Origin of the sequence: Amycolatopsis sp. cg9, from assembly GCF_041346945.1 — a bacterium.
In the GTDB taxonomy this organism is placed as follows: domain Bacteria; phylum Actinomycetota; class Actinomycetes; order Mycobacteriales; family Pseudonocardiaceae; genus Amycolatopsis.
In genome coordinates, this window is record NZ_CP166850.1 from 8,274,381 (window position 1) to 8,388,487 (window position 114,107).

Annotated in this window: 97 protein-coding genes (2 of these 97 cut by a window edge); 40 read left to right on the forward strand and 57 right to left on the reverse strand. The window is 73.3% G+C overall.

The features are described from left to right. A protein-coding gene (locus AB5J73_RS38320) for a hemerythrin domain-containing protein (protein WP_370963700.1) crosses the window boundary here: on the forward strand, positions 1–142 show its final stretch. 401 nt of this gene lie to the left of the window's left edge; the window shows 142 of its 543 coding nt (coding positions 402–543); the start codon falls outside the window, past its left edge; its stop codon occupies positions 140–142. A 38-nt stretch (positions 143–180) separates the two neighbouring features. Beyond that, entirely contained in the window at positions 181–981 is an 801-nt protein-coding gene (locus AB5J73_RS38325; RefSeq protein WP_370963701.1) for an ANTAR domain-containing protein, read from the forward strand. Positions 982–984: 3 nt separating this feature from the next. Here the strand turns inward: AB5J73_RS38325 and AB5J73_RS38330 are convergent, their stop codons facing one another. The 3 genes from AB5J73_RS38330 to AB5J73_RS38340 all read right to left on the reverse strand — a co-directional run bounded on the left by AB5J73_RS38330 (position 985) and on the right by AB5J73_RS38340 (position 2,905). After that, a complete protein-coding gene (locus AB5J73_RS38330; RefSeq protein WP_370963702.1) occupies positions 985–1,449 on the reverse strand; it encodes a hypothetical protein in 465 nt (154 codons plus the stop codon). A gap of 69 nt (positions 1,450–1,518) precedes the next feature. Continuing rightward, positions 1,519–2,358, reverse strand: coding sequence for an aldo/keto reductase (locus AB5J73_RS38335; RefSeq protein ID WP_370963703.1), 840 nt, complete (start codon positions 2,356–2,358; stop codon positions 1,519–1,521). A gap of 85 nt (positions 2,359–2,443) precedes the next feature. Continuing rightward, positions 2,444–2,905, reverse strand: a complete 462-nt coding sequence (locus AB5J73_RS38340; RefSeq protein ID WP_370963704.1) for an SRPBCC family protein — start codon at positions 2,903–2,905, stop codon at positions 2,444–2,446. Positions 2,906–3,022: 117 nt separating this feature from the next. Here AB5J73_RS38340 and AB5J73_RS38345 point away from each other — a divergent pair, with 117 nt between their 5' ends. Genes AB5J73_RS38345 through AB5J73_RS38355 form a run of 3 tightly spaced genes read left to right on the forward strand, consistent with a single transcriptional unit; the run spans position 3,023 to position 4,001 of the window. Continuing rightward, a complete protein-coding gene (locus tag AB5J73_RS38345) occupies positions 3,023–3,436 on the forward strand; it encodes a phage holin family protein (RefSeq protein ID WP_370963705.1) in 414 nt (137 codons plus the stop codon). Continuing rightward, positions 3,433–3,738, forward strand: coding sequence for a DUF3618 domain-containing protein (locus tag AB5J73_RS38350; RefSeq protein WP_370963706.1), 306 nt, complete (start codon positions 3,433–3,435; stop codon positions 3,736–3,738). Before AB5J73_RS38345 ends, AB5J73_RS38350 begins: the two co-directional genes overlap by 4 nt. Further along, positions 3,735–4,001: a DUF4235 domain-containing protein gene (locus AB5J73_RS38355; protein ID WP_370963707.1), complete on the forward strand. Its 267-nt coding sequence runs from the start codon at positions 3,735–3,737 to the stop codon at positions 3,999–4,001. The genes AB5J73_RS38350 and AB5J73_RS38355 overlap by 4 nt, the downstream gene beginning before the upstream one ends. Before the next feature lie 39 nt (positions 4,002–4,040). Here AB5J73_RS38355 and AB5J73_RS38360 read toward each other — a convergent pair whose 3' ends face one another. Continuing rightward, positions 4,041–4,409 (reverse strand): STAS domain-containing protein, encoded by a 369-nt coding sequence (locus AB5J73_RS38360; protein WP_370963708.1) that lies wholly within the window; start codon positions 4,407–4,409, stop codon positions 4,041–4,043. 178 nt (positions 4,410–4,587) lie between these two features. Here AB5J73_RS38360 and AB5J73_RS38365 point away from each other — a divergent pair, with 178 nt between their 5' ends. Together AB5J73_RS38365 and AB5J73_RS38370 are read left to right on the forward strand one after the other, a co-directional pair. Continuing rightward, positions 4,588–5,892 (forward strand): NAD(P)/FAD-dependent oxidoreductase, encoded by a 1,305-nt coding sequence (locus AB5J73_RS38365; RefSeq protein ID WP_370963709.1) that lies wholly within the window; start codon positions 4,588–4,590, stop codon positions 5,890–5,892. Further along, positions 5,889–6,437: a hypothetical protein gene (locus AB5J73_RS38370; protein ID WP_370963710.1), complete on the forward strand. Its 549-nt coding sequence runs from the start codon at positions 5,889–5,891 to the stop codon at positions 6,435–6,437. The genes AB5J73_RS38365 and AB5J73_RS38370 overlap by 4 nt, the downstream gene beginning before the upstream one ends. Positions 6,438–6,441: 4 nt before the next feature. Here the strand turns inward: AB5J73_RS38370 and AB5J73_RS38375 are convergent, their stop codons facing one another. Genes AB5J73_RS38375 through AB5J73_RS38385 form a run of 3 tightly spaced genes read right to left on the reverse strand, consistent with a single transcriptional unit; the run spans position 6,442 to position 8,443 of the window. Continuing rightward, positions 6,442–6,876, reverse strand: a complete 435-nt coding sequence (locus AB5J73_RS38375) for a VOC family protein (protein WP_370963711.1) — start codon at positions 6,874–6,876, stop codon at positions 6,442–6,444. 50 nt (positions 6,877–6,926) lie between these two features. Then, entirely contained in the window at positions 6,927–7,556 is a 630-nt protein-coding gene (locus AB5J73_RS38380; RefSeq protein WP_370963712.1) for a hypothetical protein, read from the reverse strand. Continuing rightward, positions 7,553–8,443 carry a LysR family transcriptional regulator gene (locus tag AB5J73_RS38385; RefSeq protein ID WP_370963713.1) on the reverse strand — a complete coding sequence of 297 codons (891 nt, stop codon included), beginning with the start codon at positions 8,441–8,443 and terminating at the stop codon, positions 7,553–7,555. Before AB5J73_RS38385 ends, AB5J73_RS38380 begins: the two co-directional genes overlap by 4 nt. Positions 8,444–8,524: 81 nt before the next feature. Here AB5J73_RS38385 and AB5J73_RS38390 point away from each other — a divergent pair, with 81 nt between their 5' ends. From AB5J73_RS38390 to AB5J73_RS38400, 3 genes are read left to right on the forward strand one after another with little or no spacing between them, the layout of a single operon-like run. After that, the gene (locus tag AB5J73_RS38390; RefSeq protein ID WP_370963714.1) at positions 8,525–9,817 is read left to right on the forward strand and encodes a diaminopimelate decarboxylase; all 1,293 of its coding nucleotides are present in this window, start codon (positions 8,525–8,527) and stop codon (positions 9,815–9,817) included. Between the two features lie 40 nt (positions 9,818–9,857). Next, the gene (locus AB5J73_RS38395) at positions 9,858–11,357 is read left to right on the forward strand and encodes an ArnT family glycosyltransferase (RefSeq protein WP_370963715.1); all 1,500 of its coding nucleotides are present in this window, start codon (positions 9,858–9,860) and stop codon (positions 11,355–11,357) included. 33 nt (positions 11,358–11,390) lie between these two features. Then, the gene (locus tag AB5J73_RS38400; protein WP_370963716.1) at positions 11,391–12,575 is read left to right on the forward strand and encodes a 4-hydroxybenzoate 3-monooxygenase; all 1,185 of its coding nucleotides are present in this window, start codon (positions 11,391–11,393) and stop codon (positions 12,573–12,575) included. Here the strand turns inward: AB5J73_RS38400 and AB5J73_RS38405 are convergent. Continuing rightward, positions 12,572–14,923 (reverse strand): alpha-L-fucosidase, encoded by a 2,352-nt coding sequence (locus tag AB5J73_RS38405; RefSeq protein WP_370963717.1) that lies wholly within the window; start codon positions 14,921–14,923, stop codon positions 12,572–12,574. The two genes, AB5J73_RS38400 and AB5J73_RS38405, sit on opposite strands and share 4 nt — an antisense overlap. A 232-nt stretch (positions 14,924–15,155) precedes the next feature. On the opposite strand from AB5J73_RS38405, the gene AB5J73_RS38410 reads away from it, so the two are divergent. After that, complete coding sequence (locus AB5J73_RS38410; protein ID WP_370963718.1) at positions 15,156–15,419, forward strand: hypothetical protein; 264 nt, start codon at positions 15,156–15,158, stop codon at positions 15,417–15,419. 798 nt (positions 15,420–16,217) lie between these two features. Then, complete coding sequence (locus AB5J73_RS38415) at positions 16,218–17,438, forward strand: SGNH/GDSL hydrolase family protein (RefSeq protein ID WP_370963719.1); 1,221 nt, start codon at positions 16,218–16,220, stop codon at positions 17,436–17,438. On the opposite strand, the gene AB5J73_RS38420 is transcribed toward AB5J73_RS38415, so the two are convergent. From AB5J73_RS38420 to AB5J73_RS38455, 8 genes are all read right to left on the reverse strand, one after another. Further along, complete coding sequence (locus tag AB5J73_RS38420; RefSeq protein WP_370963720.1) at positions 17,424–18,701, reverse strand: MFS transporter; 1,278 nt, start codon at positions 18,699–18,701, stop codon at positions 17,424–17,426. The genes AB5J73_RS38415 and AB5J73_RS38420 overlap by 15 nt on opposite strands. Next, positions 18,698–19,240, reverse strand: coding sequence for a GNAT family N-acetyltransferase (locus AB5J73_RS38425; protein ID WP_370963721.1), 543 nt, complete (start codon positions 19,238–19,240; stop codon positions 18,698–18,700). Before AB5J73_RS38425 ends, AB5J73_RS38420 begins: the two co-directional genes overlap by 4 nt. Before the next feature lie 85 nt (positions 19,241–19,325). Further along, on the reverse strand, positions 19,326–19,880 hold the full coding sequence (locus AB5J73_RS38430) for a YbaB/EbfC family nucleoid-associated protein (protein ID WP_370963722.1): 555 nt from the start codon (positions 19,878–19,880) through the stop codon (positions 19,326–19,328). Continuing rightward, positions 19,877–20,221: a type VII secretion target gene (locus AB5J73_RS38435; RefSeq protein ID WP_370963723.1), complete on the reverse strand. Its 345-nt coding sequence runs from the start codon at positions 20,219–20,221 to the stop codon at positions 19,877–19,879. The genes AB5J73_RS38430 and AB5J73_RS38435 overlap by 4 nt, the downstream gene beginning before the upstream one ends. Before the next feature lie 4 nt (positions 20,222–20,225). Continuing rightward, positions 20,226–22,196: a hypothetical protein gene (locus tag AB5J73_RS38440; RefSeq protein WP_370963724.1), complete on the reverse strand. Its 1,971-nt coding sequence runs from the start codon at positions 22,194–22,196 to the stop codon at positions 20,226–20,228. Positions 22,197–22,204: 8 nt separating this feature from the next. Continuing rightward, positions 22,205–22,672 (reverse strand): hypothetical protein, encoded by a 468-nt coding sequence (locus AB5J73_RS38445; protein ID WP_370963725.1) that lies wholly within the window; start codon positions 22,670–22,672, stop codon positions 22,205–22,207. Positions 22,673–22,691: 19 nt separating this feature from the next. After that, complete coding sequence (locus tag AB5J73_RS38450; RefSeq protein WP_370963726.1) at positions 22,692–23,534, reverse strand: ESX secretion-associated protein EspG; 843 nt, start codon at positions 23,532–23,534, stop codon at positions 22,692–22,694. 153 nt (positions 23,535–23,687) lie between these two features. Beyond that, positions 23,688–24,611, reverse strand: coding sequence for a ketopantoate reductase family protein (locus AB5J73_RS38455; RefSeq protein WP_370963727.1), 924 nt, complete (start codon positions 24,609–24,611; stop codon positions 23,688–23,690). 94 nt (positions 24,612–24,705) lie between these two features. Here AB5J73_RS38455 and AB5J73_RS38460 point away from each other — a divergent pair, with 94 nt between their 5' ends. Then, positions 24,706–25,632 (forward strand): hypothetical protein, encoded by a 927-nt coding sequence (locus AB5J73_RS38460; RefSeq protein WP_370963728.1) that lies wholly within the window; start codon positions 24,706–24,708, stop codon positions 25,630–25,632. Here AB5J73_RS38460 and AB5J73_RS38465 read toward each other — a convergent pair. The 3 genes from AB5J73_RS38465 to AB5J73_RS38475 form a co-directional block, all read right to left on the reverse strand. Beyond that, positions 25,589–26,311 (reverse strand): flavin reductase family protein, encoded by a 723-nt coding sequence (locus AB5J73_RS38465; RefSeq protein ID WP_370963729.1) that lies wholly within the window; start codon positions 26,309–26,311, stop codon positions 25,589–25,591. The two genes, AB5J73_RS38460 and AB5J73_RS38465, sit on opposite strands and share 44 nt — an antisense overlap. Positions 26,312–26,385: 74 nt before the next feature. After that, the gene (locus AB5J73_RS38470) at positions 26,386–27,003 is read right to left on the reverse strand and encodes a hypothetical protein (RefSeq protein WP_370963730.1); all 618 of its coding nucleotides are present in this window, start codon (positions 27,001–27,003) and stop codon (positions 26,386–26,388) included. 25 nt (positions 27,004–27,028) lie between these two features. After that, the gene (locus AB5J73_RS38475) at positions 27,029–27,490 is read right to left on the reverse strand and encodes a hypothetical protein (protein WP_370963731.1); all 462 of its coding nucleotides are present in this window, start codon (positions 27,488–27,490) and stop codon (positions 27,029–27,031) included. A 243-nt stretch (positions 27,491–27,733) separates the two neighbouring features. Between AB5J73_RS38475 and AB5J73_RS38480 the strand changes: the two genes are divergently transcribed. Beyond that, on the forward strand, positions 27,734–28,498 hold the full coding sequence (locus AB5J73_RS38480; RefSeq protein ID WP_370963732.1) for a polysaccharide lyase family 7 protein: 765 nt from the start codon (positions 27,734–27,736) through the stop codon (positions 28,496–28,498). A gap of 36 nt (positions 28,499–28,534) precedes the next feature. Here AB5J73_RS38480 and AB5J73_RS38485 read toward each other — a convergent pair whose 3' ends face one another. Then, entirely contained in the window at positions 28,535–29,557 is a 1,023-nt protein-coding gene (locus AB5J73_RS38485) for an LLM class flavin-dependent oxidoreductase (RefSeq protein ID WP_370963733.1), read from the reverse strand. Positions 29,558–29,687: 130 nt separating this feature from the next. On the opposite strand from AB5J73_RS38485, the gene AB5J73_RS38490 reads away from it, so the two are divergent. Both AB5J73_RS38490 and AB5J73_RS38495 read left to right on the forward strand, forming a co-directional pair. After that, complete coding sequence (locus AB5J73_RS38490; RefSeq protein WP_370963734.1) at positions 29,688–30,152, forward strand: hypothetical protein; 465 nt, start codon at positions 29,688–29,690, stop codon at positions 30,150–30,152. A gap of 127 nt (positions 30,153–30,279) precedes the next feature. After that, entirely contained in the window at positions 30,280–31,950 is a 1,671-nt protein-coding gene (locus AB5J73_RS38495) for an alpha/beta fold hydrolase (RefSeq protein ID WP_370963735.1), read from the forward strand. On the opposite strand, the gene AB5J73_RS38500 is transcribed toward AB5J73_RS38495, so the two are convergent. From AB5J73_RS38500 to AB5J73_RS38510, 3 genes are read right to left on the reverse strand one after another with little or no spacing between them, the layout of a single operon-like run. Beyond that, positions 31,934–33,280 carry an alpha/beta hydrolase gene (locus AB5J73_RS38500; protein WP_370963736.1) on the reverse strand — a complete coding sequence of 449 codons (1,347 nt, stop codon included), beginning with the start codon at positions 33,278–33,280 and terminating at the stop codon, positions 31,934–31,936. The two genes, AB5J73_RS38495 and AB5J73_RS38500, sit on opposite strands and share 17 nt — an antisense overlap. 51 nt (positions 33,281–33,331) lie before the next feature. Beyond that, a complete protein-coding gene (locus tag AB5J73_RS38505; RefSeq protein WP_370963737.1) occupies positions 33,332–33,784 on the reverse strand; it encodes a MarR family winged helix-turn-helix transcriptional regulator in 453 nt (150 codons plus the stop codon). Positions 33,785–33,835: 51 nt separating this feature from the next. Next, entirely contained in the window at positions 33,836–34,381 is a 546-nt protein-coding gene (locus AB5J73_RS38510; RefSeq protein WP_370963738.1) for a TetR/AcrR family transcriptional regulator, read from the reverse strand. Between the two features lie 127 nt (positions 34,382–34,508). On the opposite strand from AB5J73_RS38510, the gene AB5J73_RS38515 reads away from it, so the two are divergent. After that, positions 34,509–36,074, forward strand: coding sequence for a cytochrome c biogenesis protein DipZ (locus tag AB5J73_RS38515; protein WP_370963739.1), 1,566 nt, complete (start codon positions 34,509–34,511; stop codon positions 36,072–36,074). A gap of 24 nt (positions 36,075–36,098) precedes the next feature. Here the strand turns inward: AB5J73_RS38515 and AB5J73_RS38520 are convergent, their stop codons facing one another. Then, positions 36,099–36,653, reverse strand: coding sequence for a TetR/AcrR family transcriptional regulator (locus tag AB5J73_RS38520; RefSeq protein WP_370963740.1), 555 nt, complete (start codon positions 36,651–36,653; stop codon positions 36,099–36,101). Between the two features lie 85 nt (positions 36,654–36,738). Between AB5J73_RS38520 and AB5J73_RS38525 the strand changes: the two genes are divergently transcribed. The 3 genes from AB5J73_RS38525 to AB5J73_RS38535 all read left to right on the forward strand — a co-directional run bounded on the left by AB5J73_RS38525 (position 36,739) and on the right by AB5J73_RS38535 (position 40,391). After that, a complete protein-coding gene (locus tag AB5J73_RS38525; RefSeq protein ID WP_370963741.1) occupies positions 36,739–37,470 on the forward strand; it encodes an SDR family NAD(P)-dependent oxidoreductase in 732 nt (243 codons plus the stop codon). 81 nt (positions 37,471–37,551) lie between these two features. Beyond that, complete coding sequence (locus tag AB5J73_RS38530; protein WP_370963742.1) at positions 37,552–39,012, forward strand: aldehyde dehydrogenase; 1,461 nt, start codon at positions 37,552–37,554, stop codon at positions 39,010–39,012. After that, a complete protein-coding gene (locus AB5J73_RS38535; RefSeq protein ID WP_370963743.1) occupies positions 39,009–40,391 on the forward strand; it encodes an MDR family MFS transporter in 1,383 nt (460 codons plus the stop codon). The genes AB5J73_RS38530 and AB5J73_RS38535 overlap by 4 nt, the downstream gene beginning before the upstream one ends. Here AB5J73_RS38535 and AB5J73_RS38540 read toward each other — a convergent pair. Both AB5J73_RS38540 and AB5J73_RS38545 read right to left on the reverse strand, forming a co-directional pair. Next, the gene (locus tag AB5J73_RS38540; RefSeq protein ID WP_370963744.1) at positions 40,355–40,840 is read right to left on the reverse strand and encodes a carboxymuconolactone decarboxylase family protein; all 486 of its coding nucleotides are present in this window, start codon (positions 40,838–40,840) and stop codon (positions 40,355–40,357) included. The genes AB5J73_RS38535 and AB5J73_RS38540 overlap by 37 nt on opposite strands. A 10-nt stretch (positions 40,841–40,850) precedes the next feature. Continuing rightward, on the reverse strand, positions 40,851–41,156 hold the full coding sequence (locus tag AB5J73_RS38545) for a hypothetical protein (protein ID WP_370963745.1): 306 nt from the start codon (positions 41,154–41,156) through the stop codon (positions 40,851–40,853). Between the two features lie 191 nt (positions 41,157–41,347). Here AB5J73_RS38545 and AB5J73_RS38550 point away from each other — a divergent pair, with 191 nt between their 5' ends. Continuing rightward, complete coding sequence (locus tag AB5J73_RS38550) at positions 41,348–41,473, forward strand: hypothetical protein (protein WP_370963746.1); 126 nt, start codon at positions 41,348–41,350, stop codon at positions 41,471–41,473. A 250-nt stretch (positions 41,474–41,723) separates the two neighbouring features. Here the strand turns inward: AB5J73_RS38550 and AB5J73_RS38555 are convergent, their stop codons facing one another. Together AB5J73_RS38555 and AB5J73_RS38560 are read right to left on the reverse strand one after the other, a co-directional pair. Continuing rightward, positions 41,724–42,623, reverse strand: a complete 900-nt coding sequence (locus AB5J73_RS38555) for an NAD(P)H-binding protein (protein ID WP_370963747.1) — start codon at positions 42,621–42,623, stop codon at positions 41,724–41,726. Then, complete coding sequence (locus tag AB5J73_RS38560) at positions 42,620–42,931, reverse strand: antibiotic biosynthesis monooxygenase (protein WP_370963748.1); 312 nt, start codon at positions 42,929–42,931, stop codon at positions 42,620–42,622. Before AB5J73_RS38560 ends, AB5J73_RS38555 begins: the two co-directional genes overlap by 4 nt. Positions 42,932–43,034: 103 nt before the next feature. Between AB5J73_RS38560 and AB5J73_RS38565 the strand changes: the two genes are divergently transcribed. Then, the gene (locus AB5J73_RS38565) at positions 43,035–43,550 is read left to right on the forward strand and encodes a winged helix-turn-helix transcriptional regulator (protein WP_370963749.1); all 516 of its coding nucleotides are present in this window, start codon (positions 43,035–43,037) and stop codon (positions 43,548–43,550) included. On the opposite strand, the gene AB5J73_RS38570 is transcribed toward AB5J73_RS38565, so the two are convergent. Further along, a complete protein-coding gene (locus AB5J73_RS38570) occupies positions 43,547–45,202 on the reverse strand; it encodes a DUF6461 domain-containing protein (protein ID WP_370963750.1) in 1,656 nt (551 codons plus the stop codon). The genes AB5J73_RS38565 and AB5J73_RS38570 overlap by 4 nt on opposite strands. Before the next feature lie 103 nt (positions 45,203–45,305). Here AB5J73_RS38570 and AB5J73_RS38575 point away from each other — a divergent pair, with 103 nt between their 5' ends. After that, positions 45,306–46,766 (forward strand): aldehyde dehydrogenase family protein, encoded by a 1,461-nt coding sequence (locus tag AB5J73_RS38575; protein ID WP_370963751.1) that lies wholly within the window; start codon positions 45,306–45,308, stop codon positions 46,764–46,766. Here the strand turns inward: AB5J73_RS38575 and AB5J73_RS38580 are convergent. Further along, positions 46,763–47,098, reverse strand: a complete 336-nt coding sequence (locus AB5J73_RS38580) for a cupin domain-containing protein (protein ID WP_370963752.1) — start codon at positions 47,096–47,098, stop codon at positions 46,763–46,765. The two genes, AB5J73_RS38575 and AB5J73_RS38580, sit on opposite strands and share 4 nt — an antisense overlap. Positions 47,099–47,169: 71 nt before the next feature. On the opposite strand from AB5J73_RS38580, the gene AB5J73_RS38585 reads away from it, so the two are divergent. After that, positions 47,170–48,114: a GlxA family transcriptional regulator gene (locus AB5J73_RS38585; RefSeq protein WP_370963753.1), complete on the forward strand. Its 945-nt coding sequence runs from the start codon at positions 47,170–47,172 to the stop codon at positions 48,112–48,114. Between the two features lie 37 nt (positions 48,115–48,151). Here the strand turns inward: AB5J73_RS38585 and AB5J73_RS38590 are convergent, their stop codons facing one another. Then, positions 48,152–53,083, reverse strand: a complete 4,932-nt coding sequence (locus AB5J73_RS38590; RefSeq protein WP_370963754.1) for a fibronectin type III domain-containing protein — start codon at positions 53,081–53,083, stop codon at positions 48,152–48,154. A 101-nt stretch (positions 53,084–53,184) separates the two neighbouring features. On the opposite strand from AB5J73_RS38590, the gene AB5J73_RS38595 reads away from it, so the two are divergent. Beyond that, a complete protein-coding gene (locus AB5J73_RS38595; protein ID WP_370963755.1) occupies positions 53,185–53,550 on the forward strand; it encodes a hypothetical protein in 366 nt (121 codons plus the stop codon). On the opposite strand, the gene AB5J73_RS38600 is transcribed toward AB5J73_RS38595, so the two are convergent. The 6 genes from AB5J73_RS38600 to AB5J73_RS38625 form a co-directional block, all read right to left on the reverse strand. Beyond that, complete coding sequence (locus AB5J73_RS38600) at positions 53,547–53,975, reverse strand: nuclear transport factor 2 family protein (RefSeq protein WP_370963756.1); 429 nt, start codon at positions 53,973–53,975, stop codon at positions 53,547–53,549. The genes AB5J73_RS38595 and AB5J73_RS38600 overlap by 4 nt on opposite strands. After that, positions 53,972–54,862: an SDR family NAD(P)-dependent oxidoreductase gene (locus AB5J73_RS38605; protein WP_370963757.1), complete on the reverse strand. Its 891-nt coding sequence runs from the start codon at positions 54,860–54,862 to the stop codon at positions 53,972–53,974. Before AB5J73_RS38605 ends, AB5J73_RS38600 begins: the two co-directional genes overlap by 4 nt. 11 nt (positions 54,863–54,873) lie before the next feature. Continuing rightward, complete coding sequence (locus AB5J73_RS38610) at positions 54,874–56,154, reverse strand: hypothetical protein (protein ID WP_370963758.1); 1,281 nt, start codon at positions 56,152–56,154, stop codon at positions 54,874–54,876. Between the two features lie 9 nt (positions 56,155–56,163). Then, positions 56,164–57,333, reverse strand: coding sequence for an FAD-dependent monooxygenase (locus AB5J73_RS38615; protein WP_370963759.1), 1,170 nt, complete (start codon positions 57,331–57,333; stop codon positions 56,164–56,166). Next, the gene (locus tag AB5J73_RS38620) at positions 57,323–64,354 is read right to left on the reverse strand and encodes an amino acid adenylation domain-containing protein (RefSeq protein ID WP_370963760.1); all 7,032 of its coding nucleotides are present in this window, start codon (positions 64,352–64,354) and stop codon (positions 57,323–57,325) included. The genes AB5J73_RS38615 and AB5J73_RS38620 overlap by 11 nt, the downstream gene beginning before the upstream one ends. A 212-nt stretch (positions 64,355–64,566) precedes the next feature. Beyond that, positions 64,567–65,337: an inositol monophosphatase gene (locus AB5J73_RS38625; protein WP_370963761.1), complete on the reverse strand. Its 771-nt coding sequence runs from the start codon at positions 65,335–65,337 to the stop codon at positions 64,567–64,569. 27 nt (positions 65,338–65,364) lie between these two features. Between AB5J73_RS38625 and AB5J73_RS38630 the strand changes: the two genes are divergently transcribed. Further along, positions 65,365–66,264: a LysR family transcriptional regulator gene (locus AB5J73_RS38630; protein WP_370963762.1), complete on the forward strand. Its 900-nt coding sequence runs from the start codon at positions 65,365–65,367 to the stop codon at positions 66,262–66,264. Here AB5J73_RS38630 and AB5J73_RS38635 read toward each other — a convergent pair. Then, positions 66,261–66,869, reverse strand: coding sequence for an NAD(P)-dependent oxidoreductase (locus tag AB5J73_RS38635; protein WP_370963763.1), 609 nt, complete (start codon positions 66,867–66,869; stop codon positions 66,261–66,263). The two genes, AB5J73_RS38630 and AB5J73_RS38635, sit on opposite strands and share 4 nt — an antisense overlap. A gap of 144 nt (positions 66,870–67,013) precedes the next feature. On the opposite strand from AB5J73_RS38635, the gene AB5J73_RS38640 reads away from it, so the two are divergent. Next, the gene (locus AB5J73_RS38640; RefSeq protein ID WP_370963764.1) at positions 67,014–68,057 is read left to right on the forward strand and encodes a DUF2235 domain-containing protein; all 1,044 of its coding nucleotides are present in this window, start codon (positions 67,014–67,016) and stop codon (positions 68,055–68,057) included. Between the two features lie 139 nt (positions 68,058–68,196). Next, positions 68,197–72,816 carry a DUF6531 domain-containing protein gene (locus tag AB5J73_RS38645; protein ID WP_370963765.1) on the forward strand — a complete coding sequence of 1,540 codons (4,620 nt, stop codon included), beginning with the start codon at positions 68,197–68,199 and terminating at the stop codon, positions 72,814–72,816. 5 nt (positions 72,817–72,821) lie between these two features. Here the strand turns inward: AB5J73_RS38645 and AB5J73_RS38650 are convergent, their stop codons facing one another. From AB5J73_RS38650 to AB5J73_RS38670, 5 genes are all read right to left on the reverse strand, one after another. After that, positions 72,822–73,421, reverse strand: coding sequence for a TetR/AcrR family transcriptional regulator (locus tag AB5J73_RS38650; protein ID WP_370963766.1), 600 nt, complete (start codon positions 73,419–73,421; stop codon positions 72,822–72,824). A gap of 28 nt (positions 73,422–73,449) precedes the next feature. After that, complete coding sequence (locus tag AB5J73_RS38655) at positions 73,450–74,451, reverse strand: hypothetical protein (RefSeq protein WP_370963767.1); 1,002 nt, start codon at positions 74,449–74,451, stop codon at positions 73,450–73,452. Then, positions 74,448–75,887 carry an FAD-dependent oxidoreductase gene (locus AB5J73_RS38660; RefSeq protein ID WP_370963768.1) on the reverse strand — a complete coding sequence of 480 codons (1,440 nt, stop codon included), beginning with the start codon at positions 75,885–75,887 and terminating at the stop codon, positions 74,448–74,450. The genes AB5J73_RS38655 and AB5J73_RS38660 overlap by 4 nt, the downstream gene beginning before the upstream one ends. A gap of 97 nt (positions 75,888–75,984) precedes the next feature. Further along, the gene (locus tag AB5J73_RS38665; RefSeq protein ID WP_370963769.1) at positions 75,985–76,782 is read right to left on the reverse strand and encodes an alpha/beta fold hydrolase; all 798 of its coding nucleotides are present in this window, start codon (positions 76,780–76,782) and stop codon (positions 75,985–75,987) included. 55 nt (positions 76,783–76,837) lie between these two features. Continuing rightward, positions 76,838–77,506 (reverse strand): TetR family transcriptional regulator, encoded by a 669-nt coding sequence (locus tag AB5J73_RS38670; RefSeq protein WP_370963770.1) that lies wholly within the window; start codon positions 77,504–77,506, stop codon positions 76,838–76,840. Positions 77,507–77,637: 131 nt separating this feature from the next. On the opposite strand from AB5J73_RS38670, the gene AB5J73_RS38675 reads away from it, so the two are divergent. The 3 genes from AB5J73_RS38675 (at position 77,638) to AB5J73_RS38685 (ending at position 80,253) form a co-directional block, all read left to right on the forward strand. After that, entirely contained in the window at positions 77,638–78,546 is a 909-nt protein-coding gene (locus AB5J73_RS38675) for an SDR family NAD(P)-dependent oxidoreductase (protein WP_370963771.1), read from the forward strand. Positions 78,547–78,622: 76 nt separating this feature from the next. Further along, complete coding sequence (locus tag AB5J73_RS38680; RefSeq protein WP_370963772.1) at positions 78,623–79,477, forward strand: helix-turn-helix domain-containing protein; 855 nt, start codon at positions 78,623–78,625, stop codon at positions 79,475–79,477. Beyond that, the gene (locus AB5J73_RS38685; RefSeq protein WP_370963773.1) at positions 79,474–80,253 is read left to right on the forward strand and encodes an SDR family NAD(P)-dependent oxidoreductase; all 780 of its coding nucleotides are present in this window, start codon (positions 79,474–79,476) and stop codon (positions 80,251–80,253) included. The genes AB5J73_RS38680 and AB5J73_RS38685 overlap by 4 nt, the downstream gene beginning before the upstream one ends. A gap of 722 nt (positions 80,254–80,975) precedes the next feature. Here the strand turns inward: AB5J73_RS38685 and AB5J73_RS38690 are convergent. Beyond that, positions 80,976–81,419, reverse strand: coding sequence for a MarR family winged helix-turn-helix transcriptional regulator (locus tag AB5J73_RS38690; protein WP_370963774.1), 444 nt, complete (start codon positions 81,417–81,419; stop codon positions 80,976–80,978). 63 nt (positions 81,420–81,482) lie between these two features. Between AB5J73_RS38690 and AB5J73_RS38695 the strand changes: the two genes are divergently transcribed. After that, positions 81,483–82,172 (forward strand): SDR family NAD(P)-dependent oxidoreductase, encoded by a 690-nt coding sequence (locus AB5J73_RS38695; protein WP_370963775.1) that lies wholly within the window; start codon positions 81,483–81,485, stop codon positions 82,170–82,172. A 38-nt stretch (positions 82,173–82,210) separates the two neighbouring features. Next, positions 82,211–88,495, forward strand: a complete 6,285-nt coding sequence (locus AB5J73_RS38700) for an SDR family NAD(P)-dependent oxidoreductase (RefSeq protein ID WP_370963776.1) — start codon at positions 82,211–82,213, stop codon at positions 88,493–88,495. Here AB5J73_RS38700 and AB5J73_RS38705 read toward each other — a convergent pair. Beyond that, entirely contained in the window at positions 88,479–89,378 is a 900-nt protein-coding gene (locus AB5J73_RS38705) for an SAM-dependent methyltransferase (protein WP_370963777.1), read from the reverse strand. The genes AB5J73_RS38700 and AB5J73_RS38705 overlap by 17 nt on opposite strands. 78 nt (positions 89,379–89,456) lie before the next feature. Here AB5J73_RS38705 and AB5J73_RS38710 point away from each other — a divergent pair, with 78 nt between their 5' ends. Next, entirely contained in the window at positions 89,457–90,023 is a 567-nt protein-coding gene (locus AB5J73_RS38710; RefSeq protein WP_370963778.1) for a TetR/AcrR family transcriptional regulator, read from the forward strand. Positions 90,024–90,029: 6 nt separating this feature from the next. Here the strand turns inward: AB5J73_RS38710 and AB5J73_RS38715 are convergent, their stop codons facing one another. Genes AB5J73_RS38715 through AB5J73_RS38725 form a run of 3 tightly spaced genes read right to left on the reverse strand, consistent with a single transcriptional unit; the run spans position 90,030 to position 95,822 of the window. After that, a complete protein-coding gene (locus tag AB5J73_RS38715; protein ID WP_370963779.1) occupies positions 90,030–90,383 on the reverse strand; it encodes a hypothetical protein in 354 nt (117 codons plus the stop codon). Positions 90,384–90,434: 51 nt separating this feature from the next. Then, a complete protein-coding gene (locus AB5J73_RS38720; protein ID WP_370963780.1) occupies positions 90,435–91,079 on the reverse strand; it encodes a hypothetical protein in 645 nt (214 codons plus the stop codon). Next, positions 91,080–95,822 carry a hypothetical protein gene (locus AB5J73_RS38725; protein WP_370963781.1) on the reverse strand — a complete coding sequence of 1,581 codons (4,743 nt, stop codon included), beginning with the start codon at positions 95,820–95,822 and terminating at the stop codon, positions 91,080–91,082. It lies immediately after the preceding gene. Between the two features lie 101 nt (positions 95,823–95,923). Here AB5J73_RS38725 and AB5J73_RS38730 point away from each other — a divergent pair, with 101 nt between their 5' ends. After that, complete coding sequence (locus tag AB5J73_RS38730; protein ID WP_370963782.1) at positions 95,924–96,478, forward strand: RNA polymerase sigma factor; 555 nt, start codon at positions 95,924–95,926, stop codon at positions 96,476–96,478. An 11-nt stretch (positions 96,479–96,489) separates the two neighbouring features. Then, positions 96,490–97,536: a hypothetical protein gene (locus AB5J73_RS38735; protein ID WP_370963783.1), complete on the forward strand. Its 1,047-nt coding sequence runs from the start codon at positions 96,490–96,492 to the stop codon at positions 97,534–97,536. A gap of 79 nt (positions 97,537–97,615) precedes the next feature. Here the strand turns inward: AB5J73_RS38735 and AB5J73_RS38740 are convergent, their stop codons facing one another. Genes AB5J73_RS38740 through AB5J73_RS38750 form a run of 3 tightly spaced genes read right to left on the reverse strand, consistent with a single transcriptional unit; the run spans position 97,616 to position 99,791 of the window. Further along, entirely contained in the window at positions 97,616–98,095 is a 480-nt protein-coding gene (locus AB5J73_RS38740; protein WP_370963784.1) for a hypothetical protein, read from the reverse strand. 35 nt (positions 98,096–98,130) lie between these two features. Further along, complete coding sequence (locus tag AB5J73_RS38745; protein WP_370963785.1) at positions 98,131–98,661, reverse strand: GNAT family N-acetyltransferase; 531 nt, start codon at positions 98,659–98,661, stop codon at positions 98,131–98,133. Positions 98,662–98,690: 29 nt separating this feature from the next. Next, positions 98,691–99,791: a hypothetical protein gene (locus AB5J73_RS38750; protein ID WP_370963786.1), complete on the reverse strand. Its 1,101-nt coding sequence runs from the start codon at positions 99,789–99,791 to the stop codon at positions 98,691–98,693. A gap of 344 nt (positions 99,792–100,135) precedes the next feature. Between AB5J73_RS38750 and AB5J73_RS38755 the strand changes: the two genes are divergently transcribed. After that, positions 100,136–102,934 (forward strand): BTAD domain-containing putative transcriptional regulator, encoded by a 2,799-nt coding sequence (locus AB5J73_RS38755; RefSeq protein WP_370963787.1) that lies wholly within the window; start codon positions 100,136–100,138, stop codon positions 102,932–102,934. A 17-nt stretch (positions 102,935–102,951) separates the two neighbouring features. Here AB5J73_RS38755 and AB5J73_RS38760 read toward each other — a convergent pair whose 3' ends face one another. Continuing rightward, positions 102,952–103,398, reverse strand: a complete 447-nt coding sequence (locus AB5J73_RS38760) for a hypothetical protein (protein ID WP_370963788.1) — start codon at positions 103,396–103,398, stop codon at positions 102,952–102,954. Between the two features lie 509 nt (positions 103,399–103,907). Here AB5J73_RS38760 and AB5J73_RS38765 point away from each other — a divergent pair. Genes AB5J73_RS38765 through AB5J73_RS38775 form a run of 3 tightly spaced genes read left to right on the forward strand, consistent with a single transcriptional unit; the run spans position 103,908 to position 107,699 of the window. Continuing rightward, on the forward strand, positions 103,908–105,959 hold the full coding sequence (locus tag AB5J73_RS38765) for a phage tail tip lysozyme (protein WP_370963789.1): 2,052 nt from the start codon (positions 103,908–103,910) through the stop codon (positions 105,957–105,959). An 11-nt stretch (positions 105,960–105,970) separates the two neighbouring features. Then, positions 105,971–106,447: a hypothetical protein gene (locus tag AB5J73_RS38770; protein WP_370963790.1), complete on the forward strand. Its 477-nt coding sequence runs from the start codon at positions 105,971–105,973 to the stop codon at positions 106,445–106,447. A 28-nt stretch (positions 106,448–106,475) separates the two neighbouring features. Next, a complete protein-coding gene (locus AB5J73_RS38775) occupies positions 106,476–107,699 on the forward strand; it encodes a sigma 54-interacting transcriptional regulator (RefSeq protein WP_370973459.1) in 1,224 nt (407 codons plus the stop codon). Here AB5J73_RS38775 and AB5J73_RS38780 read toward each other — a convergent pair. The 5 genes in view from AB5J73_RS38780 to AB5J73_RS38800 are tightly spaced (at most 37 nt apart) and all read right to left on the reverse strand, a layout consistent with a single transcriptional unit that may run on beyond the window. Further along, a complete protein-coding gene (locus tag AB5J73_RS38780; protein ID WP_370963791.1) occupies positions 107,593–108,414 on the reverse strand; it encodes an amidohydrolase family protein in 822 nt (273 codons plus the stop codon). The two genes, AB5J73_RS38775 and AB5J73_RS38780, sit on opposite strands and share 107 nt — an antisense overlap. Continuing rightward, positions 108,414–110,204, reverse strand: coding sequence for a hypothetical protein (locus AB5J73_RS38785; RefSeq protein ID WP_370963792.1), 1,791 nt, complete (start codon positions 110,202–110,204; stop codon positions 108,414–108,416). Before AB5J73_RS38785 ends, AB5J73_RS38780 begins: the two co-directional genes overlap by 1 nt. Beyond that, positions 110,191–111,540: a hypothetical protein gene (locus AB5J73_RS38790; RefSeq protein WP_370963793.1), complete on the reverse strand. Its 1,350-nt coding sequence runs from the start codon at positions 111,538–111,540 to the stop codon at positions 110,191–110,193. The genes AB5J73_RS38785 and AB5J73_RS38790 overlap by 14 nt, the downstream gene beginning before the upstream one ends. Before the next feature lie 7 nt (positions 111,541–111,547). Further along, positions 111,548–113,281, reverse strand: coding sequence for a hypothetical protein (locus tag AB5J73_RS38795; RefSeq protein WP_370963794.1), 1,734 nt, complete (start codon positions 113,279–113,281; stop codon positions 111,548–111,550). 37 nt (positions 113,282–113,318) lie between these two features. Next, on the reverse strand, positions 113,319–114,107 hold the 3' portion of the coding sequence (locus AB5J73_RS38800) for a hypothetical protein (protein ID WP_370963795.1). Its footprint extends 468 nt past the window's final position; 789 of the gene's 1,257 nt are visible here — the last part of the coding sequence; its start codon lies beyond the right edge, outside the window; it ends in the stop codon at positions 113,319–113,321.

Below are 114,107 nucleotides of genomic sequence, written 5' to 3' on the forward strand. Positions count from 1 at the left end.
CGCCGCGACGCTGCCGCACCCCGACCTGGCCGACCGGGTGCCGCCGGCCGGGCGGCTGTGGCCGGGGCCGGGGTTCGTCGACCGCGCGAGAGCGGCGTTGCGCGGGCCGGGGCGCGACGAGAACGCATCGGCATCGGGTTGAATGGGTCCGTCACCCCATCACGGACACAGTGAGGACCGATGAGCGTCAGCGAAGAGGAGTGGGCCCGGGACCGGGCCTGGTTCGGGCAGGACGGCGCACCGCCGCCGGGCCCCTTGGCGGGGCAGTTCGCCGACCTCACGCGGACGCTGCTCGACGTGACCCCGACGGTCGGCGGCGTGCTCAAGCTCGTCGTCGGCGCCGCGGTCGCGATCGTCCCGGACGCCCACCTGGTCAGCGTCACCCTGCGCGACCCCGACGGCCGGTTCCACACGCCGGTCGAGACCGATCCCGTGGCCCTGGAGCTCGACCAGCTGCAGTACGACCACGGCGAAGGCCCGTGCGTGGAGTCGGCCCGGCCGGACGGCCCCGCCATCGGCTGGTCCCAGGACGTCGGCCGCGACCCGCGCTGGCCGTCGTTCGGCCCGGGCACGGCCCGGCGCGGCTACCACTCGGTGCTGGCGACGGCGCTGGTCCCGGACGCCCGCCCGCCGCGGCTGTCGGGGGCGCTCAACATCTATTCGCGCACGCCGGGGGCGTTCGACCGCCAGGCCATCGACACCGCGCTCCTGCTGGCCACCCACGCCTCGCTGGCGCTGGCCCACACCGAAGCCGTCGCCGCGGCCGAGCTGGAATCCGAGCACCTGCGCCGCGCGATCGACAGCCGCGACGTCATCGGCCAGGCGAAGGGCATCCTGATGCAACGCCGCGGCATCACGGCCGACGAAGCCTTCGACGTGCTGCGCCGCGCGTCCCAGGACCTGAACGTGAAGCTCGCCGACCTCGCCCGCACCCTCGCGACCCGGCACACCGAGGTCGACCTGCCGGCTCGCGAGGGCTGAGCCTCACTGCGCCGAGTAGGGCGACCGGTGCTCCAGCGACGGGCTGACCTCCGGGTACCGGCCGTCCTGACCCGGCACCGGGGTCACGGTCGGGGTCTGCGGCTCCACCCGCTGCTGGCGGCCGCCGCGCTGGACGACCGCTTCGACTTCCTGCTCGCCGCGGATGCGGGCCAGCACGCCGAGGGTGATCGCGTGGGCGATCGCGAGGATCAGGAGCAGGACGCCGAGGCGGCCGACGACACCGGGCAGGTCGCTGTCGCCCATGTCGATGGTCGAGATCAAGGCCAGCACACCCAGCGTCGCCAGGTGGAACAGCACCGTGACCAGGCGGGTCATCGAAGCGCCCGCCGCCGGATCGCCGTAGGAGTTCTCCAGGTACCGGCGGCCGCTGCGGTAGATGATCTGCCCGTCGATGAGGACCAGCGCGATGCCGATCGCGAGGAACGACAGATACGCGTTCGTGGTCATGCCGGACGCTCCTTCCAGGGGGACCTTGCCGGGGGAATACCCTCGGCGTCGCTCAGGGAAACGCCGCGGTCACCCCGTGAAAGCGTCCGGGTCCGGTCCGGTGCGCCGGCCCGCGTCGAGCTCGCCGATCGCCGCCATGTCCTCGTCGTCGAGTTCGAAGCCGAAGACGTCGATGTTCTGCCGGATCCGGTCCGGCGACGACGACTTGGGGAACACGATGTTCCCGAGCTGCAGGTGCCAGCGCAGCACGACCTGCGCGGCCGTCCGCCCGTGCTTGCGCGCCAGGTCGGTGAGCACCGCATCGTCGAGCACTTCGGCCTGCGCGAGCGGGCTCCACGCCTCGGTCGCGATCCCGTGCTCCCGGTGGTACGCGCGCAGGTCCGGTTGCTGCAGCGCGGGGTGCAGCTCGATCTGGTTGACCGCGGGCACCGTGCCGGTTTCTTCGGCGAGCCGGTCGAGGTGCGCCGGCTGGAAGTTCGACACGCCGATCGCGCGCGCCTTGCCCGCGCGCAGGATCTCCTCGAAGCCCTGCCACGTGCGGACGTAGTTCTCCTTGTGCGGCAACGGCCAGTGGATCAGGTACAGGTCGACGTGGTCGAAGCCGAGCCGCCGCAGGCTGCCTTCCAGCGCGGTGATGGCGTTGTCGTGGCCGTGCGCGTCGTTCGCCAGTTTCGTCGTGACGAAGACGTCTTCGCGTTTCAAGCCCGATTCCGCGATTCCCGCGCCGACGCCCGCTTCGTTCCGGTACATCTGCGCGGTGTCGACGTGGCGGTACCCGGCTTCGAGGGCCGTTCGCACGGCCTGCGCGGTTTCTTCCGGCGGGATCTGGAAAACGCCGAACCCGAACTGCGGGATCCGCACGCCGTTGTTCAGTGCGACGGTGGGAACGTCGGCGGTGGTGGTCGTCATGCTGGCGGCCTACCCGGGGTTCCCGGACGCGAAACACGGCGGGGCGGCCGTCCGCCGCCCCGCCGCGTGATTCACCCTGATCGGGTTAGCTACCCGGACGCTCCACGTCACCGCGCCAGCCGCCGGACTCCCGGCCCTGCCGCTCGATGAACTCCTTGAAGCGCTTCATGTCACCCTTCACCCGGCGGTCGAGCACGCCCAGCTTGTCGGCGACGTTCTCGGCGAACCCCTCCGGGTCGATGTCCATCTGCGCGGTGACGCGCGTGTGCGCGTCGCCGAGCCGGTGGAAGGTGATGACGCCGGCGTGGTCCGGCCCGGAATCGGACGTCCACGCGATCCGCTCGTCGGGGTGCTGTTCGGTGATCGTCGCGTCGAATTCGCGCGTCACGCCACCGAACCGCGTCACCCAGTGGGTGTGCGTGGCGTCGAGCTGGCGGATCTGTTCGACGCCTTCCATGAACCGGGGGAATTCCTCGAACTGCGTCCACTGGTTGTAGGCGGTCGAAACGGGGACTTCCACGTCCACGATTTCGGTGATCGTGCTCATGCACTCCTCCTGCTCGGTGGTGGAATTCCCCGGCTACCCGGTGGTGCGGCGGTCAAACCCGGCGTGATTGACCCGCCGCGCGCCGGGTACCCGGCGGTCAGGTGAAGGAGGTGTTCCGTGATCGAAGAGGTGAACCGGAAACCGCCGGCGGACCGCTCCGTCGGCGAACTGGTGACGGACTTGACCGGCGAAGTCAAACGACTGGTCCGGGACGAGATGCGGCTCGCGGTCTTCGAACTGCAGCGCAAGGGCAAGAAAATGGGCTTCGGCGCCGGGCTGTTCGGCGCGGCGGGGCTCTTCGCGCTGTTCGGCGCCGCCACGCTGGTCGCCGCCGCGGTGCTGGCGCTGGCGCTGGTCGTGCCCGGCTGGCTCGCGGCGGTGATCGTCGCGGTCGCGCTGTTCCTGGTCGCGGGCATCGCGGCGCTGGCCGGCAAGAAGGAAGTGACCCAGGCGGTGCCGCCGGTGCCCGAAGAAGCGATCACCGGCGTCCGCGACGACGTCGACACCGTGAAGCAAGGGGTGCGGACATGAGCGGCGACTTCCCGAAGAACGCCGAGGAGGCGCGGCTCGACCGGGACACCACCCGGGAAGAGCTGACCGAGACCCTGGAAGCGCTCGGGCAGAAGCTCGACGTGAAGACCCGGGTCAAGGAGAACGTCGACGAGAAGCTCGACGTGGCGACCGCGAAGGTCGCCGACGTGACGAACGAGCCGACCGCGGTGAAGTTCCGCCAAGGCGCCGACGCCGTCCGCGCCAACCCGGTGCCGGTCTTCGCCGGGGTGCTCGGCCTGCTGATCGTGATCCGCCTGATCGTGCGCCGGAGGAATTCGTGAACAAGGTGCTGTACAAGCCGCTCAGCTGGGTGGTCGGCGCGCTGGGCGGCGTCCTCGCCGGCCAGGCGTTCAAGCAGGTCTGGAAGCGCGTGGCCGGGGAGGACGACGCCCCCGACGCCACCGACCGCGACTACACCTGGCAGCAGGTGGTCATCGCGGCGGCGGTGCAGGGGGCGATCTTCGGTGCCGTCAAGGCCGCCACCGAGCGGGCGGGTGCGGTGGGCTACCGCAAGGCCACCGGCGACTGGCCGGGCGACGACTGAGCACAGTGGACGGACACGGGAGGGGTGGCCGCCGCGCGGTCACGCCTCCCGGCCGGGCTCGGTGGTGAGGCCGACGAGGGCGGACCCCACACGCGGGTGGGTCTTCAGCACCAGGTCCGCGCCGGTCGCCTCCAGCGAGCGCGTCACCGCGTGGCCGCCGACGACGACGGCGAGGTCGAGACGGTCGTTCGCCTGCAGCAGCGACCGGACGCCGGCGCAGCTGAGGAAGGCCACCCGGGTCAGGTCGGCGACGACCCGCTCACCCGTGGCCAGTGCTTCGTCGAGGGTGCCGACCGTGGCCGCGTCGATGTCGCCCACCAGGGTGACGACGCGGACCCCGCCCGGGCGCTCGGTGGTGGTGGCGGTCAGGCCGGCGGGTTCGTAAACGGTTCGGAAGATGTCGTGCATGGCGCTCCCTTTCGCAGCGTGCAGGGGCGCTGACCGGAGCACGTGTCTGAACAACAGCCAACACCCTGACCGTACGCCCCTGTGCCGAGAGGTCAACCCCGCGGGTTTCCCGGCCTCGACCTCGGGTAATCGACCGGCGACGAGATCAGGACGAGATCCGGTCGAGGAAAGGGGATCCATGCGTGTCGTGATCGTCGGCGGCGGCTTCGCCGGGTACAACGCCGCGAAGAGCCTGCGCAAAGAGGCCGGCGAGGACGTCGAAGTCGTCGTGCTGAACCCGACGGACTACTTCCTGTACCTGCCGCTGCTGCCGGAGGTGGCCGCCGGGATCCTGGACCCGCGGCGGGTCGCGGTGTCGATCCCCGAAACCCTCTCCGGGGTGCGCCTGGTGCTGGGCACCGCGACCGGCGTCGACTTCGATGCCCGCACGGTCGCCTACACCGACCCGGAGGACGGCGAGCACGAGATCCGCTACGACCGGCTGGTGCTGGCCGCGGGCAGCGTGAACAAGCTCCTGCCGATCCCCGGCGTCCCCGAGTACGCGCACGGCTTCCGCGGCGTGCCGGAGGCGCTGTACCTGCGTGACCACATCACGCGCCAGATCGAGCTCGCCGCCGCGGCGGACGACCCGGCCGAACGCGACGCGCGCTGCACGTTCGTGGTGGTCGGCGCGGGGTACACCGGCACCGAAGTGGCCGCGCAGGGCCCCGCGTTCACCGCCGCGCTCGCCGCGCGCCACCCCGAGCTGGACGGGCAGCCGATCCGGTGGCTGCTGCTGGACGTCGCCGACCGGGTGCTGCCGGAGCTGGCCGAGCGGCTGGGGCGGACCGCCGACGAGGTGCTGCGCTCGCGCGGCGTCGAAGTGCTGATGAAGACGTCGGTGGACAACGCCGACGCCAAGGGCGTGACGCTGACGAACGGCGACTCGGTGCCGACCCGCACGCTGGTGTGGTGCGTCGGCGTGCGGCCGGACCCGCTGGTGGCCGGCCTCGGCGTCGAAACCGCCAAGGGCCGGCTGGTGGTCACCGAGCGGCTGACCGTGCCGGGCCGCGACGACGTGTTCGCCTGCGGCGACGCGGCCGCCGTCCCCGACCTCACCCGCCCCGGCCAGTACACCGCGATGACCGCGCAGCACGCCGAGCGGCAGGGCAAGCTCGCCGGGCGCAACGTCGCGGCGTCGCTCGGCTACGGCCGCCCGGGCACCTACCGGCACCACGACCTCGGCTTCGTCGTCGACCTCGGTGCCGGCGCGGCCGCGGCGAACCCGTTGCACATCCCGCTGTCCGGGCTCCCGGCGAAGTTCGTGACGCGCGCCTACCACCTGATGGCGATGCCGGGGAACCGGGTGCGCACCGCCGCCGACTGGCTCCTGGAGCGGCTGACCGGCCGCCAGACCGTCCAATTGGGACTCGTCCGCTCGGGGTCCGTGCCGCTCGACACGGATTCGCCGGAACTCCCCCGCCGTGGAAAGGATTCCCGATGACCGTCGACCCGCTGCGCTCCGCCGGCCCGCCCGTGGTGATCGCCGGTGATCCGGCGGGTGCCAAGGTGATCGTCCTCGACCCGTCGGGCGCGGGGAGCCACGACGAGCTGCCCGGCAGCTGGCGGCCGCTGGCGGAGGAGCGCGCGGTCTTCTGGTGCCGCCTCCCGGCGGGCGGCGCGCTCACCGAAGCCGACGACCTCCTCGGCGACGCGGGCCCCGCCGACCCGGAGATCACGGTGGTGGCCAGCGGCCCGTTCGCGGCGGGAGCCCTCCAGCTGGTCGAACGCCACCCGGGCGCGGCGGCCCAGCTCCTCCTGGTCGACCCGGCCGCGGACGCGTCCCTCCCGGCCGGCGACGCGAGGGCGGCGAACGAAGCCTGGCTGGCGGAGCACGACGAGGCCATCGCGAAGCTGCGGGAGGCCGGGACGGTGGTGCGGGTGGTGGCGTCGAGCAGCGACGGCCCGGAAGACCGGGTACCGCCGCCGTTGCCGCTGGGCCACCCGCAGGTGGTGGCGGCGGTCCGGATGGCTCTCGGCGACCGCTAGGCCGTCAGTCGAGGCAGAACTCGTTGCCTTCGACGTCCTGCATCACGATGCACGACTCGTTGTACTCATCGGCGTACAAGGTCTGGAAGTGACTGGCGCCGAGCGCGATCAGCCGGTCGCGTTCGGCCTCCAGCGCGGCGAGCCGCTCGGCGCCCCGCAGCCCGGTGCCGACCCGCACGTCGAGGTGGACCCGGTTCTTGACGACCTTGCCTTCGGGAACGCGCTGGAAGAACAGCCGCGGACCTTCGCCCGTCGGATCGGCGCAGGCGAACGCCGCCCCCTGCCGCTCGGCCGGCAGCGACCGATCGAAGTCGGCCCACGTGGCGAAGCCGGACGGCGCCGGCGGGACGACGTACCCCAGCACCTCGCACCAGAACCGGGCGACACGCTCGGGTTCCGCGCAGTCGAAAGTGATCTGTACCTGCCTGATCGTCCCCATCGGACCACCCTAACTTCGGCGTCCACGGGTTTTGCCGAAGGGGGTCCGGCTCAGTTCCGGCCGAACCAGGGGCGCAGGTCGTAACTCCGGTCGCAGTACCGGTCCGCCGCCCGCTCGCGCTCGGCGATGTTCGCCGGGACCCCACCGCGGAACAGCGCGGACAGTTCGATCATCGTGAACGCGCCGCCGGCTCCGGCCGTGCCGTCGCGCGGCGGCACCGGCACGTCGATCCCGAGCACCACGCCTTCGCGGTGGTAGCGCAGGTAGAGGCGCAGCGCGGTGAGCTCGTGGCAGGAGAACCCGGCCAGGCCGAACACCTCGTTTTCCAGGTCCGCCGGGGTGCCCCCGACGAACCGCACGGGTGCTCCGTGGAACCGGTGGTCCGCGCGGTCGTCGGCGAGGTATTCGTCCCGGTGGCGGTGGACTTCCCGGATCGCGTCGATCGCCCGGTTCCAGGGGACCGCGGTGCCGTCGGTGCGGAACAGCGGCAGTTCGATGCCGTACCGGCGATCCGGGTCCTGGTCCGGCATGAGCCCGGCCAGCAGGCGCATCGGGGACTGGCGGACCACCGCGCACACCGCGGGCGCCGACCGGTCGCCGAGCGTCGAGGTGAATTCCAGCAGGCGAGCCAGGATCGTCCGGTACGCCCAGTCGGCCCGCTCCGCGCCGACTTCGGTCACGGCTGCTCCGCCGCACCGCGGGCCAGCGCCACGAACCCCCGCACCACCGGGGAACCCGCGTCCGCCCGCCAGGCCAGTCCCAGGTCGATCCGCGGCACCGGATCCTCCAGCCGTCGCAGCGCCACCCCGCGGCGCCGCAACCCGCGTGCGCGGTGCTCCGGGACCGCCGCGATGCCCGCGCCCTCCGCGACCGCGCGCATCAGCTGCTCGTCCTCCGGCTCCTCCCGGACGATCGGCGGCAGCCCGCCCGGCCAGACCTGGCCGCTGATCGCGTCGTACTGGCCCGGGCCGTTCCCGCGCGGCCAGAACACCACCGGCTCCGCCGCGATCCACGCCCGCCGCACGCGGCCCCGGCGGCGGGCCAGCGCGTGCCCGGACGGCAGCGCGATCAGCACCTCCTCCGAACCGACCACCGCGACCTCGAGGTCCGGCGCGTCCACCGGCGGCCGCACGAACCCGAGGTCGATCTCCCCCGCGCGGAGCCGGGCCACGTTGAAGCTCGTCCAGCCGGTCTCCAGCGCCAGGGAGACCGCCGGGTACCGCGCGCGGTAGGCCGCCACCAGGTCGCCGGCCAGGGGGCCCGGAGCCGAACGCGTGTAGGCGATCCGCAGCCGTCCGGTGTGGCCGCGGCCGGTCGCCGCGATGACGCCGCGGGCGCGGTCGAGGCGGTCGAGCAGGTCGCGGGCCTCCGCCGCCGCCACGCGGCCCGCCTCCGTGAGCGCGAACCGGGGACCCGAGCGGTCGAGCAGCGCGACGCCCAGCTCCGCTTCGAACGCGCGGATCTGCTGGCTCAGCGACGGCTGCGACACGAACAGGCGGGCCGCCGCGCGCGTGAAGTGCATCTCCTCGGCGAGCACGGCGAAGTAGTGCCATCGGCGCAGGTCCACCCAGCCACTATAGGCCTGGCCTATGACACCAGTGGGATGAAGTCTTGGACCGGCGCCACCCGGGCGCGCTGTCCTGGGAGCGTGAACCGCACCGAACGCAAGCTCCGCGCCCTCGCCGCCGGCCACGACCTCGTCGACCCGGTCGCCGGGTTCGTCGACCTCGCCGGGATCCGCGAAGCCGTCGAAGACCTTACGAAGGCCTTCGCGCCCCTCGGCCGCGTCCAGCACACGGTCGCCGTCAAGGCGTGCGGCCTCGCGCCGCTGCTGCACTACCTCGGCGACCTCGGGGTCGACGCCGAGGTCGCGAGCCCGGGCGAGACGGCCGTCGCCGAAGCCGCCGGGGTGCGCGGCCCGCGGCTGGTCCTCGACTCCCCCGCCAAGACCACCGCCGAGCTCGCGCACGCCCTCGCCGAGGGCACCGCGATCAACGCGGACAACTTCCAGGAGCTGGCCCGGCTCGACGACCTCGTCGGGACCGCCCCGCGCTCGGTGCTCGGCGTGCGGATCAACCCCCAGGTCGGAGCCGGGTCGATCGGCGACACCAGCACCGCGACCACGACGTCGAAGTTCGGCGTTCCCCTGCGGGACGACCGGGACCTCCTCAAGGCGGCGTTCGCGCGCCGCCCGTGGCTGACCCGGCTGCACGTCCACGTCGGCTCGCAGGGCTGCCCGCCGGAGCTGATGGCCGACGGCGTCGCCGCCGTCCACGGACTCGCCGAGGAGATCAACGCCGAAGCCGGGTACCGGCAGGTCACGAGCATCGACCTCGGCGGCGGGCTGCCGGTGAACTTCGAGTCCGACGAGCATGGGCCCACTTATTCCGATTACGTCGCGACGCTGCTGGCCAAGACCCCCGCCCTGGCCGGCGGGCGCTACGGCTTCGTGACCGAGTTCGGCCGGTCCCTGCTGGCCAAGAACGGGTTCCTCGCCACCACCGTCGAGTACACGAAGGTCGCCGGCGGGCGGCCCATCGCCGTGACGCACGCGGGCGCCCAGGTCGCCGCCCGCACCGTGCTCCAGCCGGAGCACTGGCCGCTGCGGCTGACCGCGCTCCACGCCGACGGCACGCCCAAGACCGGGCCCGGGGTGCCGCAGGACATCGCCGGTCCGCTGTGCTTCGCCGGCGACCTCCTCGCCCGCGAGCGGCCGCTGCCGCTCCTCGACCCCGGCGACCTCGTCGTCGCCCACGACACCGGCGCGTACTACTTCGGCGCGCACTACGCCTACAACACGCTCCCCCGCCCGGCCGTGCACGGCTTCACCGTGTCCGAGCGCGGCGAAGTCCGGTTCACGCCGATCCGCCGTGCGCAGACACTGGCCGAGCTGGTCGCGGACGCCGGCGGCGAATACGCCGGATCGCTCCCGGCGGCGTGATCACCGGCGTACGATCCGGGCACGCCGAGGGGAGACTGCCATGGGGGCCGGCCGGTCATCGGAGCTGCCGCGATTCGCCGCGCTGCCGGTCGGGCTCGTGGTCGCGGGTCAAGCCGCCGTGCTGACCGCGTTGTCCGGCCGCTACGGCTTCCACCGCGACGAACTGTACTTCGTCGCGTCGGGCCACCGCCCGGACTGGGGTTACGTCGACAACCCGCCGCTCACGCCGTGGCTCGCCCGCGCGTCGACGGCGGTGTTCGGCGAAACCCCCACCGGTCTCCGGGTCGTCGCGACCTTGCTGGGCCTGGCGACGGTCGTGGTCGTCGCGCTGATCGCCCGCGAATTCGGCGGTGGCCGCGGGGTCCAGCTGTTCACCGCGGTCGCGACGGCGTTGTCGTCGTACGTCCTGGTGGTGTCGCACATGCTGGCCACCAACTCCGCGGACCTGCTGCTCTGGTCGCTGATCGCGCTGTCCGGGCTGAAGCTGCTGCGCACCGGCGACGGCCGGTGGTGGCTCGCGGTCGGTGCCGCCGCCGGGCTCGGCCTGGCGAACAAGTGGCTGGTGCTGCTCCTGCTGTCCGGGCTCGGCGTCGGCGTGGCCGTCGCCGGGCCGCGCCGGGTGTTCCGGACCTGGTGGCTCGCCGCCGGGATCGGGCTCGCCGTCCTGCTCGCCGCGCCCGTCGTGGCCTGGCAGGCAGCGCACGGCTGGCCGATGCTCACCGTCGCCGGCGGGATCAGCGAAGACGACGGCGCGGAGAACCGCGTGCTGTTCGTGCCGATGCAGCTGGTCCTGCTCTCGCCGGTGCTGGTGCCGGTCTGGCTCGCCGGGCTCGTGCGGCCGTGGCGCGAGCCGGGGCTGCGCTGGGCGCGTGCCCTCGCGATCGCCTACCCCGTGGTCTGCCTCGAACTGCTGGTGGTCGGCGGGAAGCCGTACTACTCGATCCCGGTGCTGCTGCCGCTGGTGGCGCTCGGCGCGGAGCCGGTGCTGCGGTGGCTGGGCCGGGGCCGGGCGATCCGGCGGGCGCTTTCCGGCGCGGCCGCCGCGGTCTGCGTCGCCGTGTCCGTCCTCATCGGGCTCCCCGTGGTGCCGCCCCCGGCGCTCGACGGCGTCCTGCTGGCGCTGAACAAGGAACCCGGCGAGCAGGTCGGCTGGCCGGACTTCGCCGGCAGCGTGGCCGGCGCGTGGCAGCGGATCCCGGAGACCGAGCGGGACACCGCGGTGATCCTCGCCGGCAACTACGGCGAAGCCGGGGCGATCGAGCACTACGGTCCCGAGCTCGGGCTGCCGCGGCCCTATTCGCCGCACATGTCCTACGCGGACTGGGGGCCGCCGCCGGACCGGCTCGTCGGCCCGGTCCTGCTGATCGGGCGGATCGACCGCGACGCGCCCGCGGCCAAGCTGATCACCGGCTGCCGCGCGGTCGCCAAGCACCACAACGCCGACGGCGTCGACAACGACGAGGAAGGCGTCGTGCTCTCGCTGTGCACGCTGACCCGGCCGTGGTCCGTCGCGTGGCCCCAGCTGAGACTTTTCTACTGAACGGTTCGTCCGGTTCGCGCTACCCTCGGGCGCATGGTGGCGAGGCGCACGGCGGTGGCCGTGGTGGGGGCGGGCCCGGCCGGACTCACGGTGGCGAACCTGCTGCGGCGCGCGGGCATCGCCTGCGTGCTCCTGGAGCAGGAAAGCCGTGCGTTCGTCGAACAGCGGCCACGGGCCGGGTTCATCGAAGAGTGGGCGGTCCACGGGCTCGAGCGACGCGGACTGGGCGAGCGGCTCGTCGCGAAGGCACCCCGGCACGCGGAGTTCGAGTTCCGCTTCGCCGGGCGGCGGCACACCTTCCGCTACGGCGACGTCACCGGGCAGCGGCATTTCGTGTACCCGCAACAGCTCCTGGTCACCGACCTGCTCGCCCAGTACACCGGCGCGGGCGGCGAAGCGGTCTTCGAGGTCTCGGACGTAGAGCTGCACGGCGTGGCGTCGGACTCCCCCGCCGTCACGTTCCGGACCGCCGCGGGCGAGCACCGGATCGACTGCGACTTCGTCGCGGGCTGCGACGGCGCCCGCGGCGTCACCCAGGGGTACCTGCCGGCGGAATCGACGGTGAAAGCCCACCACGACTACGGAATCGGCTGGCTGGCGCTGCTCGCCGAAGCACCGCCGTCCGCCGACGGCGTGCTGTTCGGCATCCACCCGCGCGGCTTCGGCGCGCACATGGCCCGCACGCCCGGCGTCACCCGGTTCTACCTGCAGACGGCGGCCGGCGAGACCGAAGCGGACTGGCCCGACGAGCGCGTGTGGCGGGAACTGCAGGCCCGGCTGGCCGTGCCGGATGGCCCGATCATCGAGGGACGGCTGTTCGAGAAGCGCATCCTCGACATGCACAACTACGTCGTCGAACCGATGGCGCACGGCCGCCTGTACCTGGCGGGCGAGTCGGCGCACCTGGTCGCGCCGATCGCGGCCAAGGGCATGAACCTGGCCCTGCACGACGCTTTCCTCCTCGCGGAGGCGTTCGAGGCGCACTACGCGGGCGATCCTTCACGGCTGGCCGGGTACTCCGCCGCATGCCTGCCCCTGGTGTGGCAGTACCAGGAGTTCTCGCTGTGGCTGTCGGACATCTTCCACCACACCGCGGCCACGGCGGAGAACCCGTTCCCGGCGCGCATCGCGGAGGCCCGGATGCGCCGCCTGCTGGGCTCCCCCGCCGCGGCCGCGGCGTTCGCGGAGCTGTACATCGGCAAGGACGCCGACCACTAGCTCCAGGCGATCTTGAACACCCAGGTGTAGCGGCCGGCTTGCCGCGCCGCGGCCGGGACGTCGATCACCAGTGCGCCGTCTTCGACCGTCCAGTGCAGGTTCCCGCGGTACCCGAGGAGGGTCACCCGGTCGCCGGTGCGGATCGGGACCGGTGCGTCGACGACCAGCCTGCTGCCCGGTGCCGCCAGCGAATGGACGTAGAAGGCCTCGTTCTGCTTGACCGTGAACCGCAGGTCGCCCAGCTGCGCCATCCGCGACCAGTACGTCGTGCCGTAAATGGCTTCGCCGTTGACCTTCAGCCACGCGCCGGCGTCGCGCAGGTGGCGCTGCATGACATCCGGGATGGTGCCGTCGAAGTCCGGGCCGATGTCGAGCAGGAAGTTGCCGTTCTTCGAGACGATGTCGACGAGCGTGCGGACGACCTCCTCCGCCGTCATGTACCGGTCGTCCGGGGTCGCGCGGTTGTAGCCGTAGGAGAACGGGTCGAGGCCGCGGCTCGCCTCCCACTTCGCCACCACGGTGTTCGGGTACGTCGTGTACTCCGGCGTCGTGAAGTCGTGGTCGGGGATGCCGCCGCGGTCGTTGTAGGTGACGTCCTTGGGGCGCTTGCGGTTCTTCGCGCGGTTGAAGTACTCGGTGAGCACCGTCCGGCTGTCGTTGACGCCGCCGATGTCGAACCACAGCACGTCCGGGTCGAACTCCGAGATCAGCTCGAGCACCTGCGGGGCCTGGTAGTCGCGGACGAAGTCCTTGCCCGCGGTGTACCCGGTGTAGGGCAGCGCCGCGCCGGTGTACGGGTTGCGCGGCGCGTGGCCCATCCACGGGTTGTCCGGGTTGAACCATTCGGGCAGCGAGAAGTACAGGCCGTTGCGCAGCTGGGGGGTGTACTTGCGGGACGCCTTGAACAGTTCGTCGATGATGTTCCGCTTCGGGCCCAGCTTGACGGAGTTGCGGTCGCTGACCTTGGTGTCCCACAACGCGAAGCCGTCGTGGTGCTTGGAGGTCAGGACGTAGTACTCGGCGCCGGCGTCCGCGATCAGGTTCAGCCAGGTGCGCGGGTCGAACTTCGCCGCGGTGAACAGCGGGATGAAGTCGTCGTAGGTGAAGTTTTCGCCGTACTTCTCGCGGTGGTAGGCGTAGGTGGCGCCGTTGGGGTCCTGCTGGTTCTGCCAGTACCACTCCGCGTACTGCTGGCCGACCGGCGCCCACGCGGGCACGGCGTAGACGCCCCAGTGGATGAAGATGCCGAACTTGCTGTCGTTGAACCAATACGGCGCCCGGTGGGTGGCGAGGGAGGCGTCGGTCGGCCGGAAGTCCGGGACGCCGAGGGTGATCGGCACCTGCTGCGTCGCGAGGGTGCCGCGGCCGGCGGTGACGCGGACCTGGCCGTTGGTGGTGGTGCCGGGCGGCACGGACGCGTTCGGCGCGAGGCCGAGCCGGACCGTCGCCTGCTCCCCCGGCGCCAGCGCGCGGATGGTGGCCGGGACGGTGGTCCGGCCGCCGGGGACGTCGACGGTGACGGTGACCCGGTCGCGGGCCCCGAGCCACACGGTGCCGGCGTTGACGACGGTCGCTTCCGCGGCTTGCGGGCCGCCGTCGGTGAGCAGGTTCGCGGTCGACCGGCCGTCGAGCACGAGCGCCGAGCGGCCCACGGCGACCGGCTGCAGGGTGAGCGCGAAGACGTGCAGGCTGGAGACGTTGGGCGCCGGGTTCGCGGTCGTGGGCAGCGTGAGCGCGACGGCTTCGCGGGCCGGGTCGACCCAGACCTGGCCGGTGGCGAGCGAAACGGGGTTGTTGTCGACGACCCCGCCGGGTGCGTAGCGGAACGGCGAGACGAGGGCGCCGGTGCCCGTGTACCAGTCGGGGCCGGAGAGGGAGCCGGTGCTGGTGGTGCCATCGGCGTAGTGGACGGTCGCGGTGCCGCCTGTCGTGCCGTAGCTGGCCGCGACCAGGAAGTACGCGACGAAGTACCGCCCCTTCGGCAGGTCGATCCGCTGGCCGGTGGCGGCGATGTTGTTCTTCGCGCCGGCGGCCGCCGAGCCGAGCTTGAACGGCACCCCGCCGACGGTGGCGGTCTGCCCGGCGGGCAGGTGCTCGGCCGGGAAGGTGTAGCCGGACCCGTCGAAGTCACCCCCGGCGGCCGACGCGCTGTCGATGCCGTCGTTGGTGAACCAGCCGTCGAGCACGACGGGAACGGGTGGCGGCGGCGGGACGATCGGGGTGTCCGGCCCGTCGGCCGCGGCGTCGAAGGGAATCGCGGCACCGGCCGGGGTGCGTCCGGCGGCGCTCAGGGCAACGGCACCACCCAGGGCGATGCCGAGAGCTTGACGGCGGGGGAAGGTCGTCACTGAACCTCCAGGGATCGGATGACTACGGCGGAATGACGACAGGGTTCGCCCCCTGCGGGCCTAGCTGTCGTTGGCGGAGCTGATTCATCCGATGACTGACCCTGCTCGCTGGGTCTCCCGGTGTCAAGAGGCGATCGAACTGAACCTCGCCCCCGGCCGGCGCGTGGTCCTCAGTGACGAGCTGCAGCACTCGACACCCGCGCCAGACCAGCCGCGACGAAGGGCCAGACCGATGTCCACCTACCCGAACGCGCTGAGCCGCCGCGCGATCGCCATGCTGAAGGCGATCGGCGAGGGCCGCGCCGAGCTCCGCTGCAGCTGCGAACCCGATCTCCGCGTCGACGGGTTGCCGTGCTGCGACCAGACCACCGCCCACGACCTCGCCCGCGCCGGCTTGGTCCGGCCAGTGGGGACGCCGTCCCGGGGCCAGTGGGCCCCGGCGGAACTGACCGACGCCGGCCACCGCGCCCTGGGCGGCTTTCCCGCCGCCGCTTGAGTTTTCTCCCCGCGCTTAGGTCGTGAGGCCACCTTGAGGAACTTGAGGTTCCTGGAGGTGGCCTTTACGGCTTTTCCCGGCGTGCCCGCGCTCGGTGCAGGGGGGGGTGGTGGCGTCTTGAATGAGTCATTCAGGTCTTCGGGGGTCCTGAATGACTCATTCGAGACTTTTGCCGGGCGGGCGGGCGGATGGTGGGCGACGGGGAGATCACGCGGCGCAGCGGCGCCCACGCACGCAGGTCACCGGCGGCGGGGCGCGGCGGCGCCCATGCGGCGGGCGCGCAGCGCCCGAGCGGGCGCCGCAGGCCGCCCGGCGGCGCCCGAGGCGCGGGCGCCCGACCGGGCAGGGGGCGCATCGCACTGCCGCAGCCGAGCCCGCGCCGAGGCAACCGGCGGCACCAAGGCGGCGGGCCCGCGTCACCCGCGCGACCAGCGGGCACGCGCCGCACGACGGCGTGGCGGGCGGGACCGGCAAAGCCGCCGGGCGGGACCCAACCCGGACAGGGCGAGAGAAATCGCGGGGTGCGCTGAACCCCCGCGGGCCGGGGGCCGTGCTCTGGTTGAGGGCGTCTCGCACCGCCCTCCGGGGTTACCACGATGCAACGATCCGGGCCAGCCTCCGCCTGATCGGGACCGGGTGCCCCGGCGAGCGGCCGTCGCGGCAACGGCCACCTCGCGCGGGCCCGTCCGGCATCCCCAGAATCCCGGACGGGCCCGCCCCTCGCTGTCCGGGATCTTGTCCGGTCCACTCACCTGATCAGCGGTCGCTCGGTCGGCGCAGGGGCGACACCGTGAGTGCATGCGACGCTTTCTGGCCGTGAGCGCGGCGATCCTGGCGGGGTTCGGTCTCCTCACGACGGCCGGCAGCGCGAATCCGGAAAGCGCTCTCCCGAATCTCGCGCAGCACGCCGTCGGCGGCTGGGTCGGGACCTGGGCCGCGGCGCCCGCGGCCGCCGTCGCGAACACCCCCGACGGCTACCCGGGCTTCTCGATCCGCAACGTCGTGCACACCAGCGCCGGCGGCGGACGAGCCCGCGTCCACCTCTCCAACGCCTTCGGGGCCGCTCCCCTCACCTTCGGGCACGTCACCGTCGCCGTGCAGGGCTCCGGGCCGGACGCCGTTCCCGGGACCCTGCGGGAACTCACCTTCGGCGGGGCACCCGGCGTCGTCGTGCCCGCCGGGGCCGAAGCGCTCAGCGACCCCGCCGAACTGCGGGTGCCCGCCGACGCCAACCTGCTCGTGACGACCTACGTCCCGGTCAAGTCCGGGCCGGTCACCTACCACCCGGCCGCCGCGCAGACGTCGTACTTCACCCGGGACGGCGACTTCGCCGCCAGTGAGTCCGGTGCGCCCTACACCGAGCAGACTTCCGTGTGGCACTACGTTTCCGGTGTCGACGTCCAGGGCGGGGCCGAGGCCACGATCGTCGCGCTCGGCGATTCGATCACCGACGGCGTCGGCTCGCAGGCCGGGGCGAACCACCGCTGGCCGGACTACCTCGCCGACCGGCTGCACGGCCGGTTCGGGGTGCTCAACGCCGGCATCAGCGCCAACCGGCTGCTGCTCGACGTGTCCGGGTCCGGTGCGGGCCAGAACGCGCTGTCCCGGTTCGACCGCGACGTGCTCGGCGTCGGCGGAGTCCGCACGCTGATCGTGCTCGAGGGCATCAACGACATCCAGCAGGACCCGCACCAGACCGACCCGGACGCGATCACGTCGGCGTACCGCCAGCTAGTCGCGCAGGCGCACGCGCGCGGCATCCGGGTCGTCGGCGCCACGCTCACGCCGTTCAAGGGCTGGCGCGTCTACGACGAAACGCTCGAAGCGACCCGCCAGGCGGTGAACGCGTTCATCCGCACCAGCGGGGTCTTCGACGCCGTCGCCGACTTCGACGCCGCGCTCCGCGACCCCGCCGATCCGCACACCCTGCTGCCGGCCTACGACTCCGGCGACCACCTGCACCCCGGCGACGCGGGCTACGAGCGGATGGCCGCCGCCGTCCGCCTAGACCGGTTGTGAGCGCGGGATGAACAGCACCGCGACCAGGCTCAGCACCGCCACCGCCACCAGGTAGAGCGACACCGAAAGCGAAGTCCCGGTGGCGGTCTGCAGCGCCGTCGCGATCAACGGCGCGAAGCTGCCGCCCAGCACCGCGCCGACCGCGTACGAGAACGACGCCCCGCTGTAGCGGTAACGCGGCTCGAACAGCTCCGCGAACAACGCCGACTGCGGGCCGTACGTCGCGCCGAGGCCGATGTTGAGCACCACCACCGCCACGAGCAGCCACGCCGTCGCGCGCGTGTCCACCAGCAGGAAGAACGGGATCGGCCAGAGCACCAGCAGCACCGACCCGGCCAGGTACACCGGTTTCCGGCCCACCCGGTCCGACCAGGCCGCCGTGACAAGGATGCTCACCAGCCACGTCACGCTGCCGACGATCACCACCACGAGCAGCGTGGTCCGGTCGATCTTCAGCACCGAAGTGCCGTAGGACAGCAGGTACGCCAGGAAGATGTACCCGACGGCGGTGTTCGCGATGAAGCTGCCGGACGCCACCAGCAGCGCCCGCGGCCGCTCGCGCAGCACCTCGACCATCGGCCGGCTGCTGCGGGCTTCCTCGTCCCGCAGCCGCGAGAACACCGGGCTCTCCTCGATCCGCAGCCGGATCACCAGGCCGACGCCGACCAGCACGATGCTCGCCAGGAACGGCACCCGCCAGCCCCACGACGCGAACTGCGCGTCGGTCAGGGACCGGCCGAGCACGAAGAACATCAGCTGCGCCAGGATCAGGCCGGCCGGGACGCCGATCTGAGAGAAGGCGCCGTAGCGGCCCCGGTGCCCCTCCGGCGCGTGCTCGACCGCCATCAGCGCCGCCCCGCCCCATTCGCCGCCCGCGCTCAGCCCCTGGAGCAGCCGCAGGACCAGCAGCAGGATGGGCGCCCACACCCCGATCGCGGAGTACGTCGGCAGCAGCCCGACGCCGACCGTGGCCACGCCCATCAGGAGCAGGGACAGCACCAGCATCGCCTTGCGGCCGACGCGGTCCCCGAAGTGGCCCCAGAGGATCCCGCCGACCGGGCGGGCGAGGAAGCCGACCCCGAGCGTCGCGAACGCGGCGAGGGTGCCGGACGCGGGTGACAGCGTGGTGAAGAAGAGCTTGCCGAACACGAGGGCCGTCGCCGTGCTGTAGATGAAGTAGTCGTACCACTCGATCGTGGTCCCCACCGCGCTCGCCACGGCGACCCGGCGCAGCTGCCGGGCCGCGACCGCGGGGCCGCTCACGACCCCGTGAGTGCGGCCGCCGGGACAAGGTCGTCGGCGAGCAGGTCCATCAGCAGCCCGTCGTGCCAGCTGCCGTCCGGGCCGCGCTCGTAGGAGCGCATCCGGCCGACCGGCCGGAAGCCGAGGGACTGGTACAGCTTGATCGCGGCGTCGTTGTCCGCCGCGGGGTCGATCACCACCCGGTGGTGCCCGCGCACGGTGAACAGGTGCTCGGCCAGCGTCCGGATGGCGTCCGAGCCCAGGCCGCGGCCCTGCCAGTCGGGGTGCACGGCGATGTCGATGCCGGCGTGGCGGTACTGCGGGTCGCCTTCCTCGAAGGCGAGCTCGATGCCCACGACGACGTCGTCGTGTTCGATGGCGTAGGTCGTGGTGCCCTCGTCCGGGTCCAGCAAGTAGGACACCTGGGCGGCCACCGGCTCCTCGGCGTCAGCCCACCAGCGGGCGACTTCGGGGTGCGACAGGATCTCCTCGAACCGGGCGGCGTCCGGGGCGGCGGCGGGCCGCAGCCGGACACGGCTACCGGTGATCAGGCCGGTCATCGGCTCAGTGTCGTCGCCCGGCGGGCCGGTGTCGAGCCCCGAACGGGGCAGGTCAGCCGCAGTCGGGCGGCTGACCGTGCCCGCGTCACCAGGGGTTGTTGTCGTCCTCGTCCGGGTCGGGCCGCCGCCGCGGGGGCGGTGAGGCCTGCGGAGCCGACGGCGCCGGCGGGACCGCCGCACCGCCGGACGGGGCCGGCGGGACCGGGGGCGGCGAGGCCGGGGGTTGCTGCTCCTCCGGCTCGTCCGGGTCCGGGAACCGGCCGCGCAGCGTGTCGAGGAGTGCCGCGCGGGTCTCGCGGTCCTCGTCGCCGAGCCGTTCGGCCATCACGCCGGCGACGCGCTCGGCGATGCCGGACTGCGCGCGGCGCATCGTCGTGAGGATCTGCCGGGACAGCTCTTCCAGCGGGAACGACTTGACCTTGTTCGAGAACGTCAGGTCGGTGACCGTGCCGTCGGCGCCGACGGTCACGCTCACCGCGCCGTCGGGGCTGGACGCGGTCAGCCGCAGCCGCTCGGTCTCCTCCTGGGCCGCCTGGTAGCGCTCGGCCTTCGCCGCGAACCCGGCCGCCCAGTCGTCCATCCGGCGGATCGCCTCGTCGGGGTCCCGCATCAGGTCCCCGAGCCCGTTCGGGCCCGTCATGCGCCGGTCCTCGCTTCCGCCGCCCGCGGCGACGCCGTGAGCTGCTTCTCGAACGGCTGCGCGTTCGCCTCTTCACCGTCGCGGTAGGACTGCGCGGCCGTCTTGACGTTGTCCGCGAGCCCGCGCACGCCTTCGATCGACGCGCTCAGCGTCTCCTTCGCCTTCTCCCCCGTCGGCCGGATGATCGGCGGGAGGAACGCGCACAGCAGCCCGTAGGCGTGGTCCGACATCGCCGTGTCGGCCGCCGCGGAGGCCGTGTTGAGCCGGTCGACCAGGCTCTCGACGTGACTCGAGTGCGCGACCAGTTCGTCCGGTTCGACCTCGAAGCCGGCCGCTGTCATGCGTTCACTTCCAATCCTGGTTCTTCCAGTCGCCGATCACCGGCGGTGCCACGACCTGCTCGCCCGCGAAGAAGTTCGGGTCGTCGCTCTCGAGGTAGTCGGCGGCCTTGTGTTCCTTGTCGTTGTCGCCCTTGCCGCCCTTGGCACCGGCGCCCATGCCGCCCATGCCGGGGGAACCGGCCGCGCCGGCCTTGCCCGCCGTAGCCGCGTTGCGCGCCGCAAGCGCTTCGGCCTCCGCGGCCGCGCCGGACGCGGCCCCGCCGCCCAGGCTGCCCGCGCCCGTGCCGCGCACGCCGCCGCCGACACCCGCGCCGCCGGCACCCGCGCCGCCGCCGCCGATGCCGCCGAGGGACCCGCCCCCGGCACCGCCGCCGCCGATGCCGCCGAGCCGGCTCGCGATGCTCTCGCCGTTGATGCCGCCGCCGCGCCCGATGGTCGGCAGCTTGGCACCGCCCGGGCCGGTGCCGGTGGGCAGCCCGGTGATCGGGTCGATGCCGGGCGGGGTGAACCCGGGGATCGGGCTGCCGCCGCGGCCGATGGTGGTGCCACCGCCGCCGGTGTCCGGGATGTTCGGGATCGACGGCGGGGTGTAGCTGCTCCCGCCCGGGCCGCCGCCGGTGTTCCCGCCGATCCCGGACGGCGTGAAGCCGGACGACGTCGTCGAGTCGTCGAAGCCGGGGACCGACGAACCGGGGATGCCGGAACCGCTGAAGCTGCCGCCGGGGATTTCCGGGATGCCGGCCCCGGAGAAGCCCGAGCCGCCGGCACCGCCGCCGCCACCGCTCGCCGCCGGGATGCCGGCCCCGGAGAAGCCGGAACCACCGGCTCCGCTGCCGCCGCCGCTGCCGCCACCGGGGATGCCGCTGCCGGAGAAGCCCGAGCCCTCGGTGCCGGACCCGCCACCCGGGATGCCCGAGCCGCCGCCGGGGATGCCCGAGCCGCTGCCGCCGGGGCCGCCCGCGCCGCCGAGCCCGGCGGCGTCGAGACCGGCCGGGGTCCGGCCGGAAGCGGAGGGGTCCAGCGCCGGGTCCATCGCGGTCCGGGCCAGCAGCGGCTGCGCGCCGCCCGCCCCGGCGCCACCGGCCGGGGTACCGGCCAGCTGCCGCGTCGCGGTGGCGGTCGGCAGCTTCGGCGGGGCCGGGAACCGCGGCGTGGCGACCGCGGCGCCGATGGTCTCGTCGTACTGGGTCATGATCTGCGCGGCGTGGTCCCGCGCGGCCGTCTGGGCCCGGTAGGTCTGCATGGCCTCGCCGGCCGCCGCGGCGTACTGCACCGGGTCGGTCATCGACATCAGGCGCTGGTTGGTGCTCTGCAGGTCGAACTGGACCGGCGGGTTCGCGACCATCTGCCGCTGGGTCTCGTTGAGCGCCTGGGAGTGGATCTCCTGCTGGCGGCCGGCGAGCGTCGCGCCCTGCGCGGTCGCGCCCAGCCACTTGCCGACGCCGGCGAGGTGCTCGCGGACCGCGTCACCGGCGTCGCCCTGCCAGTTGCTGGTGCTCGCGTTGATCGCGTCGGCCAGGGTCTTCTGGTGCGTTCCGAGGTCGTTGCCGACCCGCACCCATTCCTCCGAGGTCTCCGCGACGGTCGCCGGGTTGGCGTCCTGCGTGATGGCCTCGTTCATCTGCTCGTGGGTGGCGTTGGCCCACAGCGTCTTCGGGGCCCCGCCGTTCTCGCGCATGGTGAGGCCCTCGTCGAGGCCGTGCTTGGCGTCGTCGAGGTGCTGCTGGTACAGCTCCTGGATCTTCTTGTCGCGCAGCACCGGGTCGACGACCGGGCCGAGCCAGCCGCGCCGGATCTCGTCGTCGACCTGCCTGGTGGCCATTTCCCGGATCTCGTCGCCGGACGGCGACTTGTCCGTGGTCAGCGGCCCTACGTAGTACTTCGACGACGAATCGGCCGTCACGTCGTAGAGCGGACTGCGCGGGTCGTAGTCCGGGGACGACGGGTCCGAGACGGACTCGGCGGTGGGTGCCACGGTCTCCCTCAGCTCTGGTCGGCGGTCGGGAGCGAGGTCAGCGTCGCGCGCGTGTTCTCTTCCCGGGACTTGTAGTTCTGCTTGGCCAGCTTGATGGCTTCGATGTAGGTCGGGAACTCCTGCCGCGCGGCCTGCAGCTGCGTGACCAGCCCGTGGTCGTCGGCGGCGGTGCTGACCATGTGCGCGGAGACCCACTGGCCGGTCGCGGTGCGGCTCATCGCCGGCGCGTCGTGCAGCCGCTGCAGGTTCGCCCAGCGCTGCTCGAGCGACTCGAGCACGCCTTCCAGCGCCTCGATCAGCTGGTTGCCCGTGGTGTCGTCGATGGCGAAGCCACCGCTCTGGGCGAGCCGCTTCAGCTGGGCGCCCGCCAGGCCGACGCGAACCGCGGCCATGGCCTTCTGCGCGGGTTCGGTCGCGGTCTGCATCTGCGCCGTCGCCTGGAGAGCCTGGCTGACCGCCTCGGTCTCTTCCGTCATCAGGACTTTCCCTTCCCGGTCAGTAGACAGCGGCGATCGCGTCGCGGATCGCGCGCGCGAGGTCGGCCCGCCCGGCCGGCACGTACTCCGCCGTCAGCTCGCCGGCCTCGCCGGTCGTCGTGTGCACGAGGTAGCGGCCGTCGGCGGTGTCCAGCCAGCTCAGCGGTTCGCCCGCGACGCGCTCGCCGCGCCGCCCCTGCGCGCTGACGGCGATGTGACCGCCGCCCAGCCGGGGTTCGGCGAGCACCCGCTCGAGCACCGCGACGTCCGAGGTCTTGCGCGCCGGCGGGCGGCGGCCCGGCCGCACCACGGCCTTGACCTCGATCATGCCGAAGGCGTCGGTTTCTTCTTCCTCGAACTCGGCGTCGGCGATGCGCTTCGCCGCCATGGCCGAGACCTCGCGCCCGGCGGCGCGGTGCACGACGTGCTTGCCCGTGGTCGCGGCCGGGGCGGGCGGCAGCACGCCCGTGACGACCTCGACGAGGTCCTCGTCCGCGAACAGCGAGAACAGCAGGTCGTCGCTGTCCGCCGCCTGCGTGATGCCGAGCGCCTGGGCGCCGTCGGTGACCACGAGCACGGCGACGTCGGCGCCGAGCCCGTCGATCCCGCTGACCGCAACCGAAACCCGGGGCTCGGCGAGCAGCTCGAACGCCGTGCGCACACCGGGGTGCAGCTCACCGGAAACCGACAGCCGCCGCTCTTCGAGCGCGTCGTAGACCTGGCGCGCGACCCGCACGAACCGCACCGGGTCGGTCGGGAGGTTGCCCGCGCGCAGCGGGTACCGCCGGACGTCGGCGCCGGTCGCCTGGCCCACTACGAGAGCTTCGACGACCTCGAGGACGAACTCGAACCGCTCCGCCATTTCCCCTCGCCGATTCTTCGTCGTCAAACCTTCAAGCAAGTTCCCTTACGAACAGTAGCAGTGCCGGAAGAGGCCGTGACGGCGCCGCCACGCCGATGCCCGAAAGACCACCATCCCTGGACTGGGCGGGCAAAGCGCCGTCGGTGACCGCGTTCACCCGATGCGGTGCTGGTGGACGCGCAGCTGCAGGCTGACGAGGTCCAGCAGCGGCGTGGCGACCCCGAGAGCGCGGGCACGCGCGGTGAGGTCGCCGAAGATCTGCTCTCCCTCGACCGGGTGACCGCCGAGCAGGTCGCGGTACAGCGAAGATCCCCCCATCGCGGGGTCCGTCACGGTCTTGCGCGTCGCTTCCAGGTCCGGCGCCGGCACCGGGTACCCGGCCGCTTCGGCGACGGCGGCCGCCTCGGCGACCACGGCTTCGGCGAACTCCGCACCGCCCGGCACCGCGACGACGTCGCCGATCGTGCCGCGCAGCAGGCTGTTGATCCCGCCGATCGCGGCGATGAACACCCATTTCGCCCACATCGCCTCGGTGATCCGCGCGCTCCGGACCACGGGGAACCCGGCGCCGTCCAGTGCCGCGCCGACGTCGGCCAGCCGCGGCGGGGCGGGCTCGGCGCGGGCGCCGTAGGCCAGGTGCTGGAGCGGCCCGAGCCGGCGGATCGCGCCGTCGTCGTCGATGGTGGTCATCACCTTCGCGACGCCGCCGAGCACGGCGTCCTCGCCGAACCGCGCGCCGAGGGCGTCGAGGTGGGCGAGCCCGTTGAGGAACGGCAGGACGAGCGTGCCCGGGCCGACCGCGGGGGCGAAATCGTCGATGGCCGCGGCGAGGCCGGTGGCCTTGACCGCCAGCAGCACGAGGTCGTAGGTCCCGTCGAGCGTCCCGGTCTCGGCCAGCGGCGGCTCCAGCACCGTCTCCTCGCCGAGCCCGACGATCCGCAGGCCGCTGTCCCGCAGCACCTTCGCCCGGCCCGGCCGGACGAGGAACGTGACGTCCCGGCCCGCCTGCAGCAGCCGCCCGCCGAAGTACCCGCCGGTCGCGCCGGCCCCCACCACCAGAATCCGCAAGTCGCTCACCCCATGACCTACACCGGGCGGCGGGCACAGTATTCCCACAGCAAGACACAGCTGAACGACAGGTCGATCCGGATCCGCGGGCCGTTGGACGGGCATGGGAAGACGGATCCGCTGGACACTCGCGGGCGCGGGGCTGACGGCCGCCGCGCTGACGGCCGGGGTGCTGGTCTCGGTCGGCGGCCGCGCCGCCACCCCGGCGCCGGTGGCCGAGGTGGCGGACCCGCCGCCGGACACCGCGATCAGCCCCGGCCCGGTGACGTCGACGTCCGAGGTGCCCTACCCGGACCTGTCGGCGGTCGCCGCCGGCGTCGCGGACGCGGTGACGGCCGCTTCGCCGCGGACGACTGTCGGGTTCGTCCTGTACGACCGGGAATCGGGGAAGGAACTGGCGTCCCTCGGCGCCGACGAGCCGTACTACACCGCGTCGGTGGTCAAACTGCTGATCGCCATCGACGAGGTGCGCGACGACACCACCGGCACGTGGGCGCTCCCGGACGCCGGCGCCGTCGAAGACCTCACCGACATGCTCGAGGGCAGCGACGACGCGATCGCGTCGGCGTTCTGGGAGCGCAACGGCGGCAACGCCATCGTGACGCGCACCGCGGCCCTGCTCGGCCTGGCGCACACGACCCCGCCCGCCGACCCGACGCAGTGGGGCATGGCCGAGACGAGCGCCGGCGACGTGCTGGCGATCTACCAGTACCTCGAAGACACGATGCCGGACGAGGTGGCCCAGCCGATCCTGACGGCGCTGGGCAACGCCCGGAACCCGGCCGACGACGGCTGGGACCAGTACTTCGGCATCCCGGACGGCCTGAGCGGGATGTCCTGGCAGATCAAGCAGGGCTGGATGATCCTGCGCTCGTCGCTGGTCCTCAACACCACCGGCGTGGTCGGCGACCGCTACGTCGTGGTGCTGCTGACGCAACAGCCGCCGATCGCTTCGGCCGAGGGCCGCGCCGCGGTGACCGCCGGGATCAAGACGCTCGCTCCCCTGCTGGCGCAGCTGAACGCGACGTGACCCCGCGGGCGCGGTCGATGTCCGGACCGCGGTACAGCCGCTCGGGGATGCGGGCCAGCGTCGAGGGGTGGACCTGCGGGCCGAGGCCGTAGAGCTTCTGGAAGCTCATGATGAGCGGCCGCCAGCGATCCGGGTCGATGTGGTCGTCGCTGCCGGCCGCCCGGATGTCGTCGTGGACGAACACGCGCTGCACGCGCACCTCGATCGCGACGATCCCGCCGCGTTGCCGGTCGTCCTCGTCGGCGAGCGGGTGCACGGCCTCCAGCACGGCCTCCATGGCGACCGGGCATTCGGCGACCCGTGGCGGCGCGACGGTTTCCGACGGTACGGGAGTCAGCCCGGCCCGCTCGAACTTCCCCGCGACGTGGAAGTACCCCCGCTTCCGCTTGCCCTCCGGCACGGGATCGGACCCGGTGGTCAGCGCAAGCCGGTCGACGGCCGCGGCGAGGGCGTCGGAGGGCAGGTTGAGCACGCATTCACCGGTGCGGAGCAGGTTTTGGGTGGTCTTGGAGCGGGCGCCGAGCCCGAGCATCGCACGCCAGCCGAGCCAGAAGGCCGAGGACATCGGCGCGAGGTTGGCGGAGCCGTCTTCGTTGGTGCTGGAGAGGAGGACGACCGGGGTGCCGAAGTAGAGGATGCCGGGCTCGATGGCCGTGTGCGCAGGGGTTTCCGTCTTCACGCGTTCGATGGTGCCGTCCACAGGGGACGCTCCGCTGGCGGGAATCGGCCATCGCGATTCCCGCCCGCAGCGCGTCAGCCGCAGTGTTCGGCGCGTTCCTGGTCCGTCATCGGTGCGGTGTGCTGGGTGATGTCGCCGGTCGAGCCGGGGACCGGGCCTTCCGCGTCGAAGTCCTGGTACCAGATGTAGTGGCCGTAGAACCGGTCGCCGAAGTGCATCTCGTACGTGCCGTGCACCTTCTGCAGCTTCGGCGCCCGCTCCACCCAGCCCTTCTCCCCCGGGCGGACGTCCACGTTGGTCGCCTGGCCCTCGGTGTGGGACGACTCCCAGGTGTGCTGGTACGACGTCTCGATGGACACCTTGAACACTTCCGAGAACCCGTATTCGGCCGACAGGGACACGCCGAAGCTGTTCGACTCGCCCGTCGTGTCGGACCAGTTCACGGTGCTGCGCTGCAGATCTTGCGTGCAGTTGTAGGCGGCCTCGCCGACCTGGTGCCCGGCGCCGGTGTGCTCCTCCGGCGGGCCGGCCGGGTGGAACACGCACGAGTCCGTGCCGTTGTCGCACTTGTCGAGCAGTTCCCGCGCGGTGGGCTGGTCCTCGGCGGACGCGGCGGGGGCGGTGAGCACGAGGCCGGCGGCGGTCACCAGGCCGAGGCCCGTCGCCACCCACGTGGTGCGCTTGCTGGTCATGCGGTCACTCCCTTTCGCAGGTGGCTCAGCTGAAGCCGATGGACTGGGTCCGGTCGTCCATGAAGGACCCGACGTTGCCGGTGTTCTCCTTGAACGGGCCGTCGCGGTCGCCGCCGAGGTTCGGCTCCGGGTAGAGCCAGATCCAGCAGTTCCCCCACGGCTGCACCGAGGAGATCTTGTTCTTCCAGTCGTCGCCGAGGTCGAACTGCCAGTTCACCCAGCCGTCCTTCTTGCACAGTTCCGGGCCGGTGATGGTCAGCGAGTTCCCCGTGTAATCGGGACCGTCGAAGAAAGTGCCCTGCACGACGTCACCGTTGGCCGACGCGGTCAGCGCCATGCGGCTCGAAGAGCATTGCTGCACCCCGGTTCCGACGTTCAGCACGCAGTGCTTCGGCGCGGGTGCCGCGGTCGCCGGTGCCACCCCGAGCGAAGTCAGCGCGGCCGCCGCGGCAGCCGTCGCCGCGGCTTTTCTGGTCCAGTTCCCCATTTTCCCTGCTCCTTCCGGTGAGCTCCGGTCCGACGGGTCGAACGTAACTCCAGGCTGGCGCGCTCGCCGCCGCGTTGCCCGGCGGCACCGCCGGGTCTGCCTGATCCCTTCGAAAACGGGCAGCGAATCTTGACATCCGGCGATCGTCGTCCTACCGTGGGTCCACGCCGCCGGGTTGTCCAGACCATTTATTCACGTCCGTGAACGAATGGTGCAGCGTCTCATCGCGAAAGGACACCCACGATGCGCGTGCGTGCCTTGTTCGTCCTGCTGACGGTCCCGGCACTGGCCGCGGCCACCGCGTTGCCCGCCGTGGCGGCGGATCCGTCCGTGGCCCCGGGCGGCAACTTCGACCTGTCGGTCTGGCAGCTCCAGGAACCGGTCGGCTCGCCGGGTAAGCCGACCACGATCTCGTCGTCCCGCCTGCAGGGGCCGAACGGCTTCCAGGACAGCTACTTCTACACCGACACCCGCGACGGCGCGATGACCTTCTGGGCGCCGGAAAAGGGCGTCACCACGCCGAACTCGAACTACGCGCGGTCGGAGCTGCGCGAGATGAACCGCGACGGCTCCGCGGCGAACTGGTCGCTGAGCGGGTCGCACAAGCTCAGCGCGACGCTGCGCGTGGTGTCGGTGACGTCGAACGTGTGCGTCGGCCAGGTGCACCTCGGCACCGGCGGGTCGTCCACGAAACCGCTGCTGGAGCTGTACTACCGCGCGAGCGGGGACATCGTGCTGGGCACGGAGAACTCACCCGACGGCGGGCAGACGCCGCACACCGTCGGCCACGTCTCGCTCGGCAAGACGTGGACCTACACGATCGGCATCTCCGGCGGCAACACCATCGACCTCACGGTCAACGGCAGCACCACGCACTACGGCATCCCGTCGTCGTTCAACGCGTACAAGCAGTACTTCAAGGCGGGCTCGTACAACCAGTCCTCTTCGGACAGCACGACGAAGGGCGCGCGGGTCGCGTTCTACGGCCTGAAGGTCACGCAAGGCTGACGGCGAACGGCCCGGCCGCCACCGGGCCGCTCGCGCTCAGCGCCAGCCGAGCTCGGGTGCCACGTGGGTGAGGATGTCCGCCAGCACGTGGGTGTTGTAGTCGACGCCGAGCTGGTTCGGGACGGTCAGCAGGAGGGTGTCCGCGGCCTCGACCGCCTCGTCCTCCTTGAGCAGCCGCACCAGTTCGTCGGGCTCCGCGGCGTACGAACGGCCGAAGATCGCGCGGGTGTTCTCGTCGATCATGCCGACCTGGTCGCGCGAGTGGCGGTCGCGGCCGAAGTAGGCGCGGTCGAGGTCGGTGGTCAGCGCGAAGATGCTGCGGCTGACCGACACGCGCGGCTCGCGGGTGTGGCCGGCGTCCTTCCACGCGTCGCGGTAGGCCTCGATCTGCTTGCGCTGCTGGACGTGCAGCGGCTCGCCCGTCTCGTCGTCCTTGAGCGTCGAGCTCTGCAGGTTCATGCCCAGCTTCGCGGCCCAGACGCCGGTCGCGTTCGAACCGGACCCCCACCAGATGCGCTCGCGCAGCCCTTCCGAGTGCGGCTCGATGCGCAGCAGCCCGGGCGGGTTGGCGAACATCGGGCGCGGGTTCGGCTCTGCGAAGCCCTCGCCGCCGAGCACCTCGAGGAACAGCTCCGTGCGCCGCCGGGCCATGTCGGCGTCGGTCTCGCCCTCGGCCGGGGCGTAGCCGAAGTAGCGCCAGCCGTCGATGACCTGCTCGGGGGATCCCCGGCTGATGCCGAGCTGGAGCCGGCCGCCCGAGATGAGGTCGGCGGCGCCGGCCTCCTCGGCCATGTACAGCGGGTTCTCGTAGCGCATGTCGATCACGCCGGTGCCGATCTCGATCTTCGAGGTGCGCGCGCCGATCGCGGAGAGCAGCGGGAACGGGCTGCCGGCCTGCCGCGCGAAGTGGTGCACGCGGAAGTAGGCGCCGTCCACGCCGAGCTCCTCGGCGGCGACCGCGAGGTCGATCGACTGGTGCAGGAAGTCGGCGGCCGACCGGGTCTCGGAGTGCGCGCCCGGCGACCAGTGGCCGAACGACAGGAAACCGATGTTCTTCACGTCCCTCCCAGCGTCCGGCGGCCGGGTTTGATTCCCGGGTGTGAGCAGGCCGACCGGGGTCGCTCGTTCCGGTGAACCGTGGCCGGTGACCGGCCCGGCCGGGTACCCCGCCGGAAACGAGGAGGCGCGCATGCCCGACAACGACCTCACCGGGTTCCTGCTCATCGGACTGGTCATCGTGCTGGCCGACGGCCAGGTCCTCTACCGCGGCGCCCGCCGCTACCTGACGGGGCCGGACGGCGACCGCACCGGCTCGATGGCCTGGCCGGTGGTGACCGTCTTCCACCTGGTCGCGTTCGGCGTCCTGGCGCTGCTGTCGGTGGTCGGCCCGCAGTGGTCGGGCTCGGCCGCCGCGCTGGTCGGCAGGCTCGGTGTCTTCCTGCTGCTGCTGGCCGTGGTCCACGTGCTCACGCTCGCCGTGCTCGCCCGCGGCCGCCAGGACCGGATCGTCGAAGCCCGCTTCCAGGAGCGCGAAGCCGAACGGCCGGGTGCTGAGCCGCTCGCCGAGCCCACCGTCGCCCCCGTGCCCGGCCAGGAGGGCCGGCACCCGGAGGTGAGCCCCGACCTCGGCCACCACGGGCCGTACCGCGCCTGAGCGGGTTCACCGGTTCGAGGTCAATCATGATCTTCGTGCTGCTTCGGCCCCGCCCGCCGTGCTTGGATTCCCCCGCCAGAGCGCGACGAAGGGAACTGCGGTGCGAACGTCCCGGGCAGGGTTGGCGGTGGCCGTCTCGGTGCTGGTGGTGACGACGGCGCCCGCCGCCGCGACCACGCCCGATCCCCTCGCGCCGTACCTGACGCAGCAGGTGGCGTGGGGCGGCTGCCCGTTCGCCAAGCGGATCGAGGCGCAGCCCGCGCAGTGCGCGCGGATCACCGTCCCGCGGGACTGGGCGGCGCCCGGCTCGGGCACCGACCTCAAGGTGTCCATCAGCCGCGCCGACGCCACCGGCAGCCGGCGCGGGGCGATCCTGGTCAACCCCGGCGGGCCCGGTGGCCAGGGCACCTCCCTCCCCGGTGTGCTGGCCGGGCTGGAGCCGGCGCTGAACGAGCACTTCGACCTCGTCGGCATGGACCCGCGCGGCACCGGCCAGGAAGGCGGCGCCGACGCCGGCTTCGTCTGCCGGGTACCCACCGGGCGGCTGCCGCAGGCGGACGACCTCGACGCCCGCGACCGGTCGGCCGGCAGCATCGCGCAGCACCAGCTGGCGCCGCGGGCGGTGGCCGAGGCGTGCCAGAGCGACGCGGTCGCGCCCTACGTCACCACCTGGCAGACCGCGCACGACATGGACCTGATCCGCGCCCTGCTGAAGGACGAGCGGCTCAACTACCTCGGCTACTCCTACGGGACGTGGCTGGGCGCGAAGTACGCGTCGCTGTTCCCGGACCACGCGGGCAAGTTCGTGCTCGACTCCAGCGTGAACTTCGAAGGCCGGCTCCAGGCCGCGTTCGAAGCCTTCCCGAAGATCGACCAGCGCCAGTTCGACGACGTCTACGCGCCTTGGCTCGCCCGCCGCTTCCCCGAGCAACTCGGCAAGACCGCCGCGCAGGTCCGGGCGAAGTGGGAGCGGCTGCGCGCGTTCTTCAAGCGCGAGGGCCTCTCCCCGGACCTCTTCGACCACGTCTTCGTCGGCAACGGCAGCACCCGCCAGTGGCTGGCCGGCGCGCTGATCCTCACCAAGGGCGCCGAAGCGCTCGACGGCACCGCCGCCCCGCCGCCCGCGGCCCTGAAAGACGACCTCGACGACGTCTCGCGCGCGGTGTTCGGCGTCCCGGCCGCCGGGCTGACCGCCACGGGCGTGGTGCGGACGCTCGCGGCACCCGAGCCGGACTACGCCGACGTCCCCGGCACCCGGCTGGCGGTGGCGTGCGCCGACCAGCCGTCGCGGAATTCGGGCTGGTACAAGCTGCTCAGCGACCTGCAGGGCCCGCAGTACCCGCTCTTCGGCTGGGCGTACGGTCTCAGCGAGCCGTGCGGCTACTGGTCCGAGCTCCCCCGGCACGAGCTGCCGAAGCTGCCGGCGAACGCCGCGAAGAACGTGCTGGTCGTGCAGGGCGAATTCGACCCGCAGACCGGCTACGAACAGGCCGCGGCGGCGGCGCGGGCGACCGGTGTCCCGATGGTCTCGGTGGCGGATTCGCCGTTCCACGGCCAGTACGCGGTGAGCGGCAATTCCTGTGTGGACGATCTGGTGAACGGGTTCTACCTCGGCGCCGCCCGCCCCGCGGCGACCATCTGCCCCGGCGTCCCGCTGCCCGGGGACAAGGCGGTCTTCCCGGTCCCGGGTCCGGCGGGCGAACCGGAAGCGGCCCCGGAACCGGCGCCGCGCGACGGCCTTTCGACCGCGCGGCAACGACTCCAGGACACCATCAGCGCGGTCAACCGCGGGCGCTGAGCCCGCCGGTCAGCCGCGGCGGGTCGAACCGGACGTACCGCCCCTGGTCCCCCAGCGCGGCGGTGGCTTCGTTCAGGCGCGCCGGCTCCGCGACGTCGTCCCAGCGCCCGGACTCGATGCGGAACTCCAGCGCCCGCAGCGCCGCGATGCCCTCGGCCGGCCGGAACGCGCAGTGGCCCGTCGCCCCGACGTACGCCTGGCGCAGCAGGGTGCCGCGGCCGGCCCGGTGGACCTGCCCGGCGTACCAGTCCTCCTGTTCGACCGGCACGAGCTGGTCGGCGGTGGTGTGGATGTCCAGCGCCGGGACGCGCAGCCGGCCGGTCACCATCGACGTGCGCGCGAGGGTGCCGACCGCCCGCGGGTCCGGCCGGATGTCCGCGTCGCGGGTCAGCGCCGCCAGATCGGCGTCCAGGTCGAGCCCGGCCGCCCGGTACAGCGCGCGGACCTGGCGGGCGTGGCTGCTGCCCGCCAGCAGCTTCCCGTAGTCGACGCCGGCGGTGGCCGCGCTGTTGCCGCCCGCGGCCAGCTCGATCTGGTAGCGGCCGGTCACCACGAACCCGAGCACGAACTGCGCGAGCTCTTGCTGCTGCTGGACTTCCTGGCCCGCGTAGTCGGTCGGCGCCGGCGGGGTCGGGCCGGTGAACCAGCCCGCCTCGTTGAAGAACGCGGCGGCCAGCGCGATCCGCGCGCGGCCCGCCGGGGTGGCCTGGCCGTCGGTCGCGAGCCGGGTGAGGGTCGCGGCGGACGCGCTCGCTTCGGCCGCGCTGCCGAACCGGACCAGCTTGACGGCCTGCTCCGGGGCGAGCAGGCGGGCGAGCGCGTATTCGCCGTGCAGCTGGTAGCTGTTCAGGTTGAGCGCCCCGGCGACCAGCCCGCAGGTGCTCAGCACGCCGTCGAGCCGCGGGGTTTCGGCTTCGAGCGCGCTGACGAGCCCGCCCATCGACGTGCCCCAGCCGATGGTGCGCCGCGGGTGGCCGGTGATCCGCTCGAGCGCGGCCAGCGCGCCGAACTGGTCGTCGACGGCCGAGGCGAGCGCCCACCACGACGGGCCGCTGTAGGACGACCCGACCAGGGCGTACCCGCGGGCGAGCAGCGCGTCCCGGGTCTCGGGGTTCGGCGCGTCCTGCGCGGCGAGCGGCCCGAACCCGTGGCTGTACAGGATGGTCGTGCCGTTCCACGCGGCCGGCACGTCGGCCACCCAGGTGGCGCCGTCCGGCAGCTGTCCGGTGTACTGCCCGGCCGCGGCGGCGACACCCGCGGTCAGGCCGAGCGCCGTCACGATCGAAGCGGCCAGTGCGATCACGCGGCCGTACCACCTGCGCATGCCCATGCGGGCAGGGTGCCACGACGACGGAGAGATGTACAGGTTTCCTGTACTTGTTCAGTGGGACGGCCGGTCCGAGAGCGCCGAATGGCAGGCGACGACGTAGTCGCGGAACCGGGCGGCGTCGCCCTCGTCCAGCTTCGCGAGCATCCGCTGTTCGAGCGAGGCCACGTCGTCGCGGACGCGGTCGAGGACCGCGCCGCCGGGGCCGGTCAGCCGGATCACGCGCCGCCGCCGGTCGCGCGGGTCGCCTTCCCGCGCGATGAAGCCCTGCCGTTCGAGCGCGACCACCATGTCGGCCATCGCCTGGTCGGTGACGAACGAGTTCCGCGCGAGCTCCGCCGTGGTGAGCCCCGACCGCCGCTCCAGCACGGTGAGCGCGGTGTACTGCAACGGCGTCAGCCCGACCGGCCGCAACACCTCGTCCAACCGGGCCCGGACGGCGAGCTCGAGCTGTTTCACCAGGTACAGCAGGCCGGGCCCGGGCCGGCCCGCGGGGGTTTCGGACACCGCACCATGGTGACCGACCGGCGCGCCCGGTGCTCAGCCGGGCCGCCGGCCCTACCGGTCGGTCCCGAAGGCGCGCAGGAACGTGTCCACGATGACGTCGGCCGCCTGCGCGTCGCTCAACCCGGGCATGTCCCGCGTCGCCAGGTGCACCAGCTGGCCGAGCACGTTGCCCGGCCACCGCGCCGGCACCCCGTCGCGCAGCAGCCCCTCGTCGGTGGCGCGCCGCAGGAACCGGTCCACCTCCTCGACCGACCGGCGGCGACGCGCCCAGATCTCCGGGTCCGTGCGCATCATCGCGAGCTCGGCGGGCCACTTGCGGTTGACGCCGACGATCTCCTCGACGTACCGGTGCAGGGCCACCGGCACCGGCGCCTCGCGGAGGCGGGCCGTCTCGATCGCCGCCTCGATCGCGTCCAGGCGGGCCTCGTACACCGCTGCCAGCAGCTCTTCGCGGCCGGTGAACCGGCGGTACACCGTGCGGCGGTCCACGCCGGCCTCCGCGGCGATCGCCGCGATGCTCGTCGCCGGGTCGTCGGCGAGCATGCGGGCACCCGTCGTCAGGAGGAGTTCGAGGTTGCGCGCGGCGTCGGCTCTCACCACCTCAACATACCCTCGGCTGTCGCCTTCGGACCGGTAACCGTCACACCACTGAGACCCTGACGAAACCCTTACCGCCCGTTCCCGGCCCGCCGGAGCGGCCGCCGGCACGGCTAGCTTCGGGCAGGTGCCCGCCCTGCTCTTCGCCGGTCTGCTCGCCGGGATCGTCACCAGCGTTTCGCCGTGCGTCCTGCCCGTCCTGCCCGTCGTGCTGACCGCGGGCGCGCGCCGGCCCTGGGGCGTCGTCGGCGGGCTGGTGACCAGCTTCAGCCTCACGACGCTGCTCGGTTCGCTTGTGCTCGCCGCGCTCGGCCTGCCCGCCGGGCTGCTGCGGGACGCGGGGATCGCGGCACTGGTCCTGCTGGGACTCGGGCTCCTGGCCCCGCGCGCGGGCGAGCTGCTGGAGCGGCCGTTCACCCGGCTCCGCGGCCGGGCCACCGCACCCGGCCGCGGCGGGTTCGCCACCGGACTGGCGCTCGGGCTCGTGTACGTGCCGTGCGCGGGTCCGGTGCTGGCCACCATCGCCGTCGTCGGGGCGACGCACCGGATCGGCTTCGACAGCCTGCTGCTGACCGCGGCTTTCGGCGTGGGCACGGGCATCCCGCTGCTCGTGCTCGCCGCTTCCGGTGGCGCGCTGGCCCGCCGCGCCCGGTTCCTGCGGGCGCACGCCCGCGGGCTGCGCGCCACGACCGGGGCCGCCCTGCTGCTGGTCGCCGCGGTCACCGCGTTCGACCTCGCCGCGCCGCTGCAGCGCGCGGTGCCCGACTACACCGCCGCCGCGCAGCAAGCTGTCGGCGCGGACCAGCTCGACCGGCTGACCCACGCGCCGGAGTTCACCGGCATCACCGCGTGGCTCAACACCCCGGGCGGGCGACCGGTGTCCCTGCGAGGGCTGCGCGGCAAGGTCGTCGTCGTCAGCTTCTGGACCTACAGCTGCATCAACTGCCGGCGGGCGCTGCCGCACCTCGAGCGGTGGTACGAGACCTACCGCGACGCCGGCCTGACGGTCGTCGGCGTGCACACCCCGGAGTTCGCCTTCGAGCACGACGCCGGCAACGTCGCCGACCAGGCCGGGGCGCTCGGCGTGACCTACCCGGTCGCCGTCGACGACGGCTACGCCACCTGGACCGCCTACGGCAACCGGTACTGGCCGGCCGCCTACCTCGTCGACGCCACCGGGCAGGTCCGGCGCACCAGCTTCGGCGAAGGCGGGTACGCGGATTTCGAACAGCAGATCCGCGCCGCGCTGACCGACGCCGGAACGCCCGCACTCCCCCGGGCCACCGACGTCCCGGACACGACCCCGGCCGGCGGGCTGACCCCGGAGACCCACCTCGGCGCCGAGCACGCTCCCCTGGCCACCAGCGGCAGCCGCGTCGCGGCCGGGCAGACCCGCGGCTACGCCTTCCCCGCCGCTGTCGACACGGACACCTTCGCGCTCGACGGCACGTGGACGGCGGACCCCGAGCACCTCACCGCGGGCCCCGGCGCCCGGCTGCGGCTGTCCTTCCGCGCCGCGTCCGTCCACTTGGTACTCGGCGGGACGGGAACGGTGACCGTGGACGGCACGTGCACCATCGCGGTCGGCGGCCCGCCGACGCTGTACCCGGTGCTGGACGGGCATTCCGGGCCCGGCGAGCTGACGTTGTCGCTCAGCCCGGGGTTGCGGGCCTACGCCTTCACGTTCGGCTGAAGCCGGGCGACGCCGGGGCGGGTGTCATCCCCCGCGCAGCCCGGCGAGCGCGACGTCGAAGACCCGCTGCCGTTGCGCCTCGTCGACGTACTCGACGGTGCTGATGCCGGAAACCAGGCGCAGGACGTCGTCGATGGTCACCTCCGGCCGCACGGCACCGGCCTGCCGGGCACGGGCGAGCAGCGGCGCGCCGGCGGCGCGCATCGCCTTGCGGCACGCCTGGAAGCTGTCCGCCGAGCGGTTGAGCAGGTCGGAGAACGCGAGCTTGGTGCCGATGTAGTCCACGAACCGCCGCAACCAGGCGACCAGCGCGTCCCACGGCTCGAGCCCATCCAGCCCGGACGCGGCGAGACAGAGCTGCTCGACCTCGTCGCGGTGGACCTCCTCCACGAGGTCTTCGCGGGTCGGGAAGTTGCGGTACAGCGTGGCGATGCTCACCCCGGAGCGCCGCGCGACGTCCTCCATCGAAGCCCGCGACCCGTTGTCCGCGAACGCTTCCCGCGCGGCCGCGACCAGCGCGTCGAAGTTCCGCCGGGCGTCGGCCCGCTTCGGCCGCCGGGTGGGCAGTGCGCCGTCCATGACACCTCCGCTGAGTTGACAACCGTAGTGTACCTACGGTTAAAGTGTAGGGGTACTCTCACTTCCACTTCGGAGGCAGGAACCCATGTCTTTCCCCAAGATCGTGCTGGTCACCGGCGCCAACAAAGGCCTCGGCCTGGCCACCGCGCGACAGCTCGCCGAACTCGGCCACACCGTCCTCCTGGGCAGCCGCGACGCCGGGCGCGGGACCCTCGCGGCGAAGGAACTGGCCGCCACCGGCGTCACCGTGCACCCGATCCGGATCGACGTCACCGACGACGACTCCGTCCGCGAGGCGGCCGGGTGGATCGACCGCGAACACGGCCGCCTCGACACGCTGGTGAACAACGCCGGCCTGCTGAACCGCAAGCCCGCCACCGAAGTCACCGGCGCGGACCTGCGCCCCGAGTTCGAGACCAACGTGTTCGGGCTGGTCCGCGTGACCCACGCGATGCTGCCACTGCTGCGGAAGTCCTCCGTGGCCCGGATCGTCAACGTAGCCAGCGACTCGGCGATGTTCAGCAAGACGACCGAGCGCGGCTCGATGTTCGCCCGCTCGCACGATTCCTTCGCGTATTCCGCGACGAAAGCCGCGGTAAACATGCTGACCGTCAAGTACGCCAACGCTTTCCTCGACGACCCCGGACTGGCGCACATCCGGGTCAACGCCGTCACGCCCGGGTACACGGCCACTGATCTCAACGGCTTCCGGGGCACCCGCAGCGTCGACGAAGGCGCCCGCGCGTCGGTGCACTGGGCCACCGAGGGCGAAGGAACGGGCGGCTTCTACAACGACGAAGGCCGCCTGCCCTGGTGACCTGTGCACCGCCTCACACCTGCGTCTCTTATCGCGCCTAAGTGCTACATTGATGCGACAGAAGACGACCCAGGAGGCACAGTGATCACCCGGAACCAGCTCTTCGTCGGCGGCTCGTGGACGACCCCGAGCAGCACCGAACCGCTCGACATCGTTTCCCCGCACGACAATTCGGTGCTCGGCCGCGCGGTGCAGGCGCTGCCCGCCGATGTCGACCGGGCCGTCGCGGCCGCCCGGAAGGCGTTCGACGAGGGTCCGTGGCCGCGGACCGCGCCCGCCGAGCGCATCGCCGTGCTCCGGCGGCTGACCCAGCTGCGCGAGAAGCGCGCCGACGAGATCGCGGCGCTCATCTCGGCGGAGAACGGCTCGGCGCTGTGGTTCACCAAGGCCGGTCAGCCCGGGCTGACCCGGCAGGCCAACGCCTACCTGAAGGCGGCCGAGGAGTTCGGCTGGGAGCGGACGCTCGAGCCGTCGGACCCCGCCGCGCCGTTCCGGTCGGTCGTGCGGCGGGAGGCGATCGGGGTGGTCGCCGCGATCATCCCGTGGAACTCGCCGTTCTCCTCGGCACTGGCCAAGATCATCCCCGCGCTGCTCGCCGGCAACACCGTCGTCCTCAAGGTCTCCCCTGAAAACACGCTCAGCATGAGCCTCCTCGCGGACCTCCTGCTCGAGACCGGCCTGCCCGAGGGCGTGATCAGCGTGCTGCCCGCGGACCGCGAGACCAGCGAACACCTGGTGAAGCACCCCGACGTCGACAAGATCGCCTTCACCGGCTCGACCCGCGCCGGGCGCCGCATCGCGTCGCTGGCCGGCGAGCAGCTCAAGCGGGTCAGCCTCGAACTCGGCGGCAAGTCCGCCGCCGTGTTCCTGCCCGACGCCGACCTCGGCGCGGCGATCCAGGGCGTCAAGTTCGGTTCCCTGCTCAACAACGGCGAATCGTGCATCGCGCAGACTCGCATCCTCGCACCGCGCAACCGCTACGAAGAGGTCGTCGCCGGGCTGAAGGAGCTGATCGAGTCGCTGCCGGTGGGCGACCCCGCCGACGGCGAGACGTTCATCGGCCCGATGATCCGCCGGGACCAGCAGCAGCGCGTCCTCGACTACGTCCGCACCGGCGTCGAGGAAGGCGCGCGGCTCGTCACCGGCGGCGCGCAGGTCCCGGCCGGCCTGGAGGCGGGCAACTACGTGACACCCACGTTGTTCGCCGACGTCGACCCCTCGATGCGCATCGCGCAGGAGGAGATCTTCGGCCCGGTGCTGGTCGTCCTCCCCTACGACGACGAGGACGACGCCGTCCGCATCGCCAACGACTCCGAGTACGGCCTCTCCGGCGGGGTGTGGTCGGCCGACCCGGCGCACGCCCTGGCCGTCGCGCGCCGCATCCGGACCGGCACCGTCACCGTCAACGGCGCGCCGATCGGCTTCGACGGCCCGTTCGGCGGGTTCAAGGCCAGCGGCCTCGGCCGCGAATACGGCGCCGTCGGGCTCGGCACCTACACCGAATACCAGACCATCACCGTTCCGGAAAAGAAAGACCGATGAGCATCGACACCCCCGCCAGACCCGCGGTGCGCCCGGCGATGGCGGCCCTCTTCCTCGCCGTCCTGCTGGCCGCACTGGACCAGACCATCGTGGCCACCGCCTTGCCGAAGATCGCCGCCGACCTCGGCGGGTTCCGCGACATCGCCTGGATCACCGCGTCCTACCTGCTCGCCTCGACCGCCGCCACGCCGCTGTGGGGCAAGCTCGGCGACCTGCTCGGGCGCAAGCGCCTCTACCTCCTCGCCACGACGGCGTTCCTGGCCGCGTCCGCGCTCTGCGGACTGGCCCAGGACCTGCCCCAGCTCGTCGCGGCCCGCGCCCTGCAGGGCCTGGCCGGCGGCGGGATGATCGTCCTGACCTTCGCCCTCGTCGGCGACATCGCCGCACCCGCCGACCGCGGCCGCTACCAGGGCCGGTTCGGCTCGGTGTACGGCGTCGCCAGCATCGCCGGCCCGCTGCTCGGCGGGTTGTTCACCGACCACCTGTCGTGGCGGTGGGCGTTCCTGGTCAACGTCCCGGTCGGACTGGTCGCCGTGGTCCTCGCCGCGCGGGCCCTGCCCGCGGCGCCCCGTCGGACGGCCGTGCCCCGCATCGACTACGCGGGCGCGCTGCTGCTGGCCGGCGCGGCCACCGCGCTGGTCCTCATCACCTCCTTCGGCCCCCGGTGGGGCTGGACCGCGCCGGGCGCCCTGGCGCTCGCGGTCGCGGCGATCGTGCTCGTGGCCCTGGTGATCCCGGTCGAGCGCCGCGCCACGGCCCCCGTGCTGCCGCCGGCGATGTTCGCCTCGCGGACGGTCGTCATCGCCGCGCTGGTCGGGTTCATCGCCAACGTCGCGATGTTCAGCGTCCTGGTGTACCTGCCGACGTACCTCCAGGTCGTCGACGGCGTGTCGGCGACCCTGTCCGGGGTGCACCTGCTGCCGCTGGTGCTCGGGCTGGTGGTCAGCCAGTCGTTCGCCGGGCGGTGGGTGGCGAACCCGGCGCGAATCCGGCCGGTCCTGGTGACCGGCATGGCGCTGAACGTCGCCGGGCTCCTGCTGCTGAGCACGCTGACGCCCGGCCTCTCGCAGCTCGCCGTGATCGGCTACTTCGCCGTGACCGGGATCGGCATCGGCATGGTGCCGATGGTCGCGCTGACCGCCGCGCAGAACTCGGTGCCGTCAGCGGACATCGGGGCCGCCAGCGCCGTGGTGACCTTCGCCCGGTCGATCGGCGCGGCGTTCGGGGTGGCCGTCTTCGGCACCCTGCTGGGCGCCGACGTGGCCGGCCACATCGGCGAGGCGTTCCTGGCGATCGTCCCCGTCGTCGTGGCCGGCACCGTCCTCGCCGGACTGCTGCGGCGTCACCCGGCCAGCGCGGCGAACATCCCCGGCTCGTAGGAACCCCCCTTCTGGTGCACGAGCACGGCCAGCCGGTTGGCCGCGTTGATCAGGGCGACCAACGCGACCAGCGCGGCGGCCTGCTCGTCGTCGTAGTGCTCGCGCATCCGCGCCCAGGTCTCGTCGGACACGCCTTCGTGGGCGTCCGCGAGCCGGGTGCCCTCCTCCGCCACGGCGAGGGCGACCCGCTCGGCTTCGGTGAACACCGTCGACTCCCGCCACGCGGCGACGAGGTTGAGCCGCACGGCCGTCTCCCCCGCGGCCGCCGCGTCCTTGGTGTGCATGTCGATGCACCAGCCGCACCCGTTGATCTGGCTGGCCCGCAGGCTCACCAGCTCCCGGGTGGCCGCGGGCAGCGGCGAGCGCTCGAGCACCTGGCCGAGCGCGGCGAACCGCTTGGCCAGCCGGCTGCCGGTTTCGGTGCGGAACAGGTCGAGACGGGTTTCCATGGCTTCGTCCTCACTCGTGTCTCGGGGTGAACGACCTCAAGACACCGGCGGAGCGGGCCTTGTGACACCCCGGCGTAGATCGGCTGTGCACGTCCCCGCACCAGCGTGGCCGCAGCGTCACGCGAGAGAACAGGAAAACGATGGAAAACGGCACTACCGACCGGGCCGCACGGGCTTGGCTCGAGACGATGGCGCTGTTCGCGTCCAGGTCCGCGGCGAGCGGGTCGACGACCGGATCGTCGCCACCGCGGCCGCACACGGCCTGAAGCAGCGGGCACTGCTGCCCTTCATGGTGAAGGACCTCGACGGCGACCACGGCACCGCACCCGACGGCCTCGAGGTCCGGCAGGTGTCCGGTGTGGACAGCGAGGTGTACCGGACCACGACGGCCGCCGGGTACGAAGGCCCGGACCCGCTCTTCGCCGTCTTCGCCCGGCCGTCGGTGCTCGACCACCCCGCCATGCGCGGGTACGTCGCCGGGGCTACGGCCGCGCCGCGACGGCCGCGGTGCTGCGCGAGGGGTACGCCCTCGGCGCGCGGACGGCGTTCCTGCACGCCAGCCCCCCGGGCGTGCCGCTCTACGAGGCGATGGCGTTCGCCCACGCCGAGAACTGGTCGCTGTTCACCGCCTGAACGAGGATCCACGACCTGGTGCCGGGAGCTGCTCGTGCCCGAGCGCCGGCCCGCTACCACGACGTCCCCACCGGACGGGCGCGGCCCGGCTGCGGCCGCAGAGCGCGAAGGCGTTCACCGAGGAGCTGACCCGCGCGGCCTGGCGGGACACCCCGTCGGCGTTGATCGTCTGCGACGACGACCGGGGAGGCCTGCCCGGCCGGCGCCGCCGCCGGTGCGGGCGGGCTGAACCGTGGCGTGCAGGTGGCCTTCACGGCTCAGGGATGGCGTACGGGCCGTCGGTGCCGAACTCGGCGCGGTTCTCCCGGACGAACTGCGCGACCGACAGCGGTGCCCGCCCGCCGATCTTCTCGACGTTGTCGTTGGTGCCGGCGAAGACGCCGTTCCGGTAGTCGACGGCCACGTTGCCCAGGTGCTGGACGAGGTGCGCCGGCAGGCCCTGGCGCGTCAGGGCCTCGGTGAATTCGCCGAGGCTGATCGGCTCGTAGCGCACCGGGATGCCGAGCGTGGCGGACACGGCCGCGGCGATGCCGTGGTGGTCGAGTTCGACCGGCCCGTGCAGCGTGTAGGCGGCGCGGTCGTGCGGCTCCGGTTCGGCCAGCACCGCGGCGATGACGCGGGCCTGGTCGGCCGCCGCGATCGGGGCGTGCCGGCCCTCGCCGAACGGCAGCCGCAGGTAGCCGGTCCCGTCGCGGAGTTGCCACCACGACGTCAGCCACTCGGCGAAGAAGGTCGGCCGCAGGTGGGTGGTGAGCAGCCCGGTGCGGTCCAGCACCCGCTCGGCGAGCCAGTGCTGCCGGGCGGCCGTGCTGGCGGCCTCGCGGCGCGCGGAGATCTGCGACATCGAGACGACCGAGCGGACGCCCGCCTCGGTCGCCGCCTGCGCCACGTTGACGGTGGCTTCGAGCAGGCCGGGCCGGATCGGGTAGCAGAAGTACACGCCGTTCACCCCGCTCATCGCGGCGGCGACCGCCGGGAAGTCCAGCAGGTCGGCGTGCACCACCTCGGCGCCCGCGGCGGCCAGCGCCCGCGACCGCTCGTCGTCGGTGTGCGCCATCGCCCGCACGCGGTGGCCCCGGGCGAGCAGCAGCTCGACGGTCCCCCGGCCGGTCTTGCCGGTGGCGGCGGTGACCAGGAACAGCCGGCTCACCGCGCCGCCCCCGCACCGGCGCCGACGACGGTGCCCTTCATCAGCCACACCGGCCCTTCGGCGTAGGCGCCCGCTTCCGCGAAGAACTCGGCGAAGTACGGGCCCTCGGCGTGCGCGGTGAACGCCGCGAGGTCGGCGTAGACCTCGTTGAGGTAGAAGACGTCCGGGTCCGCCGCGTCCGCGATGACCTCGAACCGGCGGGAGCCGGGCTCGTGGGCGAGGGAGTCGCGGGCGGTCCGCCGCGCCGCGCGGACGAAGTCGTCGCGGCGCTCCGGCCGGACGGTGAACGACACCAGGAACTGGTACACGGCAAGCCTTCCTCGAAGGGTAGTTCATTGATTGAACTGCGCTCTCCCCGACCGTAGCACAGGGTCAGTTCAATGAACGAACTTCCGGGGTAGACTCGGCGGCATGCCCCTTCCCAGCACCTACGCCGAACGCAACTGCTCGCTCGCCAGGGCACTGGAGGTGGTCGGCGAGCGGTGGACGCTGCTGATCATCCGCGACGCGTTCTTCGGCGTGCGCCGGTTCGGCGACTTCGCCACCCAGCTCGGCATCCCGCGCGCGGTGCTCACCAGCCGGCTGAAGTCCCTGGTGCAGGAGGGCGTGCTCGTCCGCGACGACGCCGGTTCCTACCGGCTGACCGAACGCGGCCTCGCCCTCTGGCCGGCGGTGCGCGCCCTGATGCACTGGGGCGACGAGTCCTACTCGCCGGCCGGGGTCAAGCGCGCCCTGCGCCACGACGCCGACGGCGGGCTCGTCGACCCCGGGAACCGCTGCCTGGAGTGCGGTGCCCTCGTCCCGGTTCCGGAGATCCGCGTCGAGCCGGGCCCGGGCTACGAACCGGCGGCGGCGCCCGCCGACCCGGTCTCCGCCGAGATGAACCGGCCGCGGCTGCTGCTCGAACCGATCTCCGGGACCGCCTAACCGCCGGGGATCCGGTACGCCACCCCGGCCCGTTCGATGTCTTCCAGGTCCTCGGCGTACAGCCCGCGGCCGGTGAACCGCTCCACCGCCACGAGGCCCTTTTCGTCGCTGTCGCGGTAGTCGGCCAGGTCGAGTCCCGCGAGGGCCGCCACCACCTCGGGGTCCGCGGCCGGCTCCCCCAGTCCCGGCTCGAACGACGCCAGCACCTCGCCCGCACGGGCCAGGGACAGCCGGGTCACCGCGTTGACGTTCCAGAACATGCTGGCCGCCCGGCCCGCCCGCGAGACCGCCGTCAGCACCTCTTCGTGCGAACCGTGGTAGCCGTTCTCCTCGATCACCAGGACGACGCCGCCACCGGCGTCCAGCACCGCCAGCCACGGGTCCGCGTACGCCTCCCTCAGCTCGGGCAAGGGCTCCGGCCGGTCCGGGTCCGCGCCGAAGCCGCGCACCACCTCCGCGGCGGGCAGGCCGGTGACCACCGTGACGGTCGCCGCCACGGTCAGCCGGGAGCGCCGGATCCAGCGGTAGCGCACCTCGGGCCGGTCGGCGACAGCCGGTTCGGGCTCGCCGCGCAGGCGGTGGCCGAGGCGGTCGGCGCGGGCGTGCACGAGGGGCGGCGCCGCGGGCGCCGCCCAGATCCAGACGTCGTAGCTCTCCACTTCCGGGTCGTCGCGGCCGTAGGCGTGCACGCGGACGCGGTAGTCGCCGGGCCACGGCGGCGTCGTCACGCCCACCCCCGCCGACGGCGCCAGGCCCGCCGAACCGTGTTCCGCGCGCCAGCCGAGGTCCACGACCTCTTCCCAGCCGAGCGTCTCCACCTCGGCGGGCGGCTCGGCGAGCACGCGGATGCCGACGCGCACCGGCCCGGCTTCGGTACCGGTGCGGATCACCACGCCGCCGCCGGCGGCTTCCGCCAGTCCGTTCTCCGCGAAGTCGCCGAACGCCGGGAAAGCACCTTCGGTCAAGGCGAACACGTGGTCGCGGACGTCGACGAACGCGCTCCCGGACCGCGGGAGCCGGTACTCGGCGCGTTCCTTCTCCCGCACGGCCTCGGCGTACCCGGCGGGCATCGGCGCGGCGCGGAGCAGCCCGGCCGCGACGCCGAGCGCCGTGCCGACGATGGCCGCGATCCCGGGCTGCCCGGCCTCGCGCGCAGCGATCGCCGTGGTCACCAGCGCGATCGAGAGGTACCCGGCGCCGTGCGCGGCCGCGATCGCCGCTTCGTCGCCCGCGGCGGCCAGGAACGGCACGAGCGCGTCGTCGGCCACCAGGCCGGCGGTCAGGTCCGCCACGAGGTCGAGCAGGTCGGGCCGGAACTGGGCCAGCAACCGCATTTCCCGCACCGCTTCCGCTTCGCTGTCCGAGGACAGGAAGCCGAACGACCCGGACTGCGGCGGCGTCAGCTCCCCGGTCACCGGGGGCGCCGGGATCACCAGCCCGGCCAGGGTCAGCTCGACCGCCCCGTGCACGCGCTCGACCACCCACGACGGCACGGTCCGCAGCGAGCGCACGACTTCGGCTTCGGGCCAGTCCGGGAACCGCGGCGGCGGTTCGAGCGCCAGCCGGCCCAGCGCGGCCGCCGGCGCGGGCGGGAGCGCGGCTCGGACGACGGGCACGACGGCGGCCACGGCCGCGGCAAGGTTCTCCCCCATGCGGCCACTCTGCCAGATCCGGAATTGGTTGAGCCTTGAACTACTCTTCCGCACAGTGGAATCGCCCACCCGGCGCCGACCGCGCGGGCACAGACTCGGGCGCATGACCTTCCACCGCGAGCTGTTCATCGACGGCGAGGACGTGCCCGCCGAGGGCGGCCGCACCACCGAGGACACCAGCCCGTACACCGGCGAAGTGTTCGCGACCGTCGCCGCCGGGCAGCCCGCCGACGCCGGCCGCGCCGTCGAGGCCGCGCACCGCGCGTTCCCCGGCTGGGCCGCCACGGCACCCTCGGCGCGGCGCGCGATCTTCCTGACGGCGGCGGAACTCCTCGACTCGCGCGCGGGCGACGCCGTCGCCCTGATGGCGGGCGAAGTCGGGGGTGCCGCTCCGTGGGCGCGGTTCAACGCCGGGCTCGCCGCGAACATCCTGCGCGAGGCCGCGGCGGCGACCACCCAGCCGCTGGGCGAAGTCCTGACCACCGAAACGCCCGGGCAGCTGTCATTGGCCGTGCGGGAGCCCGCCGGGGTCGTCGCCGCCTTCTCGCCGTGGAACGCGCCGCTGATCCTGGGGGTGCGGGCGATCGCGGTGCCGCTGGCGGTGGGCAACACCGTCGTGCTGAAGCCGAGCGAAGACGCGCCGATCGCGAGCGGCCTGTTCCTCGCCGACCTCTTCCGCGACGCCGGGCTGCCGCCGGGCGTGCTCAACGTCGTCACCAACGCCCGCGAGGACGCCGCCGACGTCGCGCGGGCGCTGATCGCCGACGACCGCGTCCGGATCGTCAACTTCACCGGCTCCACCGGCGTCGGCCGGATCATCGGCACCACCGCCGCCCAGCACCTCAAGCCCGCCGTGCTGGAACTGGGCGGCAAGAACGCGCTGCTGGTGCTCGACGACGCCGACCTGGGCTACGCCGTGGACGCCGCCGCGTTCGGCGCGTTCCACAACGCCGGCCAGATCTGCATGTCCACCGACCGGGTCCTGGTGCACCACTCGATCGCCGAGGAGTTCACCGCGAAGCTGGCCGCGAAGGTGGGCGCGCTCCCGCACGGCGATCCCGCGGACCCGGCGACGGTCGTCGGCCCCACCATCGACGCCCGCGGTGCCCGGCACGTCGAAGAGCTGGTGGCGGAAGCGGTCGCGCGGGGCGCGCGGGTCCGCACCGGCGGCGGCCGGGCGTCCGGCGCGCGGTACGCCCCGACGGTGCTGGACAACGTCACCGCGGACATGCGGATCTTCCGGGAGGAGATCTTCGGCCCGGCCGTCACGGTGCTCGCGGTCGGCAGCGACGACGAAGCGGTCGAGATCGCCAACGACACCGAATACGGGCTCACGGCCGGCGTCATCACGGAGAACGCCGGCCGCGGCTTCGCACTGGCACGGCGGCTGCGGACCGGGATCGCCCACGTCGGCAACCAGACGATCGACGACGAAGCGCAGGCGCCGTTCGGCGGCGTGAAGTCCACCGGCTACGGGCGGTTCGGCGGCCGGTGGGGTGTCGAGGCGTTCACCGACACGCGGTGGATCACCGTGGCCGGGCAGCACGGCTCCTTCCCGTTCTAGCCTTCCGGGTAGAACAGGAACAGGGTGCAGCCGGTGGTGCTGGCGGGCACGTGCCACGTCCCGGCCGGCGCGTGCAGGAACGTGCCCGCTGGGTAGTCGCGGGCCCCGTCGTGAAACGTGCCCGCGACGACGTAGACCTCTTCGGGGCCGGGCTCGTGGACGTCCCGGCGCGGCCACGACGTGCCGGCGTCCATCTCCAGAACGCCGGCGTGCGCACCGTCCGCGCCGGTCCACAGTGGACGGAACCGGATGCCGGGGAACAGTTCGCGGACCGGCGCTTCCGTGACGGCGGCGGAGGTGTAGCCGTCCTGGTCGAGGATCTCGGGGTGCATGACCGCCACCCTGCCCGGCCGCGGCGGGCCCGCCCAGTGTCCGGGAAGACACCTTGGGGTACTTTCGTGCCATGCACCGCGTGGTGGCACTGGTGCGGCCGGTGCAGTCGACGTTCGAGCTCGGCATCGCCGCCGAAGTCTTCGGCACGCCACGGGCCGGCGTGCCGCGGCACTACGAATTCGACGTGTGCGCGGAGACGCCGGGCCCGGTCCCGACGACGGCCGGTTACGCGATGTCCGTCCCCCGTGGACTGTCGGCGCTCGCCACCGCGGGCACCGTGCTCATCCCGGGCTGGGCGCCGGTCGAAGCCCCGCTGTCCCCGCGCGTCCGTCGCGCGCTGCTGCGGGCCCACGCCCGCGGCGCCCGCCTGGTGACCATCTGCTCCGGCGTGTTCGCCCTGGCCCGCACCGGCCTGCTGGACGGCCGGTCCGCGACGACCCACTGGGCGCGCGCGGACCAGCTGAGCCGCGAATTCCCGCGGGTGCGCGTGGAACCGGACGTGTTGTACGTGGACCACGGCGACGTCGCCACGAGCGCCGGCGCGGGCGCGGGGATCGACCTGTGCCTGCACCTCGTCCGGAAGGACCACGGAGCCGCGCACGCCGCCCTGGTCGCGCGGCACATGGTGATGCCACCGCATCGGGAGGGCGGCCAGGCGCAGTTCGCCCCGCCGGTCGCGGCTCCGGACGCACTCGGCGGCCTCCTGGACTGGGCGGCCACCCGCCTCGGCACGGCGCTGTCGGTGAGCGACCTCGCCGCGCGGGCGGGCGTCTCCCGGCGCACGCTGGCCCGCCGCTTCACCGACCAGCTCGGCACGAGCCCCGGCGCGTGGCTGCTGGCCCGCCGGGTGACCGAGGCCCGCACCCTGCTGGAGGACACGGACCTGCCGGTGGAGGCGATCGCGACGCGGGTCGGGCTGACGTCCGCGGTCAACCTGCGGCGGCGGTTCCGCGACCAGGTCGGGACCACGCCGGGGGCCTACCGCCGGGCGTTCCGGACCCCGGGCGCGCCCTGACGTACACCCGGGTGCGGGCTGTTACGGCGGGCCGCCGTCAGTTGGCTCCGATCCTGCCCTCCCCCGGGTCGCCGCCGCACGAGGCGGTCCGGGTGAGGACCGTTTTCTTGGACACCCCGTCCTGGACCAGGATCCCGACCGGTGAATAGAGGGTGTTCTTGGCTTCCATGCTCCACTCCCCGGCGGCGTTCGTGGAGAACGGCCCGTAGTACTTCGTCACCGTCGTGGTCAGGTACACCTCGACCTTGCGGTTCGGCGGATACCCGGTCGCCCGGATCTTCGTGAGGACGTAGGGCGATTCCGCGTGCCAGTCGCACGTCACCTCCACGTTCGTCGCCGGGTTCCACAGCTGGAAGCCGATCGTGCCGGAGAAGTCGCCGTACAGCAGGTAGTTCAGGGACTGCAAGTAGAACTGGTAGTTGTGGCCGGGGATCAGCCCTTCCACGGTCCACGACACGCCGGTCACCGGGTACGGCAGCTGCCGGAACCCGGTGTCGCCGGCCGAGACGTCCTTCATGTAGATGAAGTAGCCCGTCGCGTTGGCCGCGGGCGTCCAGAGCAGGGTCGCCGAAAAGAAGTCGCGGACCGCGCGGAGGCTGGTGGGGCCGCGGGGGATGAAGCCGCCGGCGATCGAGGACGCCGTGGCCGAATACCCGCCGCCCAGGTAGCCGTTCAGGGAGCGGAGCTGGAATTCGTACGTCGCGCCGGGAACGAGGCCGTTGGCGAGCCAGGAAGCGCCCGAGACCGGGTAGGGCAGCTGCTTGAACGCCTCGCCTGCCGTCACGTTCCGCTGGTAGACGTAGTAGCCCGTCGCGTTCGCGGCCGGTGACCAGGAAAGGGCGACCTGCCCGTTGGCCTGCCCGGAGGCGACCGCGCGGAGGTTGCCCGGGCCCGCGGGCACCGCCCCGCTCGCGGTGACGGTCACGACGGCCGAGAACCCGCCCTCGATCAGGCCGTTGAGGGAGCGGAGCTGGAACTGGTAGACCGCGCCCGCGATCAGGCCGCGCGCGGTCCAGCTCGAGCCGGACACCGGGTAGGCCAGCTTGACGAGGTTCGGTTCGCCGGCCGTCGCGTTGCGGACGTAGACGTAGTAGCCGCTGGCGTTCGCCGCCGGGGTCCAGTTCAGGGTCACCGCGCGGTCGCCGGCCGTGGCGCGGAGGTTGCCCGGTCCGGCCGGGGTGATGCCGCCCGCCGTGACGCCGGCGACGTTCGAGAACCCGCCGCGGATGAGCCCGTTGACCGACTGCAGCTTGAACTCGTACCGCCCGCCCGGCGTCAGCCCCGACGCCACCCAGCCCGACCCCGTGACCGGGAACTCCAGCTGGGTGAACCCGCCCTCGCCCGCGCTGACGTTCCGCACGTAGACGTAGTAGCCGGTGGCCGCGGCCGCCGGGGTCCACGCCAGCGTCGCCGAGTTCGTGCCCGGTGTCGCGCGCAGGTCGCCCGGGCCGGCCGGCGTCGTGCCCCCGGCCGTCACGCCGGCGACGTTGGAGAACCCGCCGCGGACCAGCCCGTTGACCGGCTGCAGCTTGAACTCGTACCGCCCGCCCGGCGTCAGCCCCGACGCCACCCAGCCCGACCCCGTGACCGGGTACCGCAGCTGGGTGAAGTCGCCCTCGCCCGCGCTGACGTTCCGCACGTAGACGTAGTAACCGGTGGCCGCGGCGACCGGGGTCCACGCCAGCGTCGCCTGGCCGTTGCCCGCCGTCGCCCGCAGGTCGGTGACCGCCGCCGGGCGGGTGCCGGTCAGCGTGACGTCGGCGGTGTTGGAGAGGCCGCCCAGCAGGTAGCCGTTCACCGGCTGGACGCGGTACTGGTAGTGCGCCCCGGGCACCAGGCCGGCGCTGACCCAGCTGGGCCCGGCGACCGGCCACGGCAGCCTGGTGAAGGCCGTCTCCCCGGCGCTGACGTTCTTGACGTGGACGTAGTAGCCGGTCGCGTTCGCCACCCGCGTCCACGACAAGGTCGCTTCGCCGTCGCCGGACGGTTCGGCGGTCAGGTCGGTCACAGCCGCGGGCGTCGGCCCGGTCACGTTCGCGGTGGCCACGTTGGACAGCCCGCTCTTGAGCCTGCCGTTGGCCGCTTGCACCTGGAACTGGTACGTGCCACCGGGAGTCAGCCCTTCGGCCACCCACGTCGGACCCGGCACCGGCCACGGCAGCTGGGTGAACGCCGTCTCGCCCGCGGTGACGTTCTTCCGGAACACGTAGTAGCCGGTCGCGTTCGCCACCGGCGTCCACGACAACGTCGCGATCCCGGTGCCGCCGCTCGCCGACAGGTTCGTCACGGCGTCCGGCGTCGCGCCGGTGACCGCCACCGTGGCCACGTTGGACAGCCCGCCGCGGATGTCGCCGTTGGCCGCCTGCAGCTGGAACTGGTACGTCTCCCCCGGGGCCAGCAGCTCGGCCACCCAGGTCGGGCCCGAAACCGGCCACGGCAGCTGGGTGAACGCCGTCTCGCCCGCGGTGACGTTCTTCCGGAACACGTAGTAGCCGGTCGCGTTCGCCACCGGCGTCCACGACAACGTCGCGAAGCCGTCGCCGGGAGCCGCCGAAAGGTCGGTCACGGCGTCCGGGGCCGGCCCGGTCGGCGTGACGGTCGCGACGTTCGAGAACACGCCTTCGGCCGACCCCTTGGTGGCCTTCAGCTGGAATTCGTAGGTGTGCCCGTTGGTCAGCAGCCCGGCGGTCCACTGTGGACCGGTGACCGGGTACGGGAGCCGGGTGAACGCGGTCTCCCCCGCGGTGACGTCCCTGGTGTGCACGTAGTAGCCGGTCGCGCCGGGCGAGAGCGTCCACGACAGATCGGCTTGCCCGCTGCCCGGCGCGGCGCTCAGCTGGGGCGCCACCCGCGGTCCCAAGGGGACGGTGGGGTACGGCCGCGGGTACGCCTCGCCGACCGCCAGGTCGCCGGCCAGCGAGTCCGCGAACGCCGCCGCGATCTTCACCTCGCCCTGCGCGTTGGGGTGCGTCCCGTCCCACAGGTCGGCGGCCGGGACGATGTCCTTCGCCGTCTCCGCGACGTGCACCTGCGAGTCCACTGTGGACAGCTCGTCGACGGTGCGCCGGAGCCGGGCGTTGAAGTCGGCCACCGAGGCCGCGAAGGCGGGTTCGCTCTCCGTCCGCTGGTTGGGCAGCACGGTCCCGAACACGAACTGCACGCCGGGATCGGCCTCGCGGGCGTTGGCGATGAACGTGCGCAGGCTCGCCTCCGTGCCCGCGGGGTCGCTCATCCCGAACCCGAGGTCGTTGATGCCGAGCAGCACCAGCAGGTAGTCCGGGTGGTGCGCGCCGACATCGCCTTCGACGCGTGCGGCGGCACCGCCGAGCGACTCACCCCAGATGGCGTCGTGGTACTGCGTGAACGCGGGGTCGGCGTAGGTGTGGTTGTCGTTCCAGGTGCCGGCGACGTTGTCGAACAGGTCGTCCCGCGGGCCGACGAGCGAAAGCTGGGCGTTCACGGCGGTTTCGTGCTTGTCGAACCGGTAACGCCAGGTGAAGTCGCCCGCGCTGCCCTGGCTGATCGAGTCGCCGACGACCATCACCTGGGACTTCACCGAGATCCGCACCTGGGCCGATACCGGGCCCGCTCCCCGGCGGTTGATCGACCTCAGTGCGACGGTGAGGGGCAGGTCGGAATCCTTGAACGTCAGCGACGCGGGCCCGTCGTGGGTGATCACACTGCCCACCTGACCGTCCGGTGTGACGACCGCGTACCCCTCGGCCGGCGGCCCGGTCGCAGGCGGCTGCCAGGTCAACGTGGCCGACTCACCGTCCGCCGCCGCCGTCCACGCGATGGCGGACGGCGGATCGGGTACCGCGGTGTAGAGCCCGGGTCCGCCGACGTGCACCGACGTGGTGGCGACCGCGGACTGCCCGGCGTCGTTGGTGACCTTGAGCCCGATCGAGTAGTCCCCCGTGGCCGCGAACGACGTCTCGAGGACGTCGCCGTCGGTGGCGGTCGCGTACCGGCCGGAACCGTCGAGGTCCCACGCGTAGGTCAGCGGCCGCCCGGCCGGATCGGACGACTCGCCCGCGGACAGCAGGACCGGCTTGCCCGGCACCGCCCCGTCGACGGGCGTGATCGCCGCCTCGGGCCCGGCCGACGATGGCGCCGGGCGGACCCGCGCGGCGAAGAACTTGGCCGCGTCGAGCGGGTAGATGTCCTGTCCCGGCCCGTCCCCCACCGAGTCGTAGTTCCGGTGCTCCGTGAACAGGAACGACGCGACCGGGTGGCTGAAGGTCGACCACTTCAGGACACCCTGGCAGATCGGGTCGAGGGCGTGGCAGTACGACCGCACCTTGTCGCGGGGCGCCGGGAACTCCGGCGGCGCTTCCGCCAGAACGGCGGTCAGGAGACCGTTGCGCAGCCGGTCGAGGTTCCCGAGGCTGGTGCGCGCCCGGCCGTTCAGCAAGGGGTCGCCGAACAGCGCGACGCCGAGCACCCGGTCGCGCTGGTTGGCGGGCAACGCGCGGTAGACGTTCCCGGTCACCTGGGCGCCCTGGCTGTAGCCGGACAGCACCAGCCGGGTGCCGGCGCACCGGTCGGTCACGGACTGGATCTTCGCCCGGAGGTTCGCCTCGCCCTTGGCGACCGACGCGGTGTACCCGCCCAGCCGTCCCTTGCTGAAGCCCAGCCCCGCCCCGATCCCGTTGGCCATCGCCTCGAAGCCCCCGAAGACCGGGACGGCCGGGTACTGGGCGGCGACTTCTTCGGGGGTGTCCGCCAGGCCGTTGGCCCAGAGCTCGACCGAACTGCCCGCCGCCACCACCAACGGCTGGAACTGCCCGTAGAACGCCGCGACGGCCGGGCCGACACCGTTGTTGTCGGTGACGTCCTCACCCGAGCCGCGCGAGCCGAGGACGAGCACGTCCGGACAGGATTCGGCGGCCCGCGCGGCGGCCACCGGCAAGGTGAAGACGCCGAGCACGACGGCGACGATGACGCAAAGAGTCCCCCAGCACCGCATTCCGGCTCCCCCCAGGAGAAGGACGTCCCGGAAATCTAAACGACGATCAGCCGCGGCACCATCCGCTACTCGGCCCCATGTGGCCGCGCTAGCCTGACGGCATGGTTTTCCGGCGCAGACGGCACCGCGCACGTCTCTCCGCTGTCGCGGAACGGATCGGCGCGCGGAACGGCGTCGTCCTGAAAGACGCTTTCTCCGGCGGCCGCGGCGCCAACGGACCGCTCGTGCTGGGGGTTATTACCCTTCGAGACGGTGAACCCGGCGAAATCCTCCGGGAACAGCTGGAAAACGCGGCCGCCGGCGGGTACGCGGGCCCGCCGAAATACACCGAGGCCGACGGGTGCGGTTTCATCGGCGTCCCGGACCTGCCGATGCTGATCATCAAGACCTTCGCGGCGGGGAAGGTGATCCCGCTGCACGGCGAAGTCCCGCCGGGACGGACCGGTGTGGTGGTGAGCTTGACCTAGCTGACGATCCGCAACGCCGCTTCCGCGCCGCCCAGGGCGGCCAGGTGCGACAGCGGGTTCCAGAAATCCCGGTACAGCAAGAATTCCCCGCCCCGGACGCGCACCACCGAAATGTAGCGCTGGTGGAACTCCAGCCCCGTCCGCAACGCCCGGCCGTCGCCGCGGTACTCCGCGATCACCAGGTCCGGCTCACCCGTCGCGTGGAACTCCAGTCCCGAAAACGCGACCTCCAGGTGCTCCGCGAACTTCTCCATCTGCTGCCACAACGCCTCGCGCCCGGCGAACCGCTCCGGCCACCCCGGCGGGGCGTACGGGAACTCCAGCACCCCGTCCGCCGCGAACAGGTCCACCCAGCCCCGGGCATCACCCGCTTCGAGCAGATCCAGGCTGTGCGCGAGAACTTCCTGCGCCGGCGAACGTGTCATGCCGCACCTCTCAGGGTTTCTTCGGTGGCGGGCGCGCTCGTGACGACGCCCGCGAACATGCGGTCGATGAGCCGGTCCGGCAGCAGCCGGGCGATGCGGGCGCCGCGGGTGGCGTCCGGGCCGACCGAGTAGCGCGTCTTCGGGCGCGGCGAGGCCAGTGCGTGGTGGACCGCGGCCGCCACGTCCTCCGGGCGGGTCCTGCTGGCCCGCGCGCCCGCCTCGTTCCCGGCCAGGAAGCGCAGGAACGTGTCGCGGTACAGGCGGGTGACGGGTTCCGGGGCGGCCGCGAGAACCCCTCGGCCGTCCTGGGAAACCTTGGCCCAGATCGGGGTCATGATCGCGCCCGGGCGGACGACGGAGACGCCGACGCCTGCCGGGGCCAGCTCGCGGCGGAGTGCGTCGCTCATCGCTTCCTTCGCGAACTGCGCCATCGCGTACGCGCCCAGGTACGGGACCACCAGGGAACCCAGGCCCGACGTCACGTTGACGACGCGGCCGCCCGCGGTGCGCAGCAGCGGGAGGAACGCGCGGGTGACCGCCAGCGTGCCGATCACGTTCGTCTCCAGCTGGCGGCGCAGGTCGTCCGACGACAGGCATTCCACCGGCGCGGACACGCAGATGCCCGCGTTGTTCACCAGCCCCCACACGCCGTCCGGGCCGGCGAGGGCATCGGCCGCCGCGGCGATCGTGCGGTCGTCGGTGACGTCGATGACCGCGTAGGTCAACGCCGCGGACCCGGCGATCAGGGCTTCGCCGTCCGCGGCGCGGCGCACCCCGGCCACCACCCGGAAGCCGGCCTCCGCGAGCTTCAGCGCCGTGGTCCGGCCGAGACCGGTCGACGCGCCGGTGACCACCACGGTCCGGCCGTTGTTCGCACGGTTGACCATCGTTCTCCTCCTCACGAGGCCCGCGCGGCGGAGCGCACCGCGTCCAGGCACCGGTCGACGAGCGCGGCGGCCCGGTCTCCGGGCACCGCGTCCGCGATGTACGCGCAGTTCCAGAACAGCCGGCCGTGGCTGGTGTTCACGGTCGCGACGACGTAGCCGTTGACGGAAAGGCCCGCCACGAACTGGCTGCCGTCCACCTGCCACCGGCCGATCACGCCGGGCACGGCGAAGCGGCCGAGGTTGGACAGGCACAGGTTGATCGGCCCGCTCTCCTCCATGTACCGCATGATCGGCTCGGCGTCCGCCAACGACTTCAGCCCGCTGCCCGCCACGAACCCGACCAGGTCGAAGTGCTCGCCGCGGTCCTTGCGCCGGGCCAGGTCCGCGCTCGCCGCCCGGGCCGCGTCCCACAGGGGGACGTCGCAGTCGACGAACGTCGGGATGGTGGCCACGTACGTCCCGGCCTCGTCCGCGGCGACCGGCGGGACCAGTTCGGCCCGGAAGTCGACCGGCGACCCGATGGCGACGTGGCCGGATCCGCCGGCGGCGCGGGCCATCGCCGCCGCCAGCAGCCCGTGCACCGTGGACCGCTCGCGCCGGCACGCCTCGACGACGGCGGCGAGCTCGGCGCCGGTCAGCTCGCGGTGCAGCACGCGGGTGCGCCGCGAAGCCATCGGCACCGCCGCGCTCGGCTCGAACCGGCTCGGCCGCAGGCGCGCGACGTCGTCGGCGTCCCGGCGCTGCTGGTCGGCGCGGCGCTGCTCGCCGGCGCTGCCGAGGTTCCGGGCCGGCATGACGTCCTCGGGCGAAGGCGGCGTCCGCAGCGGGGCCGGCAACGGCTCGTCCCGCTCGATCTTCGCCGCCAGCTCCAGGCATTCCCGGGCCAGGGAGATCGCGGTGGTGCCGTCGGCGACGCAGTGCGGCAGGGTGAGCACGAGGTCCTGCGCGCCCTCCCGGTCGATCAGCGTCGCCCGGATCAGCGGGCCGAGCCGCCACGGCACGGCCTCGGCCAGCTCGGTCTCGTCGACCTCGCGCACCCAGTCGCCGCCGCCGACGCACCGCAACGGGATCCGCCGGCCGGTCGGCACCCACACCGGGTCGTTGCCGTCCGCGTCGGTCTCGATCCGCAGCCCCAGCAGCGGGTGCCGCCGTTGCAGCGCGTCGAGCGCCGCGCGCAGCAGCCCCGGCGGGAGTTCGCCGCGCACCTCCACCCTCGAGATCACGTTGAGCGGTGAGACCTGGTCACACCACCAATACCAGCGCTCGACGGCGCTGAGCGGACGGCCGTTCATCGCACTCCTTCAGACGAGGACACCGGGGAAGGTCAACAGGTCGCGCTGGCCGGCGACGAGGTCGTCGAACGATGTCCCGCGCAGCCGGTCGTCGCGCTCGCGCCGCAGCGCCGGGTCCTCCAGCTGCTCGCTTTCGCTCAAGGCGCGCGACGCCTCGACGACCATCCGGGTCCGGTCCCGCCGCTGGTCCTCGTAGCTGCGCAGCGCGGCGACCGGGTCGTCGATCCGCGCGAGGGTCGTGGCCAGGACGACGGCGTCCTCGACGGCCATCCCGGCGCCCTGGCCGAGGCTGGTCAGCATCGGGTGCGCCGCGTCGCCCAGCAGCGTCACCCGGCCTTCGCCCCACTTCTCGAGGAAGACGCGGTCGCGCGCGGGGACGGCGATGACGTTCTCGATCGGCGTCACCGCGATCGCGGCCGTGACTTCGTCCGCCCAGCCGTCGTAGAGCGCCAGCAGGTCTTCGCGGGTGCCGCGCCAGTCACGGGCTTCGGCCACCGGCAGGTTCTTGGTGCCCCACCAGTAGAAGTCGCCGCCGCCGATGTCGAGCAGGCCGAAGCGCTGGCCGCTCCCCCAGTAGTGCGCCACGGCGCCCTTCGGCAGCGCCGGGTGGCGGAACGGCGTGATGGCGAGCCAGCAGACGTAACCGGGCTCCAGCACCGCCTCGTCCGGCCCGGCGAACTGGCGCCGCACCACCGAGTTGAAGCCGTCCGCGCCCACGACGACGTCGCCGCGGGCGGTGCTGCCGTCGTCGAACTCGACCGTGGCGCCGTACACCCCGGACTCCACGCGGACCGCCCGCCTGCCCAGGAAGACCGGCACCCCACCGGCGGCTTCGCGCAGGGCCTCGTGCAGGGCGTTGCGGCCGATGCACACGCTCGGCGCGCCCAGCTCGTGGCCGACCTCGGGCATCGGCAGCCGCACGATCGGGCCGCCCTGGGCGTCCTTGATGTCGAACGCGGTGACGACTTCGCCGCGGCGGGCGAGGTCGAGGTCGATGCCGAGGGTGGCGAGCGCGCTGATGGCGTTGGTGATCATGCCGAGACCGGAGCCTTCGGCGCGCAACGTCGTGGCCCGCTCGTGCACTTCGACCTCGATGCCGCACCGCTTCAGCGCGGCCGCGAGGGCGAGGCCGCCGATGCCGGCCCCGAGCACGATGACCTTCAGGTGTTCAGCTGGCATGGGACTGCGCCTCCTGGCCGTGGATCAGTTCGCTGACGACGCGGGCGAGCCGCGCGACCCGGGGTTCTTCCATGATCGTGAGGTGGTCGCCCGGGGTGGTGACGACTTCGACGGTGCCGCCGGTGAGCGCGCCCCAGCCGTTGTCCGGCAGGTGGTGCAGGCTGCCCGCCGCGCCGTGCATCGCTTCCAGCACCTGGGGCAGCGGCTCTTCCGCGCGGACGAGGACGACGTCCTGGCCGGTCTCCGGCGGCCGGTACGCGAGAGTGGCCTGCCAGTTGGCGCGGTAGAGCCGGAACAGCCGCCGGATCACCGCGGCCGAGCTGCCCGCCGGCAGCACGCCCAGTTCCGCGGCGCGCCGCGCGATGTGCTCGAACCGGTCGTCGAGCGACACGACGTGCGCGGGCAGCCCTTCGAGCGGCGAGGCACCGCCGCGCTCGAGCCACAGCAGCTCCCAGAAGAACCAGCCGAGCAGCGCCTCGTCGGTGTAGCTCTCCCGCAGCAGCGGGTTGACGGCCACCGTGTCGAGCAGGATCGGCCGGTCCACCGCTTCCCCGGCGGCCCCCAGCCGCCGGGCCAGCTCGAACGCGACGAACCCGCCGAAGGACCACCCGGCGATCGTGTACGGACCGTGCGGCTGCACCGTGCGGATCTCCGCGAGGTAGCTCCCGACCAGGTCCTCCACAGTGGACAGCGGGGTGCTGCCCGCCTCCGCGCCGGCCGCCTGCAGGGCGTAGACCGGCAGGTCGTCCGGCAGGTGCTTCGCGAGGGGGACGTAGCAGAGCACGTTGCCGCCCATCGGGTGCACGATGAACAGCGGCCGCCCGCTGCCGTGCGGCTTCAGCGGGACGAGCGCCGAGAACACCGGCTTCGCCGCCCCCAGCCGCCGGGCGAGCGTCGCCACGGTGGGCGCGGCCAGCAGGGCCGACGGCGCCAGCTCGGTGCCGAACCGCTGTTCCAGCGTCACCACGACCCGCATGGCGACGAGCGATGTCATACCGAGGTCGAAGACGTTGGCGTGCACGCCGATCGCGGGCAGCCCGAGCAGGTCCGCGACCAGCTCGGCGAGCACGCGTTCGCGGTCGTCGCGCGGCGGCGTGGTGTCGTGGGTGGCGGCCACTTCCAGCGGCAGCGCGCGCAGGGCCGCGTCGTCGCGTTTGCCGCTGGGCGTGCGCGGCAGGTCCGGCAGCCATTGGAAGTGCGTCGGCACCAGGTGCTCCGGCAGCGTCTCGCGCAACGCCGCGCGCAGCTCGCCCGCGCCGGCGGGGGCGCCGGTCAGGAAGGCGACCAGCTCGTTGTCCCCGCCCGGGTGCCGGGGCCGGACGACGACGGCGACTTCGCCGGGCCCGCGGGCGAGGTCGCCCAGTGCCAGTTCCGCTTCCGCCGGTTCGACCCGGAAACCGCGCACCTTGGCCTGGTCGTCGGAGCGGCCGGTGCAGACGATCGAGCCGTCCGGGAGCGCGTAACCGAGATCGCCGGTGCGGTAGAGGCGGCCGGATCCGGTGTCCCGGAAGCGTTCCGCGGTGAGGTCGGCGCGGCCGAGGTAGCCGTCCGCGAGGCACGTGCCGGCCGCGTACAGCTCGCCTGTGACGCCGGGCGGGACCCGCCGGAGGTCCGCGTCGAGGACGTGCAGGGCGGCGCCGTCGATCGGCCTGCCGATGGGTGGCAGGTCCGGGAAGTGTTCCGGCGGCCCGGTGAGCGTGTGGTGGGTGACGACGTGGGTCTCGGTGGGGCCGTACTGGTTTTCCAGCAGCACCCCCGGCACCGCGGCGCACAGCCGCCGGATCTCGTCGGTGATCCGGAGCTGCTCCCCCGACGAGATGACGACCCGGAGGTCCTCGGGGAACGAACCCGTGGCCACGGCGGCCGAGGCGAGCTGCTGGAGCGCGACGTACGGCAGGAACACCCGCTCGACGCGGTGGGTACGCATGAGCCGCAGCACCGCCGCCGGGTCGCCCCGGTCCGGGACCAGGCAGAGCGTCCCGCCGAAGCAGAGCGTCGCGAAGATCTCCTGGAACGACACGTCGAAGCTGAGCGGCGCGTACTGGAGGGTGACCGCGGCGCGGCCGCTGGCGGTCCGGTCCTGCCAGGCGACCAGGTTGGCCAGGGCCCGGTGCGGCATGGCGACGCCCTTGGGCTGCCCGGTCGAGCCGGAGGTGAACAGGACGTACGCGGTGGTTTCCGGGGTGACGACCCCGCGGGGCGGCGCACCCGCCGGCCGCAGCAGCTCGGCCGCGGCGACGGTCCGCCGGGTGGGCAGCGCCGGGTGGGAACCGACGACCAGCTCCGGGTCCGCGTGCTCGACGAGGTGGGCCAGCCGCCGCGGCGGGTAGCCGGTGTCGAGCGGCAGCACCGCCGCGCCCGCCTTGAGCACGCCGAGCAGGACCGCGATCGTCTCCGGGTCCCGCCCGGCCGCGACCCCGACGATCGAACCGGCCCGCACGCCGCGCCGCCGCAGGTTCGCGGCAACCGCGTCCGCGGCCGCGCCCAGCTTGCCGTACGTCCACTGCGTTTCCCCGGTGAGCGCGAGCGCGGCCGGGTGGTCCGCGACGCACCGGTCGAACCGCGCGACGACGTCGGCGTGGTGCGCCGCCGGGACGGCCTGAGGTGGCGGCGCGGTGAGGAAGCCCAGGCCGGCGGGATCGTCGGGCCGGTCGAGCAGTTCGGTCAGGACGCGCACGTAGTGGTCGCCGTACAGGCGGAGCTGCGCGGCGGTGACCGTGGTGCCGTTGCCGTCCACGCGCAGCCACAGGTGGTCGTCGGCCGGGTCGGTGACCACGTTGACGAGCAGCTCGAAGTTGGTCTGCTCGTAGGTGTCGAACGCCAGCAGGTCCACGCCGGGGATCCGGACCGCTTCGCCGAGCTGCCGGAAGTGGACGTAGTTGAACGCCGTCACGGCGGGCGGGCGCCCGAGCCGGTCCTGGATGGCGCTGAGCGGGTAGCGGCGGTGCGCGTAGGCCGCCTTCTCCGCGAGGAACGCTTCGCGGATGACGCCGGACCAGCTGCGCCCGCCCGCGCTCACCCGCAGCGGCAGGGTGTTGAGGAAGAGCCCGGCGACGCCGTCGTGGGTGCGGCCGTGCGTGACGACACCGGTCGTGACGTCGGGGTTGCCGGAGAACAGGCCCAGCGTGAGGCAGTGCGCGGCGAAGAGGACGGACTTCACCGAGAGGGCGCGTTCGCGGGCGAAGTCCCGGACCCGTGCGCCCAGCTCGGGGGCCAGGTCCGCGCGGTGCGACGTCGCACGGGCGCCGCGCGGTTCGTGCGGGCCGAACCCGCCGATCGAGGAGGCCTCGCTCCCGTCGAGGGTGCCGTGCCAGAAGTCGGCGCTCTCGGCCGAAGCCAGCGCGTGCCGTTCTTCGCGGAGGTACGCCGCCGCCGAGGGCATGGGCAGGTCCGGCACCGGCGCGGCGCGCAGGCCGAGGCCGTGCGCGTAGCCGCGCAGCAGCTCGCTCACCAGCGTGGCGACGCTGCCGCCGTCGAGCAGGGCGTGGTGGAAGCTGAACACCAGGTCCAGGCCGTCGTCGCGGACGTGCGCCCGGAACAGGTACAGCGGCGGGGTCCCGAAGTCGTAGTCGTGGTGGCGGCGCCGCTCGATGTGGGCCAGCACTTCGGCTTCGGCCACCGGGCGGGCGGTGCCGCGGAGGTCGGCGACCTCCAGCGCGCCGGGCACGGCGTGGTGCACGACCTGCAGCGGCTCGGCGTACTCGCCGGGGTGGAAGCTCGTCCGCAGCGCGGGGTGGCGCCGGGCGAGCCGGGTGACCGCCTTCCGGAACTCCGGCTCGTCCCAGGCCACCCGCAGGCGGTACCGGAAGACGTCCTTGTAGACGGTGGAGCCGGCCTCCCGGCTGTGGTAGATCAGGCCCTGCTGCAGCCGGGTCAGCGGGTAGGCGTCCTCGACGTCGCCCAGCCGGACGCGGTCCACGGCGGACACCAGCCCGAGCCGCGGCGGCGCGATCTCCTCCGCTCCGGCGGTTTCGACGTGCTCGGCGAGCCCGCCGACGGTCGGGTGGCGCACGAGATCGGCCAGCGCGAACCGGAGGCCGCCCTGCTCGGCGAGCGCGCGGATCCGCAGCATCAGCAGGGAATCGCCGCCGAGGGCGTAGTAGTCCTCGTCGGGTGACTCGGGGGTGCGGCCGAGCACTTCGCCCCAGATCCCGGCGAGCACGGCTTCCCGCGCGGTGAACGGGCGGGCCGCGCCGGTGCTGCCCGCCGCCGGTTCGGGCAGCGCGCGGCGGTCGGCTTTCCCGTTGGGGGTCAGGGGAATCCGGTCGAGCGGGACGAGGAACGCCGGGATCATGAACTCCGGCAGCTCGCGCGCCAGGTGCTCGCGCAGGCCGGTGCCGTCGCCGGTGTAGTAGCCGACGAGGTGGGTGCCCCGGGCGGCGGTCGTCCGGTCGACCACCACCGCGCCGGTGACCCCGGGCGCGCTCAGCAGGGCGCCGGCGACCTCGCCGGGTTCGACGCGGTTGCCGCGGATCTTGACCTGGTCGTCGAGCCGGCCGAGGTACTCGAGGTCGCCGCCGGGCAGCCAGCGCGCGAGGTCGCCGGTGCGGTAGAGCCGCCCTTCGCCGCCGAACGGGTCCGGCACGAACCGTTCGGCGGTCAGCCCGGGCCGCCCGAGGTAGCCGGCGGCGACCCCGGCTCCGCCGATGCACAGTTCGCCCGCGACGCCGAGGGGCTGCAACTCGCCGTGCGCGCCGACGACGTGGAGGCGCGTGTTGTCGATCGGGCGGCCGATCGGGACCCGCGCGACAGTGGTGCCCGCCGGGCAGTCGTAGGAGGTGACGTCGACCGTCGCCTCGGTCGGGCCGTACAGGTTCACCAGTTCCGGGCCGCCCCCGGCGACGCGGAACAGCCGGTTGAACCGCTCGACGTGCGCGGCGGGAAGCGCTTCCCCGCTGCAGAACACCCGTCGCAGCGACCCGGCGTCCGCTTCGGCGCCCTCGAGGAACGACCCGAGCATCGACGGGACGAAGTGCGCGACCGTGACGCCGTGCTCGGCGACCGCGGCCCGGATCGTCCGCGGGTCCTTCTCGCCGCCGGGCGGCAGCAGCGCGACCGCGGCGCCTTCGAGCGCCCACCAGAACAGCTCCCACACCGAGACGTCGAACGAAGTGGGCGTCTTCTGCAGCAGGACGTCGTGCTCGCCCAGCGGGTAGCGGCGTTGCATCCACGCCAGCCGGTTCACCACCGAGCGGTGGCGCACGAGGACACCCTTCGGGCGGCCGCTCGAGCCGGAAGTGTAGATGACGTAGGCGATGTCGGTGGCCGTGGCGCGCGCGCCGACCGGCGAGGCGTCCCCTTCGCGCAGGTCGCCGACCCGCCACACGGGCGTCCCGCCGAGCGGCGGCAGGGCGGTGCCGCCGGACACCAGCACGGCCGCGGGGCGGCTGTCCCCGACCAGGAACCGGATGCGCTCGGCGGGGTGGGCCGGGTCGACCGGCACGTACGCGGCGCCCGCCTTGATCACCCCGAAGAGCGCGGGCAGCAGGTCGGGCCCGCGCTCCAGCGCGACGACGACCCGGTCGCCCGGCCCCACACCCGCGGCGATCAGCTTGCGGGCGACCCGGTTCGCGGCGGCGTCCAGATCCGCGTAGCTCAGGCGGAAGTCCGGGCCGGTGACGGCGAGCCGGCCGGGGTGCCGGGCGGCCTGCTCCTCGAAGAGGCCGCTCAACGTGGCTTCGTCGCGGAACGGGACCTCCGGGCCCCGGCCGTACGCGTCGAGCAGCGCCCGCTCGGCGCCGGGCAGCATCGGCACCTCCGCCACCGGCCCGTCGGCACCGGCGATCCCGTTCTCCAGCAGGCAGCCGAACAGCGCGGCGACGCGCTCGCCGGGCAGCTCGGCGCCGAACACGTCCCGCGCGCAGTCGAGGGACACCTCGACGTCGTCCTGGCCCTCGACGGCCGTGACCAGGATGGACAGCGCGTCCTGCTCGTGGCACGGCGTCTCCATGACCGTGCGGTGCACCAGGTTCGTCCGCGGGCTGGGCAGCCGCAGGTAGCTGAGGGTGACGTCGTAGAGCTGCCGGGGCCGGCCGGGCAGCTCGCGCAGGATGTCCTCCAGCGGGGTGCGGCCGTGCCGCCGCAGTTCCCGGGTGGCCGCCTGGACGTCCGCCACCAGCGCGCGCACGGTGGTCCCGGCGGGGACCGCGACCCGCAGCGGCACGGTGTTGGTGAAACTCCCGACGGTCTCGAGGAATTCGTCGTCCCGGTTGAGCAGCGGGACGCCGAGGACGCCCTCCGCCGACCGGTGCACGCGCGAGAGGAAGACACCGGTCATGGCGGCGAGGTACGGGAAGATCGGCAGTCCGGCGGCGCGGACCCGGGCCACCCACTCCCCCGGCAGCCGGAAGGTGTGCCGCTCGTTGCCCGGCGCGGTCCCGGACTTCGCGAAGAGCACGGGAGTGGCCCCGGCGAGCGCGGCGCGGTGGAACGCCAGATCGTCGCGGAACTCCGCGGACTCCCGGTACCGGGCCGCCGCCGGCAGGCTCCGCCGGAACGGGCTCGGCGCGCGGCGGATCCGGGTAAGCCCTTTCAGCGCGTCGTCGTAGTCCTCGACGAGCTGGTTCGCCAGGACGGTGAAAGAGAAGCCGTCGGCGACGAGGTGGTGCACGACGACCTGGGCGTGCGCGATCCCCGGCCCTTCGACGAAGAGCGTCGCGCGCACCAGCGGACCACCTGGCGGGAAGGGGCGTTGCTGCTCTTCCCGCATCACCGCACCGGGATCCGCCGCGGCGGACAGGTCGGCCACGCGGACCTCCGGCCGGGCGGCTCCCTGGAAGTCCTGGTAGGGCACGCCTTCGACGTCGAAGAACACCGTGCGGAAGTTGTCGTGCCGCGCCAGCACCCGCGAGAACACCTTGGCCAGCAAGGGCAGGTCGAGCTCGCCTTCGAACCGCACCCGCAGCAGCAGGTTGTACTGCGCCGAGTCCTTGTTCAGCGCGACGGCCGCCCAGATCCCCGATTGGTACGGGGAAAGACCGTGCACGTCTTCGCTCGGGTGCGCCTGCTGGGCGTCGCGCATGCTGGTTCCTCCGTGCCGATCAGGGATTCGGGCGGCAGCGGACCGAGGCTAGGTCCCGCGCGCCGGGCACCTCCTCCTGTCGAATGCGGACGGTCCCCGAAGGTGAACATGGCACTGGCGCCCGTGTGAGATCAGCCCGCCCGGTCGTGAGTGGGAAACAGTGTTCTAGCCCTGTTTCTCACTCACGACCCGGACCACCCGCGCGGGCGGCGTCACCTCGTGAGGACCGCCAGGGCCGCGGCGTGGACCCCGGGTGCGGCGGCGAGGTAGCTCTCGCTCGTGAGGTCCCACGGCTTGCCGTCGAGGTCGGTCACCACCCCGCCCGCCTCCTGGACCAGCAGCACCCCGGCCGCGTGCGAGCGGACGTTGTCGAGCTGCCAGTGCAGGTCCATCCGGCCCGCGGCGACCTGGGCGAGCTGGTGGCCGACCGGCACGGAGATCCGCACGTACAGCGCCGCCTCCGACATCGCGGTGAACGACTTCCCCATGCGCTCGAAGAACCCGGCGTCGTGGCCGGGCTGCGCCTGGCCGGTCCCCGCCAGCGAGCCGTCGAGCGAAGTCTTGGCGGAGACCCGCAGCGGCACGCCGTTCAGGAACGCGCCACCGCCCTCGGCGGCGGTGAACAGCTCGTCGAGCACCGGGAAGTACAGCGCGGCCAGCACCGGGCGCCCGTCGCGGACGAGGCTGACCCCGATGTTCCAGTCGGGCATGCCGTGGACGGCGTTGACGTTGCCGCCGACCGGGTCGATCAGCCACCACTCGCCCGGGTCCAGCGGCCCGGAGCCGTGCTCGTCGTCGAGCCAGCGCGCCTCCGGCCGGAGCCGGGCCAGCGCCGGGCGCAGCACCTCGACGACCGCGGCGTCGTTGTCCTGCAGGTTCGCCAGCAACTCCGGCAGCCCGGGCGGCCGGGTCCCGGCGGCGTAGCGCTCGAGCATCCGGGCGCCCGCCTCGCGGACGGCGGCGGCGAGCGGTTCGTGGGTCATGGGTCCTCCTGTGGTTGTCTTGCGGTCGTGCAACTGGACTTGAACCTGCTCACGGTGTTCGACGCGCTGCTCGAAGAAGGCAGCGTGATGGGCGCGGCCGAGCGGCTGCACCTCTCGTCGCCGGCGGTGAGCCGCACGCTCGGGCGGCTGCGGAAGGTGACCGGTGACGACATCCTGGTCCGCACCGGCCACACGATGGCGCCGACGCCGTACGCGCTGGCGGTCCGGGAAGACGTGCACCGGCTGGTCCGGCAGGCCCACGACGTGCTGACGCCGGCGCGCGAGCTGGACCTGGCCGAACTGGACCGCACCTTCACGATCCAATGCCACGACGCGCTCGCCGCGTCCGTGGTCCCGGTGCTGGTCGGCCGGCTCCAGGACCGCGCCCCCGGCGTGCGGCTGCGGGTGCTGGCCGAGCACCCCGCCGACACCGACGACCTGCGGCACGGCCGCGTCGACCTCGAACTCGGCGGTGGCCGGCCGGAGCTGCCCGAGTTCCGGTCCGCGGTCGTCGGGCACGACTCGCTCGTCGTGGCGATGCGGCCGGGGCACCCGGGCGCCGACGCCCTCGACCTGCGCGCCTACGCCGCGCACCCGCACGTCGTGGTCTCCCGGCGCGGCCGGCTCACCGCGCCGATCGACGACGTCCTGGCCGCCGAAGGCCTGCAGCGCCGGGTGGTCGCGGCCGTGGCGACGCTGTCGACGGCCCTGCAGACGGCGGTGCGCGGCGACGTGCTGGTCACCTGCACCGCGGTCCTCGGCGGCCCGCTCATCGACGCGTTCGGGCTGATCACGCGTCCGCTGCCGGCGGCCGCCCCGGCGGCGCCGATCAGCAGCACCTGGCACCAGCGCTACGACTCCGACCCCGCGCACGCCTGGCTGCGCGAGCAGGTGTCGGCGTCCCTCGGCGAACTCGGCGCGGGCTAACCGGCCAGCGGCAGCGCGACCGCACCGGCGAAGCGCGGGCGCTCGGCCTCGTCGAGCATCGCCGCGGCGACGGTCGCCCGGCTGACCTTCGCCCCGAGGTCGAACGGGCGCGCCTCGGCCAGCCCGGCGGTGCGCCGCCCGGGGGCGGCCGGCCCGTCGGCGAGCATCCCGGCGTGGAAGACCGTGCCGCCGGCGGCGAGAACGGCGGTGTCGGCCGCGACCTTGTCCCCGAGCCGGTCGCCCAGGAACTGCTTGAGCACGCCGGCGCCTTCCCCGGCGGCTTCGGCGGACGGGCCGGTGCCGTACGCGCCCAGCCAGATGATCCGCGCCGGCCCGGCGGCGATCACGGCTTCGGCACCGGCCAGCAGCGTCCCGGCCCGGTCCGCGCCGAGTCCGGACAGGACCACGGAATCCGCGTCGACGACGGCGGCGATGCTCGCCGGGTCGGCCACGTCGGCCGCGGCCTTGCGCAGCCCGCCGCCGTCGGGGAGCGGGATGCGGGCGGGGTCGCGGGCGACGGCGGTGACGGTGTGTCCGCGCCGGAGCGCTTCGCGGGTGAGCTCGAGGCCGGTCCGGCCCGAGGCCGCGAGGACGGTGAGGTTCATGGCTTTCACGCTAGGGACGCGGGTAATTGACATCAAGTGCAAGTATCGCAAGCAATGCGTTACCGGGACGCAATCCGCGGTCACCGGCGTAACGGGCCACCGTCCGGGTGCGACTCACGCATGTCCGGCGCCGGGGAGGCAACGATGGCGAAACGACTGGTCGTCTGCTGTGACGGCACCTGGAACTCACTCACCCAGAAGGCGCCGACGAACGTCGTCAAGGTCAAGGACGCCGTCGCCCCGGTGGATCCGGCCGGGACGAAGCAGCTGGTGCACTACCACGAGGGCGTCGGGACCGGGAAGCGGTGGTGGGACCGGCTGGCCGGCGGCGCGTTCGGCTGGGGCCTGTCCGCCAACGTGCGGGACGCCTACCGGTTCGTCGTCGAGCACTACGAACCCGGCGACGAACTGTTCTTCTTCGGCTTCAGCCGCGGCGCCTACACCGCGCGCAGCGCAGTTGGCCTGATCCGCAACTGCGGGGTGCTGCTCCCCCGCCACGCGAGCCGCGTCGACGAGGCCTACCGCCTCTACCGGGACCGGGATCCGGCGACCGGCCCGGCGAGCCCCGCGGCGCGGGAGTTCCGGGACCGCTTCTCGCACCAGGACGTGACACCGGTCCGGTTCGTCGGCGTGTGGGACACCGTGGGCGCGCTGGGCATCCCGCTCAGCGGCGGCCGCCTGCTCAACCTGCTGAACCGGCGCTGGCAGTTCCACGACACGCAGCTGACGTCGACCGTGCAGTCGGCCTTCCAGGCGCTGGCCGTCGACGAGCACCGGAAGGCGTTCCGCCCGGCCGTCTGGCAGCCGTCGCCCGGCGCGGACAGCCAGGAGCGCGAACAGGTCTGGTTCTCCGGCGCGCACTCCGACGTCGGCGGCGGCTACCCCGAGCAGGGCCTCTCGGGCCTCGCCCTGCACTGGCTGGCGGCCCGGGCCGAGAAGTGCGGCCTGGTCTTCAGCCCGGACGCGTTCGCCGGCCTGCCGCCCGCGGACGACCTCGGCGTGCTGCACAACTCGCTCAACCGGCCGTACAAGTGGTTCGGCTCGATCGACCGCGAGATCGGCGTGGTGGACCCGCCGTCGGAGTCCGTCTCGTCGTGCGCGCGGTACCGCCATGAGAACATGCGGCCGCCCTACGCGCCCCCCAACCTCGTCAAGTACCTCGAGGCGCCGCGCATCACGGAGGTGTGAGCGCGCGACCTTGCCCGCCCGGGCCAGCGTTCGCGGATTTTCGGGCATCCGGGTAGCAGTGCCGACACGGAACGTTCAGGTGCTGTTATCTTGCTTGAAAGTTTGACGAAACGTCCGGCCTGGGCCCGGGAGGTCGTTCATGGGGAATCCCCTGGTTGCGGAGACCAAGGACTCGACCAAGGCGTACTCGGGTATCTCGCTGCTGGAGTCGGCGAACGACCTGAAGTCGGCGATCGAATCGGGGGACTGGGCTTCGGTCGCGATGGGTGCGGTGGGCACCGCGCTGGACGCGTTGTCGATGGCCATGGATCCCTTCGGTGCCGTGCTGGCGGCCGGGGTGGGGTGGCTGATGGAACACGTCGGCCCGCTGAAGGAAGCGTTGAACGGTTTGACCGGCAACGCCGATGAGATCGCCGCGCAGGCCGAGACGTGGAAGAACGTCGCGACCGAGCTGGGCGGTGTCGGTGAGGACCTGGCCGGGATGGTGAAGGCCGACACCGCGTCCTGGTCCGGTCCTGCGGCTGACTCCTACCGTCAGCGGGCTCAGGACACGGTGACGTTGCTGGAGACGGCGCAGAAGGGGTGTGAAGGCGCTTCCAGTGGGGTGAAGACCGCCGGTGAGGTGGTGGCGGCGGTGCGGGCGCTGGTGCGGGACATCATCGCGGAGCTGATCGGGCATTTGATCAGCTGGGCGTTGCAGGTGGTGTTCACCCTGGGGATCGGGTTGACGTGGGTGGTGCCGCAGGTCATCGGGGCGGTCGCGAAGACGGCGTCGAAGATCGCCGACCTGGTGAAGCGGCTGGTGACGGCGTTGAAGGCGTTGGTGCCGCTGCTGAAGCGGGCCGGGGATTTGTTCGATGACGCGGCGAAGGCGTTGAAGAACGTCAAGCCGGGTAAGGCCGGTCCGCCGCCGAAGCACGGCGACATCAACGGCAGCCCGAAGGGGATCGACGGGCCGGGTGGCAAGGGTGGTGGGCCGGGCGGGCCGGGCGGCAAGGACGGGGACGGGACCCACACCTCCGGCGCCAAGGGCGATCCCGGCACCCCACCCAAGAGCGACCCGCCGCCCAAACCGGACACGCCACCCAAGAACGATCCGCCGGTCAGCCCGCCGCCGCCGAAGGTCGAGACGCCGCCGTCCGGCGGCACGCCCAAGGGCGCTCCCAAGAGCGACCCGAAGGGCGACGGCCCGCGCGATCGCGCCCAGCCCTCGGACAGCAAGACCTACTGCGGCGACCCCGTGGACATCGCGACCGGCGAGGTCGTGATGACCCAGGTCGACCTGGTCCTGCCGGGCGACGCGGGCGACCTCGAGCTGTCGCGCACCCACCTCTCGGCCTACCGCGCGGGCCGGTGGTTCGGCCGCTCGTGGGCGTCCACTTTGGACCAGCGGCTGGCGGTCGGCCCGGACGCGGTCCGGTTCTACGCCGAAGACGGCATGGTCCTCGTCTACCCGGTGCCCGCCGACGGCGCCGTGCTTCCGCTGGAGGGCCCGCGCCTCCCGCTGCACCGCTCCCCCGCCGGCTACCGCCTGGCCGCCGGTGACCGTGAACTGCACTTCGCCGAGGACGGCCGGCTCTCCGCGATCGAGCGGAACGGCAGCCGCACCGAGATCGCCTACGCCGCCGACGGCACGCCCGCCGCGCTGCGCCGCGACGACGGCGTCGAGCTCCGGATCGGCACGGACGGCGGCCGCGTGGTCGCGCTCGGCGCGCCCGGGGCCGCGCCGCTGGTCCGGTTCGGCTACAACCGGCTCGGGCAGCTGACCACGATCGCGGACTTCGCGGGCCGCCCGATGAACCTGGACTACGACTACGACCACCGGCTCGTCGGCTGGCGGGACCGCACCGGCACCTGGTACCGCTACGTCTACGACGCCGAGGGCCGCTGCGTCCGCGCCGTCGGGGCGAACGGCTTCTACAACGCGGCCTTCGCCTACGCCCCCGGCGTCACCCGGCACACCGACGCGCTCGGCCACACCTGGACCTACCGGCTCAACGACGCCCGGCAGCTGGTCGGGCGGACCGACCCGCTCGGGAACACCCGCCGGTACACGTGGAGCCGCCACGACCAGCTGCTGTCCCAAGTGGACGAACTGGGCCGCGAAACCCGCTACGACTACCGGGACGGCGAGCTGGCCACCGTCATCCGGCCCGACGGCTCCGTCGTCCGGACGGCCCCCGCCGCCGCGGGCGAAGTGCGGCTGCAGGCGGGCGACGGGGACGCCGCCGTCCAGCGCGTGGTGCCCGCGGCCGACCCGTTCACCGCCCTGCCCGGCGCGGCCGTCGTCCCGGCCGGGACCGCGACGGCGCCCGACCCGCTCGCCGACGCGCCGGTGACCGACGCGTCGGTGCGCCCCGGCGACCGCGACCTGTTCGGCAGGCCCCAGCTCGTGCACACCGCGTCCGGCGGCGCCGCCCGGCTGGGCTGGACGGCCGAGGGCCGCCGCGCCTGGCGGATCGGCCCGCACGGCGACCGGGAAACCTGGCTGCACGACGCCGAAGGGCAGGTCGTCGAGCACCGCGACGCGGCCGGGGGCGTGCGGCGCCGCCGCTACGGCCCGTTCGGGCTCCCGGTGGCCGACATCGACGCGACCGGCGCGCGCACGACCTACACCCACGACGGCGAGCTGCGGCTCACGTCGGTGACGAACCCGGCCGGGCGGACCTGGCACTACGCCTACGACCCGGCCGGGCGCCTGGTCTCCGAGACCGACTACGACGGCCGCCGGCTCACCTTCGCCTACGACGAGGCCGGGCAGCTGCGGCGGATGACCAACGGCAGCGGCGAGGCCACCGAGTTCGCCTACGACCTCCTCGGCAACGTGGTCGAGCGGCGCACGGCCGAGGACATCACCCGCTACGCCTACGACGCGCTCGGGCGGCTCGCGCTGGCCGAGAACGCCGAAGCCCGGCTGGAGCTCACCCGCGACCGGCGCGGCCGGCTGATCGCCGAGACGGTCAACGGGCTCGGTGTCGCGTGGGACCACGGCGAAACGGTCCTGCGCCGGCGCACGTCGTCCGGTGTGGACAGTGAGTGGCGCTTCGACGGCGACGGCCTGCCCCGATCGCTGCGGATCGCCGGGCACGACGTCGGGTTCGAGCACGACCCGGCCGGGCGCGAGGTCACCCGCAGCGTCGACGGCGAAGTCGTGCTGCGGCGGCGGTTCTGCGTGGAGGACCGGATCGCGTCGGAGGAGATCGCGGGCGTCGGGCTCCGCACGTACGGCTACCGGCCCGACGGCAGGCTCGCCGCGGTCGGGGACGCCACGCGGCCGTGGCGGCTCGAATTCGACGCCGCGGGCCGCGTCAGCGAGGCGCACGGGCCCGGCGGCACCGAGCGGTTCACCCGCGACGCGGCGGGCCGGCTCACCGCCGGCCACGGCGAAACCCGGTACACCGGGGACGCGCAGGGCCGGGTCACCACGCGGTCGCGCGGCGAGCGGTCCTGGACGTACTCGTGGGACGGGCTGGACCGGCTGCGCGGCGTGCGCACCCCGGACGGCGCGCGCTGGACGTACCACTACGACCCGCTGGGCCGCCGGTTCGCCAAGCGGCGCTGGGTCACCGGTGCCGGCGGCGCAGCCGAGCTCGCCGGGGACACGCGTTTCCTCTGGAGCGGCTTCGACCTCGTGGAGCGGGTCGAGCTCGACCCGGACGGCTCGCGGCGGGTCCTGACGTGGGAGCGCCACCCCGCCGACGGCCACCCGGTCGTGCAGGTCGAGCGGACCGCGGCCGGCGAGCGGTTCCGCTGCGTCATCACCACCCCGGCCGGCACCCCGACCGAGCTGCTGGACGAGCGGGGCGCGGTGACCTGGCGCGACCACAGCGCCTTCTGGGGCGCGCCGCTGCCGGGCGCCGACACCGCGGCCGTGCCGCTGGCCTTCCCCGGCCAGCACCGGGACGAGGAAACCGGGCTGCACTACAACGTGTTCCGCTACTACGACCCGGAAACCGCGCGCTACCTCAGCCAGGACCCGCTCGGCCTCGCGGCCGCCCCCGACCCGGCGGGCTACGTCGCCGAGCCGCTGCTGACCGGCGACCCGCTCGGTCTCGTGGGCACCTGCGGCAAATCCGGGCCGCCGTCGCAGAAGCGGCCCCGCCCGGACGACTTCGACGAGCACCCGGACCTCAAGCCACCGCCGTCGAAGAAGCCCGACCTCGGCGTCGACGTCAACCGCATGACGCGCGAGGAGTGGGAGGCGTTCAAGCCGAAGCTGGACGACATGATGAAGGCGGACAAGCACTTCTTCTGGTCCGGCGGGTACAAGCAGGGCCACGGTGGGCCGGACGACCCGTACCTGGGCTCGATCGAGTTCAAGGCCAACTCGGTCGCCAAGCAGCACGGCGGCAACACCCTCGAAGGCCTGGTCGCCGACAACCACCTGAAGATGCCCGGCTGGGTCGACGACAAGATGATGAAGGACCCGGGCAAGGGCTACTGGTCGCACGGCGACCACGGGACGTCCAACCTGGACCAGAAGACGTTCGTCAAGGAGAAGTGGGACCACGCTTCGGAAACGTTCGCGAAGAACTCGAACGCCGACACCCACGTCGTCTTCCCGGACAAGCCGGGCGCGCAGACGAGCACCGGCATCCCGAACCCGAACGGCGACATCTACCCGTACCGGCGCCCGGACAACATCTTCGACGAGATCGAGTACAAGAAGCTCGAGGAGAAGGGCATCCAGGTCACCGAGCACAACGCCGAGACCGGCGCGACGAAGCCGTACCAGAAGCCGCCGTCGAAGCAGCCCTGACGCCGCTAGCCGCCGAGGGCCGGGCCGAGCCAGCGGCGGACCAGCGCGCGCAGCTCGTCGTCGGCGGGCGGCGGCGTCGTCGGGTGCTGCAGGAAGGACATGAACAGGCGCATCAGGATCTCGGCGAGGCCGCGGAGGTCCTCCTCGGTGGTGACGCCCGCCGCCGCCCAGTCGACCGGGACGTTGCGCAGGATGCGCGTGCCGAACGAGAAGGCGAGCGGCGAGATCACCCCGTCGGTGAAGAAGTCGGCCTCGCCCGCCTGCAGGAGGAGGCCGAGGTGGGGCTCGCCGGGGACCGTGCGGACGGCCCACACCACCGATTCCACCGCCGCTTCGGTGGCGGTGCCGAACGAGGCCAGGTGGCGTTCCATCCGTCCGGCGAACTCCTCGACCCCGGCCAGCCCGACCGCGCGGAGGATGTCCTTGAGGCCCGGGAAGTAGCGGTAGACGGTCTGCCGGGTCACGCCGGCTTCGGCGGCCACATCGGACAGGCTCGTCTTGGCCAGCCCCACGCGGTCGAGGCACGCCGTCGCCGCCTCGACGATGCGGCGGCGTGCCTCGTCCTCCGTACCGGGCGGGTTGCCCCGCCATCCGTGGTGCCCCATGCCCGCCATCTTCCCCGACCGGGCCCGGTCACACCGGGGCAGGGCGGCGGGCCCGGTGCAGCGCGGCCAGCACCAAGCCGGCCGCGACGAAGCAGGCGAGCGCGTAGAGCCCGCTTTCGAGCGGGACCTCGGGGAGCGCGGAGAGCCAGATGACCGCCAGGACGCCCAGGTAGGCGGCCGGGTAGATCCGTGCGAAGGCGGACACCGGCTCGGGCGACCGCCGGGTGGCGACGATCCAGCCGCCGGCCAGCCAGACCGCGGCCAGCTCGACGCCGAGGATCCAGGCCTGTGCCGTGAAATTCCCCTGGACCAGGCTCGCCGGCAGGCCCGCGATCACCATCGCGAACGGGGTGAGCACGCCGGCCAGCAGGAACGCGGCGGGGCCCTTCAGGCGCACGACCAGGTAGGTCATCGCCGCCATCGAGACGGAGGCGAACAGCAGCATGCTGGTCATCGGCACGGTCGCCAGTGCGGGGTGGTTGACGATGGCGTTGCCGGGGTTCCAGGCCCACCACTTCAGCGGCGGCCCGATCTGGTCGAAGACCTCGTAGAACACCTGGCACACGAAGGCGACGGCCACCGAGCCGGGCAGCGCGCCGCGGCGGAAGATCCCGAGCGACCGCACCACCTCGTACGCGAGCTGGCTGAACGCCGGGTAGAACGCCACGATGTAGAGCGGCAGCCGGTCTCCCATGAACTGCACGGTGAACCGGTTGTGGGCGAAGATGAAGCCGTACAGCTCGTCGAGGCCGAACCACTCCGGGAAGTACAGCGGCGGCTCGGTGACGAACAGGTAGACCAGGGACGCGCCCCACAGCGCCAGGTTGACCGGATCGCCCGCGCGGTACCGGCGGAGGGCGTGCACCAGCGCGAAGACGGCGCCGGCGACGACGAGCGCTTCGAGCACCGGTAGCGTCCAGTTCGCCAGGTCCCACGGGAAGCGGACCGACACCACCGGGGCGACGTCGTGGCAGTCGAAGCCGAGCCCGCGCGTGACGGCCTCGGCGTCCGGCCCGCACGCCGGGCTCATCGCGCGGCCGCCGTCGAATAGTCCGTGGCCGGCGGTTCGGCGCGGGGATCGAACCCGAACGGAACCCGGTGCCGCCCCAGCGCCGCGCGGACGCGGTAGCGCACGAGCCCCGCGAGCACGCGCGGGTTGCGCAGCATGTCCCCCAGCGGCTCGTCGAGGTTGAACACCCTGGCGAAGTGCGCGTCGACGACGTCGTCTTCCCGGGCGGCGCCGACGATCAGGCTGAACGCCGGCGCGGACACGGCCGCGAGGACGCGGCGCCGCCACTCGGGCGGCTTCTCGGTGCCGTCGGCGCACGCGTAGCCCTGGTCACGGGCCATCGCGAGGCGCCACGGCACCTGGAGCGCCTTCCGCTGCGCGGCCAGGAAGCGCTTGCCGAACCCGTCGTCGAGCCGACCGGCGCGGGCGAGGTGGTCACGCAAGAGCAGCGCCGAACCCGCCGCGGAGCTGATGCCCTGGGCGTAGAAGGGGTTGAAGGCACAGATGGCGTCACCGACGAACGCCAGGCCGCGCGGGGGTGTGCGCAGGCGGTCGTAGCGGCGCCACTTGTTGCCGGTCGAGCGGGTGAGGTGCACTTCGGACGTCGGCTCGCACCGGTCCATCGCGGCGGCGAACAACGGCGTCCGCACCCGGCGGGCCACGTCGGCGAACGCGTCGGTGGTGCGGGGCATTTCGAGCCCCCACGAGCCCATGCAGGCGATGACCCGGTTGCCTTCGACGGGGAAGAAGTTGACCAGGAAGTCGTGCTCGGCCGGGTGGTCACCCTTGTCCGGGGTCGGCATGATCACCAGGTGCCGCCACCACCAGGACGCCGGGCGCTCGGCGGGCAGGTCGTACCAGCGTGAGGTGTAGGTGACCTTGGCGTCGAGGGTCCGCGTCTCCGGCTCGGGCCAGCCGGCCGCGGCCAGCCAGCCGGCGACCGGGGAGCCGCGGCCCGTCGCGTCCACGACGAAATCGGCGTCGAGGTGCTCGCCGCCGGCCTCGACCCCGGTGACCGCCCCGCCCGCGAAGGTCAGGCCGCCGGCGGTGGTCCCTTCGCGGATGACGACGTTCGGCAGCTCCCGCACCTTGTCGCGCAGCACCCGCTCGATGAGGATCCGCGAGCCGTAGATCATCGTCATCGCACTGCGCTTGCGCGCCGACCAGCCCTCGCCGTCGAGGTAGGCGGCGTCCATCGACGGCATCAGGTGCAGCCCGCCCGCCGCAATCAGGTCGTCCTCGAAGCCGGGGAACAGCGCGCCGATCGCCCGCCGCCCCGAGTTCAGCAGGAAGTGCGGGTGCTTGCTCTGCGGCACCCCGCGCCGGTGTTCGGCGCCGGCCGGGAGCCGGTCCCGTTCCAGCACGAGCACCCGCTCGAAGAAGGGGGCGAGGGCCCCGGCGGTGCAGAGCCCGGCGGCGCTGCCGCCCAGGACGACGGCGTTCCGGCCGAGCCGCATGCGGATCAACTCCCGTCATTCATACAAAGTGACGACGAATGTATGAATGACCGGGCCGGTGTGTCAAGGCGGCCGTTCGCGCGGGCACGGCCGCCCGTCAGCGCCCGGCGATCCCGCGGACGGCGTCGGCCACGGCACCGAAGTCCTTGCGCAGGATCGCCCCGTGGTTGCTGCCGACCTTCTCGCTCGTGACGTTCGGATTCCGCCCGGTCACCGCGTCGAGGCTGACGCGGATGCGCTCCTGCTCGTCCCCCTTGCTGCCGAAGGAGGTTCCCGACGCGACGACGTACCGGACGGGGACCGTGAGGCCGTCCAGCACCGGGCCCAGCTCGCGCTCGCGGGAGAGCTTGCCGAGCTCGATGTTGCTCTCGGCCTGCTGCGCGGCGGTCATCCGCGGGGCCAGGCCGGTCGGGCGCAGCAGCGGGAGGAACCAGCTCATCCGCTTGAACAGCTTGCGGATCCGCTGCTCCATGGCGTCGTCCAGCCAGTCGTGCGGGTACGCGCCGTCGACCAGGACCGCGCCCAGGGTGCGTCCGGGGTTGCGGTGCGCCCAGTGCGCGGCGACGACCGCGCCGTAGGACCAGCCGACCACCACCGCCCGCTCCACCCCGCGGGCGGCGAGCACGGCGTCGACGTCGCGGACGGCGGCTTCGAAGGAGTAGTCCGCCGAGCGCCGCGACTTGCCGCGGGCGCGCTCGTCGTAGGTGATGTGCCGGAAGCCGTCCCCGAGCTCGGCGAGGACCCGCTTCCAGTAGCCCTGGGTGGCGAACTGGCCGTTGAGGTAGACCACCGGGACACCGGGGCCGCCGGTGTCGGTGACGGCCAGCGCCGTGTCTTCGACGGCCACCAGGCCGGTCCAGGGCGAGCGGGCCGGGGAGATCGCGTTCTTCGTCATGACCGCTACTTTCGGCGGCCCGGCTGACACCACCCGGACATCGCGCTGACACGGCTCAGCCGCTGCGGGCCATGGCGCCCGAGATCAGCATCGTCAGCCCGTGCTGCAGCGCCGGCGCCAGCTCCAGGTGCAGTGCCTTCAGCGCCGGGTCCGCCTCGTACGCCGCGAGCGCGCTCGGCGCCGGGCGGCAGTGCGTCCACAACCCGCCCGTCATGATCATCGCCATCAGGCAGACCGAAGCCGCCTCCGTGCCCACCTCGGGGACGTACCGGCGGAGCAGGTCGGCCATCGACTCCAGGCCGGCCAGCGCCGACTGCTTGAACCGCACCACGACGTCGACGGACACGTTGTGCTCCAGGACACCCGCCTGCGCGCCGATCAGGTCGCACAGCACCGTGCGGCGGGCCAGGGACTGGGCGACCACCGTCGCGAACGCGTCGCCGCGCTCCCGGGCCGGCCGGTCGCGGTCGACGCCCGCGGCCAGCTCGTCCGCCACCTCGGCCAGCCAGTCCCGCAAGGCACCCTGGAGCAGTTCGAGCAGGACCGCTTCGCGGGATTCGAAGTAGCGCAGCACGTTGGACTTGGCCAGGCCGACCCGGCGGCTGAGCTCGTTGAGGCTCACGTCGGCCACCGGCATCTCGTCGAGCATGGCCAGCGCCGTGTCGAGGATCGTGCGCCGCCGCTCCTCTCGCTGCTCCGCGCTGCGCGCTCGCTGGAACGTCATGAGATCAGCCTAACGCCCTTCGCCCGAAGTTAAAGACCGACAGTCTCTTGACAATAGACCGCCGGTTCCTTAGCGTCGGTCTCATAACAGACCGCCGGTCCGCAAGGGCCGCCACCGGAGGGACCCCCGACATGGGCACGAACTGGACCGACCGCGACGTCCCGAGCCAGCAGGGCCGCGTCGCCGTGATCACCGGCGCCAACACCGGGCTCGGCTTCGACACGGCCAAGGTGCTGGCCGAGCGCGGCGCGACGCTGGTGCTCGCCGTGCGCGACGTCGAGAAGGGCAAGAAAGCGGCCGCCCGGCTGGGCGCGAACGCCGACGTCACCGTGCAGGAGCTGGACCTCGCGTCCCTGGACTCCGTCCGCGCCGCCGCGGCCGAGCTGCGCGGGACGCTGCCGAAGATCGACCTGCTCATCAACAACGCCGGCGTCATGTACCCGCCGCGGCAGACCACCCGCGAGGGCTTCGAGCTGCAGTTCGGCACCAACCACCTCGGGCACTTCGCGTTCACCGGCCTGCTGCTGGACCTCCTGCTGCCGGTCGAGGGCTCCCGGGTCGTGACGGTCGCCAGCATCGCCCACCGGATCCGCGCCGCGATCCACTTCGACGACCTGCAGTGGGAGAACTCCTACGACCGCGTCGCCGCCTACGGGCAGGCCAAGCTCGCCAACCTGATGTTCAGCTACGAACTGCAGCGCCGCCTGGCGCCGCGGGGCACCACCGCCGCCGTCGCCGCCCACCCCGGGGTGGCGCGCACCGAGCTGATGCGCAACTCCCCCGCGATCGCCCGCGCGCTCTTCCCGGCCGTCGCGCCGCTGTTCACCCAGAGCTCGGAGCGGGGCGCGCTCCCGATCCTGCGCGCCGCGACCGACCCCGCCGCCCTCGGCGGCCAGTACTACGGCCCCGACGGTCTCGGCGGCTACCGCGGCCGCCCGCAGGTCGTCGCCTCGAGCCCGCAGTCCTACGACGTCGCGGTGCAGCGGCGCTTGTGGACGGTGTCGGAGGAGCTCACCGGGGTCAAGTTCCCGGTCGGCTGATCCGTCCACAACGGACTGACGTCCCTGGGGGTGACAGGACCAGGCACCGGCACCGCGCGCGGATTACCGTGAAGTGGTGACCGACGAACCGAACCTCCTGGGCGATCACCTCCGCGCCCGCCGGGAGCTGCTGACCCCCGAGCAGGCCGGCGTCCCGGCCGTCGGGGTGCGGCGGGTGCCGGGGCTGCGCCGGGAAGAGGTCGCGCTGCTGGCCGGCATCAGCGCCGACTACTACCTGCGCCTGGAGCAGGGCCGCGACCGCAACCCCTCGCGGCAGGTCCTCGAAGCGATCGCCCGCGTGCTGCAGCTCGACGACGACACCACGGCGTACCTGATCGGCCTCACCGAGCACCGGCCGCGGAAACGGCGACGGCGCCGTCGGAAGGAGACCGTCCCGCCGGGCATGGTCAAGTTCCTCGCGGCGGTCGGGCTGCCCGCGTTCGTCGAGGGCCGCTACCTCGACGTGCTGGCGGCCAACCCGCTCGCCGAGGCGATCTCACCGCGGCTCGTCGCCGGGGCCAACCGGCTGCGGGACGTGTTCCTCGACCCGGCCGAGCGGGCCCTCTTCCCCGACTGGCACCTCGCCACCCAGGGTCTGGTGGCGGGGTTCCGCCAGTCGGTCGGGACCGAGACCGACGACCCGCGGTTCATCGAGCTCGTCGGGGAGCTTTCCCTGGCCAGTCCCCGGTTCCGCGAGCTGTGGGCCCGCCACGACGTCGCGAACCGGCGGGGCGCGACCGTGCGCTTCGACCACCCGCAGGTCGGCGAACTGGTGCTGAACCGGGAAAAGCTGGTGCTCAGCGACGCGCCCGGGCTCGTGCTCGCGGTCTACCACCCCGATCCCGGTACCGACGCCGCGGACAAGCTGGCGTTGCTCGGCTCCGCCGCGCTGGCACCGGCCCCACCCCTCCGGAAGGACGTCCGATCATGAGCAAGCTCGCCCTCGTCACCGGCGCCACGTCGGGCATCGGCCGGGCGTTCGCCGAGCGCCTGGCCGCCGACGGCCACGACCTGGTGCTCGTCGGCCGGCGCCGGGAACGGCTCGACGAGTTCGCCGCCGCCCACACCGAAGTCGAGGTCCGCACGGTGGCGGCGGACCTGGCCACCGACGACGGCATCGACGCGGTCGCGGAGATCGCCGGCGGCGAGCCCCTCGACCTGCTGGTGAACAACGCGGGCGTCGCGCACTACATGCCGCTGGCCGACCTGTCCGCGAACCAGGCCCGCGAACTGGTCAAGGTCAAGGTCCTCGCCCCCACGCTGCTGTCCCGCGCGGCCGTGGCGGGCATGGTGGAACGCGGCCGGGGCGCGATCGTGAACGTGGCGGGAATGATCGCCTTCAGCGGCCCCGCCCCGCAGGCCCGGCTGCCGCGGCGGACGGTCTACGCCGGAACCCTGGCCCACCTGGTCACGATGTCGCAGACGCTCGGCGCCGAACTCGATGGCACCGGCGTCCGCGTCCAGGTGGTGTGCCCGGGGGTGGTCGCGACCGAGTTCCACTCCCGCCAAGGTCTGGACCTGAGCGCGGTCCCGCGGATGAGCGCGGCCGACGTCGTTTCGGCTTCGCTGCGCGGGCTGGAGCTGGGCGAGGTCGTGTGCGCACCGGGCGTGGAAGACGCCGGGCTGCTGACGTCGGTCTTCGAGGCGGAGCTGGCCGCGTTCGGCGGGCAGCGGCCTGAACTCGCCTCCCGCTACCGGCCGGCCTGATTTGTGCAGCGACATTCACCACCCGCGAGGGTCGCTCCCAGTGTGGAATGAGTGACGGCTCAGCGCACGTCCGCGGAGCCCGCCGAGGACGTGAACGCGGGCAGGCTTCGAGCCACGCGCCAGAGCTCCGCGGGCGCGGGTCCACGGCACGAGGCGGACGGCATCGGCGTCGACGTCAGGCTTGACGGCGCCACGCACGCAGCCGACCTCGACCTGGGCACCAGCCCCTCGAAGAGAGGCAGAACCGAAAACCGGCCGAGCTGCCGAGCGCCGTCAACGCGCCAAAGAATCGTTGCGCCGGGGCCCTTCGAACATCGCCGGTGACGCCGTTGCCCAGGTCTTCGACGAGAACGGTTTCTCCACCCGGCTCGCGAATCGCGTCGTCGACAACGTTCCCTGATATCACCCGGTCGCCTTGCGGGAACACGGGCTCTGCGTGAGCCTGAACGATTCCGCGAAGGGTCTCGACCCCGCGACCCATGCGAAGCATGCCGAGAAGCCCGTCCGCGCCGATTCCCCGCCGAAGCCCTCGGCGCGGCATCGGCGTTCGGGATCAAGAAGGCTCTTGGCGCACTTCCACTCGGTCAGCTGCACAAAGCGTTGAGAGCCATGATTCCGCTCACCTGCCCGGATCCGGACACCTGCCCGGCCCGGAAGGACGTCGTGAAGACCTACATTTCCCCCGTCCTGAGCGAAGATCCGAAAGCGCTCGTCGCCGGACTTCACTGATCGCGATCCCCGGAAGCCTTCAGCAGCAACCGGTGCAGGGTGTCCTGCTCGCGCGGGGTCAGCCGCGCGAGCAGCTCTTCCGTCACCACGCCCGAGATCTGCTCGGTCTTCGCCACCATCGCGCGGCCTTCTCCGGTCAGCGTCAGGACGTGCCGGCGCCGGTCCTCCGTGTCCCGTTCGCGTCGCACCCAGCCTGCGGCCTCCAGGCGGTCGAGCACCTTCACCAGGTCGCTGCGGTCGAGGCCGAGGCGGTCGGCGACGGACTGCTGGGACAGCGGGCCGTACTCGCCGACGCAGACCAGGACGTAGAAGTCGCGCAACGACGTGCCGATCGCCGCCAGCTCTTCGTCGATGCGGGCGACGCCGGTGCGGTGGAGGCGGCCCATCAGGTAAGTGGGCCAGCGCAGCAGGGCGCGGGGGCGGTCGGCGGCGGACATGACGTGATCCTAGGTCACGAAAGCGGGTTGGCACAATTGTAGGAGTTCCCTACAGTAGGGGACATGAACGAATCCAAAGTCGCCCTCGTCACCGGCGCGAGCCGGGCGCAAGGGCTCGGCTTCGCCGTCGCCCGCGAGCTCGCCACCCGCGGCTACCACGCCGTCCTCGCCGGGCGGAACCTCGAGCGGACGAGGGAGCTGGCCGCCCTGCTGGCCGCCGAAGGGCTCTCCGCCGACGCCGTGCGCCTCGACATCACCGACCCCGGAGACATCACCGCCTGCGTCGAGCACCTCCGCGGCCCGGCCGGACGGCTCGACGCGCTGGTCAACAACGCCGCCACCATGCCCGACTTCACCGTGACGTCCCTGCTGGACGCGGACATGGCCGCCGCCCGCGCCTCCTACGACGTCGCCGTCCTCGGCTCCTGGGCCCTCACCCAGGCCTGCCTGCCGCTGCTGCGGGCCGCGCCCGCCGCCCGGATCGTCAACGTCTCCAGCGGGGCCGCCGCGCAGATCGGCGCCGGCGTCGAAGCCGTCCGGGCGCCCGGGTACGCGCTGGCCAAGTACGCCCTCGAAGGCCTGACCGCGGCCCTCGCCGCCGAACTGCGCGGCACCGGGATCCACGTCGAAGCGGTCGATCCCGGCTCGGTGGCCACCCACCCCGAACGCGGCGACGACGCCGACGACCGCTCGCCCGCCGAAGCCGCGCTCGACATCGCCGCGGCGGCGACCGGCGAGTCCACAAAGGACTGATCCACCGGCAGGCGGCCGAATCCCGCTAGGTTGGTTCCATGGGGAGAGTCCACACCGATCTGCTGCGCCCGTTGCCGTCGCTCGTCCAGGCGCACCCGGGTGACATCCCGGCGTTTTCCGACGGCACGCGCTCGGTCACCTATGGGGAACTCGCGGAATCGAGCGCCCGGATCGCCGGCGCGCTCGGCGTGGCCCGGGGCGAGAAGGTGCTGCTGCACGTCGGCCGCCGGGTCGAATACGTCGAAGCCCTGCTGGCCGTGGTGCGCGCGGCGGCGATCGGGGTGCCGGTCAACGCCGGCGCGACCGACGCCGAGCTCGCCGCGATCGCCGACGACTCCGGCGCCGTCCTGCTGCTCACCGAGGCTCGGCAGCTGGACCGGGCCCGGAAGCTGGCGGCGGACCGGCCGCACCTGCGCGTGCTGGCGGTGGAAGGCCTCGAAGGGGACGGCGCGCCCCGGGACGACCTCGGCCTGGCCGAACCCGCCTGGCTGCTCTACACCTCCGGCACGGCCGGGCGCCCGAAAGGCGTGCTGACCACGCAGCGGGCGGTGCTGTGGTCGGTCGCCGCGTGCTACTCCCCCGTGCTGGGGCTCGGCCGGGAGGACACCGTGCTGTGGCCGCTGCCGGTCCACCACGCCTACGCGTTGTCGCTCGCGGTGGCCGGGACGATCGCCGCCGGCGCGCACACCCGGCTGGCCGGCCGCGTCGACGCGGAGCTGCTCGCCGCGCACCCGGGCTGCGTGCTCGGCGGGGTTCCCGCCACGTTTGCCGCCCTGCGCCACGAAATCCGCGGTCCGGTCGTGCCGCCGCGGCTGTCCCTCACCGCCGGGGCCGTCTGCGGGCCGGTCGCGCGCGCCGCCGTGCGCGACCTGTTCGGCACGCCGCTCGTGGACGGCTACGGCAGCACCGAAACGAGCGGGAAGATCGCCGTCGGCCGGTCCGGGGAAACCGGGCTGACCCCGGTGCCCGGCGTCGAAATCCGGGTCGACGCGGGCGAGGTCCTCGTCCGCGGGCCCGGGCTGATGCTCGGGTACCACGGGCGGCCCGCGCTCGGCGAAGGCTGGTACCGCACCGGGGACGCGGGCCGGTTCGAGGCCGGGAAGCTCTTCCTCGACGGGCGGGTCGACGACGTCATCGTCTGCGGCGGCCAGAACGTCCACCCCGCCGAGGTCGAAGCCGTCCTGGCGGAATCGCCGTCGGTGCGGGACGTGCTCGTCGGCAAGCGGCCCGACGAGATCGTCGGCGAGGTCCCGATCGCCTTCGTCGTGCCCGCGGGCGGGGAGCTCGACGCCGCCGGACTGCGGCGGTTGTGCCGGGAAAAGCTGTCCCCGTACAAGATCCCCGTCGCCTTCCACGTGGTCGACGAGATCCCACGCACGCCGTCGGGCAAACCGCTGCGCCGGGCGGTGACCGCGCCGGTGCCGGACGACCTGACCGGGCTCGTGCGAGCCGAGCTGGTCGAGCTGGCCGGGCACGACGTCGGCGACGGCTGGCTCGACCGGCCGTTCGCGGAACTCGGCCTGACGTCGCTGGCCGGGGTGCAGCTGCGGCACCGGCTGGCCGAATACGCGGGGACTCCCCTGCCCGTCTCGCTGATCTACGACTTCCCCACACCGCGCCAGGTGATCGCGGAACTCGCGAGGGACACCGGCGCGGCCGCGCCGGTGACCACGGCGGCGCCGGCGGACGAGCCGATCGCCGTCGTCGCGATGGCCTGCCGGTTCCCGGGGGGCGTGCGGACGCCGGAAGACCTGTGGCGGCTGGTCTCCGAGGGCGCGGACGCGACCGGCGGCTTCCCGGCCGACCGCGGCTGGGACCTGGCCGGGCTGTACGACCCGGACCCGGACCGGCTCGGGACTTCGGTGACCGAGCGCGGCGGATTCCTCTACGACGCCGGGGACTTCGACGCCGGGTTCTTCGGGATCTCGCCGAAGGAAGCGCTCGCCACCGACCCCCAGCAGCGGCTGCTGCTCGAGACCACGTGGGAGGTCTTCGAACGCGCCGGTCTCGACCGCGCCACCCTGCGGGGCAGCGACACCGGCGTCTACGTCGGGGTGATGAACGAGGACTACGCGAGCCGCTTCGACAGCCACGAGCTCGAGGCCTGGCTGGGCATCGGGTCGTCGCACGCGGTCGCGTCGGGCCGGCTCGCCTACACGTTCGGGCTGACCGGGCCGACGCTCACCGTGGACACCGCGTGCTCGTCGTCGCTGGTGGCCCTGCACCTGGCGGTGAAAGCCCTGCGCGGCGGCGAATGCTCGCTCGCCGTCGCCGGCGGCGCCACGGTGATGGCCACGCCGCGGACGTTCCTCGCCTTCAGCCGCCAGCGCGGGCTGTCCCCGGACGGGCGCTGCCGGCCCTACGCCGCCGGCGCCGACGGCACCGCGTGGGCCGAAGGCGCCGGAGTGGTGCTGCTGGAACGGCTTTCGGACGCACGCCGGCACGGCCACCCCGTGCTGGCGCTGCTGCGCGGGTCCGCGGTCAACTCCGACGGTGCCTCGAACGGGCTGACCGCCCCGAGCGGCCGCGCGCAGCGGGCGGTGGTCGCCGCGGCACTGGCGGACGCCGGCCTGGCCCCGGCGGACGTCGACGCGGTGGAAGGCCACGGCACGGCCACGCCGCTGGGCGACCCGATCGAAGCGGAAGCGCTGATCGCCGCGTACGGCAGCGGCCGCGGGAAACCGTTGTGGCTCGGCTCGGTGAAGTCGAACATCGGCCACACCCAAGCCGCGGCGGGCGTCGCCGGGGTGGTCAAGATGGTGCTCGCCCTGCAGCACGGGCAGCTGCCGCCCTCGCGCTACGCGGACGACCCGAGCCCGCGCATCGACTGGTCCTCGGGTGCGGTGGCGTTGCTCGCGGAAGCCCAGCCGTGGCCCGCCGGCGAGCGGCCGCGGCGTGCCGGGGTGTCGGCGTTCGGGATCGGCGGCACGAACGCCCACGTCCTGCTGGAAGAAGCCCCGCCGGAGGCCCCGGTCGCGTCGCCCGGGTTCCCGGCCGCGCCCTGGCTGCTCAGCGCCGACGACGAACACGCGCTGCGGGCCGTCGCGGCGGGCGTGGCCGACACGCCCGGCAGTGCCGACGTCGCTTTCACCCTCGCGGCCCGCCCGGCGCTGCGGCACCGCGTGCTCGCCGGCGACCGGGAAACGGTGCGCGCGATCGCCGCCGGCGCGGTGCGCGGGCGGACGGTCCGCGGCGAACCGCGGCTCGCGTTCCTGTTCTCCGGGCAGGGAACCCAACGGCCGGGCATGGGACGCGAGCTGGCCGGGACCTTCCCGGAGTTCGCCGCCGCCTTCGACGAGGTGTGCGACGAGCTGGGCACCTCGGCACCCGACCTCCTTTCGGCCGACCTCGGCCACACCGAGCACGCCCAAGCCGCGTTGTTCGCCTTCCAGGTCGCGCAGTTCCGGCTGCTCGATTCGTGGGGCCTGCGACCGGACGTCGTGCTCGGTCACTCCGCAGGCGAGATCGCCGCCGCGCACGTCGCCGGTGCCCTGTCCCTGCCGGACGCGGCCGCGCTGGTGACCGCGCGCGGCCGCCTGATGGCCGCGCTGCCGCCGGGCGGCGCGATGATCGCCGTCCCGGTGACCGAAGCCCGGGCCGAGGCGGCGATCAGCGGCGGGCCGGTCGCGATCGCGGCCGTCAACGGGGAACGCTCGGTGGTGCTCTCCGGTGAAGAGGCGGCGGTCACCGCCGTCGCCGGCCGCCTGGGCGGTGGCACCCGCCTGCGCGTCGGCCACGCTTTCCACTCCCCGCTGATGGACCCGATGCTGGCCGGGTTGCGGGCCGAGATCGCCGGGATCCGGCACCGCCGCCCGGCGATCCCGTTCGTCTCCGCTCTGACCGGCGCGCGGTTCGACCCGGCGAGCGGGCCGGAGCACTGGGTGCGGCACGTCCGGCAGCCGGTGCGCTTCGCCGACGCGGTCGCGGCCGCCGCCCCGGGCGCCGCGCTCGAAATCGGCCCGGCCGCGGTGCTCAGCCGCGTCGTCGACGCCGCGGTCACCACCACCGCCGAGGGCGCGGGCGTGCTCACCGCGCTCGGCGCCCTGCACACCGCGGGCGTCCCGGTCGGCTGGCGGAAGGTGTTCCGGGGCAGCGGGGCCCGGATCGTCCCGCTGCCGACGTACCCCTTCCGGCGGACGCGCTACTGGCTGGACCCGGCGGTGCCTGCCGGACCGGGCCACGCGCTGCTCGGGCCGCCGCTGGCAGCCCCGGACTCGCCCCGGATCGTGCACGGCGGCGCGCTCACCCCGCGGGCGCACGGCTGGCTGGCCGACCACGTCGTCGGCGGGGTGCCGGTGGTGCCGGGCGCGGTGTTCGCCGAACTCGCGCTGCACGCGGGAGCGGCCGCCGTCGACGAGCTCGTCCTGGAGGTCCCGCTGCCCGTCGAAGACCACGACCTGCAGGTCGTCGTCGACGGGCCGCGGTTCGACGCCTACGCCCGGCCGAACGCCGGTCAGCCGTGGCGGCGGCACGCCACCGGACGGCTCCGCCCGGCCGGGCCGCCGCCCGAGCCGTGGAAAACCGAGTGGCCGCCGGCGGAAGCGACCGAGATCGACGTCCCCGCGGCCTACGAGCGGCAGGCCTACGGGCCCGCTTTCCGCGCGGTCACCCGGTTGTGGCGCGACGGCGACGACGTCTTCGCCGAGATCGAGCTCCCGCCGGGGGTGGGCGGCGCCTTCGAGGTGCATCCCGTGCTGCTGGACGCCGCGGTGCACGCGGCCGCGCTCACGGCTCCGGACGCGGAACCGCGGATGCCGTTCCTCTGGAGCGGCGTCGAGCTGTACGCACCGCGGATCCGGCAAGCGCGGGTGCACGTCACCGCCGACGGGCCCGGCACCGTCGGCGTCACGGTGTTCGGCACCGACGGTGCCCCGCTCGCCCGGGTGGAAGCCATGGTCACCAAGCCGGCGAGCCCGGCGGCCACGATGCTGTACCGCCCGCGCTGGGTGCCGGTGGCGCCGGTCCCGGCGGGCGAGCCGGTGACCGTCCTCGAGGCGCCGGCCGGCGACGTCCGCACGGCGGCCGCCGGCGCGTTGCGGCTCCTGCAGCGGCGGCTGGCCGAACCCGGCCGGCTGGCGCTCGTGACGCGCAACGCGACCGGTCCCGAGCCCGACCTGGCCGCCGCGGCGGTGTGGGGCCTCGGGTGTTCGGCGGCCGCGGAGTACCCCGGCCGGCTCACGGTGGTCGACCTGGACCCGGGAGCCGCGGCGGACGTGCCGGGCCTGGTCGGCGACGGCGCGGAACCGCAGATCGCCGTCCACGGCGGGGTGCCCCACGTGTTCCGCGTCGCGCGGGCGACGCCGCCGGCCGGGCGGCCGATCGATCCGGCCGGAACCGTGCTGGTCACCGGCGGCACGGGAGCGCTCGGCGCGCTGGTCGCCCGTCACCTCGTGCGCACCCACGGCGTCCGGCACCTGGTGCTGGTGAGCCGGCGCGGCCCGGCGGCACCGGGCGCTGCCGAACTGGCCGAGCTGGGTCCGGACGTCCGGATCGTCGCCGCGGACGCCGCCGACCCGGCCGCGATGCGGCGCCTGGTCGAGGCGTGCGACCCGCCGCTGACCGCCGTCGTGCACTCGGCCGCCGTGGTCGACGACGGCGTCCTGGCCGCCCAGACACCCGAGCGGATCGACGCGGTGCTCGGCCCGAAAGCGGACGCGGCGCTGGTCCTAGACGAGGTGACGCGCGAGCTGCCGCTGACGGCGTTCGTGCTGTTCTCCTCGATCGCGGGCACCTTCGGCAAGGCGGGCCAGGCGAACTACGCCGCCGCGAACCGGTTCCTGGACGCGCTCGCGGCCCGCCGTCGGGCGGCCGGCCTCCCCGCCGTTTCGCTGGCGTGGGGCCTGTGGGAGGTCGGCACCGGGCTCGGCGACCGGATCTCCGCGACCGCCCACCGCCGGATCACCGCTTCCGGCGTCACGGGACTGACGGCGGAGCAGGGCCTGGAGCTGTTCGACGCGGCCCTGGGGTCCGCGGAGCCGGTGCTGATCCCCGCGCGCTTCACCCAGCCCCCGACGGCGGTGCACGCGCGCCCCGCCACGGGTTCCCGCCCGTGGCCGAGGCAGCCGGACGGGCCCGAGCTCCGCGACCTGCTGCGCGCGGAGGTGGCCGCGGTGCTCGGCCACCCGGATCCGCACGCGATCGCCGACGACCGGCCGTTCCCCGAACTGGGCTTCGATTCGCTGACCACGCTGGAGATCCGCAACCGCGTCACGGCCCGAGCGGGCCTCGAGCTGCCGGCGGCAGCGCTGTTCGACCACCCGACGGTGGCCGCACTGGCCGGGTACCTGGCGGCGCGGCTCGGGGGTGCTACCGGATCCCGGTGAGGTAGCGGACGCCGCCCATCCGCAAGCCGTCCTCCGCCAGCGGCGGTAGTCCGTAGGCGGCGAACAGGTCCCGGACGCTGCGCCCGGTCACCGCCCAGCCGAGGCCGGCCAGGTAGGGGGCGGCTTCGTTGCGCGCGCCGAAGTACCGCAGCCCCGCGTGGTCGAGGTCGAACCCGTGCTCGCGCCAGCGCGCGGAGATGCGGTCGAGGCTCCCTTTGATCCGCTCCTCCTCGCCCGGCCGCGGGTTCGGCCGGCTCTCGGTCGCCACCCGGCTCCCCGGCGCGCTGAGTCCGGTGAGGGTGTCCAGCAACCGGTCCTGCGCCTCCGGCGGCAGGTAGCCCAGCAGGCCTTCGGCACTCCACGCCGTCGGCCGGCCGGGGTCGAACCCGACGGCCCGCAGCGCGCCGGCCCAGTCGTCGCGCAGATCCACCGCGGCCACCCGCCGGTCGGCCGTGGGCGTCGCCCCCAGGCCGGCCAGGGTCCGGGTCTTGAACTCGGCAACCTGCGGCTGGTCGGCCTCGAAGACCACCGTCCCGGGTGGCCAGGGCAGCCGGTAGGCCCGGGAATCCAGCCCCGAAGCCAGGATCACGACCTGCGTGACGCCCGCGCCCGCCGCGTCGAGGAAGAAGTCGTCGTAGAACTTGGTGCGCACCTTGGCGCCGTCGATCGCGCCGCGCCCGACGAGGTCGCCGGGAGCCGTCTCGCCGGTCGCGAGCCGGGTGAGGAGGTCGACGCCGACCGCCCGCACGAGCGGCGCGGCGAACGGGTCGTCGACCAGGTTCTCCCGGCTCGCCACCGCCCGCGCGACGGCGGCCAGGGTGGCGGTCGCGCCGACACCGGTGGCGGGGTCCCAGCTGTCGCCGTCGTGCCTGGTGGATGTCATGTCCTGCCTTGCCTTCCGGGGATCTTCCGCCGGTGGAAGGTAACGAACCCCGGTGACCGCTCACCTAAAGTGAGAGCGATGACCGCCCGCTTGCCTCGCACCGACGCCCGCGACAACCGCGCCCGCATCCTCGACGCGGCCCGCACGGCGTTCGGCACGGACGGCCTGGACGTCCCGATCCGCGAGATCGCCCGCCGCGCCGAGGTCGGGCCCGCGACGGTGTACCGCCACTTCCCGACCAAGCGGACGCTGGTCACCGAGGCGTTCACGGACCAGGCGCGCGCGTGGCGGTCCGTCCTGGCCGAGGGGCTCGCCGACGCCGATCCCTGGCGCGGGTTCCGCGTCGCGGTGGAGAAGCTGTGCTCGCTGCAGGTGCGGGACCACGCCTTCATCGCGGCGGTCAAGTCGGCGTACCCGCACGCGCTGGACTTCGCGGCGATGCGGGCATCGTCCCTGGCCGCGGCGGCGGAGCTGATCCGCCGGGCGAAGGCCACGGGCCACCTGCGCCCGGACGTCGTCGTGACGGACCTGATACTGATGATCATGGCGGGCAGCGGCATCGAGGCGCATTCACCGGCAGCCCGGACGGCGGCGGCCCGGCGGTTCGCCACGCACGTGATCAGCGCGTTCCAGGCGCGGGCGTAGTCCCGGTCACGACCACAGGAACGTGTCCTTCAAGGCGAAAGCCGGTTGCGTCCGCACGCACGTCCGACCGCGGCAGCCGTCCGCGCGGTACTTCAGTACGACCATGGCCCCGGATTCTTGGTCCCCGACCGTGAGAAGGGTTGCCCCTTCGCGGTAGAGGTCGGTGACGGCCTTTGTGGCCCGGGCGTACCGGAAGCGGACGCTCCGGTGGTTCACATCCCAGGTGAGGTGCAGTTCCTCGGTCACCGAGACGGGGATCCGCAGTTCTCGCACGAAGTCGTCGCCCGACGCTTCTTCGGTCTGTGGCACGGCGCCGAACGCGGACAGCCACACATCATCCTCGGCAATCACGAACTCCACGCCGCGAGACTAACCACTCGCTCAGCGCACCCGTGAATCGCCGGCGTGCCTTCACCGGCTCTCGCGTGCCGTCACCTCGTTCTGGAGCGACTCGATCCGGTCGACCAGTGCCCGGAACGCGTCCACCTCCTCATCCGGTACGGCACCGGCGCCCCAGTTGTCCGGATCATCTTGCTCGCGTTCCACCGAGCGAGCCTGCTCCGCGTGGTACTCGTGCAGCACCGAAAGCAGGGAGTCGCCGAGTCGCCGCGCCTTGTCGGGGCGGGTCGTCTGGCGGCGCAACCGGAAGACGGCCGGCCGGCCGGCCCTGAGCTCGGACAACCGGTAGCAGAGCAGGAACCGGTCGTCCCACGGAACGCTCTCCGGACCGAGCAGGTACATCAGCGGCAGGAGATCGGGGTCGAGCGTGAAGAGCCGCCGCTCCGCCGGATCCGCGGCGGGCCCTGGGCCACCCGGGGCCGGGGGGACGGCGAGGCGCCACGGCTGGTCGGTGCACGTCACCAGCAGGCCGAGTCGCCACGGGTCGGCCTCGGCGAGCACGAAGAATTCGGCGGGGAGGTCGACGCCGTAGCATTCGCGCAGGACTTCCCGCGGGGTCAGGCCTTCCTCGTACAGCGCTCGTGCCAGCCGAGCCATCGAGGGGTGGTCCGCACGCGTCGCCTCCGCGCGCAGCCGCCGGAGCGTTTCGTCGTCCACCTAAGTCCTCCTCGGTGCCGAGGCCCGCTTCGCCTCGTGCTGCGCCTTCCGCAGTTGCGCGCGCAGTTTCGCCCAGGTGCGCCTGAGGTCGCCGGCCGTCAGCGTGGTGATGATGTCACGCGTCATGCGTTCCACCACGTCCATGGTGTCATGGAGCCGCCGGTCCGCCGCGGTACGCGACTCGCCCTGCGGGATGCGGCCCTGGTGGTCCCGCACCGCCTCTGCCATCGCGTTCAGGTGCGCCTGGACCCGCGGGTCGTGCACGCGCAGCCCCGGGTCGTCGACCAGGAGCCGGATGACGGCCTCGACGTGGTTGAAGACGTACGCCTGGAGGATGACCTTTTCCCGCGGGCCGATCGCCGGGTTCGCCAGGAAGAACTCGTTGGCCAGCGTCCGGGCGCTCGCCATCGACTGCGCCTGCATGATGACCGTGTAAGCCACGTGACGGCTGCGCAGGCGGCTCGCCACTCGCACGGCGAACCCCCGGCGGGACGCGAGCCTCGGATCGGTGCCGACGGAAGCCCGGGGGTCGTAGGCCACCGAGAAGTCCGCGCCGAACAGCCGCCTCAGCCAGTTGCGGAACCGGCGTCCTTCGCCCTCGCCCACGCCGTAGGGCAGGCGGTCCCGCGCGGCGGCGTCGGCCCGGTCCTGCAGCTTCTGGAACACGCGGTTCCGGCGTTCCGCCGGCCACACCTCGTCCCAGACCTTGACGAGGGTGCTCGGCTCGGTCGGGTACAGGACTTCGGGGGCGTGCCGGGCGATCGCGACCCGGATCGCCCGGTCGATCCGGTTGGCGAGCTTCGTCAGCTGGACCGTGCGCGGTTCCCCGTTCTCGCGCCAGTCGAGGTCCTCGAAGTCGTAACCGCCGATGATCATCACCGGATCGCCTTCGATGGTGCGGAGGACCTCGTCGTAGGCGGCCAGCACGCCACGGCCCTTGGGCGCGCGGACGCCGCTGTCCGCGTCCTGGCTGAGGACGTGGACCTGCCGGTTGACTGCCTGGAGGATTTCCAGCGCGCGGTTCGTGTACGGCGACTTCAGGACGTGCCCGCGGATGAGGCCGTAGGGGATGGATTTCTTCTCCTTGAGGCCCTTCTCCTCGACTTTTCGCGCCGCCTCCTTTTCCCCGGCGGATTCCAGCGAGTTGTAGGCCGCGCGCACCGTGTCGATCGAAGCGTGCGCTTTGGTCTCTTCGTGTACCCACCCCGGCGTCCACACGAAGCCGAACATCGCCATGCGCAGCCGATCCGGTTGTTCCACGGCGTGGACGGCTTTGCCCACCGCGACGGGACCGCGGTCCCCGCTCGCCCGCGGGTCGAGCGGCTCGGCGGAGTTGACCCCGATGATGACAGCGGTTCTGCGGTGCGCCACCCGTCGTTCCGTGGAACCCGCCCACGCCTCGTCGCCGTACCGCGCGGCGATCCGCCGGTTCCCCGTCACTTCGCCGGGTACCGCCGCGATCGTGACGATGAAGGCCGCGGGATGCTTTTGTTCCATCGGGTCGACCACGTTGTCCAGGGTGCTCACCTGCGGACCGGCGCCGGTCAGCACGATCGAGTCGGTTGCCTTGGCCACCCGGTAGGGGAAGAGTCCCTTCTTGCTCTTGGCCTTCGGGTTGATGGCCAGTTCGATGAGGTGGAGGGCGCCGGACTCGACCAGCCGGATCGAAGTCAGCCCGTACCGCCGCTTGAGTCCCGGTAGCCGGCGCCGCACGCCTTCCACGGTCGCGGAGGCGGCACCGATGAGCCGGTTGGCGGCGCGGAGCGCGGCGTTCAGCGAGCGCCGCTTGGCCGCCTCCGACCGTTTCCGCGGACGGCGGCCGGGCCTGCGGTCCGGTCGGCGTTTGCGCGGCCGGCGGGCGTCGGGGCGACGCCGGCGACGCGGTCTGCCCCGCGGGCGGCGTGGTCTGCCGCGATCCTTCGGGCGCTTCGGCTTCGGGCGCTTCGGTTTCGCGGGTTTGGGCTTGATCTTGTTCCAGAGCTTCTTGAGCAGGCCGGTGATCTTGTCGATGACCCAGTCGATGGCGCGGTTCACCGGGCGGGACAGGGCCTGGAAGATCTGCTTGACCTTGCCCGCGATGCCACCGATGCCGAGGATGGCGGCCAGCGCGCCGATGAGGACCGGGATCGAGCGGGCGAGGGCGCGTTCGACCAGGGCCGGGACGCCGCCCGTGCCGCCGCGGGCGATGGCGATCACCGCGTCGAGCACGGTGTTGACGAACTCGATGATCTGCCGGCCCTGGGTGACGATGAACCGGATGATGTCGATGATCATCTTGCAGGCGCGGATGAACGCCGATGCGGGGTTGAACAGCGAGACGATCCAGGTGACGCCCGCGATGATGATCGTCGGCAGCAAGTAGGACACCAGCTTGCCGATCAGGTCCTTCTTCAGGTCCCCGACGCGGGACTTCAGGTCGGACCAGAGCCCGGCGACGCCGCGCTTCTTTGCCGCCACGACGATCGGGATGGCGTCCTTTCCGGTTTCCGCCGCCGTCATCGCCTTCGGGTTCACCCGCCGGGCCAGGCGGTCGCGGATGTTCGGCCACGACAGCCCGAGCAGACCGGCGATCAGCACGAGGATGCCGAGGACGTCGAAGCTGGTCGGCAGTTGCAGGCCCGCGGCCACGCCGGTGCCGAGCAGCCAGGCGAGCACCCCCTGCTGGAGGTGGCGGCCGGCGTTGCCCATGAACAGTTTCAGGCCGCCGCCGACGCCGGAGATGAGCCGGCCGAGGAAGCCGATCGGGTCGCGCAGGATCAGCGGAACCGCTGAGGCGGCCTTGCGCAGGACGCCCATCAGCAGCCGGCCGAGCTCCTTGATGGTGTTGATGACTCCGCCGACGGCGTCGGCGGCCTTGTGGAAGAGGCTCTTGTTCTTCTCCTTCTCCGCCGCGATCTCGGCGTCGACCGCCTTGACCGCGTCGGTGTACTTGGTGGCCAGGGTGTCGACCAGCTCGGTGCCCTTGTCGTCGACCGTCTCCGCCAGCTCGTCGAACTTGCCCTCGAAGTCCGCGGCCGCCTGCTTGCCGAGCGCGCGGAGGTCCTTCGGCAGGGTGTCGACCGCCTGCTTGAGATCCTTGCGGCCCGAAGCGATGCGGTCCTTCGCGCGGCGCAGCTCGCTCTCGACGGTGCCGGCGACGTCGGCGATGACCCCGCGCATCGCGGTCAGGTAGTGGTCGCGGGCGCGTTCGTAGATCCGGTTGGCCTCCTCGGGCAGGTCGGCGAACAGGTCCTTCACCCAGCGGGCCTTGCCCGCCCACCCCGAGTAGCGGCGGTCCTTGTACTCGTCCATGCCCCGGGTGTGCTCGTCGGTGAACCGGTCCCGCGCCCGCTTCTCGCCGGTGGTGAACTGGTCGTCGACCTTCTTGTCCAGGTCGGAGAGGATCTTCTCGACGTCGCCCTTGGTGTCGTCGAACACCTTCTGCAGCAGGGCGGTGACCTGCGTGCGCTTGTCCTCGTCGTGGCCCTTGGCGCCCTGCTTGCCGGTGGTGACCTGCCGGCCGGTGGTGACGCGGGTGGCGTGGATGGCGCTCATCGCGCCCGCACCCCGGGTCGCGGCCGCGGTCTTGACCTTCTTCAGCTCGGCGGCCTCGCCGGCCCGCAGCTGCTCCGGTGCGGATTCCGAGTGTGCTTCCAGGGTTTTCTTGTCCCGCACCGCCTTGTCGAAGCCCGGCTCGCGGGAGTTCTCCATCGCCAGCTGCTGCTCGGTGACCTGCGCCTCGGCCAGCTGATCGTTGACCCGGTCCGGCCCGGCCGACAGGTCCGTGGCCGACTTCGGCAGCGCGTCCGGGGCGGCCTGAGCCGGGTTCGGCGCCGCCGGTTTGCCCGGCAGCTGGTCCGCCGCCAGCGGCACCACCGGTTTGCTGTCCGGGGCCGGTTGCGGCGTGGCAGCGGTCGTGTCGGCGATCTCCTGGGCCGCGGCGTCCTTGCCCGCACCGACCTTGCCCCGGACCTCGGTCTTGACCTCCTCCGCCTTGTCCGACTTCCCGAACTTGTCCGCCTCGTCCAGGTTCTTCGGCGCCCGGTCCTTGACCGCCTTCTCCACCGCGGCGATGAAGGCCCGCTTGTCGAATTCCTTGGGCTGAGCGGCGTCCATGTCCTCGGCGTGCGCCGCCTTGCCACGAGCCTCCCGGTCATCGGCCGGCGGCACGGCCGCCCCCTGCGCGGCACCGGCCTCGGCGGCCGGCGGCGGGTGGCTCGACGCCACCCGCCGCTTCTTGGCCGCGACGTCCTTCTTCAACGCCTGGAACTTCGGGTCCGCACCCGGCGATCGCGGGCCCGCCGCGTCCTCCCGCTTTTTCGAGCCCGTTTCGGGGCGTTCGCCGGTGTCCTTCGAGTCCTTCCGATCGGGGCCGGGTGCGGGTGGGATCTTCGCTTTCTGAACCGGCTTCGGTTCGGGTTTCCTGGCCGGCTGTCGCGCTGCCGGCGTCGGCTCCGCCGAGGTGGCCGGCGGCCCGGCGGACAGCGCACCGGCCGCGACGGCCTGGTTCCCGACCAGGTCCTGCCCGGCCAGCAGCTGCGGAGCCCACCCGGCCGGGGCGGGCCCGAGCCGCGGTGGCGAGCCACCCATCGCGCTCGCCACGGCGGCGTTGCCGGCCGCGGCGCGCGCAGCCGGCGTAGGCAGGTCCGGCACCGGAGACGCCACCGGCGTCGTCGGGCGCGGGGTGCGGACTTTGGCGGGTGCAGACATGGCTGGGGGCAGAATCGCAGTCGAGACGTCGCGACCGCGCCTTCGCAACGTCACCCGAGCGTCACCCGTGCGCGATCAACGCCGCCGGCCTGAACGCTTTGGGCACGCGCAGGCAAAGACGGGTTGTCAGGGCGAAGCGAAACCCGAGGAGCTTCATGTCGTCAGACGCGGAACTGATCGGCAGGTCGCTGCGCGGAGACACCGATGCCTTCGTGGAAGTGATCAGCCGGCACGAGACCGCGCTCGGGAACTACCTGGCGCGCAGAGTGGGGCGGCAGGCAGCCGAGGACGTGCTCGGCGATGTGTGGGTGGCGGCGTACGAGTCCCGTGCGAACTACGACCGTTCGTACCCCGAAGCCAGGCCTTGGTTGTACGGCGTCGCGCTGAACAGGCTGCGCCGGTACTGGCGGTCCGCACCGGCCGAGGAGCCGGCGTCGGACCTGACCGGCGTGGCGAGTGACTGGGATCCCTGGCCGGCGGTGGATGCCCGCGTGGACACGCAGGCGCTGCTGAGCAGGGCACTGGCCCGGCTCAAACCGGAAGAGCGGGAATTGCTGGGCCTGGTCGCCTGGGAGGACCTGACCGTCGCCGAGGCCGGGCGGGTGCTCGACATCCCGGCCGGCACGGCCCGCCGCCTGTTGCACCAGGCGCGCAAGGCATTGCGTGAAGCCCCCGAAGTGGTCGCGCTGCTGCGAGTCCCGACAACGTGAAAGACAGCCCCATGGACGAAATGGATCTCATGAAGAAGCTGCGTGACGTGCCGTCCCCCGGTCCCGAGGCCCATGACCGTGCCCGCGCGGCACTGCGGACGGCGATGGGGGAACCCGTGGCCGCGGCCGTGCCACCGAAGCGCCGGTTCTCCTGGCCCAAGGTCGGCGTCGCCGCCGCGGGTGCGGCAGCCGTCGCGGCGGCTGTGGTGCTGGGTACGTCAGGCGGCAGCGTCCCGGCCGCCCCGTCCGGCGCGCCCCCGCAGGCGACCGAGGCACCGCCGGCGGTCGAGGCGCCGCTGGTCAAGCTGGCCTCCGCGGTCCAGGCGGCCGGCACGCAGCCAGGAGACGCGTCGCTGATCATCAACACGAAGTTCGGGCGGGACGGCAAACCGGACCTCTACTACACCCTCTACACCGACGAGGGCCGGCAGTTCACCGGTGACTCGGCGAAGACGCTGGTGGACGCAGTCGTCAAGGGCAACGCCGAGCCGGCCGCGCCGTACGACGGGAACGTGATGGCGGCGGCCCGGCTCGCCGCGAACGGCGACGTCGACAAAGCCAGGATCGCGATGATCACCGCGTCCGACAACGCACTGGGAGTCGGCCTCAGCCCCGCCGAAGCCGACAAGGCCTGGGCGGCCGCCCAAGCGGAGACCGCGGAGATGTTCCGCAAGATCGGCAAGCCGGTTCCCGCCCCCCGGCCGCGTCCGACGGGCAAGGAGCTGGAAAACCTCATCGAAAACCACCTGTGGAGCAACGCCCAGCACGCGCTGTTCGCCAACGCCGCCGACGCGGAGGTCCGCGCGGGCGTGCTGAAGCTGTACGCGACCATCCCGGACATGGTCGTCGGCAAGACCACCGTCGACGGCCAGGCCGCGCTGACCCTCACCGCGCCCCCCGCCATCCTGGACGGCAGTACGGACGTCCTCACCATCAACGCCGGCAACGGCCTTCCGATCCGGGAGGAGATCACCACGGCGGAATCGTCCAAGCAGTACGTGGTGAACTACAAGTCCTTCCGCGTCACCCTCGCCGACGTGGCCGCGGGCAAGATCTGATCCTCGTACCGAACTGTCCTGGGAGGGCCGAGATGATCGCGGCCCTCCCAGGACAGTTCTTTCGGTGCACAGCCGCCGTTCAACTCCCCGGCGGAAGCCAGCCGTCTGTTTCGCGGTGGCGGCCGAGCCCGACAGCGTCGAACTCGTCGAAGTGCTCGCCCCTGACCACTCCAAGCCGCCGAAGCGCCCGGGAGATGGGGCTGCCCTCGGCCGGTATCGGCTTTCCTTCGGCCAGGTGCAGGGGACCGAGCGAAACCCGACCGCCGTCCCACACTTGCGCGGACTGGGTTCCGCTCCCGCCGAAGTAGTCAGCCTCGACGTAGGCGATGGGGCCCTCCGCCGAACAAGCGGTCAAGGCATGACCGAAGCCGGCGGGTGCCTTCCAGAACCCTTCGAGCTCGGCCGCTCCGGCGACGGCGACTGCGTCGAACAACGCGCCGGTCATCGGCAGCAACCAGAGGTGCTGGGCGAGCGGAACGATGCACGCGTCTTCCACCATGCCCGCCAACTTCCGCAGGACAGGCTCGGTGGCGACGGTCGCCTGCAGTTGATACCCCATGCCCCTGTTTCCGTTTCGACCTGATCAGCGGATGTCTACCACTGCCCGGCGGCGACCTCGTAAACGATCCCCAGGCCGTCCTCGTCGTCCCAATGCTCGCCGATCTCGACAAAGCCGTACTGCGATGCCAGCTGGTAGGAAGCCAGGTTGTCGGGGCTGATGGTGACCCGGACGGTGCGCACCCGTGGCTCGTCGGCGGCTCGGCGCAGCAGGGCTTCCAGCGCCGCGCGGGCGTAGCCGCGGCGCCGGTGCACCGGTTCGACGGCGTAGCCGATCTCGACCGTCCCCGACGGGTCGGGAGGCCCGTGGTAGCCGGCCCGGCCCACGGCCAGCTGCCGCAGCTCGTCCCAGATGACGCCGGTGACCCACGCCGCGCTGGCCGGGTCTTCTTCCACTTGCCTGCTGCGCATCTGCCACACCCCGCGCCAGTCCGGGCCGGCGAAGTAGGCCGAGACGGGGACCGGACTGACCGCGTTCGCCGCCGCCAGGTCGCCACGGGCGAGAGCGTGGAAGGCCGGACCGGTCAGGTGCACGATCCGCACCTCCGGCGTCAGGCGATCGGTCATGCGACAACCCTCGCACGCTGACCGGACGTTCAGGCGTACCGGGTCGGTCTGGGAAACGGGGCGGCCAGCGAGGTGGCCAGTACCGCTTCGAAGTCCGGCGGCGGTGTCCATCGTGGTGGACCGGCAGCCGGAAGGGGCTCGCCGCGTACGGCTTGGCACAGCGAGTACTGCGCGAACGTGACGTGGGAGCGGGTGTCCGGGCCGGGATCGCGTAGCTGCTGCAGCGCGGCGCGGTACCGCTCGGCGAGTCCGGTGTCCTTGACCAGGTGGAGCAGCGGGTCGTCGCCGGCGGGCAGCCGCGCCTCACGCGTGAAGCTCGTCAGCCGGCGCAGCATGAACGCCGCGACGGTTTCGGCGGTGAGCTGATCGGTGATCTCCTGGACGTCGTCCGGGTCGTAGACGTCGATCGCGCGGGTGTTCCCGTTCCTGGCGGCGGCCCGGGGCACGAAGGCGTCGCAGCGCACACCAAGTTCGTCCGCGATCACGGGGACGGCGTCGGCGGGTGTTTCCCACACCGCCGCGACTTGCGCGCGCCGCCACCAGCGGTCGCGGGTGGGATTGACCCGGTCGACGACCTTCCGGCGTTCGACCTCGACGCCGGGCAGGCTGCTCAGCCACTCCGCCAGGGTCCGGGCGGCCACGTCGATCCGCTCGGCGCCCCGGACGGTCTCCTCCGCTGCGCGCACCTCCAGTTCGACACCGGCGGGTTCGGCGAGCTTCACGTGTTCGATGACGGCGATCGACCGCAACGCACTGGTCCGCGTCGCCCCGGACAGCCGTTTGACGAGCACCCGCGCCGGGTTCTCCCCCGAGTTCAGCTCGATCCACCGCGCGTCGGAACGCAGGCTCCACGGCATGGCGACCGACAGCACCGAACCGAGGGCGACGAGGACGCCGCCGAGCACCAGGGCGGTGTACCACATCGTGGTCCATCCGAAGAAGACCGCGACCACGGGCAGCACCACGACGACGAGCAGCGGGCCGGCCACCGCGAACGGGATGGCGAGGCCGCCGGCCCACGTCTTGGTCAGCAGGCGCGCGACGCGCGGAACGAACACCAGCCGCACCCTTCCGGACGACGTCGTCACCACCGGGCGCAGCTCCTCGGGAACGGCTGAGGAAACGTCCACCGGCATCCCCCTCGATCGGGCCCACAGGTCGCCAGGCTACCTCGGCCGCCCCCGCCCGTCGCCGAATTCCGGGTGCCGGCCGGGGCGCCTTGCCCCGTCCGCGCACTCCCCGCCTCGACGGCCGCGCCAGCAACCGCCGGAGGCGGCGCCGCCAGTTCCGCGCCGCGGCGAACTCGTGCTGGACCTCCGTCCGCCGCGCCGCCAGGTAGTCCCAAGAAATCATCACGCCTCCCGGTGCTCGTCGCCGGTGGGGTCACCGTGCCCGGGTGCCGTTCGGAAAACCTTGTGCGGACCTTGTACCGGCGGCGCCGATCCGCTAGGCCTGAGGGCAGGGAGGGGACGTCGTGGTGGAACTGCGGGTGCTGGGTGCCGTCGAAGTCGTGGCCGGCGGGGTCCGGCTCGACATCGGGCACGCCCGGCAGCGGGACGTCCTGGCGGTGCTGTTGCTGGACGTCGGCCGGGCGGTGCCGATCGACCGGCTGATCGACCGCGTCTGGGGTGACCGGCCGCCGCGGCAGCCGAGGAACGCCCTCTACGCCTACGTCTCGCGGTTGCGCGGGCTGCTGGCTCCGCTGGGCGGGGTCACCATCGAACGCGACCGGAGCGGCTACGTCCTCGTCGCCGACCCGCTGACGGTCGACGTGCACCGGTTCGAGGCGCTGGTGCGGCGGGCGAGGGCGGCGGACGACCACTCGGCGCTCGCGCTGTACGACGAGGCGCTGGCCCTGTGGCGGGGCGAGCCGTTGAGCGAGCTGGACTCCACCTGGGTCGACGGCGTCCGCGCCGAGCTGGAGCGCAAGCGCGAAGCGGCCGAGCTGGACCGCGACGACCTCCGGCTGCGGACCGGCGCCCACGCCGCGGTGCTCGCCCGGTCCGGGTCCGGCGGCGCGGCCGGGGAGCGCGCGGCGGCGCAGCGGATCGAGGCGCTCTACCTCGACGGACGCCCGGCCGACGCGCTGCGGGAGTACGAACGGGTCCGGTCACGGCTGGCCGACGAGCTCGGCGCCGACCCGGGTCCGCGCCTGCGCGGGGTGCACGAACGGATCCTGCGCGGCGGGCAGCCGCCGATCGCCCGGCAGCTCCCGGCCGCGCCGCCGTCCTTCACCGGGCGCGCCGGCGAACTCGCGGCGCTCGACCGGCTGCTCGCCGCCCCGGGCGCGGTGGCGGTCGTCTCCGGTGCCGGTGGCCTCGGGAAGACCTGGCTCGCCGTGCGGTGGGCGACCGGCCACGCGAGCCGGTTCCCCGACGGGCAGCTCTACGCCGACCTCCGCGGTTTCGACCCGGCCCACGAACCGGTGCCCGCCGACCGAGCCCTGCGCGGCCTCCTCGGCGCGCTGGGCGTGGCCCCGGAGTCGATCCCGCCGGAACCGGACGCGCAAGCGGCGCTGTACCGGAGCCTCACCGCCCAGCGCCGGCTGCTCGTGCTGCTCGACAACGCCCGCGACACCGCGCACGTGACGCCGCTGCTCCCCGGCGGGTCCTCGTGTGCGGTCCTGATCACCAGCCGGCACGAGCTGGGCGGCCTGCTCACCACCCGCGGCGCGGGCGCGCTGCCCCTGCGCACCCTGAACGAGCCCGAGGCTCGGGAACTGCTCGCGCACAAGCTGGGCGCGGCCCGGCTGGCGGCCGAACCCGAAGCCGCGCGGGAAATCCTGCGCCGGTGCGGCGGGCTGTCACTGGCGCTCGCGATCATCGCCGCCCGGGTCACGGCCCAGCCGGACCACCCGCTGGCCGCGCTCGCGGCCGAACTGCGCGAAAGCCGGCTGGACGCGTTGGACACCGGAGAGCTGTCCGCGAGCCTGCGCGCGGTGTTCGAGGTGTCCTACCGCTGCCTCGACGCCGGTGCCGCGACGGCGTTCCGCCTGCTCGGACCCGCTCCCGGCGGCGCCATCGGGCGCGCGGCCGCGACCGCGCTGGTCGGGGACGTCCGGCCGCTGCGCGCACTGTGCGCCGCGAACCTCCTGGCGGAGGATCCGCCGGGCCGGTTCCGGATGCACGACCTCGTCAAGCTCTACGCCGGCGAGCTCGCCGCCAAGACCGACGACCCCGGCACCCGGCTCGCCGCCTCGACCCGGCTGCTGGACCACTACCTGGGCTGGGCCTCGGCGGCCATGGACCGGTTCTCGCCCCACGAGCCGTACCTGCGCGAGCCCGCCGCGTGCCCGGCCGGGCCGCAGCCGGACTTCGCCGACGCCGGCGCCGCGAGGGCGTGGCTGGACGCCGAGCGGGCGACCATGCTGACGGCGGCCGTCCGTGCGCCGGCCGAACTGGCCGGGCACGTGGTCCGCCTGTCGGCGACGCTGTGGCGGTACCTGGAAGTCGCGGCGCTGAACCACGACGCGCTCGCCCTGCACTCGGCCGCGCTCGCCTCGACCCGCCCCGGCACGCCGGAACGGGGCTTCGCCGGCATGGCCGTCAGCACCGCCCTGATCCAGCTCGGCCGCTACGACGAAGCCGCCGGCCACCTCGAACAAGCACTGTCCGTGGCCGTGGCGCGGGAAGACGACCTCCTCGAGAGCATGGTGCGCAACGCCTTCGCGACGATCGACGACATGCGCGGCCGCCGCGCGGCGGCTCGGGAGCACCTCGGCCTCGCGCTCGCCGCCGCGCAGCGGACCGGCCACGCCCTGCTGGAAGGTATCGCCCTGTGCAACCTCGGCGAGCACCACCGCTGGTGCGGCGACTACGAAACGGCGGTCGGCTACCTGCAGCGCAGCGGACGGATCGCGCTGGACCTCGGGTCGGCCGGCCTCGGCGGACCGGTGCTGGCCACGCTGGGCGGCGCCTACGCCGGTCTCGGCCGCCACGAGGAGGCCGACGACCACTTCCGCCGCGCCCTGGAGTTCGCGAAGACCGGCCGAGACACGAACCTCGAAATCTCGGCTCTCAACGAATTCGCGGCCACGAAGACCGGCACCGAGGCGATCGCGTGGTACGAGCAGGCACTGGCACTCGCCGAGCGAACCGGTCACCTCCGCGAACGGGCCGTCGCCCACCACGGCTTGGGCCGGGCCCACCGGGCCGCCGGGAGCGGCTCCGAGGCGCAAGCGCACCTCGAAGCCGCCCTGACGGCGTACACCGAACTGGGCGGCCCGGGCGCCGACGAGGTGCGCGGCCTGCTCGACAGCCACCGCTCGCCCTAGTCACCGCCGGGTCGGTGTCAGCAGGGAGTGGCCGACAAGCTGATGTACCAGACCGGATCCCAGTTGATGCCGATGTCGCCGGTGCCCGCCCACTGGCACCGGAGCACCTTGCCGTTCTGGTCGAGCAGCCTCATGCCCGCGTCCCCGGTCTGGCTGTTGGAGACGGATCCGTTCTGGCCGAACCAGTTGTTCAGCGAGTACGTGCCGTAGCTGTAGAACTCGAAGCGCCAGCTGCCGGTGCTGTCGTCGTTCGTGGTGGTGCACGCGTAGCCGCTCGGGCAGTCGAGCGACGAGCCGTGCGGAACCCGGTACCGCCGGCTCGCGGCCGGCCACGTCGTCGGCTCCGCGGCCGCGACCGACGCGGCCTTGCCGACACCGTCGCTCGCCCTCTCCGCCGGCGCGGCCTGCGCGGGCAGGACTCCGGTGGCCAGAAAGCCCAGCACGAGCCCGAAGACCGCGGTCATCCGGCGTGGTCGAATTTTCACAGCTATCCCCCCAAGTTGGCTGAAATCGCACCGTACCGGACAGTTCGGGCAGAGATCAAGTCAGCGAGAGTCCGGCAACCGGTTCCGCCGGCAGGTGAGGTCGGCGCGACGCCCAGCTGCCGGGCGGCATCGGCCTGCAGCCGTTCGACGTAGCCCTCGGCTTGGTTGGCCAACCCGCTTTCGCCGAGGCTCAGCCCCCAGGAGGCCGGCCACCTCCAGAAGCGTCCCCGCGATCCCGGCCGGTGCAGGTGGACCCGTCGTGGGTCGTCCCGGCCAGGACCAGGTTCCCCGGCACGTCGCCCGTCATCGTGGTGAGCACCCGGGGCGGGCCGGTGATCCCTTGCCCGATTGTGGCCACGGTGCGGTCGCCGGGCACCGGTAACACTCCGCCCGCTTCGGCCGTTTCGTAGGCGTGGGGTGGAGCTCCGGTGCTGGCCCGCATCTTGCAGGACGAGGGCCGACACCCGGAGCTTCGGAAAGGGTCGGCCATGACGGCATCTCCCGCGGCGGTGCTCGAACACCGCGTTCCGTCCGGCGGCACGCGCGGCGGCAGGCTGGTCGTCGCGAAGCTGCCGCAGCTGGCGAACCACCGCGGCAGCGGGCCCGACCTGGTGCTGCGGTGGGGACCGATGCCGCCCGCCGCGACCGTCGACGTCGTCGTGCACCTGCACGGCTTCTCCGCGCGCGGGGCTCGGATGACGCTGCCCGGCGACAAGGAACCCCGTAGCGGGCTCGATCTGGCGGATCCCGCGAACCCGTCGGCGCGGGGCAGGCGCACACCCACGCTGCTCGTCCTCCCCCGCGGGCACTTCCACGGCGGGAAGTCCGGCAACGGCTACAGCTTCCCCGCGCTGACCTCGCCGGGAGCGCTCGCGCGCCTGGTCGGCGACGCGCTGCGCCGGTTCTCCGCCGCGACCGGCGTGCGTGCCACGCGCGGCAAGCTCATCCTCACCGCGCACTCCGGCGGCGGGGCGGCCCTCATGGCGATCCTGCGGCACGCCGACCCGGACGAAGTGCACGCGTTCGACGCGCTCTACACCGATCCGGCGCCGCTGATCGCCTGGGCGCGCAAGCGGAAGGCCGCCGGGACGGGGGCGCTGCGCGTGCTGTTCCGGCCGGGTGAGCCGACCGCCGCCGCCAGTCTGCGGGTCGCCGCCGCCCTCGCGCCGGGGACGCGGACCTTCCGGGTGGAGCGCACGCGCGTCGCGCACGACGACATCGCGCGGACTTTCGGGTGGCGGCTGCTCGCCGATCCCGGTGCGGACCTGCCGGAGACCGGCCGGCCCGGCGGGCCGGAGCACGAGACGCCGTCGCCGGGCGAAGCGCAGCCGCTGTGCGAAGCGATCGCCAAGGTGGCGCGCGAGCAGTTCCGGCGCTGGCGGCCGGGCGGCGGGACCGCGCTGACGGAGACCGACGCGGCGGCCTCGGCGATCCTGCGCGAGTACTACCGCGAGGGGATCGGCGCGACGGTGACCGACGCCCAGCTGCGGAGCACGACCTACCAGGCGGGCCACCCGTGGAGCGCGGTGTTCGTGTCGTACGCGCTGCGGAAGGCCGGGGCCGGGTCCGCGTTCACCTATTCGGCGGCGCACCAGTCCTACATCCGGGCGGCGCGGGCCAACCGGCTGCGCCGGGACGCCGCGAACCCGTTCTGGGCGTTCCGGGCCACCGAAGTCGCGCCGCGGGCCGGCGACCTCGTGTGCGCGTCGCGGCAGGACAGCGGCGCGACCTACGACAACATCGGGGACGCGCGGTACCGGGCCACGCACTGCGACGTGGTGACCGACGTGCGGCCGGGCCGGATCCGGGTGGTCGGCGGCAACGTCGGCCAGACGGTCGGCGAGAAGTCGCTGACCACGCGGCCGGACGGGAAGCTCGACCTCACCGGCGCGCAGAGCCGGTTCTTCGCGGTCATCACCTGCCGCCGCGGCACCCCGCGGCAACCGCCGCCGGCGACCGGCCGGGACGCCCGGATCCGGCGGGTGATGGACCTGCTCGTGCACACCTACCACTACCCGGTCGCCGGGGCGGCCGGCGTCGTGGGCAACCTGATCGCCGAGTCGGGGGTGCAGCCGGACCGGATCGAGGGCAGCCGGGAGGACACCCCGATGCGGTCCGCCGACTTCTCCGGCCGGGTCCGGGACTTCACGCCGGACGAGGTGCGGGACCGGAGCACGACCGCGCGCACCGGGCCGCGGCTGCCGGGCATCGGGCTCGCGCAGTGGACGAGCGCGAACCGCCGGGCGGGGTTGTTCCGGCACAGCTTCCGCGGCCGGGTACCGGGCTCGGCCATTCTGTCCGATTTGGACGCTCAGGTGGACTACCTGGTCACCGAGCTGCGCCGGGACTACGCCGCCGTCGACGCGGTGCTGCGCTCCCCCGGCGTGACCGCCGACCGGGCGGCCGACGTGGTGGTGCTGCGGTTCGAACGACCGGCCGCGGTGCTGAACCGGCCGGTGGGCGATCCGGGCGTCCAGGAGGTGCTCACCCGTCGCCGGGCGCACGCCGCGCGGGCGCTCGCGATCCACCGGTCTCGATGAAGGGACGTGCTGTGAAGGATTTCTGGTTCGAAATATTCTCCACCGAAGACGGCGACTACGGCTGGGTGTGCTTCTCGGGCCGCCGCGGCAAGCGGCGTGAACTGGCCCGGTCGAGCCGGCTCTACAAGAGCGTCAAGAAGACCCGCCGAGCGATCGGGAAGGTGCGGGGCGCCGGGATCGGCCGCCCGTTCACCCTGCCGCGCACCTCGTTCGAGTTCGTTCCCGGGGTGGTGCCGCTGACCAGCCGAGAAGCGCCGTCGCGCAGCCGGCGCGGCGCGGCGAAGGGTCTGGTCGGCCCCCGGCCGGGACCGGCCGCCGGGCCAGCACCAGCACCGGGCGCCGGGACACAGCCGCCGGCAACCCCCGCAGCGGACGCCGGGCAGCCGCAGGCGGAACCGGCGGCCGGCTCCGGGCCATCGGAAGCGCCGTCGCGGCAGGGAAAGCCGCGGCCCACGCGCACCCGGAAGCCGAAGGTGACCGCGCAGTGATCCGCGCGCGGCGCCGGCGTTGACCGTCGTGGCCACCGTGGCCGGGCCGACGGCGGTCGGTGCCTGGCTCGAAGTCGTCGGGACTCCCGACGGCGTGGTCGAGTCGCTCGTCCGCGCCCTCGGCGAGCTGGACGTTTCGCTGCTCCGGCACGACGACGGCCCGCGCAACGGCGTGCTCGCCTTCGACGCCCGCGCCCCGGCCGTGGCCGAGCGGCTGCGTGCCGTGTCGCGGGAGCGGCCGGGCCGGGTGCTCGCCGTGTCGACGGCCGGCCGGCCGCTCGGTGCCGACAGCTGGACGTTGCTGCGCGCCGGTGCTTCGGACGCGTGCACCTGGCGCGCCGGCGACGTCACCGCGGCCCGGCACGTCGCCGGACGGCTGCGCCGGTGGCAGGCCATCGACGGCCTGCTCGCGTGCCGCCACGTCCAGGACTTCCTGGTCGGCGACAGCCCGGTCTGGCAGGCGACGCTGCGCGACGCCGTCGAGGTCGCCCGGTTCACCGGTGCCTCGGTGCTCATCACCGGCGAAAGCGGCACCGGGAAGGAGCGGGTCGCGCAGCTCATCCACGAACTGGATTCGCGGCGGGGCAAGAAGAAACTCGTCGTGCTGGACTGCAGCACGGTGGTCCCGTCGTTGTCCGGCAGCGAGTTCTTCGGCCACGAAAAAGGCGCGTTCACCGGTGCCGCGGCGGCGCGGGCGGGCGCTTTCGAGCTGGCCGACGGCGGCACCCTGTTCCTCGACGAAGTCGGCGAGCTGCCGGCGCCGCTGCAGGCCGAGCTGCTGCGGGTGATCCAGGAGGGCACGTTCAAGCGGGTCGGCAGCAACCTGTGGCGCAAGAGCTCGTTCCGGCTCGTCTGCGCCACCAACCGCGATCTCGCCTCGGCCCGCGCGGCCGGGGCGTTCCGCGACGACTTCTACTACCGGATCGCGGAGTGCACGCTGCGCCTGCCCAGCCTGCGCGAGCGGACCGCGGACATCATCCCGCTGTTCCGGCACTTCTTCCGCCAGGCCCGCCCGGACGCCGGCCCGCCCGAGCTCGAGGACGCCGTCCACGAGCTGCTCGTCGGCCGGTCCTACCCGGGCAACGTGCGGGACCTGCGCAGCCTCGTGCTGCGCATCGTGCACCGGCACCTCGGCAACGGCGTCGTCACGGTGGGAGACGTACCGGACCACGAGTGGCCGGCGCCGGACGCCGCGCCCCCGGGCGGGTGCACGAGCTGCGGCGCGGCGCTGCCGCCCGCGCCGCGCGGGTGAGGCGGAGGAAGTTCTCGCCCAGCACCAGGGCCTCCGCCGCCGGCGGCAGCCGCAGCAGCCGGACCTTCGCCAGCTCCAGGCCGGGGTGCAGCCACGGTCCGTCCGACCCGAACAGCACCTTCTCCGGGCCGGCCAGCCCGATCGCGCGCTCCAGCAGGTCGAACCGGCGCACCCCGGACGTGTCGGTGTGCACGTTGGGGTGTTCGGCGAGCACGCCGGTGAACGCGAGCTGCGCGCTCCAGTCGTCGGCGAAGCTGCCCAGGTGCGGCACGATGAAGTCGACGCCGGGGAACTCGGTCGCGAGCAGCTCGGCCGCGGCCGCCTCGCCGGCGACGTCGTACAGCACCGGCAGCCGGAACTCCGCCGCGACCTCGCAGATCTCCCGGCTGATCCGGGCGTCGTGGCGGTGCACCTTGATGCCGCAGAACCCGTACCCGGTCACGGCGCGGTGCACCAGCGAGCGGACCCGGCCGCGGTCGCGCTCGGCGTGCACGAACGCGAAGCCGAAGAACCGGCCGGGCCGCGCGGCGACGATCCGGCCGACCGCTTCGTTGGCGGCGGCGTAGTCGGAGTGGAAGGCGGCGAACAGCGTCGAAGCGCCGATCCCCGCCTCGGCGCAGCGCCGCAGGTAGCGGGACAGCGGTGCCGAGGTGTCCCACGGCCCGCTGAACCCGTCTCCGGGACCCGCGTGGCAATGCGCGTCGATGACCCGCATCAGGAGCGGTAGGCACCGTGGCGCTCGCGCACCGGCGCCGGCGCGGCGTCGCGGCGGGTCAGGTCCACCCCGCTCACCGCGCGGTAGGCGTAGATGTAGCCCTTCACCTCCGCGCGGAAGTACCGGGCCCACTGCGCCGCGTTCTCCGGGTTGATCACCACGCTCCACGCGGCGAACCGGATGCTGAGCAGCAGCTGCTCGCCGAACACCGCCAGGTCGCGGAAGTGCTGCACCGACACGTCCGTCCAGTGCTGCAGCCGGTTCATCGCCTCGACCCGGTCCATCCACCCTTCCGGGTAGGCCACCATGGTCCGGGTCGCCAGGAAGTCCTTCAGCTCCGGGCGGGCCAGGATCCATTCGGCCATCAGCATCTCGTGGCGCGCGGTCCACGGCAGGTCGCCGTACTGGTTGTGCGCGCCCTGGGTCAGCAGCAGGTGCGTCTCCTTCAACGCGTTCAGCATCCCGAACCCGTCGGCGATGACCGTGGTGTCGTCGTCGCACCGGTAGAACACTTCGCACAGCGACAGGAGGTTGTGGAACGCGTCGAGGAACCGCGACCGGCTGTCCGCGCCCCGCACGGGCGGGCCCTGCCGGGTCGAGAGCTCCAGCCCGTAGGCGTGGTCGTACTCGTAGGCCCGGCGGGACATCGTGAGCCGGTGCTGCTCGTCCTGGATCCAGCCCCACACGAGGTTGTTGAGCGGCCGCAGCGGATCGATGTCCAGGCCGGCCAGCGGATCCCGGCGCGGGGAGCCCGCCGTCCGGTTCTGGAACCGCCAGCTGATCGCCCGCAACGCCTGCAGCGGTCCCGCTTCGTCGGTCCAGAACGACCAGATCAACTCGAGGAAGCACGGGTGCACGAGCTTGTCGGCCAGGATCCCGAAGCAGGCTTCCGCGTCCTCGTCGTCGTTCGCCTTCCCCGTCACCGCCACGTCCCGCAGCTGGAGCCGGATCAGCCCGAGGTAGGGCAGGACGTCCAGGCTGCCCCCGCCGTTGCCGCGGTCGACCTGGACGAGGTAGTCGCGGAACTCCCGCTCGATGTCGTTCTGGCTGACCGTCCGGTTGAGCCGGCGGGACTCCTCGGCGACGTCGACCCCGTCGAACACCCGGCGCCGGTCGACCCCGCAGTTGACCATCAGGAAGACCTCGGCCGCGGCCTTGAGCAGGCGGTAGCGGTTGACGTTCGGGAACGGCAGCCCGGCGCGGCGGTCGGCCTTGACCAGCTTGTGCCGTTCGCGCCCGCTGAGCTGCCCGGGCGCGTCACCGCACATCACCTGGTCGACGAACCGGCTGAAGCTCTCGAAGCCGATCGCGGTGGTGCTGTTGCGGATCGCGACCCACAGCGACTGGTCTTCGGTGGGCGGCACCTGGGCGCGCTTGAGGGTGACGGCGACGTCGTCGCCGGCCGCGAACGGGCGCGGCGCGACCTCGATGGGCCCGGCTTCGGCGACGAGCTCGGGTTCCGCGCTCACCCCCGGACCGTCGACGACCGGGACCAGCCGGAGTTCGACGGTCCACGAGCCGACCGCCAGCGGCGTGGTGTCGAGCGTGGCCCGCAGCACCACGTCGTCGTCCGCGGCACCGTCCACCCGGTCGCCGATGACGTTGGTGGCGCCGAGCAGGGCGATCCGGGTGTCCTGTTCGGACAGCACCACCGGGCCGGTGACCGTCCAGGACACCTCGTAGGTGCGGTTCCCGTTCGACAGGGTGGCTTCGAGCAGCACGATGCCGCCCGCGGTGGTGCGCATCGGCTGCGCCGTGAGCACGAGCGTGGGTCGGTCATTGACGTCCACGGTGTTCCTCCAAGTGCGTTTCGCTGGCTGGCTGGGGTGGTGCCGGGAGCACGGGCTGCCCGGCGAACAGGCGGGTGGTGGCGCGGGCCGTCTCGAGCGTGCTGGTGACGGCCCACGTGCCGATGAGGCGGCGCAGCGTCGCGCTCTCCCGTTCCGGGGAGAGGAGCCCGTCGGCCCGCGCCTGGCCGAGCACGGCGAACGCGAGCATCGGCGGTGCGGCCGCCATCCGGTCCGGGTCCGCCTGCCAGGACCAGAAGCGCCGCAGCAGGGCCGGGCGGGTGCGGTCCGGGCTGCCGAGGGCGTCGCCGAGCGTCCGGCCCCGCAGCCGGGGCGGGCGGTGGCCGGTGACGAACCCGACGAGGTCCGGGATGTCCGCGCGCAGCCCGGCGAGGGTGCCGGCGAGTTCGCGCCGCAGCCCGGTCAGCGGGTACATGGACTGCCAGGTCGCGGCCAGCCCGGACCACTGCGGATCCGGGTAGAAGCGGTCGCCGACGGCGCAGCTGAGCAGCACCCGCAGCCACGGGACCGGGTGGGGGTCGTCGTCGGGTGGCTTGAACACGAAGCCCCGCGGCAGGCTCACCAGGCCGAGCAGGCCGAGCGTCGAGCCGATCCCGACCTTCGCGACCGCCCAGACGTCGGCGACGATCTCGCTGAGCCAAGTCCGCCACAGCTCCCGCACCTGGTCGCCGGCCCGCCACGGCGTCGCGTCGAGCCGGGCCCGCAGCGACTCGACGAGCCCGAGCAGCGCCGCGCCCTGGTGGCCGGCCTCGTGGCCGAGGGTCGAGGCGACCCCGAAGCCGATCCGTTCGCGCGGGATGCGCAGGAGGGCGACCGGGTTGTCGCCCCCGCCCGGGAGCCGGGTGCGGGCCCGGCGGATCGAGCCGCCCATCCCGCGGTGGAACGAGCAGACAACGGGCGGCCCCTCGATGGGCGTGCCGGGCAGCCGCAGCGCGTCCGCGGCGGCCAGGTCGAGCCCGGAGAGCAGGACGCCGTTGTCGTGCTCGCTGCGCTGGGTGATCACCTCCGAGAACAGGTCGAACTGGGTCAGCGCGTTCTGGAACGCCAGGCGCAGCACCCAGAACCGGCGCTGCTGCTCGGCGGCGGGGACGGCCGAGCCGTCGCCGCGCAGCCAGCGCAGGAACTCCTCCGCCCGGCGGCGTACCGCACGCCTGCCCGCGATCAGGTACTGCTCGATCCCCGACAGCGCGGCGGGCGACAGCGCCGCCGCCGCGACGCAGGTTTCCTGGAGCACGAACGGTTCGACCGCCGCGAGCCGGGTCAGCAGCGCGCGGGTCTCCTGTTCGAGCAGCCAGGTGGCGGACACGGGAGCGGCCATGGTCGCCTCACAGACCGCCGTCGCGGGAGCGGCCCCGCCCGCCGTGGCCGTTGGCGCTGTACGCGTACTCGCCCTGCGAAGCCGCGCCGTCACCGGCCGGTTGCGCGGGTCCCGCGGCGGGCGCGGGATCGGGGGCGTCGATCGGCACGGCGACCCACCGGAAGCCGGGCTGCGGCGGCCCGGGTGGCTGCGGCGGCCCGGCCGGCTGCGCCGGTTCGGGCGTGGGCTCGGGCTCCGGGCCGGTCGGGTACGGGTACCCGTAGCCGTAGTGGCTGTACCGGGGGCGGTAACCGAAACCGCGGTAGCCGTGGCTCCGCCGGTAAGGGCTGCCGTAGCGACGGCGTGAGCTGCGGTAGCGGCGGCCGTAGAACCGGCGGGTCATCGGGGAGAGCCGGCGGAGGCCGCGGCGGTACAGCGACGGCGCGAACCGGCGCGCGGCCCGGAACAGGCTGAGCTCGCCGACCAGCCGCGGCGAGCCACCGGACGGCGCGGAGGCCACGTCCTGCGCCGCCGCCGAAGTCAGCCGGACGATCCGGCGGGCCGTCTCGAACTCCTCCTGCTCCTGGGTAAGGGCCATCTCGCCTTCGAACAGCGACCCGGCCGCGGTGCCGAGCGCCGAACCGACCTGGGTGCCGATGCCGGGTGCGATCGCGGTGCCGAGGGCCCCGCCGAGCGCCGGCAGCGCCGACTTGGCCAGCGGCTTGACCGCCGCGATCAGCGCGCGGCCCTGCGGGGAGTTCGCCGCGCCGCGCACGCCCTGCACGACCTTGCCGACCGCGTTCACCAGCCCGCCGAGGAAGTGCTCGAGCTCCTGCTCGCTGGTGACCTCCATCAGGTGCCCGGCGAACTCGGCTTCCTGCGCCGGCGACAGCGCCAGCTCGTCGTGCTCGGCTTCCTGGCCGAGGACGCGCTTGAGGATGTTGCCGAGGAACTGGTCCTCCGCTTCCCCTTCGCCCTCGCCTTCTCCCTCGGCTTCGCCGTAGCCCGACTCGTACTCGCCCTCGGCCTCGCCTTCCTTCATCAGGCCGCCCAGCAGGCCGCCGAGCACCTTGCCCGCGAGCGGGATGAGCGGCAGGAACCGCTCTTCCTCGGCCTCTCCGGACTCCTGCTGCTCGCCCTCGCCGTACTCGCCGTGGCCTTGCTCGTATTCGCCGTAACCCTCCTGCTCGTACTCGCCGTAGCCCTCGGCCTCGTACGGTGCTTCGCCGTGGCCGCCGTATTCGTCGTCGTCGGGCCAGCGGCCCCGCCGGCCGCGCCGCTCGTGCTCGGCCTCGCCGTACTCCGCCGCCGGGGATTCTGTTTCGAACATGCGGGATTCCTTTCCTGGTCGTGGCGCGAGCCCGGGCACGAACTCGCGCGCCGCCGCTTCGACCGCCGCCGCCACACCGTGCGGCGTGCGCGCCGCCCGGCCGGCCGCCGCTTCGGCGAACCGGACGAACCGGCGGGCGAGCTCGTGGTCGCGGTCTTCGGCGCTCATACCTTCGAGCGCCAGGCCGTACACGTGGGGTGCGGGCACGCCACCGGCACCGACCAGCGCGGTCAGCGTCGGCACGGTCCGCAGGGCGGTCGTCGTCAGCACGCCGGTGAGCGCGCGGCTCGCGTCGCGCGAGAGCCGCCCGCCGCCCGCGCGGGAGACCAGTTCGCCGACGAACCCCGCGAGCCCGGCCCGGCTGGTCACGTCGAGCAGCCGGGCTGCGGCTTCGAGGTCCCGGGTTCCGGTCTCCCACTGGGTTCTGTGCACGTCCGTGGACGTTGCAAGAACCGGGCCAGCCCGGCGGTCAGCGCAGGGCGGTGGAGGCGAACCCGAGCCGCGCGCGGTGCTTGGCGACCGTCCGGCGCGCGATCGGGTAGCCGGCCGCGCACAGCAGGTCGGCGAGGCGCTGGTCCGACACCGGGCCGTCCGCCGCGGCCAGCAGCCGGCGCAGTTCCCCGTCGACGCCGCCGCTGACGCCGAAGAACTTCGCCAGCGGCACGATCGTCCGGTCCGGCAGCAGCACGAACTTGTCGGCGACCGCGCGGCTCACCGTGGACTCGTGCAGGCCGAGCTCGGCGGCGGCCTCGGCGCGGGTCAGCGGCCTCAGCGCGGCGGGGCCGTCGCGCAGGAAGTCCTTCTGCCGCTCGACGGCGAGTTCGACGACGCGGCGCAGCGTCTCCCAGCGGTCGCGCAGCAGCGCGAGGAACGACCGGGCCTGCGGCAGCTGACCGCGGTCCCGCCGGATCCGCAGGCGGTTCATCGCCGGTTCGACCAGGGTCACGGCGAACTCGCCGTCGATTTCCCCGTGCGGCCGGACGAGCACGTCGGGCACCACGTAACCGGTGCGGGGCGCGGCGTTGCCGTCGAACGCCGGGTACGGGCGCAGCCGCGCCTTGACGAACTCCAGCACGCGCCGGACTTCGTCCCGGGACACCGACAAGGCCGTCGCGATCGCCGCGAAGTGGCCTTTCGCGAGCGCCGGCAGGTGGCCGGCGATGACCGCCCGCGCGAGGAGCAGCGTCGCGTCGTCGCAGTCGAGCGCGTCCAGCTGGCGCAGCAGGCACTCGGTGACCCCGCCGGCGCCGACGCCGGG

Coding starts and splice junctions, on each gene's coding strand:
- AB5J73_RS38335 (WP_370963703.1), bottom strand. CDS start 2,358: ATGACGACCACCACCGCCGACGTTCCCACCGTCGCACTGAACAACGGC.
- AB5J73_RS38365 (WP_370963709.1), top strand. CDS start 4,588: ATGCGTGTCGTGATCGTCGGCGGCGGCTTCGCCGGGTACAACGCCGCG.
- AB5J73_RS38340 (WP_370963704.1), bottom strand. CDS start 2,905: ATGAGCACGATCACCGAAATCGTGGACGTGGAAGTCCCCGTTTCGACC.
- AB5J73_RS38415 (WP_370963719.1), top strand. CDS start 16,218: ATGCGACGCTTTCTGGCCGTGAGCGCGGCGATCCTGGCGGGGTTCGGT.
- AB5J73_RS38430 (WP_370963722.1), bottom strand. CDS start 19,880: ATGACGGGCCCGAACGGGCTCGGGGACCTGATGCGGGACCCCGACGAG.
- AB5J73_RS38620 (WP_370963760.1), bottom strand. CDS start 64,354: ATGCGCGACGCCCAGCAGGCGCACCCGAGCGAAGACGTGCACGGTCTT.
- AB5J73_RS38645 (WP_370963765.1), top strand. CDS start 68,197: ATGGGGAATCCCCTGGTTGCGGAGACCAAGGACTCGACCAAGGCGTAC.
- AB5J73_RS38370 (WP_370963710.1), top strand. CDS start 5,889: ATGACCGTCGACCCGCTGCGCTCCGCCGGCCCGCCCGTGGTGATCGCC.
- AB5J73_RS38480 (WP_370963732.1), top strand. CDS start 27,734: ATGCGCGTGCGTGCCTTGTTCGTCCTGCTGACGGTCCCGGCACTGGCC.
- AB5J73_RS38570 (WP_370963750.1), bottom strand. CDS start 45,202: ATGGGGGAGAACCTTGCCGCGGCCGTGGCCGCCGTCGTGCCCGTCGTC.
- AB5J73_RS38690 (WP_370963774.1), bottom strand. CDS start 81,419: ATGTCCGCCGCCGACCGCCCCCGCGCCCTGCTGCGCTGGCCCACTTAC.
- AB5J73_RS38565 (WP_370963749.1), top strand. CDS start 43,035: ATGCCCCTTCCCAGCACCTACGCCGAACGCAACTGCTCGCTCGCCAGG.
- AB5J73_RS38585 (WP_370963753.1), top strand. CDS start 47,170: ATGCACCGCGTGGTGGCACTGGTGCGGCCGGTGCAGTCGACGTTCGAG.
- AB5J73_RS38625 (WP_370963761.1), bottom strand. CDS start 65,337: ATGACCCACGAACCGCTCGCCGCCGCCGTCCGCGAGGCGGGCGCCCGG.
- AB5J73_RS38460 (WP_370963728.1), top strand. CDS start 24,706: ATGGGAAGACGGATCCGCTGGACACTCGCGGGCGCGGGGCTGACGGCC.
- AB5J73_RS38500 (WP_370963736.1), bottom strand. CDS start 33,280: ATGGGCATGCGCAGGTGGTACGGCCGCGTGATCGCACTGGCCGCTTCG.
- AB5J73_RS38670 (WP_370963770.1), bottom strand. CDS start 77,506: ATGACGTTCCAGCGAGCGCGCAGCGCGGAGCAGCGAGAGGAGCGGCGG.
- AB5J73_RS38640 (WP_370963764.1), top strand. CDS start 67,014: ATGGCGAAACGACTGGTCGTCTGCTGTGACGGCACCTGGAACTCACTC.
- AB5J73_RS38700 (WP_370963776.1), top strand. CDS start 82,211: ATGGGGAGAGTCCACACCGATCTGCTGCGCCCGTTGCCGTCGCTCGTC.
- AB5J73_RS38635 (WP_370963763.1), bottom strand. CDS start 66,869: ATGAACCTCACCGTCCTCGCGGCCTCGGGCCGGACCGGCCTCGAGCTC.
- AB5J73_RS38730 (WP_370963782.1), top strand. CDS start 95,924: ATGTCGTCAGACGCGGAACTGATCGGCAGGTCGCTGCGCGGAGACACC.
- AB5J73_RS38475 (WP_370963731.1), bottom strand. CDS start 27,490: ATGGGGAACTGGACCAGAAAAGCCGCGGCGACGGCTGCCGCGGCGGCC.
- AB5J73_RS38675 (WP_370963771.1), top strand. CDS start 77,638: ATGGGCACGAACTGGACCGACCGCGACGTCCCGAGCCAGCAGGGCCGC.
- AB5J73_RS38350 (WP_370963706.1), top strand. CDS start 3,433: ATGAGCGGCGACTTCCCGAAGAACGCCGAGGAGGCGCGGCTCGACCGG.
- AB5J73_RS38590 (WP_370963754.1), bottom strand. CDS start 53,083: ATGCGGTGCTGGGGGACTCTTTGCGTCATCGTCGCCGTCGTGCTCGGC.
- AB5J73_RS38615 (WP_370963759.1), bottom strand. CDS start 57,333: ATGCCAGCTGAACACCTGAAGGTCATCGTGCTCGGGGCCGGCATCGGC.
- AB5J73_RS38395 (WP_370963715.1), top strand. CDS start 9,858: ATGGGGGCCGGCCGGTCATCGGAGCTGCCGCGATTCGCCGCGCTGCCG.
- AB5J73_RS38450 (WP_370963726.1), bottom strand. CDS start 23,534: ATGGCGGAGCGGTTCGAGTTCGTCCTCGAGGTCGTCGAAGCTCTCGTA.
- AB5J73_RS38535 (WP_370963743.1), top strand. CDS start 39,009: ATGAGCATCGACACCCCCGCCAGACCCGCGGTGCGCCCGGCGATGGCG.
- AB5J73_RS38525 (WP_370963741.1), top strand. CDS start 36,739: ATGTCTTTCCCCAAGATCGTGCTGGTCACCGGCGCCAACAAAGGCCTC.
- AB5J73_RS38520 (WP_370963740.1), bottom strand. CDS start 36,653: ATGGACGGCGCACTGCCCACCCGGCGGCCGAAGCGGGCCGACGCCCGG.
- AB5J73_RS38330 (WP_370963702.1), bottom strand. CDS start 1,449: ATGACCACGAACGCGTATCTGTCGTTCCTCGCGATCGGCATCGCGCTG.
- AB5J73_RS38425 (WP_370963721.1), bottom strand. CDS start 19,240: ATGACCGGCCTGATCACCGGTAGCCGTGTCCGGCTGCGGCCCGCCGCC.
- AB5J73_RS38400 (WP_370963716.1), top strand. CDS start 11,391: ATGGTGGCGAGGCGCACGGCGGTGGCCGTGGTGGGGGCGGGCCCGGCC.
- AB5J73_RS38705 (WP_370963777.1), bottom strand. CDS start 89,378: ATGACATCCACCAGGCACGACGGCGACAGCTGGGACCCCGCCACCGGT.
- AB5J73_RS38710 (WP_370963778.1), top strand. CDS start 89,457: ATGACCGCCCGCTTGCCTCGCACCGACGCCCGCGACAACCGCGCCCGC.
- AB5J73_RS38470 (WP_370963730.1), bottom strand. CDS start 27,003: ATGACCAGCAAGCGCACCACGTGGGTGGCGACGGGCCTCGGCCTGGTG.
- AB5J73_RS38685 (WP_370963773.1), top strand. CDS start 79,474: ATGAGCAAGCTCGCCCTCGTCACCGGCGCCACGTCGGGCATCGGCCGG.
- AB5J73_RS38445 (WP_370963725.1), bottom strand. CDS start 22,672: ATGACGGAAGAGACCGAGGCGGTCAGCCAGGCTCTCCAGGCGACGGCG.
- AB5J73_RS38665 (WP_370963769.1), bottom strand. CDS start 76,782: ATGACGAAGAACGCGATCTCCCCGGCCCGCTCGCCCTGGACCGGCCTG.
- AB5J73_RS38695 (WP_370963775.1), top strand. CDS start 81,483: ATGAACGAATCCAAAGTCGCCCTCGTCACCGGCGCGAGCCGGGCGCAA.
- AB5J73_RS38655 (WP_370963767.1), bottom strand. CDS start 74,451: ATGAGCCCGGCGTGCGGGCCGGACGCCGAGGCCGTCACGCGCGGGCTC.
- AB5J73_RS38735 (WP_370963783.1), top strand. CDS start 96,490: ATGGACGAAATGGATCTCATGAAGAAGCTGCGTGACGTGCCGTCCCCC.
- AB5J73_RS38595 (WP_370963755.1), top strand. CDS start 53,185: ATGGTTTTCCGGCGCAGACGGCACCGCGCACGTCTCTCCGCTGTCGCG.
- AB5J73_RS38760 (WP_370963788.1), bottom strand. CDS start 103,398: ATGACCGCGGTCTTCGGGCTCGTGCTGGGCTTTCTGGCCACCGGAGTC.
- AB5J73_RS38600 (WP_370963756.1), bottom strand. CDS start 53,975: ATGACACGTTCGCCGGCGCAGGAAGTTCTCGCGCACAGCCTGGATCTG.
- AB5J73_RS38580 (WP_370963752.1), bottom strand. CDS start 47,098: ATGCACCCCGAGATCCTCGACCAGGACGGCTACACCTCCGCCGCCGTC.
- AB5J73_RS38765 (WP_370963789.1), top strand. CDS start 103,908: ATGACGGCATCTCCCGCGGCGGTGCTCGAACACCGCGTTCCGTCCGGC.
- AB5J73_RS38540 (WP_370963744.1), bottom strand. CDS start 40,840: ATGGAAACCCGTCTCGACCTGTTCCGCACCGAAACCGGCAGCCGGCTG.
- AB5J73_RS38375 (WP_370963711.1), bottom strand. CDS start 6,876: ATGGGGACGATCAGGCAGGTACAGATCACTTTCGACTGCGCGGAACCC.
- AB5J73_RS38490 (WP_370963734.1), top strand. CDS start 29,688: ATGCCCGACAACGACCTCACCGGGTTCCTGCTCATCGGACTGGTCATC.
- AB5J73_RS38325 (WP_370963701.1), top strand. CDS start 181: ATGAGCGTCAGCGAAGAGGAGTGGGCCCGGGACCGGGCCTGGTTCGGG.
- AB5J73_RS38745 (WP_370963785.1), bottom strand. CDS start 98,661: ATGACCGATCGCCTGACGCCGGAGGTGCGGATCGTGCACCTGACCGGT.
- AB5J73_RS38575 (WP_370963751.1), top strand. CDS start 45,306: ATGACCTTCCACCGCGAGCTGTTCATCGACGGCGAGGACGTGCCCGCC.
- AB5J73_RS38790 (WP_370963793.1), bottom strand. CDS start 111,540: ATGGCCGCTCCCGTGTCCGCCACCTGGCTGCTCGAACAGGAGACCCGC.
- AB5J73_RS38780 (WP_370963791.1), bottom strand. CDS start 108,414: ATGCGGGTCATCGACGCGCATTGCCACGCGGGTCCCGGAGACGGGTTC.
- AB5J73_RS38650 (WP_370963766.1), bottom strand. CDS start 73,421: ATGGGGCACCACGGATGGCGGGGCAACCCGCCCGGTACGGAGGACGAG.
- AB5J73_RS38410 (WP_370963718.1), top strand. CDS start 15,156: ATGTCCACCTACCCGAACGCGCTGAGCCGCCGCGCGATCGCCATGCTG.
- AB5J73_RS38610 (WP_370963758.1), bottom strand. CDS start 56,154: ATGAACGGCCGTCCGCTCAGCGCCGTCGAGCGCTGGTATTGGTGGTGT.
- AB5J73_RS38740 (WP_370963784.1), bottom strand. CDS start 98,095: ATGGGGTATCAACTGCAGGCGACCGTCGCCACCGAGCCTGTCCTGCGG.
- AB5J73_RS38660 (WP_370963768.1), bottom strand. CDS start 75,887: ATGCGGCTCGGCCGGAACGCCGTCGTCCTGGGCGGCAGCGCCGCCGGG.
- AB5J73_RS38360 (WP_370963708.1), bottom strand. CDS start 4,409: ATGCACGACATCTTCCGAACCGTTTACGAACCCGCCGGCCTGACCGCC.
- AB5J73_RS38605 (WP_370963757.1), bottom strand. CDS start 54,862: ATGGTCAACCGTGCGAACAACGGCCGGACCGTGGTGGTCACCGGCGCG.
- AB5J73_RS38435 (WP_370963723.1), bottom strand. CDS start 20,221: ATGACAGCGGCCGGCTTCGAGGTCGAACCGGACGAACTGGTCGCGCAC.